This window comes from Actinacidiphila bryophytorum, from assembly GCF_016916835.1.
Classification (GTDB): Bacteria; Actinomycetota; Actinomycetes; order Streptomycetales; family Streptomycetaceae; genus Actinacidiphila; species Actinacidiphila bryophytorum.
In genome coordinates, this window is record NZ_JAFFIX010000001.1 from 575,642 (window position 1) to 688,351 (window position 112,710).

Below are 112,710 nucleotides of genomic sequence, written 5' to 3' on the forward strand. Positions count from 1 at the left end.
GGCAGGCAGACATCAGGACAGGGGAGGGGTGGCGGCAGATGGCGTGGTGGGACTTCTTCCGGCCGAGCGGCGCCGGCCGGTTCGACGTCGCGAACGCGCACACGGTCGAGCTGACCAAGCGGCACCCCGTGGTGTCGCTGACCAAGCAGGGTGCCGCGGTCGGCAACATGCGCGTCAACCTGTCCTGGTCGATGCGCACCTCCGACACCGGCGGCTGGCACAGCGACCGGCGCGGCTTCCTGCGCCGCCAGTTCGACGTCTTCCGGCCGCAGGTGGTGCAGGCCGCGGGACCCGCGATGGTCAACGTCGACCTGGACCTGGCGTGCATGTACGAGCTGGCCGACGGCTCCAAGGGCGTCGTCCAGCCGCTGGGCAACTTCCTCGGCGACCTGGACGCGCCCCCGTACATCCAGATGAGCGGTGACGACCGCTTCGGCGGCACCTCGGGCGAGACGCTCTACATCAACTTCGACAAGCGCGAGGAGTTCGTCCGGCTGCTGGTGTTCGTCTACATCTACGACGGCACGCCGGCCTTCGACCGCACCCACGCGAAGGTGGAGATCTTCCCCGGTTCGGGCCCGCGGATCGAGATCCCGCTGACCGAGCGCGAGCCGCAGGCCCGCTCCTGCGCGGTGGTGCTGATCGAGAACCGCAAGGGCGAGCTGACCGTGCGCCGCGAGGTGAAGTACGTCTACGGCTTCCAGGCCGAGATCGACCGCCTCTACGGCTGGGGCCTGCAGTGGGGCCGCGGCTACAAGACCAAGGTCTGATTCTTTCTGCCGCCCTCGCACCGCTGCGCGGGCTTCGGGCGGCTGCGCCGGACTCCGTCCGGCGGGGTGTGCGCGCCCTGCGCTCAGCGGTCCGGCTGGAACTGCGGGCCCTGCGGGGGCAGCGTGAAGGGCGCGGCGCCGTTGTCGGCGGGGGCGGTCGCACCCACCGGCTGCGGGTAGCCGTAGGCCGGGTAGCCCGGCTGCGGCTGCTGGTGGACCGGCGGGGCGGTCGGCGGCGGGGGCGGCGGCGCCTGGGCGGCGACGGGCTGCGGGTAGCCGTAGGCGGGCTGTGCGGGCACGTGGCCGCCCGTGGGGGCCTGCAGCGGGTATCCGTAGGCGCTGGTCGGCCCCGGCTCGGGCTGCGGTTGCGGGCGGGAGGGCGCGGAGGCCGGCTGCGGGTCGGCACGCCCGGCCTCCGGCTCCACGTCGTCCACGGTGATGCCGAACTCGGTCGCCAGGCCCACCAGGCCCGTGGCGTAGCCCTGCCCGACCGCACGGAACTTCCAGCCGCCGTCCTTGCGGTACAGCTCGCCGCAGTTCAGCGCGGTCTCGTCGCCGGTGTCGGGGCGTACGTCGAAGGTGACCAGCGGGGCGTGCCGCGGCCCCGAGGTGTCGTAGAGCAGCACGCACAGGTCGCGGACCTGGCGGAAGGCCCCGCCGTCGCAGGAGGCGGCGATCACCACCCGGTCGACGCCGGCGTCCAGTGCGGCCAGGTCCACCTCGACGGTGTCGGTCAGACCCTCGGCGACCCGCTGCTTGGGCAGGTGGCGGGCCAGGCCCGAGGGGTGCCGGGGTTCGTTGTAGAAGACGAAGTCGTCGTCCGAGCGCACCCGGCCGTCGCGGCCGAGCAGCAGCACGGAGGCGTCCACGTCCGGGGTGCCGGAAGCGGGGCTCCAGCGCAGCACGGCCCGGATGCCGGGGGCGTCGAGGGGGACGTTCGAGCCCTTCACCATCACGTGCGTCATGCGGTCATCCTGCCCTTCCCACGGCGCGGCCCACAACGCCGGGTGGCGGGGTCGGCACGCGGCGCGCGGAAGGTCACACGGTGGACCTGTGGCGGTTACTTGTTTTTCACGTACAAAGGGAACGTGTGTCGCAAGCTCGCCCGTACGATAATCGGCCAGATGTCCTCAAGGCCCGTATGTTGAAAGGGGGCGCAATGCGACACTTCGGACACCTCGCCGCGGAGACGAGGGAAGAACTGTTCCACCGCGAGCCGCAGGAGTTCACTGCCGACTCGCCGGCACGTACGCTCGCCGCCGCCCTCGGGGCCACCCTCTACAGCCCCGCCACCCGCGGCACGCTCGCCGACGACGTCCTCAAGCAGGCCGCACGCGGGGTGGTGTCCATGGTGCTGTGCCTGGAGGACTCCATCGACGACCGCGACGTACCGGCGGGCGAGGCCAACCTCGTACGCCAGTTCCGCGACCTCGCCGACCGCCCCGGCGCGGCCGGGCAGATCCCGCTGCTGTTCATCCGGGTCCGCACCCCCGGGCAGATCACCGACCTCGTGCGGCGCCTCGGAGAAACGGTTCGGCTGCTGTCCGGCTTCGTGCTGCCCAAGTTCACCGAGGAGTCCGGCGTCCCCTTCCTGGAGGCGCTCAGCCAGGCCGAGGCCTCCTGCGGGCGCCGGCTGTTCGCCATGCCCGTCCTGGAGTCCCCCGAGCTGCTGCACCTGGAGAGCCGGGTCGAGACGCTCTACGGCATCTCCCGCACCGTCGACAAGTACCGCGACCGCGTGCTCGCGCTGCGACTGGGAGTGACCGACTTCTGCTCCTCCTACGGGCTGCGCCGCGCCCCCGCCATGACCGCCTACGACGTCCAGATCGTCGCCGCCGTCATCGCCGACGTGGTCAACGTGCTGGGCCGCGCCGACGGCAGCGGCTTCGTGGTGACCGGGCCGGTCTGGGAGTACTTCCGCCACCAGGAGCGGATGTTCAAGCCGCAGCTGCGCCGCAGCCCCTTCAGCCCCGAGGCCGAGGACCTGCGCGAGGCGCTGCTGGAGCGCGACATGGACGGGCTGCTGCGGGAGATCGAGCTCGACCGCGCCAACGGGCTGCAGGGCAAGACCTGCATCCACCCCACCCACGTGCCCGTCGTGCACGCACTCAGCGTGGTCACCCACGAGGAGTTCAGTGACGCCGCCGACATCCTGCACGAGGACCGCAGCGGCGGCGGCGTCCTGCGCTCCGCCTACACGAACAAGATGAACGAGGTCAAACCGCACCGGGCCTGGGCCGAGCGCACCCTGCACCGGGCCGCGGCCTTCGGCGTCGCCCGCGAGGGCATCAGCTTCGTCGAACTGCTCGCGGCCGGCCTGCCGCCGGCCTGACCAGGCATCCTTGTAGTAGTCATGGAACCCACGGAAGAAGACCGCCACCGCATGCTGACGACACCGCCCTGGTCGGGACAGTGGGTCGCCGACCGCCTCGGCATCGGGCTGCACGGCGACGGCCTGCACGACCTGCTCGGCCTCGCCCTGCGCCGCAACCCCAAGCGGGCGCACCTGCTGGTGTCCAACGTGCTCGGCAAGCACGTCCCGCAGCGCCCCGGCACGGTCTACGGCCACGCCCGCGACCTCGGCCTGCGGGTCCGCGCCCTGCTCGGCGAGCAGGAGGCCGACCGGGCCGTCGTCGTCGGCTACGCCGAGACCGCCACCGGACTCGGGCACGCCGTCGCCGACGGCGTCGGGGCCGTGCCCTACCTGCACTCCACCCGGCGCGAGGTGCCCGGCATGGCCTCCGGCGGCGCCTTCCAGGAGGAGCACAGCCACGCCACCGGGCACCTGCTGCTCCCCGAGGACCCCGCACTGCTCGCCGGCAGCGGACCGCTGGTGCTCGTCGACGACGAGTTCTCCACCGGGCAGACCGTCCTCAACACCGTCCGCGACCTGCACCGCCGCCACCCGCGGGAGCGCTACGTCGTGGTCGCCCTCACCGACATGCGCTCCTCGGCCGACCACGCCAGGCTCACCGGCTTCGCCGCGCAGCTCGGCGCCCGGGTCGACATACTCGCGCTCGCCTCGGGCACCGTGACCCTGCCCGAGGGCGTCCTGACCCGCGCGCAGGCCCTCGTGGCGTCCTGCACCGCAGAGGACGCCGAGGACGCCGAGGACACGACTGCCGCCGCCCCGGCTGCCCCTGCCGCCCGCATCGACCTCGGCTGGCCCGCCGGGACACCCGACGGCGGCCGGCACGGCTTCCTGCCCGAGCACCGCGCACGCCTGGAGGGCGCCCTGCCCGCCATGGGCGCCCGCATCGCCGCCGCCCTGCCGCCCACCGCCCGGCGCGTCCTCGTCCTCGGCAACGAGGAGCTGATGTACGCACCGCTGCGGCTCGCCCAGGCACTGGAAGCGCACAGCGGCGTCGAGGCCTACTTCTCCACCACCACCCGCTCACCCGTGCTCGCCGTGGACGACCCCGGCTACGCCATCCGCAGCCGGCTGGTCTTCCCCGCCCACGACGACCCAGCCGACACCGGGTCGCGCGAGCGGTACGCCTACAACGTCGCCGGCGGCGGCTTCGACGCCGTCGTCAGCGTCGTGGACTCCGCCGGGGACACCCCCGCCCTGCACGCACCCGGCGGGCTGCTCGCGCAGCTCGCCGCGCATACGGAGACGGTGCTGCTCGCCGTCGTCCCCTGCTACCGACCGAACGGAAACCCTGGCCCCATGAGTGCACCCACCCGGCCGCTGCGCGGACCCGCCTTCGGATCGTACGCACCGGACGAGGTGGGCTGGCTGCTCAAGGACCTCTCCGACGTGCCGCTCGAAGCGCCCACCGAGGAGCGCGAGGAGGCCATACAGAGCGGCGGCGCCCACTACGCGGAGTCGCTGCCCGTCGAATACCAGCCCAGCGCCGAATACCAGCAGCTGTTCAAGGCGGCCCTGGCCACCTCCGCCGAGCGCATCGCCCGCGCTGTCGGCGCCGTCACCGAACTCGTCCTCGCCGAGCGCGGCCCCGACGCCGTCCTGGTCTCCCTGGCCAGGGCAGGCACCCCGGTCGGCGTCCTCATGCGCCGCTGGGCCAAGCACGCCCACGGCCTCGACCTGCCGCACTACGCCGTGTCCATCGTCCGCGGCCGCGGCATCGACCGCACCGCGCTCAGCTGGCTCGCCGCCCACCACGACCCGGCCGACGCCGTGTTCGTCGACGGCTGGACGGGCAAGGGCGCCATCACCCGCGAACTCGCCGACGCCATGGCCGATTTTCCCGGCTTCCGCCCGGAGATCGCGGTGCTGGCCGACCCCGGGGGCTGCGTGTCCACCTACGGCACCCGCGACGACTTCCTGATCCCGTCGGCGTGCCTCAACTCCACGGTCTCCGGCCTGGTCTCACGCACGGTGCTGCGCGCCGACCTCATCGGCCCGGGCGATTTCCACGGTGCCAAGTTCTACCGCGACCTCGCCGGCGCCGACGTCTCCGCGCTGTTCCTCGACACCGTCGCAGCTGCCTTCGGCACGGTCGGCGACGGCGTCGCCGAGGACGTCAAGTCGCTGCGCTCGCAGGACCGTTCACCCACCTGGGCGGGCTGGGCCGCGGTCGAGCGGATCAGCGAGGAGTACGGCATCGGCGACATCAACCTCGTCAAGCCCGGCGTGGGAGAGACCACCAGGGTGCTGCTGCGCCGCGTCCCGTGGAAGATCCTCGCCCAGCGCGGCGCAGGCGCCGACCTCGACCACGTACGGCTGCTCGCCGCCCAGCGGGGGGTGCCCGTCGAGGAGACCGACGGCCTGCCGTACTCGTGCGTCGGCCTGATCCACCCCCGCTACACCCGCGGTGCGACCGGCACCGACGGCAAGGCGGTGTCGTCCCTGTGAACCGCACCTACAGCCGGACGATCGTCGCCAGCGACCTCGACCGCACCCTCATCTACTCCGCCGCCGCGCTCGCCCTCACCATGCCCGACGAGGACGCGCCCCGGCTGCTGACCGTCGAGGTCCACGAGGCCCGGCCGCTGTCCTACATGACCGAGGCCGCGGGCCGGCTGCTGGTCGAACTCGCCGACGCCGTGCGCTTCGTGCCCGCCACGACCCGCACCCGCAAGCAGTACCGGAGGATAAGCCTGCCGGGGCCGCAGCCGAGCTACGCGATCTGCGCGAACGGCGGGCACCTGCTGGTCGGCGGGCGCACCGACCACGACTGGAACCGCGAGATGCGCCGCCGGCTCGACGACGGCTCGGCCCCGCTCGCCGAGGTGCGGGCGCACCTGGCCGCCACCGCGGACCCGGAGTGGCTGCGCAAGGAGCGGGTCGCGGAGGACCTCTTCGCGTACCTCGTCGTCGACCGGGACCGGCTCCCGGCCGGCTGGGTCAAGGAACTCGCGGCCTGGGCGGAGCCGTTGGGCTGGACCGTGTCCCTGCAGGGCCGGAAGATCTACGCCGTGCCCAAGCCGCTGTCCAAGAGCGCGGCGCTCGCCGAGATCGTCCGGCGCACCGGCGCGGAGCGCGTCCTCGCCGCCGGCGACTCCCTCCTGGACGCCGACCTTCTCCTCGCGTCCGACGCGGGCTGGACGCCGGCCCACGGCGAACTCGCCGACACGGGTTGGACTGCGTCCCACGTCACCCCCCTCCCGGCGGGCGGCGTCCTGGCCGGCGAACAGATCCTCCGGCGGTTCCTGGCATCCACCGCGTGACTGCCCCATGCGGTGCGTTGCCTGCCTGTGGCTGCGTGGGGGGCTGGTCTCGCAGTTCCCCGAGCCCCTGGGTGATTGCCACTTGCTGTGGCGTTGCCTTTCCCCCTGCGGGGTGGGGGGCGCTCCGTTCTCCCCCAGAGGGGGTACCCCCACGCGCCCCTAAGCACGCTCACCCTCCGCGGAAGGGCGAGGCCCCTGGCAGGGGCCATTGCTGGGCGTAGGAGGACGCAGGCCCAAAGGGGCGCGGGGAACTGCGCGCCCCGTCACGATGCACCGGAGGGTGCGAGCTCACCGCAAGTGGCAATCACCCAGGGGCGCGGGGAACTGCGCGCCCCGTCACGACGGCGGGAAAGTCGACCGCGCACCGCAAGGGGCAATCACCCAGGGGCGCGGGGAACGGCGCGACCAGCCACGACGGTGGGAAAGTAGGCGACGCCACTGCAAGTGGCACCCACCTCACGGGTCCCGGGGGGACACGACCCTGGTGCAGAAGGGGCGAGTCAGCTCGACCCGTCTGGCGTTCAACCGCTCGCTGGACGCGATGAAGGCGCGCGCTTCGGCCTCGGTGCGCCCACCCCGCACATGCCGCCGCAAAAGGCGGCGCTCGCGCAGCCGGCGCGGTGTCTCGACGTACCAGAGTTCGTCGAGGAGATCGCGGACCTGCCCCCAGCCGGGCCCGTCGTCGGCGAGGTAGTTGCCCTCGGTGACGACGAGCGCGGTGCCGGCGGGGACGACGAGCCCGGCGGCGACCGGTTCGTCGAGCCGCCGGTCGAAGTCGGGCGCGTAGACGGGCCGGGTCCGCTCGGAGCGGAGCCGCCCGAGCAGGGCCACGTATCCGTCGACGTCGAAGGTCTCCGGCGCCCCCTTGCGGTCGCGCAGCCGCAGCCGGTCCAGCTGGGCGTTGGACAGGTGGAAGCCGTCCATCGGGACGTACGCCGCCGTGCCGGCGCCGAGCCGGTCGTTGACGCCCGCGACGAGCCGCCGGGCAAGTGTCGACTTGCCGGCAGCCGGCGCGCCCGCCAGCCCCAGCAGGGCGCGGCGGCCTGGAATGCTGGGCACCAGGGCGACCGCGTCATCGACAAGCATCCCGTCACCCTAACCAAGCGCCACACATCGGAGCAGACACTTGTACGAAACGAAGAACCCGCAGCTCACACCGGAGCTGTACGCCTACGTCCTGGACCACAACCCGCCGCTGGACCCGGTCCAGCGCGGGCTGGTCGAGACCACGCACCGCCGCCTCGCCGGGGTGGCCGGCATGCAGACCGCCGAGGAGCAGGGACCCCTGCTGGCCTTCCTGGTGCGGCTGACCGGTGCCCGCCAGGTCGTCGAGGTCGGTACCTTCACCGGTTTCTCCACGCTGTCGATGGCGCAGGCGCTGCCCGAGGGCGGGCGGCTGATCGCGTGCGACATCTCCGAGGAGTGGACCGCGGTGGGCCGCGAGGCGTGGGAGCGGGCCGGTGTCGCGGACCGTATCGACCTGCGGATCGCCCCGGCGATCGACACACTGCGGGCGCTGCCCGCGGGGGAGTGGATCGACCTGGTCTTCCTGGACGCCGACAAGGAGTCCTACGTGGACTACTGGGAGGAGCTGGTGCCGCGGATGCGGCCCGGCGGGCTGCTCGTGGTCGACAACACCCTCTACCACGGTGACGTCGCCGACCCGGCGGCCACCGGCGGCGGCGCGGCCGTGCGCGCCTTCAACGACCGTGTGCGGGCCGACGACCGGGTGGACGACGTCCTGCTGACCGTCGCCGACGGCCTCACGCTGGCCCGCAGGCTGCCGTAGCCGCAGCCTCGTGTACCGGTCAGTGCTGGGGGAGTCCGCGGCGGGGCGGCGGCCTCCTGGCGGCCGCCGCCGCCCGCTCCCTGGCGTGCTGCTCGCGTGCGGCCTCCTCCGGGTGGCGGCGGATCCAGTACGGGTTGTCGTGCGGCAAGCCGCCGGTGACCCGCCCGTACAGTCCGAAGAACAGCAGCAGGAGCCCGACGCCGAAGCTGAACAGCACGTTCGACATCTTGAACGCCAGCAGGTTGCTGTCGGTGTCCAGCAGCGCCAGGTTCACGAAGCCGCTGATCAGGAAGGCGCATCCGACGCAGATGTTCAGCGTGGAGGCGAAGTTGCCGCCGATGACCATGCCGACGAAGAGCAGCGCGCCGATCACGATGGAGATCGTGCTGAGCGCGCCGTTGGAGTTGAGCCCCGCGATCCGCTCACCGGCCTTCGACATGAACGACACGTGGTTGAGCAGCCCCAGGATGCCGAAGACGACGAGAATCAGGCCCATCGCGCCCGCCCCGAAGCGGTAGACCTGGTTCAGCCGGTGGTCGACGGGGAGGTGGTCGTCGAGTCGCATGGGCGCCTCCTTCGGGGGCTGGACTCGTCGAGGACGCCGTTGCCTCAAGGATAGGTCGGGGGTGCCCCCGCAGCACCGCGGCGACAGCGGGCGCCGACCGCTACCCTGAGGCCATGCCTCGTTACGAATACCGCTGCAAGACGTGCGGAGCCACCTTCGAGATGCGCCGCCCGATGTCGCAGTCCGGCGCCCCAGCGCCCTGCCCGCAGGGCCACGGCGACACGGTCAAGCTGCTGTCGACCGTCTCGGTGGGCGGCACGGCCTCCGCGGCCGGTTCCGCCGCGTCCGCACCGGCCCCCGCGGGCGGCGGTGGCTGCTGCGGTGGCGGCTGCTGCAGCTGACGGGCGGCGGGACGGTCAGCGGCCCGCGGCCCGGTCCTCCCTGATGTTGGACACCACACGGTTCGCCGTCTCCCGGACGGCGGCCGTCTCGGTGAGGAAGGCCCAGTAGTCGGGGTGCCGGCCCTCCAGCGCGGCCAGCGCCCGGTCGAGCCTGGCCACCGCCTCGTCGAGCGGCCTGGCGTGCCGCGGCTCCGGCGTCGTACGGCCCTGCATCGCCAGCCGCTGGGCGTCCCTGATCACGAAGCGGGTCTTCTCGACCTCGGCCTTGGGGTCCTTGCTGACCTCGTTGAGCCGGCGCAGCCGGTCGCCCGCGGCCCCCACCGCGCCGTCGACGTCGTCCATCAGCGCGCGCACCGAGGCGAGCTTCGCGGTGGCCTGCGCCCACTGCTGCCCGTCCCGCGCCCTGCGCGCCTCGGCGAGCGCCGTCTCCGCCTGCCGTACGGCCTGCGCGGCCTGCTCGGGGACCTGCTGCAGGTCCTGCCAGCAGGCAAGCGAGAACCGCCGGCGCAGTTCGCTGAGCACCGGCGCGACGCCCTCCGCCCGGGTGCCGAGCGCCTGCACGCGGGTCCGCAGCGACACCAGCCGCTTGTCGATCTCCCTGGCCTGCTCCGGCAGCCGCTCGGCCTCCGCCCTGACCGCCTCCGCCTTGCGGCGGATGTCGTCGGCGCGCTGCACGGTCTCCTTGACGCCGTGCTTGGCTGCGCCCTCGTTGAGCTTGGTCAGCTCGGGCGCCAGCGCCGCCAGCCGGGACGCCAGCTCGTCGGCGGTGATGCCGGCGGCCCGCACCGCGTCGAGGGCGTTGCTCGCCGCGAGCAGCGACTGCTTGGCCCGCTCCCTGGCCGGCGCGAGCCGGGCGAGCTGGGTCTCGGCGCGGTTCAGCAGCGGCGTCATCGTCGACTGGTAGCGCTCCAGCTCGGTCCTGGCGTTGACCAGGTCGTCCTTGGCGCGGGTCAGTTCGCTGACCGCCCGGGAGGCGGACGCGTGGTCCAGCTCGTCCCGGTCCAGGTCATGGGCGTCGACGGTGGCGATGTAGGCCGCGCTGACCTGGTCGATCTTCTCGCCGAGGGCGCGGAAGCCGGACAGCGCGCGGCTCGCCTCGGGGGACTGCTCGACGGCCGAGATCGTCTCGATGGAGATCTCCAGCTCGCGCTGGGCGGTGTCCAGCTCGTAGAAGGCCTGGGCGGCGGCGTCCTTGGCCGCCAGCGCCTCCGCACGCAGGTTGTCGCCGCGCCGCCACCACGAACGTGCCGTCGTCACAGTGACTCTCTCTCCCCGCGTTCGCCCACCACCGTCCGCTCCATACTCCCACCCGGCCGCCCCGAACACACGGCCCGGTCGGCCTGCCGCACTCTCCCCGTACGCGCCCCCGCATGCGCTTGCCCACCCGCCCCCGCGGCGGGGTAACCTGTGACGTCGCAATCTCCGGGGCGTGTAGCTCAGTGGTAGAGCGCCGCCCTTACAAGGCGGATGTCGGCGGTTCGAAACCGTCCACGCCCACCCCTCCCTCTTCGCCCGGGTGCATTCCGGGCCGCCCCGGCGCCGGCTCGCACGAATGATCGAGTGTTTGGTGCCGGTATTACTCCTTTCGGGGAATGCTGTACGACTGTCGGCGCGTCGTGCGCCGGGGTGCTGACGATGAACGCGTGAGCCTTTCCAGGGGGAAGCGCATACGCGCGTGGGCGGCACTTGCCGTGGTGACGGCGGCCGTGGGGTCGTGGGGGTTGTGCGGGGCGGCAGCGGCTGCCCCCGGCCATCCGCGTCCGCCGGCGCCCGTCGGCATGCCCGCCACCGTTTCCGTACGCCTGCCCGTTCCGATGGCCGCGCCCGCGGGCGTGGCCGTGTCCTTGCACCGTCCGAAGCCGCCGCATGTCCATGTGCCCGACCACGGGCACAGACCGAGGCCCGAACCCGGGCCTCCGCACAAACCGCACAAGCCCCACAAGCCGCGGCCCGCGTACTGGTGCGGGCGGTGGCATCCGCACTGGCACTGGCCGCCGCCGCTGCACTGCCACAAACCGCCGCCGCCACCGCCGCCGAAGGTGACGCCCAAGCCGCGGCCCGTGCACACGGTGAAGCCGGCGCCCAGGCCCGCGCCCAGACCGGCCCCGAAACCGGTGCCCAAGCCCGCGCCCAGACCCGTGGCCAAACCCGTGCCCAAGCCGGCGCCCAAACCCGTACCGAAGCCCGTGCAGCGGCCCAGGCCCGTCGTCAGGCACGCGCCCGCGCCGAAGCCGGCGCCGCCGGCCGTCGTGCACTGGCCGCGGCAGAAGGTCGAACCGGCCGCGGCACCCGAGCCGCACCGGCGGAAGCTGACGACCACGCTGCTGCTCACGACGGTGCCCGGGCTGCTGGCCGCCGCCGTGCTCAAGCCCGGCTCAGGGGCGTATCGCAGGAACAACCGGTAGGACGCGAGGGGGAGTTCACATGTCGCAATGGGTGGTACTGCTGATCGCGATGGCCGCGGTCTGCGCGGTCGTCGTCACCGTCGTCGTCCTCAGGCAGCGCAGGATCTCCGAGGACGACGATCCGAGCGAGACGCCGGACGTCATCGAGTACATGGTCATGATGATCGGGGTGATCTACGCGATCGTGCTGGGCCTGGCGATCGCCGGAGTGTGGGAGGGGATGGGCGGGGCGCAGGCCGACGTGCTGGCCGAGACGCAGGCGCTGCACGAGGTCAAGGTCCGGGTGCAGGTCTACCCGGCCGATGTCAGGGACAAGGTGCGGGCGGACGTCGACGCCTATGCCGCGTTCGTCGCCGACAAGGAGTGGTCCTACATGCGCCACCACGGCGAACTATCGCCGCGGGGAACGGAGTTGCTCAACCAGGTGCGCACCGACGTCACGACCTTCGACCCGAAGAGCGACCTGGCGGCGCAGGCGTACCAGCCGGTGGTGGACGAGGTCGCCGCGGCCGACACGGCGCGGGCCTCGCGCGGCCAGAGCGCGGGCTCGACGATGCCGGGGGTGGTCTGGTTCGGTCTGATCACCGGCGCACTGGTGACCGTCGGGCTGATCTTCACGCTGCAGATCAGGCGGTCGGCGAGGGAACTGCTGCTCGCCGGGCTCTTCAGCGCGCTCATCGCCTTCCTGCTGTTCCTGATCTGGGACCTGGACGCGCCCTTCGGCAGCGGCCTGGCCGTCTCCTCCGACCTCTTCCGCCAACTGCTGTGAGCATGTGAAGCGGCCCCGCGCACAGGGCGGTTCCGCACACGAGGCGGCCCCGCCGCCCGGTCAGGTCCGGGCGGCGGGGCCTCGTGACGGGCGCTCGGCGCCGCCGCTCAGCGCCAGTTGGACACGTTCACGTTCTCCAGCACGCCCAGCGCGTCGGGCACCAGGACGGCCGCCGAGAAGTACGTGCTGACCAGGTAGCTGATGACCGCCTTGTCGTCCACCCCCATGAAGCGGACGTTCAGACCGGGCTCGTACTCGTCGGGCAGACCGGTCTGGTTCAGGCCGATCACACCCTGGTTGTCCTCGCCGGTGCGGATCGCGATGATCGAGCTGGTACGGGCCTCGGTGACCGGGATCTTGTTGCAGCTGAGGATCGGGATACCGCGCCAGGCGGGCACGGTGGAGCCGTGGCACTCGACGGGGTCGGGGTAGATGCCGGCCCGCGTCCACTCGCGCGCGATGGCCGCGATGGTGCGGGGGTTGGCCAGCAGGTAGCGGGTGCCGCGGCGGCGGCTGATCAGCTCGTCCAGGTCGTCGGGCAGCGGCGGCCCGGCGTGCGGCTGGATGCGCTGTTCGTACTCGGCATTGTGCAGCAGCCCGAACTCCGGGTTGTTGATCAGCTCGTGCTCCTGGCGCTCCCGCAGCGCCTCGACGGTGAGCTTGAGCTGCTCCTCGGTCTGGTTCATCGGCTCGTTGTAGAGGTCGGCGACCCGGCTGTGGACGCGCAGCACGGTCTGGGCGACGCTGAGTTCGTATTCGCGGGGCTTGACCTCGTAGTCGACATACGTGGCGGGCAGCTGGGCCTCGCCCTTGTGCCCGGAGGCGAGTTCGATGTTCGCCTCGCCGCGCCGGTTGGCCCGCTGCTGCGGGATCGACCGGACCGCCTCCAGGTGCTGGCGCAGCGGCCCCGCCTGGGCGAGCAGCTGCTCCAGCTCCTGCCGGCCGAGAGCCAGCACGGTGGTGGCCGCCGCCGCCCGGACGGTGAAGGCCCACTCGCCGTCCCCGGTCAGCAGCGCCTGCTCGCCGAAGTGGTCGCCGTCGGCGAGGGTGCCCAGCCGGTTCTGCTCGCCGTAGGACCCCTCGCCGAGCTTCTCGACCTTGCCGTGGGCGATCAGGTAGACCGTGTCGGCCGGCTGCCCCGCCTCCGCCAGGACGTCACCGGGGGCGAACTCCCGCTGGACGAAGCGGTCGGCGAGCGCGGTCAGCGCCTCCTCGTCGCCGAAGGAGCGCAGCGCCGCGATCTCGCCCAGTTCCTGTGGGATGACCCGGACCTGCGACCCGGTCTTGACGAACGTCACCCGGCCGTCGCCGACGGCGTAGCTGAGCCGCCGGTTGACCCGGTAGGTGCCCGCGCTGACCTGGACCCAGGGCAGCACCTTGAGCAGCCACCTGGACGAGATGCCCTGCATCTGGGGGGTGGACTTGGTCGTCGTGGCCAGATTCCGCGCGGCGGCCGTATCGAGGCTCGTACGCGCTGCATCCTGCGGATTGCCGTGTGCGGTGTCCTGGCCCGCATCAACCGACATGTGCATGTCCTTCCCGTATGGGGGTGATACGGGAGTATTCTTTCGGTGACGCTGCGTGCTTGCCTATTGCCGTATCGAGTGAGAATACTTTTGACGTCGGTGGGGGAGTGCCACGCAAAGCGCCCGCCGGCGGCCGTTCACGGCGCCAGGCGGGCGGTCAGAGGGCTTCGACGACCGAGCTGCGGTCGGGGCCCGCGGCGGCCTGAGGGGGGATCGTCAGCGGAACCGCCGCATAGGCTGCGGCCATCGCCGTACGGCGCTCGCGACGGAAGACGTAGGCGGCGAAGGCGCCCGCGCCCAGCAGCGCCACGAAGGACATCAGGGTGCCGAGCCAGCTCGCGCCGAGCCACTCGCCGCCGACCCAGCCCAGCCCCACGCTGTAGGTGGCCCAGCACACGCCGGCCAGCGCGGACCACGGCAGGAACTCCCGGGGGCGGCGGCGGGCCGTACCCGCGCCCAGGCTCACCACGCTGCGGCCCGCGGGGGCGAAGCGGGCGAGCACCACCAGGGCGCCGCCGCCGCTCGCCAGCACCTGGCCGAGCCGGTCGTGCGCGGCCGCCAGCCGCCGCGAGGAGGCCATCCGGCGGTCGAACCAGTCGCCGCCGCGGAAGGCCACCCGGTAGGCGATCAGATCGCCCAGGCAGGACGCCACCGCCGCGCAGGCCAGCAGGGCCAGTACGTCGAGGATGTCGTCGCTGGTGCCGGAGGAGCCTGCGGTCGCCGCGCTGACCACCAGCACACCGCTGGGCAGTACGGGGACGAAGACGTCGAGGAGGACGGACAGCGCCACGAGCACGTAGATCCACGGCCACTCGAAAAGAGAGCCCAGGCCTTGCAGCACCGCGCCTCCTCGTCCTTCGCCAGTCCTACGCGTCGTTGTCGGGTCCTGTCGGGTCCTGCAATGCCGCTGGGAGCGTGTGCCGATGCCTGGCGGTGCTTGATCCGTGCGGTGCCTTATCCGTGATCTGCCCGTTTGTGCTGGTCAAGGCCTTGCGGAGCTGTCAGTGCCGGTCTCGCGTCAACGGCGGCGGATCTTCATCCACCGTCAGCCGTACAGCGTACGCCAGCATGGGCCGGCGGTACCGATCAGGGTGCGTGACGTACGAGACAATCACGACGTTGTCACGGCAGGAATACTTCCCGGAACAACGTTCCGGCTTCCGGGGAAGCGCCCGCGCCGCGGCATCACCGCGCCGGCGCCGAACCTGCTCCCATGGTGCAGGAAAAGTGCCGGTGCTGAAATCTGCCCAGGTCGGGCGTCCCGTACACTGGTGGGCAGCAGAAGGGGAGTAGCTCTTCGCCGGACCGTCGACATACTGCCCGGGTCCTCGAGCGGCGCCGAAAGGCGCGACAAGAGGCCGGGGCCGGCGCCCGGAGGCAGCGATACGGAAACGTGACGCGGCCAGCGAGACCTTCGGCCGCAGTGTTCCGACGCTGCCGTGCCGAAGCGACCCCTTTTCCGTAGGTCTCTCGGCAGGGCAGCCCCTACCGATCGAGGAATCCGACCCTTGCTCAGCCTCAGCGTCATCGCCGTCGTCTTCGGCGTGATCTTCCTGGCCGAACTCCCCGACAAGACGGCGCTCGCCGGTCTCATGCTCGGCACCCGCTACCGGGCCTCCTACGTCTTCGCCGGCGTCGCCGCGGCCTTCGTGGTCCACGTCGCGCTCGCCATCGCCGCGGGCTCGCTGCTGACACTGCTGCCGCACCGCTGGGTGCAGGGCGTCGTCGGCCTGCTCTTCCTGGGCGGCGCGGCGATGCTGCTGTTCTCCAAGGGCGACGACGAGGAGACCGTCAAACCGCCCGCCGACCAGAGCTTCTGGAAGGTCGCGGGCACCGGCTTCATGCTCATCCTGGTCGCCGAGTTCGGCGACCTCACGCAGATCATGACCGCCAACCTCGCCGCCCGCTACGACGACCCCGTCTCGGTCGCCGTCGGCGCGGTGCTCGGCCTGTGGGCGGTCGCGGCCCTGGGCATCTTCGGCGGCCGGATGCTGATGAAGCGGGTGCCGCTGGCGCTGATCACCAAGATCGCCGCCGGTGTGATGGTCGTGCTGGCCGCCTTCAGCCTCTACGAGGCGATCGCGGGCTGAACGGCGGGCGGCGTGCTCAGCCCACCGTGACGGTGAGCACGCCGCCCGCCGCTGCCACCACCACGTCCTCCAGCGAGGCGGCATGGGCGGAAGGCCCGAAGGCGGCGGCCCGCGGCCCCACTCCCACCACCCGCATCCCCGCCGCCCTGGCCGCCGCGATGCCGACCTCGGCGTCCTCGAAGACCAGGCACTCCTCGGGTGCGAAGCCCAGTTCCGCCGCGCCCTTCAAGAAGCCCTCCGGGTCCGGCTTGCCGGCGCCCACCCGCTCCGCGGTCACCCGCACCGGCGGCAGCGGCAGGCCGGCCGCGCCCATCCTGGCCAAGGCCAGCTGCTCGCCCGCCGAGGTCACCAGGGCGTGCGGGTGCCCGGTCAGGGCGGCGAGGAAGGCGGGGGCGCCGGGGACCGGGACGACGCCTTCGAGGTCGGCGGTCTCCTCGGCGAGCATGACCGCGTTCTCGGCGTAGTTCTGCGCCATGGGGCGGTGCGGGAGCAGTTCGGCCATCGTGGCGTGGCCCTGCCGCCCGTGCACCACCCGCAGGACCGCGGCCGGGTCCAGGCCCTGCCGGACCGCCCAGCGCGACCAGCAGCGCTCCACCACCGCGTCGGAGTCGACCAGCGTCCCGTCCATGTCGAGCAGCAGGGCGCGGGCGGTGAACACGGACGGCATGGGGCTCCCTGGAACGGTGCGAGACGTACTCAGTGGTCCCGCCCGCCGGTCAGGGTGAGCGGGCGGAACCACTTTGTTCCTCGAACATACAAAATATTCGGGGGCCGCGCCACCCCGGGCTCACGGCGGGTCGGTGAACTGCAGAAGACCCCAGGTGAAATGGGCGACGATCCGCTCGCCGGTCACCGGAGCGGTCAGCGCGAGGCGCGCCCGGCTCGGGGCGTCCGCCGGCAGCGGGGCCGCCGGCGGGAAGGCGCGGGCCACGTCGTCCACGACGCACGACCACGGGGTCAGGTCGGCGACGCTGCTCAACCGCGGTGGCTCCGCGCCGGGGGCGCGGACCAGCCACTCGTTCCACACCGCCGTGCCGCCGGGGGCGCACAGCACCTCCCACCGCAGGTCCGGCCACAGCGGCAGCCGCCACAACATGGCCCTGCACCGCAGGTCGCCGACCTGCCGCTCGACCTCCTGCTCGGGCGGCCCGAGCATCACCCGGTAGCCGCGCTCGCCGCGGGGGTGCGACGTGCTGCGCAGGCGGGCCTGCCACTTGTTGTGCGCCTCGCGCAGGTCGGCGTGCGAAGCATTCAGCGCCCGCAGGGCGCTGTCCACCAGCTCCGGGCGGTGGTCCTGCATCCGCCGCAGCACGGCGAGCTGAAACTCGCCTACTCCGTAGCCCCTCACCCCCCCGACGCTACGCCCCCGCCCCGCCCGACCCGGCGCGTGGCCGACCGCGCAGTCCCCCGCGCCCCTGGGTGGTTGCCACTTGCCGTGGCGTTGCTTTCTTCCCGCCCGTCCGGGCGGGGCGCGCAGTTCCCCGCGCCCCTCAAAAACGCTCACCCTCGCAGGCAGACGGCGCCGCCTGACGGCGCCGGCCTCTGCGAGAGAGGGCACCCCTCAGGGGCGCGGGGAACTGCGCGCCCAATCACCCACGCACCGGGACTGTGAACGCAACAGGATGTGGCACCCACCTGGGGGCGCGGGGAACTGCGCGACCAGCCACCACCGCACCGGGAGGTGCAAGCTCACCGCAAGGGGCAGGCGCCCGGGGGCGAGGCCCCCCGGGTGGGGGTCAGTGGTTGTGGTGGCCCTCTGAGGGGGTGGCCGCGAGGAGGGCGGCGCGGGTGGCCGGGCCGTAGACGCCGGAAGGGTCGCCCTGGACGCCGTACCAGACCTGGAAGGTCGCCACCGCGTGCTCGACGTCGGAGTCGTACTTGCCGTCCATCGGCCCGTGGTAGACCCACACCGCGGTCAGGCGGGCCTGAAGGTCCTGGACCTCAGGCCCGCTCGCCCCGAGCTGGAGCACGCCCGGCGTGGAGGAGCCCCCCGGCGGGGGCGGCGTGCTGGACGGCGGCGGTGTGGCCGTCGCGGTGGCGGTCGCGGTGGCCGTGGGTGAAGGGGACGCCGGGGTGGTGGAGGGCGGCGCCGTCGTGGACGGCGTCACCTTGGGCGCGGGAGTGGTCGTCGCCCGCATCGGGTGATGCGGTGTGACCTTCACGGGCTCGGTGACCGCCCCCGGCGCCGCCCCCGCGGGAAGGGTGACGTCGGGCGCTGCCGACGCGGGCTCGGGCAGCGCCCGATCCGTGCCGTTCTGCTCCTCGCCCATGACCGAGCCGGTGACGGCGACGGCCCCGGCGGCGAGCGCGGACGCGGCGACGGCCGCCGCGGCGACCACGATGCCGCGTCTGCGCCTGCGGTGCCTGCCGTGGGCCGCGGCCACCGCGGCGGCCGCGGCGTCGCGGGCGCGCCCGTCGTCGGCCGGGTACTCCTGGGGCGCCCCGACGACGGCGTAGGCCGCGGGGAAGAGCCCGAGGTCCTGCGTGGCGGGACCGCCGTCCGCGGCGCCGACGTCGATGAGCGGCCGCGCGGTCGTACCGCCGCCGAAGGTGTCGTCGTGCTCGCCGGCGACGTAGGGGCGTACCCGCAGCGGGTGGAAGCCCTCGGTCACCGCGAGGGCGGCGGCCCGTTCCGCGGAGCGCTCGGCGGCCCTGACCTCGCCGTCGACCTCGATACCGCCGTCCTCCGTGACCTCGGCGTACTCGCTGGTCACACCGGTCTCACCGGTGTCGTCAGGCTCGTACGGCCCTGCCGTTCGGTCCGGCTGCTGCGGCGCCACTGGGTTCCCCTCCCGCCGTCGTTCGCGCGTTCGCAAAGACGTGTCAGTGATTATGCCGATACCCCATGCCGCCGCATACCCGGTCCCTCCCCGCTGGCCCATTCCCACAGGTCGTATCACCGCAAACGGTGCGAATATGAGAGTCCGACCGTCGGGGGGCGACGCGAGGAGCCGTTCGATGGCGCAGGACACCAGTACGGCCGCGGTGCCGGGCGCGGAGCAGGACCGGCGCCAGGTGCGGATCGCGATCGGTGCCCTCGCCCTCGGCCTGCTGCTGGCCGCCCTCGACCAGACGATCGTGTCGACCGCGCTGCCCACCATCGTCAGCGAACTGGGCGGCATCGACCACCTGTCGTGGGTCGTCACCGCCTATCTGCTCGCCTCGACCGCCGCCACCCCGCTGTGGGGCAAGCTCGGCGACATGTACGGCCGCAAGCGGCTGTTCCAGACCGTCATCGTGATCTTCCTGATCGGCTCCGCGCTGTGCGGAATCGCCCAGAGCATGGGCGAGTTGATCGCCTTCCGCGCGCTCCAGGGCCTGGGCGGCGGCGGGTTGATCGCGCTGTCCATGGCGATCGTCGGCGACATCGTGCCGCCCCGCGACCGGGGCCGCTACCAGGGCGTGTTCGGCGGGGTGTTCGGCGCGGCCAGCGTGCTGGGGCCGCTGCTCGGCGGGGTGTTCACCGAGCAGCTGTCCTGGCGCTGGGTGTTCTACATCAACCTGCCGATCGGCCTGGTCGCCCTCGCCGTCATCGCCGCCGTCCTGCACATCCCGGTGCGCCGCACCTCGCACCGCATCGACTACCTCGGCATGGCGACGGTGGCCGCGGCCGCCACCTGCCTGGTGCTGGTCACCTCGCTCGGCGGCACCACCCTGGACTGGGGCTCGCCCGCGATCGTCACCCTCGCGGTGGTCGGCGTGGCACTGGTCGCCGCCTTCGTGCTGATCGAGCGCCGCGCCGAGGAACCGGTGCTGCCGCCGCGGCTGTTCCGGGTGCGGACCTTCGTGGTGTGCTCGGTGATCTCCTTCATCATCGGCTTCGCCATGTTCGGCGCCATGACGTACCTGCCGACCTTCCTCCAGGTCGTGCACGGCTACTCGCCGACGCTGTCAGGCGTGCACATGATCCCGATGGTCGTCGGCCTGCTGATCGCCTCCACCGGCTCCGGGCAGATCATCAGCCGCACCGGCCGCTACAAGGTCTTCCCGATCCTGGGCACCGCCGTGACCGCGGTCGGTCTGCTGCTCCTGCACCAGCTCGACGAGCACACCGCGACCTGGCTGATGAGCCTGTACTTCTTCATCTTCGGCTTCGGCCTCGGCATGGTGATGCAGGTGCTCGTGCTCGCCGTGCAGAACGCCGTCGGCTACGAGGACCTGGGCTCGGCGACCTCGGGCGCGACCTTCTTCCGCTCCATCGGCGCGTCCTTCGGCGTCTCGGTCTTCGGCACCATCTTCACCAACCAGCTGCGCGACAAACTGACCGCCGCACTGCGCGGCGTCCCCGTACCGCCCGGGTTCGACCCCGGGCAGCTGCAGGCCGACCCGAAGGCCATCGCCGGGCTGCCCGCCGCGATCAAGACACCGGTGATCCACGCCTACTCGCAGGCCATCACCACCGTCTTCCTGTACGCGATCCCGGTCGCGCTGGTCGGCTTCGCGACGGCCTGGCTGCTCAAGGAGCAGCCGCTGCGCGGCAGCGTGACCGTGCCCGACGCCAGCGAGACGGTCGGGGTCAACCCGGTGGAGCGGTCCTCGCTGGACGAGATCGCCCGCTGCCTGTCGCTGCTCGGCAGCCGGGACGCCCGCCGCGACCTCTACACCCGCATCACGCGGCTCGCGGGCCTCGACATCCACCCCGCCACCAGCTGGCTGCTGCTGCGGCTGGTCCACGACGGCAGCGCCGACCCGGTGGAACTCGCGCGCCGCACCACCGTGCCCGCCGACGTCATCGAGAGGGCCGCCGTCGAGGCGGAGACCCGCGGCCTGGCCGTACGCGAGGGCAATCCGCTGGCCCTCACCGCGTCGGGCAGTGCGGTCGCCGAACAGCTCATCGAGGCCAGGCGCTCGGTCCTCGCGGGCCTGCTCGGCGACTGGGACCCCGCAGGGCACGAGGAACTCGCGGCGCTGGTACGCAAGTTGAGCGGCGAGTTGTGCGCCGGGGACTCCGACCACCCGGAGCGGCGGGCGGCCCGCACGAAGCCGGCCGCCACCGGGGAGGCGGTGTAACCGCATAGGGGGCAGGGGGTTTGCCTTCCGCAAGCGCGGCAAACCGACCGTCTGGAGGGTGACACCCGGACAGACGGGAGCAGACCATGTCCACAGGAGCGATCATCGCCGTCGCCGCGGCGGTCGTCATCGTGGCGGCGATCGCCGCCGCGGTGATGCTGCAACGCGGTGGCGGCCCCCTGCTCAAGCGCCGCTTCGGACCCGAGTACGAGCGGGTCCTGGCCCGGCACGACGGTTCCACCCGCGCCACCCGGCGCGAACTCGCAGAACGCGTCAAGCGCTACCGCGGCATCGAGCTGCGGCCGATGAGCGCGCAGACCAGGGAGCGGTACGCGGCCCGCTGGTCGGCGGTGCAGGCGCGGTTCGTGGACGATCCGGCCGACGCGGTCGGAGCCGCGGACACGCTGATCGCCGAGGCCGCGGTCGAGTGCGGCTACCCCGCCGCCGACTCGCCCGAGCACGTCGACGCGCTGTCCGTGCACCACCCGCACCACGTCCAGGGCTACCGCGAGGCCCACGCGGCCGCGCTCGCCCACGGCAAGGGCCGCCGCCTGGACACCGAGGCGCAGCGCAAGGCGCTGGTCGCCGCCCGCGGGCTCTTCGACGAGCTGATGGCCCGCGCCGACGCGGGGCCGTCCGTTCCCCCCGCCCCGGCCGCCGTACCGGAACCGGAACCGGCGGAGCCGCCCGCGGCGGCCGGGGAGCCCAAGGCCGCGGCAGCCGACGGGACGACCTCGCGGTCGGCGCTCGGCAAACGGTTCGCGGCACTCACCGCACGCGGCGGGAAGACGGAGGCGCACCAGTGAGGGACACCGAGACGGCTGCGGCGCAGTCACCGCAGACCGACGAACGAGCGACGGAGGACGGCGGCCCGCAGCGCGAGACGCGCAACGCACCGCGGTCCGAGGGCCGGGCGGGCACGGACCGGCGGCCCGGGGAGCGGGGGCGTACGGACCCGGCGTCCGAGGAGCGGGCGAAGAAGCACCTGGCCGGTGCGCCCGCCGCCACCGCGGCGCCGCAGGCCGCGGAGGACCCGGCTGTCGGCGGGGGCCAGGCGGCCCGGGTGTTCGGGCGGCGGATGGACCACGCCGTCCACGACTTCGTGGAGGACCCGCGGCGGGCGGTGCGCGAGGCCGACGCCGTACTCGACGAGGTCATCGGGCGCGTGCAGCAGGCACTGGAGGCGCGCAGGCAGGCGCTGCGGGAGGGCTCGGCACCCGGCGCCGACACCGAGGCGCTGCGGGTCGCGCTGACCCGCTACCGCGACCTGACGGGCAGCCTGCTCACCCTCGCGGAGTAGCCGCGGGCTCCGGCTCCGGGGGCGTGAACTCCGGGGCCGGAGCGAAGGACGCGCGGCGGGTGGCCCGGCGCAGGGCCTTGAGCAGGGTCGGGCCGAGGGTGAAGGACAGCACCGCGGTCAGCGCCGCCCGCGGCAGGTCCCAGCCCAGCGAGGTCGTCAGGCAGTAGGTGGTGAACCGGGCCAGGTTCGCGGCGAGCGACAGGTGCGGGGAGTAGCTCACGTTCGAGGCGAGGCCCGCGATGTAGGGCCAGCCCTGGAGGTTCATCACCGTGCCGTACGCCACCGCGGCCACCGCACCGTACGCGGCGAGCATCAGCAGCTCGCGGCGCCCGCGCATGCCGGGCCGCGGCAGCAGCCCCGCCCCCATCGTCACCCACCCCATGGCGAGCATCTGGAAGGGCAGCCACGGCCCGACGCCCCCGGTCAGCAGCGCGGAGGCGAACATCGTCAACGAGCCAAGCGCGAAGCCGAACCCGGGTCCCAGGACCCGCCCCGACAGCACCATCAGGAAGAACATCGGCTCGATGCCCGCCGTGCCCGCGCCCAGCGGGCGCAGCGCCGCGCCCGCCGCGGCGAGCATGCCGAGCATGGCGACAGCCTTGGGGTCCATGCCGTTGTCGGCGATCGTGGCGATGACGACGGCGACCAGCAGCGGCAGCAGCGCCGCGAACAGCCAGGGTGCGTCCGCGCTGTGGGCGGCGACCGCTGACCCGTGCGCGGCCAGCAGCGGCCAGCAGAACGCGGCCACCCCGATCAGCGACACCAGCCCCAGCACGACGACCGCCCGCGCCCCGAGCCGCACCGCGTCCGTACGCCCCGCCTCCTGCCCTGCTTGCCCGAGACGGGTCACGGGGCGGCCTCCAGGGCGCGGGTCACCTGCGTGACGGTCAGCCAGGGGGAGGGCGCGAGGATCTTGGCGGTCTGCGGCGCGAAGGCGGGCGAGGACAGGACGACGTCGGGGGTGGGGCCGTCGGCGACCACGTCCCCGTCGGCGAGTATCACCACGCGGTCGGCGAGGTCCGCCGCCAACTCCACGTCGTGGGTGGCCAGGACGATCGCGTGGCCCGCGGCGGCCAGCGACCGCAGCAGGCCGACCAGCCGGGACTTGGCCGCGTAGTCGAGGCCGCGGGTCGGCTCGTCCAGGAGCAGCACCGGCGGGCTCGCGGCCAGCACGATCGCCAGCGCGAGCGACAGCCGCTGGCCCTCGGACAGGTCGCGCGGGTGGACGTCGTCGGGCATACCGGGCAGCAGGTCCTCGACCAGCGCCCGGCAGGTGCCCGGCTCGGCTGCGGCGTCCCGGTCGGCGGCGGTGCACTCGGCGGCGACGGTGTCGGCGTAGAGCAGGTCGCGCGGCTCCTGCGGGACCAGGCCGACGCGGCGGAGCAGGTCCGCGGGCCGGGTGCGGTGCGGGACCGCGCCGCCGACGGTGACGGTGCCCCCGGCCGGGGTGTGCAGGCCGACCAGGGTGGACAGCAGCGTGGACTTGCCCGCGCCGTTGCGCCCCATCAGCGCGACCGTCTCGCCCGCCCGCACGCTCAGGTCCACCTCGCGCAGCGCCTCGGTCCGCCCCCTGCGCACGGTCAACCGCTCGGCGCGCACCAGGAGTTCGCCGGAGGCATCGGGACCGGGGGCCTCAGGCGCGCGGTCCGCGAGGCGCTCCCGCAGCGGTCCGGCCGCGCGGCGGGCGTCGCGTATCGACAGCGGCAGCGGCGACCACCCGGCGAGCCGCCCCAGCGCCACCACCGGGGGGTGCACGGGCGATACGGCCATGATGTCGGCGGGTGCGCCGATGACCGGCGGGGCGCCGGGGGAGGGCAGCAGGACGACCTGGTCGGCGTACTGCACGACGCGCTCCAGGCGGTGCTCGGCGAGCAGCACCGTCGTGCCCAGGTCGTGCACCAGGCGCTGCAGGACGGCCAGCACCTCCTCGGCCGCGCCCGGGTCGAGCGCGGACGTCGGCTCGTCCAGGACCAGCACCTTCGGGTGCACGGTCAGCACCGAGCCGATCGCGACCCGCTGCTGCTGCCCGCCCGACAGCGTCGCGATCGGGCGGTCGCGCAGCTCGGCCAGGCCCAGCAGGTCGAGGGTCTCCTCGACGCGGCGCCGCATCGTCTCCGGGGCCACGCCCAACGACTCCATGCCGTAGGCGAGTTCGTCCTCGACAGTGTCGGTCACGAAGTGCGAGAGCGGGTCCTGCCCCACCGTGCCGACGACGTCGGCGAGTTCACGCGGCCGGTGGGTGCGGGTGTCGCGGCCCGCGACGGTGACCCTGCCGGTCAGGTGTCCGCCGGTGAAGTGCGGCACCAGGCCGCTCACCGCCCCCAGCAGCGTGGACTTGCCCACCCCCGACGGCCCCACGACAAGGCACAACTCGCCCTCGGGCACCTCGATGTCGACACCCTGGAGCGCCGGCGCCGCGGTGTCCGCGTAGCGGAAGGAGACCTGCTCGAAACGGATCACCGCAAAGCTCCCCTCGGGGCGGCGACGGCCGGGACCAGGCCGAGCAGCACGCAGGCCGCGGGCCACAGCGGGAGGGTGGGCTCGGCCAGCGGCACCGCGGGCGGGTCGAGAGCGGCGGGCGCGTACGCGGTGGCGGCGATCATCGCGGCCGCCACCGCGGCGCCGGAGCCCGCCACCAGCCAGGCGCGGGCGCCCCACGGGTCGGGCCGGTAGCGCGTACGCGGCGATCGCCGCCCGCCCAGCCGCAGCCCCGCGACCGCCGCCGCCAGGCCCACTAGCAGCAGCGGCAGCCCGTACCCGGCGCCCACACCCGAACCGCCCGCGGCCAGCAGGCCGTACGTGCCCGCACAGATGCCCAGCAGGCCGCCGACGGTCAGCGCGGCCGTCGCCCGGCGGACGGCGGGCGCCACGTTCGCGGTACGGCCGTATCCGCGGGCGTCCATCGCCGCGGCCAGTGCCACCGAGCGCTCCAACGCGCCCTCCAGGACCGGAAGTCCGACCTGGAGCAGTGCCCGCACCCCCCGGTCGTCCCGGCCGCGCAGCCGGCGGGCCGCCCGCAGCCGCGCCACGTCCGCGACCAGGTGCGGGGCGAACGTCATCGCCACGACGACGGCGACACCGGCCTCGTAGAGCGCACCCGGCAGCGACTTCAGCAACCGGGCCGGGTTCGCCAGGGAGTTGGCGGCCCCGACGCAGACCAGGAGGGTGGCCAGCTTCATACCGTCGCGCAGCGCGAAGACCACGGACTCGGCCGTCACCCGTCCGCCCAGCCGCACCCCCTGCGCCCAGCCGGGCAGCGGGACCTCCGGCAGCGTGAACAGGGTGTGCGTCCCCGGGATCGGCGAGCCGAGCACGACGGCGAACAGCAGGCGGATCGCCAGGACGGCGACCCCCAGCCGCAGGAAGGTCCCGTACGAACGGGACCACGGCGCGTCGGTCCTGCGGGCGGCGACGACGTAGCCGGCGACGGCGGTGAGCAGAGCCAGGAGCAGGACGTTGGTCGTCCTGCTCGCTGCGGTGGCCAGGCCCAGCGCCCAGATCCACCACGCGCCGGCGTGCACGTGCACGCCGGGCCTTGCCGTTCGGGGCGGCTCAGCCCCGTGGATGCCCCGCGGCTCGGGGGCGGCAGCCCGTCCGGGTGCCATGTGCGGTTGGTGCGCGACCTTCTCGCCGTGGTGGGTTGCTCGCGCCGTTCCTCGCACCCCTGGGTGGGTGCCACTTGCGGTGGTGTTGCCTTCCTCCCGCCGCTGTGGCTTGTCGCGCAGTTCCCCGCGCCCCTTTGGGGCGCCCCCCTGGGTGTCGTCCTGCCCGGTCATCGGTTGCGGGAGCGGCGGGATTGCCAGGTGGCGGCCAGGGCCAGGGCGGCGATGGCGGCGGCTGCGGCGATCAGGCCGAGGGAGGGGCCGTTGTGGGAGGAGTGCGGGGTGGCGGAGATCTCGTCGCCGCAGCCGGCCGCGGGGTAGCCGGTGATGGCGCAGACGATGCCCGCCGAGTTGTAGCGCAGGGGTTTGGCCACCGCGGCCAGGGCGTCGGCCGAGGAGGCGGACGGGGGGAGTTGGGCGCACGCGGTGCGGGGGGCGGGCGGGGTGGCCGAGGAGTCGGGGGCGTCGGCGGGCGTGCCCGGGTCGATGAGGAGGGCGACGCGCTTGCGGCCGGGGGCCGCGGGCACGTTGGCGCAGATGGCCGCGAAGTCCGCGCTGCCGCGGGGCTGCGCGGCGGTGGCCGCCGCGTCCTCGCTGACCGCGAAGCGCCAGCCCTCGACGGTGCCGTCGGCGGGCGTGTGCATCGCGGGGCCGGTCTGGGCGTACGTCCAAGTGGCCCCGGAGCGCAGCCAGTAGGACCAGTAGCGGTAGCCGGCGGCGTGTGCGGGGGCGGCGAGGGCGAGCAGCAGCAGGACCGCGGCGGCGGCCGGGAGCGCGGCCAGGCGGCGGCCGCGCATCAGCTACGCCGTCGCTTGCGGGCGCTGATCAGCAGGCCGGCGCCGATACCGGCCACCAGGGCGACGCCGACGACTGTCCAGACGGTGGCGGCGGAGGACGAGTCGTCCTTCTTGTCGGCCTCGGGCATGGCGCCGGTGGGGCGCTTGGTGGGGGCCGGGCCGAGGGCGATGAGCTGCTGGAGGGGTGCGGTGCCGGTGGCGGAGCGGTCGGCGCCCGACAGGACGAGCTGGGCCAGTGCGGCCGGGTTGCCCTTGGCCCAGGCGGCGGAGTTGGCGCCCAGCCAGGTGGCCGTGGCCTGGGTGTCGGCGGTGCGGCCGAGCCCGTTGAGTGCGATGACGGCGTCCGCTGTGGTGCCGTAGTCAGGGGTGGGGGTGTCGGCGCCCGGGGTGGTGGCGGTGAGGTGGCCGCCGCCGGCGTGGAGGCGGCCGAGCAGCCAGTCGGCGGCCGCGGAGGCGGCGGCGTTGGGGTCGAGCTTGGCGTAGGCCTGCGGATTGCCGTCGCAGTCCGCGGACTTGGGCGGGGCGGCGGGGGTGGAGGGGCTGGCGTAGGCGTAGCCGGCGAGGTGGCCTTCCACCAGGCCGTGGACGGCGTCGGCGGTGGCCTTCGCGTTGGGCGTGAGCTTGCCGTCGGTGCCGGGGTAGCCGAAGGCGCCGCGGTCCGCGGGTGCGGCGTCGCAGCCGAACTGGAAGCCGAGCAGCGCGTCGTAGGGCGACGCGCCCTTCGCGTTGGGCTTCAGGCTCGCGTCGCGGCCCAGCGCGCCGATCACGACGGCGGTGGAGTCGGGGTCGGAGGGGCCGCCCGGGTTGTACGACCAGCCGCCGTCGGCGTTCTGCACGGAGCCCAGCCAGGCCAGGGCGCGGTCCACGGCGGCACCGGACTGCGAACTCTGCACGATACGCAGGGCCTGCACGGCGATGCCGGTGGCGTTGGTGTCCTCGGTCTTCGGGTCGCAGGCCTTGGCGGTGTCCTTGCGGTACGAGGGCCAGCCGCCGTCGGCGCACTGCTGGGCCAGCAGCCACGCGGTGGCGGCGCCGCTCGCGAAGTAGCCGGACCGGGCCACGGCTATCTCGGCGTACGACTGCCGCCACACCCCGTCGTAGGTGGGGTCCGCCGCGCCGTACAGGTCGCCGCGGGCCGCCGCCGTGCCGGTGGCCGGCGGCGCGGTGGTGTCCGCGAGAGCGGCCGGTGCCGCGAGGGCGGTGAGCGTCGTGGCGGCGGCCACCAGTACGGCGGCGCGGCGGCGCAAGGGCATGAGGTCGAGGCCTTTCCTGGTCCGGGGGAGCCCTCACCCTAACGTGCGGCGGCCGGCCTCCCGGGGTGACCTCCGGCACCCCGCGGCCGCCGCCCGGTGCTACGAGGAACACGGCCTAGGGAGCCGCGGCTCCGTGTTTGATCGCCTGGAGGAAGCGGGCCAGGGCCGAGGGTGTGGTGGAGAGCACGACGCCCGGCTCGTCGCTCTCGCGTATCAGCACCGCACCCTGGGCCGTGACGGCCAGCTCCACGCAGTCGCCCTGCTCCTGCGAATACGTGGACTTCTGCCAGATCACTGTCGGCGCGGTCATCGGCTGGGCCTTCCGGTCTCAGAGGTCTCGGGAGGCGCTGAGGATGAAGTCCCGCGACCGGGACTCGTCGAGCGCGACCGCGGCGAGGGTGTTGTACAGGGTGCGGTAGTTGGCCAGTTGGGAGGCCGCGTGCAGGAAGGTGACGCCGTGGGCGGAGTCGATCTGCACGGTGTCGAGGGCGCGGACGGCGCCGCTGGTGTAGAGCATCGCGTGGCCCGAGCCGATGTGGCCGTCCGCGGCGAAGGGGATCACCCGGACCCTTATGTGCGGCAGGTGGCTCAGCTCCATGAGGTGTTCGAGCTGGGCGCGGGCGACCTTGCCGCCGCCGAACCGCATCCGCAGCGCCGCCTCGTGGATGACCGCGTCGTAGGGCGGGGCCGAGTCGCGGTAGAGGACGTTGGAGCGCTCCATGCGCTGCGCGACCCGGGCCTCCAACTCGCCCTGCGGCAGCGGCGGGATGGCGTAGCCGAAGACGGTGCGGGTGTAGTCCTCGGTCTGGAACACCCCGGGGATGTGGGTGATCTGGATGGTGCGCAGTGCGGTGGCGTGGAATTCCAGCTCCGCGATGTCCAGCAGCGCGGCCGGCACGACTCCGCGGTAGGCCTCCCACCAGCCTTTGCGGCCGAGGCCGTTGGCCATCACCACGAGGGCGTCGATGAGTTCGGTGTCACCGCATTCGTAGAACGACGCGAGCCGCCGCAGCCGCTCTTCGCTGACCCCGAGCCGCCCGGCCTCGATGTGGCTGACCTTGGCCGGGTCGGTGCCGAGCAGACGGGCCGTGTCGCGAGCGGTGATGCCGGCTGCCTCGCGCATTTTCCGTAGCTCCGCACCGAGGCGCTCCTGACGGGCGGTTGCGGTGCTTCTGAGCGGCATGGTGTCCCTTCTTGATGCTGGTTCGAGTGTGCCGTTTCCGCTCACCTCGGGTCCAGATCGTTTCTGGAAATTTCGGCGACAAGGTTGCAGAGGGGCACTATTGCCCCATAAGGTCCAGCGGGGCGCGCGTACGTGAACAGTCAACTCCCTTGCGATGCACGGCTGTTGACAGGGGTACGCGGTTACGGCGACCGCCGGGTGCTCCCACCTGCGGCCGACGGGCCGCCGGCGCCGCACCGGGCCGTCCGCGCCGCCCGCCGGGTGTTCAGTGTGCCTGCCGCAATCGTGCGTTCTGCACGGCCATGAGGTGACAACGGTGACTTCACCGTCCACGCGCCGATATGTAAATCTTTGTCCGTCACCGCCACTGGGGGGGATCGATGGACAATCGTTACGAGATATTCTGCCTCGCGGACCGGTACTTCTACGAGAGTCTCGACCGGCTTCCGCGCGCTGAACGCGACGATTCCGGTTCGCCTTCGGCCCCGCACCCGGCCCCGCGCGTCGAGGACTTCGGGACCGCCCGGCGCGACGTGCCGGACGGCTGGCGCACGGTACGGGTCGGCGACTGGCTGCACCTCGACCCGACGTCGGCGCAGGGGGCCGAGGACCGCCCGCTGCAAGGGTGGAAGGTGCACGCGTCCGCCGGCCTGGGCAATGCCGACGCCGTGGCCGCGAAGGTCTGGGACCACTGCGTGCCGCGCCGCATTCCGTTTAAATTCGTGCCGAGCCCGCAACTGCTCCACCTGCGGAACTCGAAATACGCCGGCCGCGACACCAGCGGGAAATTCGTCACGATCTATCCGCGCGACGAGACGCAACTGCGGGCGGTACTCGAAGAACTCGGAGAACTCCTCGACGGCGAACCCGGCCCGTATATCCTCACCGATCTGCGCTGGCGTGAAGGACCGCTCTACGTGCGCTACGGCGCATTCGCGAAGCGCTTCTGCGTGGGCGACCACGGCACCCTGGTCTCGGCGATCGAGGACGCACAGGGGCGGCTGGTTCCCGACAGCCGCGCCCCCGCCTTCCACGTACCCGAGTGGGTGACACTGCCCGACTTCCTGCACCCGCATTTGCAGGCGCGCAACAGCACGACCGTCGGCGAACTGCCCTACCGCATCGAGAAGGCGCTGCACTTCTCCAACGGCGGCGGCGTCTACGCCGGCACCGACACCCGCAGCGGCGAGAAGGTCGTCCTCAAGGAAGGCCGCCCGCACGCCGGGCTCGCCTCCGACGGCGCCGACGCCGTCACCCGCCTGGAACGCGAACGGGACGCGCTGCAGCGGCTGTCAGGGCTCGGCGTCGCCCCCGAGGTACGCGACTGGTTCACCCTCGGCGACCACCGCTTCCTGGTCATGGAGTTCCTCGACGGCAAACCGCTCAACACCTTCTTCGGCCACCGCCACCCGCTGCTCACCCCCGAGCCCGACCCCGCGGAGGTCGCCGCCTACACGCGGTGGGCGCTGCGCGTGCACGCCGGCGTCGAGGAGGCCGTCGCCGCCGTCCACTCCCGCGGAGTCGTCTTCAACGACCTGCACATGTACAACATCATGGTCGGCGAGGACGGCGAGTCCGTCCGCCTGCTGGACTTCGAGGCCGCCGCGGCCGACACCGACAACGTCCGCCAGTCGGTCGCCCACCCCGGCTTCATGGCACCGCCCGACCGCCGCGGCACCGCCGTCGACCACTACGCCCTGGCCTGCCTGCGGCTGGCCCTCTTCCTGCCGGTCACCACGCTGCTCGCGGTCGACCGCCACAAGGCCGCGCACCTCGCCGAGGTCATCGCCGGGCAGTTCCCGGTGCCGCGCGCCTTCCTGGACGAGGCGGTCGCCGAGATCACCCGAGGCCTGCCCGCGGCCCCCGGGGCGCGTACGACGGCTGCCGCCGTCCCCCAGGCCGCCGTCCCCCAGGCCGCCGTCCCCGCGGCGTCCTACCTGCCCGCCGCCACCACCGACTGGCCCGCCGCCCGCGACGCCATGGCGGAGGCGATCCTCGCCTCCGCCACGCCCGACCGCGACGACCGGCTCTTCCCCGGCGACATCGCCCAGTTCTCCGACGGCGGCGGCCTCGGCCTCGCACACGGCGCCGCCGGCGTCCTGCTCGCCCTCGCCGAAGCCGGCCTGCCCCGCTACGACGACGGCGAGAAGTGGCTGCTGGCCCGCGCCGCCGCACCGCCCAGCGGCACCCCGCTCGGCCTCTACGACGGCATCGCCGGCACCGCGTACGCCCTCGACCGCCTCGGCCACACCGAACGCGCCCTGGAACTCGCCCGCCTGCTGCTCGCCGAGAAGTGGCAGCAGTCGTCCTCCGACCTGTCGGGCGGCCTCGCAGGCATCGGCCTGGTCCTAGACCACCTCGCCCGCACCACCGGCGAAAGCGCCCTGCAGGAACGGGCGTTGGAAGCCGCCGGGATCGTCGCGGCACGGCTCGCCGCCGCCGGCACCTCGCGCGCCGGGCTCATGCGCGGCGCCACCGGTGCGGCCCTGCTCTTCGTACGCCTCTACGAGCGCATCGGCGCCCCCGCACTCCTCGGCCACGCGGCCCGCGCCCTGCAACTCGACCTCGACCGCTGCGTGCTGACCGCCGCCGGCGGGCTCGACGTCGACGAGGGGTGGCGCACCATGCCCTACCTCGGCGACGGCAGTGCCGGCATCGGAATGGTCCTGGACGACTTCCTGCCGCTCGCCTGGGACGCGGGCGACCTCGACCCGGCCGTCGCCGCCCGCTTCGAGCAGGCCCGCGCCGGCATCGTCCGCGCGGCGACCCTGCGGCTGTACGCCCAGCCCGGGCTGCTCGCCGGCCGGGCCGGCACCATCGCGCACCTGGCCCGCACCAGCACGCCCGGGGTGCCCGCGGGCGCGCTCGCCGCGCAGATCGACGCGCTCGGCTGGTACGGCATGCCCTACCGCGGCGGGCTCGCCTTCCCCGGCAACCAGATGATGCGGCTGTCGATGGACCTCGGCACCGGCACCGCAGGGTGCCTGCTCGCCCTGAGCGCCGCGCACCGCGGCACCGCCGCCGGGCTGCCCTTCCTGCCGCCGCTCACCGGCGGCTCCTGAACCGGCTCCGGCCGCCCCGGCCGGAGCCGTGCACCACCTGGTGTTACTCCCATCGAAAGGACACTGCCATGGCACTTCTCGACCTGCAGAACATGGAGACGGAGAACGGACACAGCGGGGGCGCCCCCGCCAGTTCGCTCAGCCTCATCGGCTGCATCAGCTCCGTGAGCTTCCTCGTCTGCCTGTAGCGGACAAGCCCCGGGCGGCCCGGCTCCCTGCGGACCGCCCGGGGCACCCCTGCGCTGCGCGTGCGTCCCGAGCCGACCGCCACCTGCGGTGGTGCGTCGGCTCTCTGCCGGTGGGGGCCGAGCGCTCCGTTCGCCCCCGGAGCTCCGCCTGGGAGGCACCCCCGCGGCGCACCCGGCGGGGTGGCCCCTGACGGCCGCTGCCGGCACAGGCGGCATGCAGGGCTGCGGACATGCTTCATCGGCGTGCGTCCCTCGGGGGCGCCGGAGACGGAGGGAAGGGGCGGGATGGGGGTTGTCGGAGAGGCCGGGCGGCGGGACGCCGGGCGGTACGCGGGCGTCACCGCGCTCGGCCTCGTCTCCGCCGCGCTCGCACTGGCCCTGCCGTACGCACTCGGGCACACGCTCGACCAGCTGCTGCGGGGTGCCGCAGCCGGGTGGTGGATCGCCGGATGCGGCGCGCTCGTCGCCGCGCAGACCGCCGCCGCGGCAGGGGAGGACCTGCTCGCAGGACTTGCCACCGCACGGGCCGCCGCCACGGTACGGCGGCGCACCGTACGGCACATGCTCGCCGCGGGTCCGCCCGCCGCGGGCCAAGGGACCGGCGACCTCGTCACCCGCGTCGTCGGCAATGCCGCGGACGCCGCGGTGACCCCGGCTGCCGCCGCCGCACTGCCCGCCGCCCTCGCCGCACCGGTCGGCGGCATCGTCGCGCTCGGCCTCACCGACATCTGGCTCGCCGCCGCCTTCCTCGCCGGGGCGCCGCTGCTGACGCTGCTCGTGCAGCGCTTCGCCCGCGCCTCGTCCGACTGCGTCACCGCCTACCAGAACGCCCAGGGCCGCATCGCCACCCTGCTGGTCGAGGCGCTCGGCGGGGCGCGCACCATCGCCGCCGCCGGGAGCGAGCAGCGCGAGACCGCCAGGATCCTCGGGCCGCTGCCCGAACTCGGCTCCCACGGACGCCGGATGTGGCGCGTCCAGGGCCGCGCCACCGCCCAGGCCGCCGTGCTCGTCCCGCTGCTCCAGCTCACCGTCCTCGCCGTCGGCGGCATCCGGCTGTCCGCCGGCGCACTGTCCGTCGGCGACCTGCTCGCCGCGAGCCGCTACGTCCTGCTGGCCACCGGAATCGGTGTCGTCGTCGGCCAGTTGGGTGCCGTCGTCAAAGGCAGGGCCGCAGCCGCGAGGGTCGACGAGGTGCTGGCCGTGCCCGTACCCGCCTACGGGGAGCGGCAGTTGCCCGAAGACGGTGCGGGCACCCTGGAGTTGCGGGGGGTCACCGCCGTCCGCGGCGCCGAGACCGTACTCGACGGGCTCGACCTGACCGTGCCCGGCGGCAGCTGCGTCGCCGTCGTCGGACGCTCAGGCGCCGGCAAGTCCGTCCTGGCCGCACTCGCCGGCCGGCTCGCCGACCCCGACGCCGGCACCGTCCTGCTCGACGGCTGCCCGCTTCCCGAACTCACCGCCACCGGGCTGCGCGACGCCGTCGGCTACGCCTTCGAACGCCCCGCCCTGCTCGGCGACACCGTCGCCGACACCATCGCCTTCGGGCCGCGCCCGCTGCCCCCCGACCACGTCACACGCGGCGCCCTGGCCGCCGAAGCCGACGCCTTCGTCCGCCTGCTCCCCGACGGCTACGCCACCGCCCGCAACCAGGCGCCCTTCTCCGGCGGCGAGGTCCAACGCCTCGGCCTGGCACGTGCCTTCGCCCACCCCACCCGCCTCCTCGTCCTGGACGACGCCACCTCCAGCCTCGACACGGTCACCGAATCCCGCGTGGCCCAAGCCCTCTTCCACCCCCCCACCCCCCGCACCCGCCTCCTGACCACCCACCGCCCCGCCACCGCCGCCCGCGCCGACCTCGTGGCCTGGCTGGATTCCGGCCGCATCCGCGCCCTGGCCCCCCACGAGACCCTCTGGGCGATCCCCGAATACCGCGAGCTGTTCGGGGGTGGGGACGGTGGGTGAGATACGGGCCGGGCAGTGCGTGCGCCTCCCCGCCGCCTGGGTTGCGGGCGGGGTCTGCGTGCTGGCTCCGCAGGTGGGGCTGCGGGCTGCGCCCGCGTGCCGGGTGTGGTGGGCGACGGTGCGTGGGATGTGGGTCAGGGGGTGGGTACGGGGCGCCGCCGGTGGGGTCCGCGTGCGGGCGCGGCGAGAGGCGGCTCGGGGCCGCCGCGCCGTCGCTGCTTGGGTCGGACGGGCTGAGCCCGGCTGCCGGGCGCTGTTCGGGGGTGGGGACGGTGGGTGAGATACGGGGGCGGGACTGTGTGCGGGGGCGCGGCGGTGCGCTTGTGGGGCTGCTCGGGTGGTCCGTGCTTGAAGCAGGGCAGACGTTCCTCTTCGGCTACGCCCTCGCCCACGCCCTGGACCAGGGCTTCCTGCGCGGGCGGCAGGGCACCGGCCTGTGGTGGCTGGCGCTCGCCGCGGCTGCCGTGCCCGTCGGGGCGTACGGCACCGCGCGGGTCTTCGGTGCGGTCGCCGCACTGGTCGAACCCGTGCGGGACCGGCTGGTACGGCACGTCGTCCGCGGCGGCCTCGCCACCGCGGTGCGGGCCGCGGCCCGCGGCGGCGGCCGGCCCGCCGACTCGGCAGTGGTCTCCCGGCTCACCCACCAGGTCGAGATCGCCAGGGACTCACTCGGCGGCATCGTCATGGTGCTGCGGTCCTTCGCGTTCACCGCGGCCGGCGTCGTGGCCGGCATGATCGCGCTCGCGCCGGTGCTGCTCCTGGTGGTGCTGCCGCCGCTCGTCGCGGGCACCGCACTCTTCACACTGGCCCTGCGCCCGCTGGCCAGGCGGCAACGCGACTTCCTCGCCGCGGACGAGGCCGTCGCCGAGGAGTGCGGCGCCCTCGCGGGCGGGCTGCGCGACATCACCGCGTGCGGTGCGCAGCGGCCGATGGCCGAGCGGGCCGACCGCCGCATCGCGGACGCCCAGCGGGCGTCCCGCGCCCTCGCCACGTGGGGCGTGACCCGCACCCTCGCGCTGGCCGTCGCCGGCCAACTCCCCCTGGTCCTGCTGCTGACGGCGTCCCCCTGGCTGCTGTCCACCCACCGCCTCACCCCGGGCGCCCTCCTCGGCGCCCTCGCCTACCTGACCCAGTCCCTCCAACCCGCCCTGCAGTCCCTCCTCCACACCCTCACCACCTCCGGCACCCGCCTGACGGTCGTCCTGACCCGCTTGACCTCCCCGCCGCCGGGGGCCGCTACGGGGAGCGGGTCGGACGCGCCTGCGGGTGGGGGGAGGGGGGCCAGTGCGCCGGCGTGGCGCGCCTTCGGCGGCGGTTCGGGTGAGTCCCCGGCGGCGGGGAAGGCGCCCGTTCCCCGGGCGGGAGTTGCCGCTGGGGGCGGGCCGGGGGAGTCCGCGGCAGCGGCGAAGGTGCTCGCCCCCCGGGGCGGGTCGGGTGAGTCCTCACCGGCGGGGGAGCCGCCCGCTCCCCACCCGCGGCCGGGTGGGGCGAAGAGCGGGGCCGGGGGCGCCGTCGAGTTGCGGGGGGTCACGTTCGCGTACGGCGTCGGGGCAGAACCCGTGCTGCGGGGGCTGGATCTCGTCGTCGCGCCCGGCGAGCATCTGGCCGTGGTCGGGCCGAGCGGGGTCGGGAAGTCCACGCTCGGGGGGCTGGTCGCCGGGCTGCTCGTCGCGGACGCGGGGGTCGTGCGGCGGGGCGGGGCGGTGGCGCTCGTGCCGCAGGAGGCGTACGTCTTCCGCGGCACTGTCGGGGAGAACGTCGGCTACCTGCGCGAGCACACCACGCCCGCCCTGGTCTGGGCCGCCGCTGCGGCCGTGGGGGCGGGCGGGCTGGTCGACGCGCTGGGCGGGCCGGACGCGCAGGTCGACCCGGGCGCGCTGTCCCAGGGCGAGCGCCAGCTGCTCGCCCTGGCCCGCACCTACCTCGCCCCCGCCGCGGTCGTCGTGCTGGACGAGGCGACCTGCCACCTCGACCCGGCGGCCGAGGCGTCCGCGGAACGCGCCTTCGCCGACCGCCCGGCGACCACCCTGATCGTCATCGCCCACCGGATCAGCTCCGCGCGCCGCGCGGACCGCACCCTCGTCCTGGACGGCGCCGACACCATGTGCGGCCCGCACGCGGAACTGCTCGTGGGCTCCCCGCTCTACCGCGACCTGGCCGCCGCGTGGACGGCCGTGTCATGACACGTCACAGCCAGCCCGCGAAGCGGGAGATGCGTATGGCGTCCACCCGGTTGCGCGCCCCGGTCTTGCGGGTGATCGCGGCCAGGTAGTTGCGCACGGTGCCGTTGCACAGGTGCAGGCTGCGGGCGATCTCCGCCACCGACGCCCCCTCCGCGCTGAGCGAGAGCACGCTCAACTCCCGCGGTGTCAGTGGCATGTCGGCCGCCTGCAGGAACTCCACCGCGAGGGACTCGTCGACGAACCGTTTCCCCTGCGCCACCTGGCGCACCGCGGCGGGCAGCCGGTCCGCCGAGCGGTCCTTGTTCACGAAGCCCAACGCGTCGGCCGTGTACGCCCGGCGCAGGTTCCCCGGCTTGCCGCCGTTGGTCAGCACGATCAGCGCGCTGTCCTCCGCGGCCGAGCGGGCGGCGCCGGACGACAGGGCCGCGGCCTCGTCGGTGTGCCGGCGCCAGCCGGGACAGTCCGCGTCGACCACGCACACCTGCGGCCCGCGCAACCGCCCGTTCTCGCTCAGCCCGTGCCACCCGGTGTCGCTCACCTCGAAGTCCGGTTCCCTGACCAATAACGCCGCGAGAGCGGATCGCAGCAGGCTCGTGTCATGCGCCACCAGCACGCGTATCACGTCGGCTTTCCCCTTGTGTTGTCGCACCGTTCCCCGTTGGAGCACCGTTCGGGTCCCCTCCGGTTCTACCCCGGCAGGCCGCGGCACAGGATCCCGATTCCGGTCATCAGGGCGCAGTGGAGAGCGGTCCGTTGCGCTCGGGGGGCGCGCGCAGCCGCGCGGAACACGCCGTGGGCTACCGCTGCTTCACACCCCCGGGCGCCCCACCAGCCTGCGCAGCCGCTCCTGTGTCGGCGAACCGGGCTCGGGGAAGTGCACCACCACACTGCGGCCCGGATCGTCCTCGACCGCCAACCGCACGTACGACAGGTCGAGTTGCCCGACCACCGGGTGGTGGAAGCGGCGCACCGAGGAGCGGAAGACCTGCACGTCGTGCGCCGCCCACAGCTCACGGAAGAGCGGACTGGCCCCGAGCAGCGCGTCGATCAGCTCGGCGAACCGCGGGTTGTCCATCTCGTACGCCGCCTGCCCGCGCAGCATCGCGGTCAGCCAGCGCACCTCGCCGTCCCAGTCGTCGAACAGCCCGCGCAGGCCCGGCTCGGTGAACATCAGCCACAGCACGTTGAGTTCGGACTGCGGCCGGTCGACGTCCAGCCGCCCCGCGACCAGCGCCTGCTCCGCGTCGTTCCACGCCAGTACGTCGAAGCAGCGGTCGATGACGAAGGCCGGGTTCGGCGACTGGGCGTCGAGGAAGGCGCGTACCGCGGGGCTCATCGGGGAGGCGGCGGCCGTGCGCACCGCCGGCGGCGGCTCCGCCCCCGCCAGCCGGAAGAGGTGGTCGCGCTCGACGGCGTCCAGCGACAGCGCCCGGGCCAGCGCCAGCAGGATCTGCGGCGACACGTTGATGTCCCGGCCCTGCTCCAGCCACGTGTACCAGGTCAGGCTGACGCCCGACAGCAGCGACACCTCCTCCCTGCGCAGCCCCGGCGTCCGCCGCCGGCCGCCCGCGGGCAGCCCGGCCGCCACCGCGGACGGTTCGCTGCGCTCGCGCCGTGAGCGCAGGAAAGCGCCGAGTTCCTTGCGGCTGTGCTCGCTCAGGGTGGGCCTCCCGCTGCCGGATGCTGGTGTCGCCACCACCAGTAAAACCGGCACTCTTCACGGCGGCCACGGCCGCACCGAGGGTGGAAGGGAGATCACTTTCCTGCGAAAGGCAGTTCCGTGTCGCACTCTTCCACCCCGTCCGCCCCCGCCAGGTCCGTGCTCGTCACCGGGGCCACCGGCGGCCTCGGAGCCGCCGTGACCCGCCGGCTCGCCGCCGAGGGCTGGACGGTCCACGCGGCGGTACGCACCCAGGCCGGCGCCCGGCAGCTCGCCGAACTGCCCGGCGACATCCGCCCCGTCACCCTCGACGTCACCGACGAGGCGAGCGTCGCCGCCGCGGCCGAGCAGGTCGGCGGCCCGCTCGACGGCCTGGTCAACAGCGCCGGCCTGATCGTCCAGGGCTTCTGGGAGCAGGTGCCCGCGGTGGCGCTGCGCCGGCAGTTCGACGTCAACGTCCTCGGCCTCATGGCGGTGACCCGGGCGTTCCTGCCCGCGCTGCGCGCCGGCGGCGGGCGGGTCGTCAACATCGGCGCCCTCAGCTCACTCGTCGCCCTGCCCTTCTTCGGCCCCATCGCCGCGTCCAAGGCGGCACTCGCCTCGATGACGGACTCCCTGCGGATCGAGCTGCGGCACCAGGGGGTGAAGGTCGCGCTCGTCGAGCCGGGCGCGATGCGGACGGAGATCTTCGCGCGGGCCGTCGCGTCGGCCCGCGCGGACGGGGTGGCCGGGGGGCCGGAGGTCGAGCGGCACTATGCGCGTGCCGCGGCCGCTGCGGGGGAGTCGGTGGCGGCCACCAAACTCCATCCGGTGGACGCCGCGGTCGGTGCCGTGCACCACGCACTTACCGCGCGGCGGCCGCGCACCCGGTATCTCGTCGGGCCTGACGCCAGGACCGTCCGGGTCGCCCGCCGCCTCCCGACCGCGGTCCGCGACCGCGCCCTCCTCTCCGCCCTCCACGTGACGCCGGCGTCCTTCAACCCCTGACCGTCACCCTCCGGGTGGGTACCGAGGCAGGTGGGTGCCCCTTGCAGCGGGCGGTTGGCTTCCCCGCCGCGGTGGCTGGTCGCGCCGTTCCCCGCGCCCCTTGATGTCCTGCCCCTTGCGGTGTGCGGTCGCCTTGCCCCCGGTGGTGGGTTGCGCGCGCCGTTCCCCGCGCCCCTGATGGTTGCCCTCTGCGCGCAGAGTCGGCGCTTTCAGGCGCCGCCGTCTGCCTGGGAGGGTGAGCGTTTTTCAGGGGCGCGGGGAACTGCGCGCCCCGCCCGAACGGGCGGAAAGAAAGCAACGCCACAGCAAGTGGCAATCACCTGAGGCACCCCCACCGGGGGAAAGGCGTACCGCCACAGGAAGTGGCACCCACCCAGGCCCCCGCCAGGGGGAAGGGTGCCCTCCTACCCGGGGAGGCCCGGGGGGATGAGGCGGCAGGCGGTGCGGAGGTCTTCGCGGACCTGGTCGACCGGGGAACGGTCAGCGAGCCAGCTGACCAGCGTGGCATGCCACGTGTGCTCGACGACGCGTATCGCCGACAGCAGATCGGGGGACGGCTCGGCGCCGAGCCGCATGGCGTCGAGAATGATCGCCCGCGTGAGCACCGACACCGTGTCGACCTCCGCACGGACCGACCGGTCCGCGAAGATCACCGCCCGGACCATCGCGTCAGCGAGCAGCGGCTCGCGCTGCAGCGCGCGAAAAGCCCTGAGCAGCGTCTCCGCCACCCGCTCACCCGGGCTGGAAGCCGTGAGCGGCCGGTCCCTGAGCGTGTCGTGCAGCTGCCCGAGCTGGTCCTGCATGACGGCGACGAGCAGGTGGATCTTGGAGGGGAAGTAGCGGTAGAGCGTGCCGAGGGCGACGCCCGACTCCTCGGCGACCTCCCGCATCTGGACCGCGTCGAAGCCGCCGCCCGCGGCGAGCCGGGTGCTCGCGTCCAGGATGCGCCGCCGCCTGGCTTCCTGCCGTACGGTCAAAGCGGTGATGCGGCTCATACGTACATCCATCCGTCCCACGTGAGGACCCCGTCGGCTTGCCCGCGGACCCGCCGTCTGTACCATCGAGTCTGAAACTTGTTCTAGATTAGCGCGACCGGTTACGCTCCGGCTCTATCGCTGAGAAGGGGGCCGGGAGTGACGGCAGAGGCCAGGCCGCTACGGGTCGCGCTGCTCAGCTACAAGGGCAATCCCTACTGCGGTGGCCAGGGCGTCTACGTCCGGCACCTGTCGCGTGAGCTGGCCGCGCTGGGCCACAGCGTCGAGGTCATCGGCGCGCAGCCGTACCCCGTGCTGGACGCCCTGGGTGACGGCGTCACCCTCACGGAGCTGCCCAGCCTGGACCTGTACCGGCAGCCGGACCCGTTCCGTACGCCGAAGCGCGAGGAGTACCGGGACTGGATCGACCTCCTGGAGGTCGCGACCATGTGGACCGGCGGCTTCCCCGAGCCGCTGACGTTCAGCCTGCGGGCCAGGCGGCATCTGGCGGGCCGGCGTGCCGACTTCGACGTCGTGCACGACAACCAGACGCTCGGCTACGGCCTGCTCGGCCTCCCGCTGCCGCTGGTCACCACCGTGCACCATCCGATCACCGTGGACCGCCGGCTGGACCTGGCCGCCGCACCGGACTGGAAGCGGCGGGCGTCGATACGGCGCTGGTACGGCTTCACGCGCATGCAGAAGCGGGTGGCCGGGCGGCTGCCGTCGGTGCTCACGGTGTCGGGTTCCTCCAGCGCGGAGATCACCGCCGACCTGGGCGTACGGCCCGAGCGCATCCACACGGTGCCGATCGGCGCCGACACCCGGCTCTTCTCGCCCGACCCCGCGGTCGCGGAGGTCCCCGGGCGGATCGTGACCACGTCCAGCGCGGACGTGCCGCTCAAGGGCCTGGTCTTCCTGGTCGAGGCGCTCGCCAAGGTCCGGGTGCAGCACCCGGACGCGCATCTGGTCGTCGTCGGCAACCGCCCGCAGAGCGGTCCGGTCGCCGAGGCGATCGAGGCCTTCGGACTTGAGGGCGCGGTCGACTTCGTGAAGGGCATCAGTGACGAGGAACTGGTGGATCTGATCCGCAGCGCCGAGGTCGCGTGCGTGCCGTCGCTCTACGAGGGCTTCTCGCTGCCCGCGGCCGAGGCGATGGCCACGGGGACGGCGCTCGTCGCCACCACGGGCGGCGCCGTGCCGGAGGTCGCAGGACCCGACGGCGAGACCTGCCTCGCCGTCCCCCCGGGCGACGCCGGCGCCCTCGCCGCGGCCCTCGACCTGGCCCTCGGTGACCCTGTGCTCCGCCGCCGCCTCGCGTCCGCGGGCCGCGCCCGCGTCCTCGCCCACTTCACCTGGACCCGCGCCGCCGCGGCCACCGCGGAGCACTACCGCGAAGCCATCGCGCGCCAGGCCCCGCCCCGGGGCGCCCCCCGGACAGCCCGCCCTGCCGCGGGGGGCACCCCCCAGGGGCACGGGGCTGCATCTGATCTGCGGCTGCCGCCGCGTGGGCGCGGTAGCCAGACGGCGGGGCCGAGCACACAGGGGCGCGGGGCACTGCGCGCCCAGCCCACCACCGGGGCGCGGGTCGTCACCGACCCGGAGGGGCAGTTGCTGTCGCATCCGGACCACCGGCCGTCAGTGGCTGGTCGCGCAGTTCCCCGCGCCCCTGATATGCCACCGCCCGAGCGCAACAGCACCCCCGCAGGGGATGTGCTCGCGCCCGAGCGCAACAGCACCCCGCCAGGGGAAGTGCTCGCGCCCGAGCGCAACGGCGCCCCGGCAGGGGAAACCGCGCAGACCGCAGACGCACCCGGGGCACCCGGACAGGCAGCCGGGGCACCCGGACAGGCAACCGGAGCAGCCGGAAAGGCACCCGGGGGAGTGGGGAGCAGGACATGCTGACCGTCGACTTCACGCGCTTCCCGGTCGCCGCGGGCGACACCGTTCTGGACCTGGGCTGCGGCGGCGGCCGCCACGCGTTCGAGTGCTACCGGCGCGGCGCCCGCGTCACCGCCCTGGACCGCAACGGCGACGAGATCCGCGAGGTCGCGAAGTGGTTCGCGGCGATGAAGGAGGCCGGCGAGGCCCCCGCGGGTGCGTCGGCGACGGCGATGGAGGGCGACGCCCTCCATCTGCCCTTCGCGGACGACAGTTTCGACGTCGTCATCATCTCCGAGGTGATGGAGCACATCCCCGACGACAAGGGCGTGCTCGCCGAGATGGTGCGGGTGCTGCGGCCGGGCGGCCGGATCGCGGTGACCGTGCCGCGCTACGGCCCGGAGAAGGTGTGCTGGGCGCTGTCGGACGCCTACCACGAGGTCGAGGGCGGCCACATCCGCATCTACAAGGCCGACGAACTCCTCGGCCGGATGCGGGAGGCGGGCCTGCGCCCGTACGGCACGCACCACGCGCACGGGCTGCACGCGCCGTACTGGTGGATCAAGTGCGCGGTCGGCGTGGACAACGACAAGGCGCTGCCGGTGAAGCTTTACCACAAGCTCCTGGTGTGGGACATCATGAAGAAGCCGCTGGCCACGAAGGTGGCAGAACAGGCGCTGAACCCGCTGATCGGCAAGAGCTTCGTGGCGTACGCGACCAAGCCGCACCTGCCGGTGGACGCCGTGGACGCCGTGGACGCGGCCACGTGACCCGGGCCGGGCGCAGGCAGCGCAGGACCGAGCGGCTGGCGCTGCCGGGGGTGCTGACCGCGGGGCAGGCGGCGCGGACGGTGGACGCGGTGCTGGCCGTGCAGCGCCCGGACGGGGCGATCCCGTGGTTCACCGGGCACCACCTGGACCCGTGGGACCACATCGAGGCGGCTATGGCGCTGGACGCGGCGGGCGAGCACGACGCCGCCGAGGCCGCGTACGACTGGCTGGTGCGCCACCAGGACGCGGACGGCGGCTGGTTCGCCGCCTACCAGGACGGCGACGCGGCGCGGCCCGCCGACCGCTCGCGGGAGTCGAACTTCTGCGCGTATCTGGCCGTCGGCGCCTGGCACCACTACCTGTCGACCGGCGACGACCCCTTCATCGAGCGCATCTGGCCGGCCGTCGCCGCAGCCGTCGGCTTCGTGCTGGCGCTGCAGCAACCGGGCGGGCAGATCGGCTGGAAGCGGGAGGCGGCCGAGGACGGCGGCGGCATCGTCACCGACGCGCTGCTGACCGGGAGTTCGTCGGTGCACCAGGCCCTGCGCTGCGCGCTGGCGATCGCCGAGCACCGCGAGGAGCCGCAGCCGGACTGGGAGTTGGCGACGGGCGCGCTCGGCCATGCGATCCGCCGGCACCCCGAGCGCTTCCTCGACAAGAGCCGCTACTCGATGGACTGGTACTACCCGGTGCTGTCCGGCGCCCTGCGCGGCCCGCGCGCGCTGGCGCGGATCGAGGAGGGCTGGTCGCGTTTCGTGGTGCCGGGCCTGGGCGTGCGCTGCGTGCTGCCGAACCCGTGGGTGACCGGCGGCGAGTCCGCCGAACTGGCCCTGGCCCTGTGGGCGGTGGGGGAGTCGGACCGAGCGGTGCGCATCCTCGCCGACATGCAGCACCTGCGGGCGGACGACGGCCTGTACTGGACCGGCTACGTCTTCGAGGACGACGCGGTGTGGCCCGCCGAGCGCACCACCTGGACTGCGGGTGCGCTGCTGTTGGCGGTGGCCGCACTCGGGGGGGACGAGGCGACCACCGCCGTCTTCGGGGCGGAGCGGCTGCCGAACGGCCTTGCGCCCGGCTGCTGTCCGCCCCGGCTGTGAGGGATCACCGGGCGGTCAGGCCCGGTTGACCCGGCCGGCGATCGCGTGGGCGATCAGCATGTAGACCACCGCGGGCAGACCGTAGTTGAGCACGGTGCGCCACTTGGCGTTGTCCGGTGTGAACAGGTCCTTCGACCATCCCGCGAGCCAGTCGGCCGCGTGGTGCACCCAGTCGACCAGGTCGTTCGCCCGGTTGGCGTCGAAGACGAAGAACAGGATCCACAGGACGAGGATCAGTGCAGCGATGTCTGCGGCGATGAGGATGATCGCCGCGGCGGGGTTGCCGCCATACCGTCTGGCCATGACGGCCGCCTTGCCCCGATCGGGTGGTCGAAACCCGTTCGGTCGCGCACCGGTCGCGCAGGTGTGCGGGCCGGGTGATGCTGCGAGGACATATGACGCATCCCTCGCACGACGCCCACCGGAGGTCCTCCGTGCCGACCGGCATTCCGCTGCGCAGAACCCTGGCCGCGCTGCTGCTCGCCGTCGCCCTGCTGGCCCTGCCGGCGTGCGGCGGCTCGTCCTCGCGCGGCGGTACGACCGCCGCCGTCAACATCACCGCGTCGCCCACCGCGTCGCAGCAGAAGCTCGCCAAGACCCGCTTCGTGGCCAACGCCGGGCTCGCCGCGGGAGCCGCATACCAGTGGATCATCAAGCCCTACCGCAAGGGCTCGTTCAAGAAGGGCGCCAAGGGCCGCACGGTGTCGCTGATCAAGGCGGGCCTGGCCGGCACCTTCGCGTACAACAGGCTCAAGGCCGCGTCCAAGAACGCCAAGGGCGACCCGACGCTGAGCAAGTACATGGCGCCGGTCACCGCGGGCATCGACGCGCTCAAGGACCTGCCCAAGAAACTGCGCAAGGGCGACGGCAGCGCCGTCAACAGCTACGACGACGTCATCAACAAGGTCAAGGAGGCCGGCAAGAACGCCGGCGCCGACGTCAAGGACCAGGTCCCCTCGCTCGACCAGCTCAAGAGCGGCTGAACTCCCGTACGCAGCACGGCGGCCGGCCATCCCGTGACGGGAGGGCCGGCCGCCGTGGCCGTGGAGATACGGTTCAGCCGCGCTGGATGCCGCTGCTGTCCTGCAGCACACCGCGGCGGCCGTCCTGGGTCTGCGCGATCAGCGCGGCACCGCGCTGGTCGACGGCCAGGTACCAGGTGCCCGGGGTCAGTTCCGCGATCTGCGCACCGGAGTTGTCCTCCGCGAACAGCGGGCGCGGCACCGGCACCGCGAACCAGAACGCGGTGAAGTCCGAGGCGGGCGCCGCCGCCGCGGGCTGCGGCTGCGGCGCCGCGGCCTGCGCACCGTACGGCTGCTGGCCGAAGGCCGGGTCGACGGACTGCGCGCCGCCCGGGTAGCCGTAACCGGCCTGCTGCGGTGCGGCACCGTAGGGGGCCGCACCGCCCACCGCGTACGGCTGCTGCTGGCCGGCCGGCGAAGGGGCGCCCATCAGCGGGGCCTTGAGCGCCGGCAGCCGGCTGGACAGCGGCGCGACGATCGCGATGGCCAGACCGAACAGCAGCGTCAGCCAGTTGCCCGAGCCCTTGTCGAGGCCGTCGGGGTTGTGGAAGAGCGTCGCCCACACCGCGGACCAGCCGACGTAGATCGACAGCGACACGGCCCACTGCTCCAGCGACAGCCCGAGCACCTGCTTGCCGGTGAACTGCGGGGAGCGGGCCATGAGTACGGCGCCTGCTGCCACGAGCGCAGCGAGCGTCACCGACGGCAGAGTCGGGAACCAGTCCGAGTGCCACAGGTTCCGGGACTCGGACCCCACGCTGTAGAACGGCAGGAAAGAGGCGATCAGGAGCAGCACCGCTGCTCCGATCACCGCGCCGTCTCCTCGGGTCAGGGAGCGGATGTTCACGTCAGGTCCTGTCCTTTGTCAGTTCTGTCAGTTCTCTTGGGTCACTCGGGGCGGTGCCCCATGGTACGAGGATGATCTTGGCCGGGTGGCCGGGTATGGGCATTGGTGCACGATCCATACCGGACTGCTACAGCCCCGTCACCTCTTCCCTTCCAGGAAGGCGGTGATTCCGTCGGCGATACCCCGCGCAGCCTGCTGCCGCCAGGCGGCGTTCGTCAACGCGGCGGCGTCGTGCGCGTTGCGCATGTTGCCGCACTCGATGAAGACCTTCGGCACCCTGGTCAGGTTGAGCCCGCCGAGGTCGTCGCGGATCGTCAGACCCTTCCCGCCCAGGTAGTTGGCCACCGGCTCGCCGGTGGCGGCGTTGAAGTGCGAGCGCAGGGTCGTCGCGAGCAGCAGCGAGGGGCCGGCGACGGCGCGGGTGTCCGCCGCGCCCTTGTGCACCGACTTGGGCGCGATCACATGGAAGCCGAACTTGTCCGCGGGCGCGCCGTCCGCGTGGATCGACAGCGCCGCGTCCGCGTGCGCCTCATTGCCGATCCTGGCCCGCTCGTCCACGCACGGCCCCCACGCCCGGTCGCCGTCGTAGGTCAGCACGACCTTCGCGCCGCGCGCCTGCAGCAGCGCCCGCACCCGGTGGGACACGTCCAGCGTGTACGTCGCCTCCGGGTAGCCGGCGTCGGTCGCGGTGCCGGTGGTGTCGCACGCCTTGCGGTTGGTGCCGATGTCGACCAGCTTGTCGATCTCCGCGGTGTGCTTGGCATTGCCCAGGTTGTGCCCCGGGTCGATGACGACCGTCCTGCCCGCCAGTTCCTTGGCGCGCGTCGGGGCCGGTACCGGTGACGTGGCGCCGGGCGTACCGCTCGCGTCACCCTGCGCCACCGGCGAGCCGCCGGCGGCGGGCGTCGCGGACGGCGTACCGGCGGGGCCGAGGCCGGCCGCGGGGCCGGAGTCGGAGCCGCGGTGTGCGTCGTACACGAACCAGCCCGCGACCACTGCCGCGGCCACCACCACCGCGGTGACGACCAGCGACCGGCCCCGAGCGCCCCCGTGTGACTCGTTGCTGAACACGCCCGCGACTCTATCGGCCCTTCTCGCCGCCCCGCACGGCCCCCGGTGAACAGGGCCGCGCACCGGACCGGCCTACTACCGTACGGTGCCGCCGGTCACGCAGCGCAACACCCGCAGCGATCGCGTCACCGACTCCTCGACGAAACCGCCGGACTTCAGCGCCCGCCGGTAGATGCGGTACGGCGCCTGCCCGCCGTCGGCCGGGTCGGGGAAGACGTCGTGGATCGCCAGCACCCCGCCCGGCGCGACCCGCGGCGCCCACCCCTCGTAGTCGGCCACCGCGTGCTCGTCGGTGTGCCCGCCGTCGATGAAGACCAGGCTGAACGGCTGCGTCCACAGCGCCGCCACCTGCGGCGACCGCCCCACGACCGCCACCACGTGCTCTTCAAGACCGGCCGCGTGCAGGGTGCGGCGGAAGTGCGGCACCGTGTCGATCAGCCCGGTCTCCGGGTCCACGAGCGCCGGGTCGTGATACTCCCACCCGGGCTGCTGCTCCTCGCTCCCGCGGTGGTGGTCCACGGTCACCACGACCGTCCCCGCCCGCCTGGCCGCATCCGCCAGCAGAATGGTCGACCGCCCGCAGTACGTCCCGACCTCCAGCACCGGCAGCCCGCTGCCCCCGGCCGCATCCACCGCCGCCCGATGGAGCGCCATGCCCTCATCCACGGGCATGAACCCCTTGGCGGCTTCGAACGCCGCGAACACGTCAGTCATCCGGGCATCCTACGAACCTGCCGGCCCGGCGGGCCGCGCCGGGTCTCGGCCTCCGGCCGTGGGCCGCAGGGACGGGGACGGAGGGACGGGGCCGCAGGTCGTAGGGCGAAATCCCGATGCCGCGCGGGCGGGCGCAGGAGCAGAGTGGGGGCCGTGAGTGACATCCTCGGACAGCGCAGCCCCGCCGGACCCGCCAGGAACCTGACCCGCCGCCCCAAGCGGGCGGCACCCGCGTGGGCGGTGCTGCTCGCGGTGTGCGCCGGGCAGTTCCTCGTCGTGCTCGACGTGTCGGTGGTCAACGTCGCGCTGCCGTCGATGCGCACCGCCCTCGGCTTCGGCGAGACCGGCCAGCAGTGGGTCGTCAACGGTTACGCGCTCGCCTTCGCCGGTTTCCTGCTGCTCGGCGGGCGGGCCGCCGACCTTTTCGGGCGCAAGGCGACCTTCCTGACCGGCCTCGGCCTCTTCACCGCCGCGAGCCTGGCCGGCGGGCTCGCCCAGAGCCCGTGGATGCTGATCACCGCCCGGGCGATCCAGGGCCTGGGCTCCGCGGTGCTCGCCCCGACGACGCTGTCCATCCTCACCACCTCCTTCCCCGAAGGCCCCGAGCGGACCCGGGCCATCGGCACCTGGACCGCGGTCGGCGCGGGCGGCGGCGCGGCGGGCGGCCTGGTCGGCGGGCTGCTCACCGACCTGCTGTCCTGGCGCTGGGTGCTGCTGGTCAACGTGCCGATCGGCGCCCTGGTCCTGGTCGGCGCGGCCCTGTGGCTCACCGAGAGCCGCGGCGCCGCCGCCCGCCGCCTCGACGTCCCCGGGGCGCTGCTGGTCACCGGCGGCGTGACAGCACTCGCGTACGGCATCGCCGAGACCGAGTCGCACGGCTGGACCTCGCCGGTCTCGCTCGGCCCGCTGCTGGGCGGCCTCGCGGTCCTCGCGCTGTTCACGCTGGTGGAGGCGCGCACCGCCCATCCCCTGATCCCCTTGCGGCTGTTCACCATCCGCTCGGTGGCCTCGGCCAACACCGTTCTCTTCACGGCGGGCGCCGCGACCTTCTCCGTCTGGTACTTCCTGTCGCTCTACATGCAGCAGGTGCTGCACTACAGCCCGATCCGCGCGGGCCTGTCCTTCCTGCCGCACACGGTCGCGATCATCATCGGCTCCAAGCTCGCCCCGCGGCTCATGGGCCGTATCGACGCCCGGGTGATCGCCGCGGTGGGCGGGGCCGTCGCGGTCGCCGGGGTGGTGTGGCAGAGCCGGATCACCGCGGACGGCACCTTCCTCGGCGTCATCCTGGGCCCGGGAATCCTGACCATGCTGGGCGCGGGCCTGCTGCTCACCCCGGTCGCCGCGATCGCCATGTCCGGTGTCGGGCGCGGCGACCAGGGCCTGGTCTCCGGCCTGCTCAACACCTCACGCCAGCTGGGCGGCGCCCTGGGCCTGACCGTCCTGGCGACGGCGGCCGCGTCTCGTATCGCCTCGCGCGCGTCGGGCGGTGCGAGCCCCGGGCAGGCGCTGTCCGACGGCTACGGCCTCGCCTTCCTCATCGGTGCGGCTTTCCTGGCGGTCGGTACGTGCCTGATCGTGCTGCTGCCCAAGCCTGACCCGCGGCCCGCTCCGTAACACCCGCTGTCTGAGCAGCCGCCCGGGTCAGAGCCAGCCGTTCTGCCGGGCGGTGCGCAGCGCCTCCATGCGGTTGCGGGTGCCGGTCTTGCCGATCGCCGCCGACAGGTAGTTGCGTACCGTCGACTCCGACAGGAACAGCCGCCCGGCGATGTCCGCGACGGTCGCGCCGTCCGCGGCGGCGTTGAGCACGTCCTGCTCGCGCTGGGTCAGCGGGCTCGGCCCCGCGCTGAGCGCCGCCGCGGCAAGGGCCGGGTCGATCACCCGCTCCCCGCCCAGCACCCGCCGGATCGCCCCGGCCAGCTCCTCCACCGGGCCGTCCTTGACCAGGAAGCCGGCCGCGCCCGCCTCCATCGCCCGGCGCAGATACCCCGGCCGCCCGAACGTCGTCAGGATCAGCACCCGGCACTCGGGCAGCCGCTCACGCAGCTCCGCCGCCGCGTCAAGACCGCTGCGCCCGGGCAGTTCGATGTCGAGCAGCGCCACGTCCGGCCGTACGGCCAGCGCCTCGTCGACGATCCGGTCGCCCGCCGCGACCTGGGCGACGACCTCCATGTCGTCCTCCAGGTCGAGCAGCAGCGCCAGCGCCCCCCGCATCATGCCCTGGTCCTCGGCGAGCAGGACCCGTACGGGCTTGTCCTCATCCCTCACCCGCTCAGCGTAACCAGCCAGGTGGCGCCGCCCCGCCGCCGCGGCCGTACGGGAACGCGGCTGTACCGGACCACCCCCGCCCGGGGGAAGGCGATGTCACAGGACGGGCGGCTGCCCCGTCCTCCGGACATGAACGCTGCAAGCCGCCGAGTCCTGCTGCTCCTGCTGGCCGCCGCCGGTGCGTACGTCGGTGTGTGGGCGTACTTCGCCACCGGCTCCTGGTACCGGTCATTCCCCGGCTTCGGCCTGCACTGGCTGCCGGTGCTCGGGCCGTACAACGAGCACCTGTCCAAGGACGTCGGGGCGCTGTACATGGCGCTGGCCGTGCTCAGCCTGGGCGCCGCGCGGCGGCCGGACAACGGGCAGGTCGTCGCGCTGACCGTCCTGACGTGGCTGGTCTTCAGCGTGCCGCACTTCGTCTACCACATGCAGCACCTGGACATGTACAACGGCCGCGACCAGGTGCTCAACGTGATCTCGCTGGGCGCCTTCGTCCTGGCCGGTGCGGCCCTGCTGCTCCCGGCCCGCGGCGGCCCTGACCCGCGCGTGTCCGGGACGGCGGGCCGGGGCGGCGGTGGGAGACTGGGCCGGTGAGCGACCAGACCGCGTTGGCCGAGGCGTTCACCAGGGCGCGACCGCGGCTGATCCGTATGGCGTACGGCCTGCTCGGCAGCCACAGCGAGGCCGAGGACGTCGTCGCCGAGTGCTGGCTGCGGCTGGCCGCCGCCGACGCTGCCGAGCCGGTGCGCGATGTCGAAGGCTGGGCCGTCGTCGCCGTGGCCCGCGGCGCCCTCGACACCCTGCGCTCGGCGCGCGTACGGCGCGAGACGTACGTCGGCGAGTGGCTGCCGGAACCCCTCGTACCCGGCATAGGCGGCGCGCCCGACCCCGCCGACCAGGTGACGCTCGACGAGTCCATCAGCTTCGCGCTCATGGTGGTGCTGGAGACGCTGAGCCCGGCCGAGCGCACCGCGTGGGTGCTGCACGACGTGTTCGGCATCGGCTTCACCGAGGTCGGCCAGGTCGTCGGCCGCAGCAGTGCGGCCGTACGCCAGCTCGCCGCCCGCGCCCGCCGCCACCTCGGCGAGCGCACCCCGCGGATCGACGTGGCCTCCGCCGAGCACGACGCGGTCGTGGACGCCTTCAGCCGCGCCACCGCGGAAGGCGACCTCAAGGGGCTCATGGCGATCCTCGACCCGGCCGCCCAGCTCACCAGCGACGGCGGCGGCCAGGTCAGCGCCGCACGCAGGCCCGTCGTCGGCGCCGACCGGATCGCCCGCTACATGCTTGGCGTCTCCGGCCGGGTGCCGCCCGGCGGCCGGGTCGTCCCGATCGCCGTCAACGCCGCCACCGGCCTTGCCGTCCTCGACGCGGACGGCGGCTTCACCGCCGTCATCTCGCTGACCACCCGGGGCGCCCGCATCTTCCGGGTGGACATCGTCCTGGCACCGGAGAAACTCCCGGAGGTGTCACATCCGCCGGGGCTGCGCCGTCCTCACGGTGACCATCCGAGGTGACCATCCCAGATGAAGGGGACGAGGACATGCGCATCGCAGTCGCAGGAGGCACCGGCTGGACCGGGAAACTGGTCGTGGCGGCGCTCCGGGAGGCCGGGCACCAGCCCCAGGTGATCGCGCGCTCCACGGGCGTGGACCTCACCACCGGGCGCGGCCTCGACCAGGCCCTCGACGGCGTCGAGCGCGTCATCGACACCAGCAACATCACCAGCCTCAGCCGCGCGAAGGCCGTGGCCTTCTTCGACACGGCCTCGACGCATCTGCTGCGCGCCGAGCAGGCCGCAGGCGTCACCCACCACGTGGTGCTGTCCATCGTGGGCGTCGACCGCGTCGACTACGGCTACTACGCGGGCAAGCTCGCGCAGGAGTCCGCGGCCGAGGCGTCCGGCATCCCCTACACCGTGCTGCGGGCCACGCAGTTCCACGAGTTCGCCGCGCAGATGCTGGAACGGGGCGGCCCGTTCGCCGTCGCCCCCCGGATGCGCTGCCAGCCGGTCGCGGCCCGGGAAGTCGCCCAGGCCCTGGTCGACCTGGCCCTCGGCGCCCCCCAGGGCATGGCCCCGGAACTGGCAGGACCCGAGGAGCGCGACATGGTCCAGATGGTCCGCCAGCTCCACCGCGCCCGCGGCGGGCGCCGCCCCGTCCTCCCGCTGAAGATGCCCGGCAAGGCGGGCAGGGCCATGGTCGGCGGGGCGCTGCTGCCGACCGGCCCCGGGCCGCGCGGCAAGATCACCTACGACGAGTGGGTCGCCGCCAACGCGTGACGGCCGAGGCCTCGGGCCTCGGACCTGAGGACCCAGTCCCCGTGCCGTGCCTGCCGCCTGTGCCTGCGTCGTCCGGCCTCAGAAGTCCCACTCCCAGGAGTGGCGGCCCACATGCCCCGAGAACAGCGAGCACGCCCCCGTGTCGTCCGGCCCGTGCGCCGGGCAGTCCGCCAGCACCGCAACGGACGCGGGGGTGCCGTCGCCCCAGCGCATCCACACCGCCCCTGCGGCGGCCCCTTCGAGGTGGTCGTAGACCAGGCCGAAGTGGCCGCCGGGGTGGCCGAACTCCAGGAAGCACAGCACCTTGTGGGCGACCAGGTCGGGGGCGGCGCCCCCGCCGAGGGCCAGCACCCGGGTCGCCAGGTTCAGCCCGAGCCGGTCGTCGGCGGTGCAGTAGTCCGCCCGGTCCGACACCAAGGCCCCCAGGTGCGCCCAGATCAGCTTCCCGGGCGCCCCCTCCCGGGTCCGCACCCCCCACATGTGCCGGGTGACCGCGTCCACCAGCTGCAGCCCCCGCCCGCCGGTGTCGTCCGGCAGCGGCGCCCGCAGCGCGGGCATGCGGTACGGGTCCCCGTCGTGCACCTCGATCCGTACCCCCGCAGAACGGGGCAGCGGGATGCACCGCGTCTCGATCTCCCCGCCCACGGCACGCGAATGCTGCACGGCGTTCGTCACCAACTCCCCGACGACCAGGGCCGCGTCGTCCGCGAGCGCCGACATCCCCCAGGCGGCGACCGCCTCCCGCACACTGAGCCGCGCCCGCCCCACCGACGCGGCCGTCCGCGGCCACACCCCCACGACCGCCGCGGGCGCTGCGACCACGGCCGCCGCCGCGGTTCCTGCTGTTGCCATTGGGCTTGCCTTTCCCTGTGTTTCACCCCCACGACCTGGGAGGTACCTCTAGGTTGGGACGCGTCTACGGTCAGTGACAGGTGGGGCGCGTATTCGGAACGGGCTGAATACGCAAGGAGGGCAGTGCGATGGGTTCCGCGAATCGCGACGGGGACAAGTACGAGACCGTCGACGGCAGCAACTCCAAGTCGTGGCTTGCCTACTTCGGCGAAGAGCTGCGGTTGGCGCGCGAGCTGCGCCAAATGTCGGTACGCCAACTCGCCTCGCACACCTCGTACTCGTACCAGCAGGTCAGCAATGTGGAGGCCGGTCGCCGTACGCCCTCCGAGCCGTTCGCCAACGAGGTGGACGCTGCCTTGGACACAGGCGGCCGGTTCTCCCGCATCCTCCGCCGGGTCCTGGCGGACGCACTGCCGGACTGGTTCCAAGGCGCGGCACGGGAGGAGGCTCAGGCGGTCCGTGTCAGGACGTACCAGAGCCAGGTCGTGCACGGCTTGTTGCAAACCGAGGCCTACGCCCGGGCACTGCTGCGTGCCGGAAGGCCCAGGGACTCGACGGAGCGCATCGAAGCGCTGCTGGCAGGACGTCTGAGCAGGCAACTGGTCCTCGCCTCCGAGGCCCCGCCCTTTCTCTGGGCCATCCTGGACGAGGCGGTCCTACGCCGTCCGGTGGGCGGCCCGGCCGTTATGGCCGAGCAGCTCGAAGAACTCCTGAAGCAGGCCCAGAACCCCAACGTGATGATCCAGATCCTGCCCTTCGCGGCCGGGGCTCACGTGGCAACCGACGGCTCCTTCACCCTGTGGTCGTACCAGGAACGTCCCGATGTGCTTTACGTGGAAGGTCTGTTGAGCGCGAACCTCGTGGAGCGCGCGGTAAGCCTGGAGAGCGCCCGCCTGTCATACGATCTGCTGCAGGCTGCCTCGCTCCCAGGTGAGCACTCGGCCGACCTGATCCGTGACGCCTTGAAGGGATACACCACATGATCGATCTGACCGGTGCCACCTGGCGGAAGAGCACGTACAGCGGCGGACAGGGCGGCGAGTGCGTCGAGGTCGCCGACGGCTTCACGGTGGTCCCGGTGCGGGACTCGAAGGACCCGGAGGGTCCGGCGCTGCTGTTCTCGGCCGACGCCTGGTCCGCCTTCGTCGCCGAGCTGAAGGCGGACGGTTTCCGGGCCTGACCCTGCCCGGGAGGGCAACCATCAGGGGCGCGGGGAACTGCGCGCTCAGCCGTCCACCGGCCGGTGGTCCGGCACGGACCGAACAGCCCCTTCGGGTCGGTGACGACCCGCGCCCCGGTGGGGGCTGAGCGCGCAGTTCCCCGCGCCCCTATGTGCTCGGCCCTGCCGAAGAGGCAGCCCGCGCCCGCCGCGGCCGGAGGACATTTGTACTGGTCGACGGGGGACATCCGGGGCTGCCCCCGGGTGGGGGCTCGTGCGTAACGTCGTCGCATGGACATGACGGGGGCCGCCCGGTTCCGGGCGGTGCGGAAGAGATTCGGCAGCGTCGAGGCGCTGGCAGGCCTCGACTTCACGCTCGCCGCAGGCGAAACCGTGGCGCTGCTCGGACGCAATGGCGCGGGCAAGTCGACGACGATCGCGCTGCTGCTGGGGCTGGACCGGCCGGACGCCGGCGAGGTGCGGGTGTTCGGCGGGGCGCCGCGGGAGGCCGTGCGGGCGGGGCGGGTGGGGGCGATGCTGCAGGTCGGGCAGCCGATCCCGCGGGCCACCGTCAAGGAGCTGGTGGGGTTCGTGGCGTCCACGTACCCCCGCCCGCTCACCACCGCAGAGGCACTCGACCTCGCCGGGATCGGCGAGCTGGCGGGGCGGCGGGTGGACAAGCTGTCGGGCGGCCAGGCCCAGCGGCTGCGCTTCGCGCTGGCAGTGGCGGGCGGCCCCGAGCTGCTCGTGCTGGACGAGCCGACCGCGGCCCTGGACGTGGAGGCGCGGCGCGCCTTCTGGCGGTCGATGCGCGGCTACGCGGCCCGCGGCAACACCGTGCTGTTCTCCACGCACTACCTGGAGGAGGCGGACGGCAACGCTGACCGCGTCGTCGTCATCGACCAGGGCCGTACGGTCGCCGACGGCACCGGTGAGGCCATCAAGCGCCGGGTCGGCGCGACGCTGGTGTCCTTCGACCTGGCGGGCGGCGGCACGGAGGGCCTGCGCGGCCTGCCGGGCGTGACCGCCCTTGAGGTCCGCGGCGACCGGGCGATCCTGCGCAGCGCCGACTCCGACGCGACGGTGCCGGCCCTGGCACGGGCCGGCCTCGTACGCAGCCTCGCCGTCGCACCGGCCAGGTGCTCGCTCTTTTGGCCGGTTACGCTGTGTTCTCCTACCGGCGGAGCGCACGGACCGTGTGATGGGTGGCGCAGAGGAAGGCCGCAGGCCGCGGCTCCCCGGCAGGCGCTCGATGGACGCGATGCCGACGGGGACGGGGACCGAGATGGCGACGAAGGACGATCCGGGCGGGCAGCGCTGCCGCCGCACACCGTGGTGGAAGCGCGGCCCGATGGAGTTCGAGCAGGAGATCGAGCACCTCAACGCACCCGACGGCGGTGCGCTGATCCCGTGGATCCTGATGGTGATCGGCCCGGGCACCGACGTGCTCAAGGGGGAGGTGCCCGTGCCGTGGCTGGCCGCGGCGGGCCTTGCCGCCTTCTGCGCGCTGTACGTGTGCACGATCAGGGCCGCGTTCAGCCCGCGCCGCCTGCCCACCACCCGGCTGCCGTACGTCCTGCTGGGCGCGCTCGCCGCCCTCACGCTGTCGCTGTCGATCGGCTACGGCGGCAACTTCATGCTGCTGTTCGTGCTGGTGTCGCTGTGCGCGGGCAGCGTCTCGCGCAGCCGGCGCACCCTCGGGGTGATGCTGATGCCGCTCAGCGCCGCCGCCGGCACCACCTCGGGCCTGCACCACGAGGGCTTCTGGAGCACCGCAAGCCTCTCGTACGGCACCTTCCTTTCCGGCCTGGTCGTCTCGGTGATCATCACCCTCTTCCACGCGGTGGACCAGCTCAAGCGGACCCGGCAGGAGCTGGCGCGCAACGCCGTCGCCGAGGAGCGGCTGCGCTTCTCCCGCGACCTGCACGACCTGCTCGGCCACACCCTGTCCGTGGTCGTCGTGAAGGCCGAGGCGGCCAGGCGGCTGGCGCCGCGCAACCTGGACGCGGCCCTCACGCAGGTCGGCGACATCGAGTCGGTCGGGCGGCAGGCGCTCACCGAGATCCGCGAGGCCGTCACCGGCTACCGCGAGGGCAGCCTGTCCACCGAGCTGGACCGGGCGCGCTCGGCGCTGGCCGCCTCCGACATCGAGGTCGTCCTGCAGGAGTCGGGGCCGCCGCTGCCGCCGCAGACCGAGGCGCTGCTGGGCTGGGTGGTACGCGAGGGCGTCACCAACGTCGTACGCCACAGCGGCGCGACCCGTACCCGTATAGAACTGCACGCCGACGACGGCCAGGCCCACCTGACCATCACCGACAACGGCCGCGGGCTCACCCCGCCGCCCGCCGCCGGTACGACCGCCACGCTCCAGACCACCCGCACCGGAACCGGCCTGCGCGGCCTGACCGAACGCCTCGCCGCCGCGGGCGGCTCCCTCACCTCGGGTCCCGCCCCCGAGGGCGGCTTCCGGGTCGCGGCCGTCCTCCCGGTCGGCGAGGACGTCTGAGGCCTCAGCTCTTTGTGCCCCTGAGGTCGGCCACGAGCCGGAAGCGCTGCAGCACCAGCGGGGTGTCGTCGTCCACGGTGAAGTCCGGGTCGTCCATCGCGGCCCGCATCTCCGGGCTGTGCCAGAACTCCTCGTGCCCGCGCCGCCACGCGGCGACGCTGTCGTACCCCTCGCCCTCGTCCAGCGCGTGCGCCAGATCCACGTCCCGCAGCGGCGCAACCCGCACCTCGGTCGTCTCGATGACGGCGACGGCCCGCTCGTCGGAGTCCACCACGACCCCCCGCTCCCCGACCTCGGGCAGCGCCTCCCCTTCGTGCTCGTAGTCCGCGACCACCCCGGTCGTCGACGTCTTGCTCCCGTCCAGCACGGCCCCCACGAGCTGATCCCGCAACTCCCCGGGAAACCCGAACTGCACGATGCCCAGCCCGGCGAGGTCCACGTCTGCGCTGTCTGCCATGGGCACCACGCTAGCCCGCGGGCCAGGCGGCGAGGACGTCGGCCGGGGACCAGACCACGTCCACGGCTCCCGACGGGAGTTCGGCCCCTGACCGGGTGGCGACCACCAGGCCGCTGGTCCCGGGGACGAAGCCGGGGATCTGGGGCGCGGCGCGGGTGAGGGCGGCGAGGTCGCGGGCGTCGAAGGCGGAGTCGAGCCACTTGACCGAGCCGGCGAAGTACACGGTGCCTGCGACGGGTGCGCGATCGGCGCCGACGAGGTCGACCTCGGGGTCGAAACGCCGGTTCCACCAGCCCCCGACGGTCTCGGCGTCCGGCCACGGAAGGTCGCCTGCGATGGCGGCCAGCTCCAGGGACTCCCTGACCAGCGGCTCGACCGCCCGGCCGCGCCAGGCCGACCAGCGCCGCCGCACCACGTCGAAAGCCGAGTCGGGTCTGCCCCTGCGGGCCTGCTCCTGCGCGGAGCGCAGGGCCGCCAGGTAAAGGCGCAGGTTGCTGTCGGCCACCCGGTAGAGGGCGGGCTTGCCCGCCTTGGTGGACAGCGGCCGGTCGGTGGCGAGTACCCGCTTCTCGTCCACCAGGCGGTGCAGCAGCGGGGACAGCGCCCCCGAGGCGAGCCCGCCCTGCCTGCCGCCGGCCGCAGCCGCGATGTTCGCGTGGGTGCGGTCCCCGCTGCCGACCGCCTCAAGGACCCGGCGGGTCTGGTCGGGTGCGGGGAACTCGGCCATCAGTGCGGACTCGGGCACGCCGAAGAGCGGTGACGCCGGGTCGGCGCACTCGTCCTCGATGAAGGCCGTCGCGGGCGTGCCGTGCGGCCAGACCCGCAGGATGCCGGGCAGGCCGCCGGACACCAGATGGGCGTCGATGGCGTCGGCCGCGTCCAGTCCCAGCGCCCGGCCGGTCTCGGCGGGGTTGAGCGGGCCGAGGGCCATCGTGTCGGCACGGCCGTAGAAGGGCCGGTCGTACGCGGTGAGGCGCTCCATCATGTGCAGGTCGCTGCCCAGGAGCAGCAGCAGGACCGGCCGCCTGGCCAGCAGGCGGTCCCACGCGGTCTGCAGCGCACCGTCGAAGAGGTCGTCCTGCTCCGCCAGCCAGGGCAGCTCGTCGACGACCACGACGCAGGGCCGGTCGGGCAGGACGGAGGCCAGCACGCGGAAGGCGTCGGGCCAGCTGCCGGACCCGGCTGCCGGGACCAGCTCGGGGTCGCTGGGCACCCCGGACTCCCGCAGCTCCGTGAGGAAGGCGCTCACCGCTTCCACCGGGGACGCGCCCTTGGTGGCGGTGAAGAAGAGGTACGGGACCTCGGCGCGGTCGCAGAACTCCTGCACAAGCCGGGACTTCCCGACCTGCCGCCGCCCGCGCAGGGCGACGGCCGTCCCGTCGCCGGAATCCGCCACCCGGTCGAGCCGCTTGCGCAGCAGGGCCAGCTCTTGCCGCCGCCCGACAAATGTCTCCGCCATCACCCTGCTCCCGTCTAGGTAGAAACTTTCTCCGTAGATTCTATCTACCTAGATTGCATCTACCTGAACCCACGCTACAGAGCGGGGCGCGCAGCCGCTGGCCGCGGTGGCTGGGGGTGCCCTTGCGCAGGGCGGGGAGCGTTTTTCAGGGGCGCGGGGAACTGCGCGCCCAGCCCCCACCGGGCGCGCGGGTCGTCTCCGTCTGAAAGGGGCTGTTCGGTCCGTGCCGGACCACCGGCCGGTGGGGGGCTGGGCGCGCAGTTCCCCGCGCCCCTGGGCGTCGCCCCCCCTGCGGAAGCGGACCGCCCGCCGCAAAGGGCGCCGCTCAAGCCGCCGCGGCCAGCGGAAGGGGTCAGGTTGGGGGGAGTTTGCGGTGGCGGCCCGGGGGTGGTGGGGGAGGGGTGTCCGGGAGCTCCGGGGAAGCGGGGCCGCGGTGGCGGCCGGGCTGGGGCTCGGCGGCAGAGGTGCTCGGCTCGGACATGTTCGTACTCCCCGTGGAAACGCGTTGGCGCCGCCGAAAGCGGGCAAGCAGGGAGAACCCTCCGTCACGTTGGGTTCCCCGATGCCCGACGGCGAGTGGCGAGTCTACTGGCCTGCGCAGCACCCCCGTCACGCGGGTCACCCCGCGAGCGGTGCCTGCTGCAAGGGCAGCACACACCACTCCCGGCGAGCGGGGAGCGCGGGGAGCGCAGGCCGAGCCGGGAGCGCCGGGAGGGCGCGCGCCACGACACCCGCACCCCCGGCGGAGCCGCCCGGCTCGGGCCACCCCGCCGGCGGCTCGTAAGCCGCCAGCCCGGCAGGGCACTGTTCGTCGGCGTACGGCAGCCGCAGCTCGTCGCCCGGCAGCCACATGCCGGCCGCGCCCAGCCACCCGGGCGGCGACGCCCGCCAGTGCAGGCGGCGTTCGCCGGGGCGCCACAGCGCCAGCGACTCGGCCCCGCCGGGGACCTCGGCCCGCAGTGCGACGACCGACGCCTCGGGCATGAGGATCTGGCCGGGCTGCGCGGCGACCGGGGTGAGCAGCACGCCGGGCACCCGCAGGGCGTCGGGGAAGCGCACCGGGCGCCTGCTGCCGAGCACCCCCCACCCGAGCCGCGCCTCACCGGTGGCGTCGCTGCGCAGCAGCAGGAGTCCGCTGTCGGGCTCGGCGAGCAGCAGCCGGTCGTCGCTGTCCTCGGTGATCTCCAGCAGCGGGCTGGTGCGCCCGGTGTGCAGGTCGGCGGCGACGGCCTTGGTCCGCCCGTCCTGTTCGCTGTCGACGGCGAGCAGCCGCCCGGCCCGGTCGAGCCAGACCCCGCCGGTGCACCGGCCCGGCACGGCCATGACCGGTTCTGGTACGCCCTCGGACGTGCGGTGTACACGCCAGACGCCGGTGCGGTCGCCGTCCTCGTCGTAGGCGAGCGCGTACGCGGCACCGCCGGGTGCGGGCGGCAGCAGGCGTACGTCGGCGCCGACGAGCGAACCGACCGGCAGCTCGCCGGTGTCGGGTCCTGTCGGGTAGAGCAGGGCGAGGTCGTGCCGGTCGGCGACGCGGCGCCTGATCAGCACCCGCCCGTCGGTGAGCGGCAGCACCTGGGTGCCGGGCTCCTCCGGCTGCGGCCCGGGCAGCGGTACGGCGTACGGCTCGGGTCCTGCGAGCGTCCACCGCTCGGCGAGCAGGCCCCCGCCTGCGGAACCCCCCGCCGGCGGAACGGTCTCGGCGAGGCAGGCCGCGTACGAACCGTCCGCGGCGACGGTGAATCCCGACCGGCGCACGGTACGCGGTGCGCCCGCCGTACGGAGCGCGCTCATGGCGCCTACTGCACTGACGGTCATATGAATCGTCCACCTCCGGCTCAGGACCGTACTTTTCGTACTTCCGGACGATCAACGCGAGTGGGTGCAGTTCACACGTAAGGGTGTCGGTTCGCGTGAATTCGCCTCGCGCGCAGGGCGGTTGTGCTCCCGGAGGGGGGCGGAGGAGGTCATTCCGCACGCTCAGGTTAGGCTCACCTAAGAAAGTGCCCGAGAAGTTGCTGAGAACCGTTCCAGGAGTGCCCCCATGTCTCTTCGGCGCCGCCACACCGCCGTCGTCGCCCTCGTCGTCGCCGCAGGCCTGTCCCTCGCCGCCTGTGGAAGCTCCTCCGACAGTGCCGGGAGCGGCACCGGCAACGGCGCCGCGGCCAAGGGCAAGGACAAGCAGTCCGTCGCCAAGGGCGGCAAGGACTTCGGGTCGGCCGCCGACAAGACCGCCGCGATGGGCACCGACGCGGCGCCGGGCCGGTTCCCGCGCACCGTCACCCACGCCATGGGCACCACCGTGATCAAGACGCGGCCCACCCGGGTCGTCGTCCTGGACGTCGGCGAGCTGGACAACGTCGTCTCCCTCGGCGTCAAGCCGGTCGGCTACGCGCCCAGCGAGGGTTCGCCGGAGCTGCCGTCGTACCTGAAGAAGGACGGCGGGCAGCCGAAGAGCGTCGGCACCATCAACAGCCTCAACCTGGAGGCCATCGCGGGCCTCCACCCCGACCTCATCCTCGGCAGCCAGCTGCGCGCCGCCCCGCAGTACGCGGCTCTCAGCAAGATCGCCCCGACCGTCTTCTCCATCCGCCCCGGCTTCACGTGGAAGCAGAACTACCTGCTCAACGCAGCCGCCCTGGACAAGACCGCCGAGGCCAAGGCGAAGCTCGCCGACTACGACACCCGCATCAAGGCGCTCGACGCCAAGCTCGACGGGAGGTTCGGCGCGCACAAGCCCGTCGTGTCGATGGTCCGCTACATGCAGGACGGCAAGACCCGGCTGTACGGCAACGCGTCCTTCATCGGCACGATCCTCAAGGACGCCGGCATCCCGCGGCCCAAGATCCAGGACATCGACGACCTGGCCGTGGAGATCTCCGCCGAGAACATCGACAAGGCCGACGGCGACTACATCTTCACCGGCGTCTACGGCGACCCCGGCACCACCGACAAGGCCCGCGCCCAGTCCAACCCGCTGTGGAAGAACCTCCGCGCGGTCAAGGCCGGCCACGCCTTCGACGTCCCCGACGAGACCTGGTACCTGGGCCTGGGCGTCACCGCGGCCGACCAGGTCGTCGCCGACCTGACCCACTACCTGGCGGGCTGAGCCCGGGCCCGTCCGTACGCGGTCCCGGCCCCTCCCCGCGGTGACCATCGCACTGACCATCGCGGCGACCACCGCGGGGCGGCCCGGGCGGCAACCCGGGTAACCTTCATACGTGCCTCGCCTCTCCGACGTCATCGCCGCCCTCGACGCCCTCTGGCCCCCGGCACTGGCCGAGTCCTGGGACGCCGTGGGCCTGGTGTGCGGCGACCCGGCGGCGGACGTCACCCGGGTCGTCTTCGCCGTCGACCCCGTCCAGGAGGTCGTGGACGAGGCCGTCGAGGCCGGCGCCGACCTGCTGGTCACCCACCACCCGCTGTATCTGCGCGGCACCACCACCGTCGCCCCGGTCGGCCCGGCCGGCTTCAAGGGCCGGGTCGTGCACGACCTGATCCGCGCCGGCGTCGCCCTCTACGTCGCGCACACCAACGCCGACCGCGCCGACCCCGGCGTCTCCGACGCCCTCGCCGCCGCCGTCGGCCTGCGCGTCACAGGCCCGCTCGTACCCGACCCCGCCGACCCCGAGGGCCGCCGCGGCCTCGGCCGTATCGGCGTACTCGACGAAACGCTCAGCCTGGCCGAGTTCGCCGAGCAGGCCGCCCGCGGGCTGCCCACCACCGCGACCGGTCTGCGGATCGCCGGCGACCCGGCGGCCCCGATCCGTAGCGTCGCCGTCTGCGGCGGCTCGGGCGACAGCCTCTTCGCACAGGTGCGGGCCGCGGGCGTCGACGCCTACCTGACCGCGGACCTGCGCCACCACCCCGCGTCCGAGGCCCGCCAGGCCGCCGGCGGCACCCCCGCCCTGCTCGACGCCGCCCACTGGGCCACCGAGTGGCCGTGGTGCCCGCAGGCCGCCCGCGAGGTCGACGCGCTCGCCGAGCGGAACGGCTGGGCGCTGAGCACCCAGGTCTCGTACGCCGTCACCGACCCGTGGACGGCGCACGCACCCTCCGCTTCTCCCGTCCCTTCCAGCAGCCCAGGAGCCCCCCGCTGAACGCCGAGCCCGCCGACCAGATCCGCCTCCTCGAAGTCCAGGCCCTCGACGCGCGCATCGCGCAGCTGGACCACAGGCGCAGGACCCTTCCCGAGCACACCGAGCTGGAACGCCTCGGCGCCGACCTCGCCCAGCTGCGCTCCCTGCTGGTCGCCGCGCAGACCGAGGAGAGCGACACCGCACGCGAGCAGACCAAGGCGGAGCAGGACGTCGACCAGGTACGCCAGCGCGCCGCACGCGACCAGCAGCGGCTGGACTCCGGCGCGCTCGGCCCGAAGGACCTGGAGAACGTGCAGCGCGAACTGGCCTCGCTGGCCAGGCGGCAGTCCGACCTCGAAGACGTCGTGCTCGACGTCATGGAGCGCCGCGAGGCCGCCCAGGAGCGGGCCACCGAGCTGGCAGGCCGCGTCGAGGCCGTACAGGCCGAGGCCGCGCAGGCCGAGACCCGCAAGTCCGCGGCGCTCGAAGGCATCGACGCCGAGGGCTTCACCGCGGCCAAGGAACGCGAGGTGCTCGCCGCGCAGGTCCCCGACGACCTGATCAAGCTCTACGACAAGCTGCGCGCCCAGCAGGGCGGCGTCGGCGCCGCCCGCCTCTACCAGAAGCGCTGCGAAGGCTGCCGCCTGGAACTGAACATCACCGAGCTGAACGAGGTGCGGGCCGCGCCCGCCAACGAGGTCGTGCGCTGCGAGAACTGCCGGCGGATCCTGGTGCGCACGGCGGACTCCGGGCTGTAGCCGGTGGCTGACGCCACGGTTCTTGTGCTGCTGCGGCACGGGGAGACCGCGCACACCGAGCAGCGGCGCTTCTCCGGCAGCGGCGGGGACGATCCCGCGCTGTCGGAGCGCGGACTGGCACAGGCGGGGCAGGCGGCGTCGGCCCTCGTCGCGGGCCGCCACGGGATCGACGCCGTCGTCACCTCGCCGCTGGCCCGCTGCCGGCAGACCGCGCAGGCCGCCGCCGACCGCCTCGGCCTGCCCGTCGCCGTCGCGGACGGCCTGCGCGAGACCGCCTTCGGCGCATGGGAAGGCCTCACCTTCGCGGAAGTGCGGTCACGCTACCCGGCCGAACTGGACGCCTGGTTCGCCTCCCCGGCCGCCGCACCGCCGGGCGGTGAGAGCTTCGACGACGTCACCGCCCGCGTCACCCGCACCCGCGACGAGCTGCTCGCCGCGCACTGCGGCCGTACGGTGCTGCTCGTCAGCCACGTCACACCGCTCAAGACCCTGATACGCCTCGCGCTGGGCGCCCCCCACGAGGCCGTCTTCCGCATGGACCTGGCCCCCGCGTCCCTGTCCGCGACCGCCCACTACACCGACGGCAACGCGTCCCTGCGCTTCCTCAACTCCACCACCCACCTGACGTGAGCCTGCGGGTCTCCCTGCCTCAGCTTCGCGGTGCGGCTGGGGCGAGCCCCGCGGCCTCCTTGGCCAGTGCGGTGACGCCCTCCCAGTTGCGGGCCGCGAGCAGGTCCTTGGGCAGCATCCAACTCCCGCCCACGCACGCGACGTTCGGCAGCGCCAGATAGTGCGGCGCCCGCGCCGCGTCGATCCCCCCGGTCGGGCAGAACCGCGCCCGAGGCAGCGGCGACGCCAGCGAGCGCAGGAACGGTACGCCCCCGGCGGCCTCCGCCGGGAAGAACTTCATGTCCGTGACACCGCGGTCGAGCAGGTCGATGACCTCCGAGGGCGTCGAGACACCCGGCAGGTACGGCAGCCCCGTCCCGCACATCGCGTCGAGCAGCCGCTCCGTCCACCCGGGACTGACCAGGAACCGCGCCCCCGCGGCCGCCGCCGCCGCGGCATGGTCCGGCGTCAGTACGGTCCCGGCGCCGACCACGGCCTCCGGCACCTCGTGCGCCACGACCTGGATCGCCTCCAGCGCGGCGGGCGTCCGCAACGTGATCTCGATCGCCCCGAGCCCCCCGGCGAGCAGTGCGCGCGCGAGCGGTACGGCGTCGTCGGCGTCTTCGACGACGACGACCGGTATCACGGGCGCGATCCCAACCACGGAGTCCATGCCACCATCCTGTCCCCCCGCCCACACTCTCTGCAACGCCCGTTGCGCCCTCTGCAACCCCCTTCGCGGGGTGCGCCACGGGTGTACCTGCCCCTTGCGGCGGGCGGCCGCCTTTCCCGGGGCGGGGGGGTACGCAGGTGGGTGCCACTTCCTGTGGCGTCGCGCCTCTCCCGCCCGTGGGGCTGGCACTTCCCCGCGCCCCTGGGGAGGTGGCTGCCGTCACCACACGACGGTCCGTGGTGGTTGCTCGCGCCGTTCCCCGCGCCCCTGACGGTTGCCCTCTGCCCGCAGGGCTGGCGCTTTCAGGCGGCGCCCTCTGCGCAGGAGGGTGAGCGTTTTCAGGGGCGCGGGTAACTGCGCGCCCAGCCCGAGGAGTGGGAAAGCAGCAACGCCACAGCAAGTGGCAATCACCCAGGGGCTCGGGGAACTGCGAGCCCAATCACCCACTCACCGGAAGGTGCGAGCCAACAGCAAGTGGCATTCACCCAGGGGCGCGGGGAACTGCGCGACAAGCCACCACGGCGCGCAGGCCGGAAGCCCACCGCGAGGGGCAGGATCCCCCCAAGCTCCCGGCAGGGCTCAGTGGAGGTCCCGCACGAGGACGTCCAGACGTCCCCCGTCGGCCTCGACGGTGAACCCGAGATCGCGAAGGTCCCGCGCAAGCGCCGCCGGGGTCCGGGGCGAAGCCCCGGAGGTCATCAGCGCCCGGACAAGGCGACCCTTGGTCGCCTTGTTGAAGTGGGACACGACACTGCGCCGCTCGACGCCGTCGACAACCGTCACCTGCAGCACCCGCACGGTGGCAGTGCGCGCCCCGACCTCCCCCTGAGCCCGCCAGGCCCCGGCATACGCCGAGGACCTCAGGTCGAGAACGAGCCCACCCCCCACCACCTCGGCCAGCGCCGGCTCAAGATGCGGCTTCCAGTACGCCGCAAGCCCCCCGGCGGCGGGCAGCCGCACCGCCATCGAGCAGCGGTACGCCGGGATCCGGTCGCCCAACCGCACCGCCCCCCACAGCCCGGAGAAGACCAGCAGCGACCTGGCGGCCCGCCGCTTCGCGGCGGTGTCGAGCGTCGCGAGGCCGAGCGCGTCGTAGAGCACCCCGGTGTAGAGCCGCCCTGCGGGCATCGCGGGGGCGGTGCGCAGCGCGGCGTTCCTGGCGACCTCGCCGCGCAACCCGGGGCTGAGTCCCAGGATTTCCGCGGCCTTGTCCTCGTCATCGGCGCACAGGGCGACGAGTTCGTCGAGTACGGCTTCGCGTGCCGCACCGAGCCCCGGCAGGGACAGCCCGTCGAGCGCGACCGGCCGCCCGCGTACGGCGGTGGCCTTGCCTTCGGACGGCGGCAGCAGGACGAGCACGACTTGTCTCCTTCACGATCCGCGGCTCCGGCGAGTGCGTCCCGCGGGCGGGCCTCAGGCCCGGGTGCGGGTGTCACACGGACGGACCCGCGCCAGCCTACGCGGCGCGGCCGGGCGGTGTGGTGCCCGGCCGCACCCGCGCCGCGGCCGTAATGCCGCGGCATGCCCCGCCGCCACCTGCGCGTTCCCGTGCAAGACGCCACCGCGCTGCGGACCGCGCCGGCCGCGCTGCGTACCGCCCCGGGAGTGCCGGGGGACTTCCCGCCCGAGGTGCTGGCGGCGGCCGCGCGGGCGGCGGCATCTCCCTGAACGTCCCCGAGCAGGAGATCACCCGCAGCGGCGGCGGCTACGTACTCGGCTACCGCGCCCCGCTGCCCGCCGACGCCTGGAACGCCCAGGTCTCCCTGCTCACCGGTATGGCAGCCGCCGACCTGCGGCTGCGCTCGGGCACCGGGATCCTGCGGACCCTGCCCAGCGCCCCCGACGGTTCCGTGGCGCGGCTGCGCCGGGTCGCGCACGCGCTGGGCGCGGACTGGCCGGAGGGCACGCCGTACTCGGCGGTCGTCCGCGCCCTGGACCCGCACCGCACCCGGGACGCGGCATTCGCGCAGGAGTGCACGACGCTGCTGCGGGGCGCCGGCTACACCGTCTTCCGCGACGGCCACGTCCCCGAGCACGCGGTGCACGCGGCCGTCGCGGCCCCGTACACGCACTGCACCGCCCCGCTGCGGCGGCTCGTCGACCGTTACGCGGGCGAACTGTGCGTGGCGGCTGCCGCCGGCAGCCCGCCGCCCGAGTGGGTGCCGGCCGCGCTCGACGCGCTGCCGCCGGAAATGGCCGGCGGCTCCCGGCGGGCCGCCCAGGCCGAACGCGCGAGCCTGGACCTGGTCGAGGCGGCGCTGCTCAAGGACCGGGTCGGCGAGGTCTTCGACGCCGTCGTGATCGACGTCAAGGACACCCGCCCCACCGCGGGCACCGTCCACCTCGACACCCTCGCGGTCGTGGCGCCCGTCGAATCCTCCCCCAAAGCTTCGCCTGGGGGCGCCCCCACCGGCGCCCCGCCCCTCCCGCTCGGCGACCGCCTGCGCGTCCGCCTCACCGAGGCCGACCCCGCCCGCCCCGGCGTGCTCTTCGCCCCCGCCTGATCCACTACGATGGCGTTACGGCAGACGAGCCGGGCGGACGGCCGCGTCAGGACCCCCGGGTCCTGCCGAGGAAGGTCCGGGCTCCACAGGGCAGGGTGATGGCTAACGGCCACCCGGGGTGACCCGCGGGACAGTGCCACAGAAAACAGACCGCCGGGGACCTCGGTCCCCGGTAAGGGTGAAACGGTGGTGTAAGAGACCACCAGTGCCCAGGGCGACCTGGGCAGCTAGGTAAACCCCACCCGGAGCAAGGTCAAGAGGGCGTCGTAGCGATACGCCGCCCGCGCGGACGTCCGAGGGCTGCCCGCCCGAGTCCGCGGGTAGACCGCACGAGGCTGCCGGCAACGGCAGCCCTAGATGGATGGCCGCCACCCGACGGGCCGCGAGGCCCCCGGGAACAGAACCCGGCCTACAGCCCGACTCGTCTGCCGCCCATGCCCTGAGCTGGGCTTGTGGCCCGGTCGGGGCCTCTTCCCGGGGCGTTTCGTATCCCGCGATTTCCCGGGCCGGCGGGAGTAACGGCTCCACCAACGCCCACTGCCCATCCGTCAGGTCCGACGGATACCCACCCCCCCGCGTTGTAGCATCCTGATGTGGCCACCGCAGACGACACGGGAAGAGCGGGTGTGCACGGTGTCGGGCTCTTGGTGCACCGGGAACTGCAATGGAAGTTCCGGGAACAGCATGAGTCCGATGTGGGCATCGATGCCGTGATCGAGGTTGCCAGTGCGGGAAATGCGACGGGCAAGCTGATTGCGGCGCAGATCAAAGCGGGTGCGAGTTGGTTCCGCGAGCCGGCCAAGAGTGAGCGCGGCTGGGTGTTCCGGGCGAAGAAGCGCTTGCTTGACTACTGGCTGGGCTATGAGATTCCCGTCGTGGTGGTTCTCTACAACGAGGCTACGCAGCAGGCGTACTGGCAGCACGTCAGCATGACCCACGTGACCCTCACGCGTTCGGGATTCCGCATGACGGTGCCGGAATCGCAGCAGTTGGAGCATTCTGCCGCAGGTAAACTCTCTGCGCTTGCGGCCTTCCCTCTCGCGGCGCCTTTGCTCAGGCATGTCGCAGAGTTACGCGATACCCTCGGCGCGGATCACCCCCAGACCCTGTCCGCCACCGCCGATGCTGCGGCCGCTTTCCAGAAGGCAGGCGAATACCGTGTGGCCGTCGATTACGGTAAGGACGCGCTTGCACGGTTTCGCAGCGTGTCCGGGGCAGATCATCCGGACACGCTGGAAACTGCTTACGGCTTAATATGCTCCCTGAATCTCAACGGCGAGCACGAAGCCGCGAGAAGGCTGGCAGAGGACACGCTGGCCCGGCGTCGACGCGTCCTGGGGGCCGATGACTACCGCGCCCTGCTCACCGCGGAAGCCCTCGTGACGACCCTGTCCCGGCTCGGCGACTACGACGCGGCGCGCTCGCTCGGCCGCGACACCCTCACCCGTCTGCGCAGCACGCTGGGCGAGGAGCACTCCGAGACCGTCGATTTCGCAGAGGTCTTCGTCACCATCCTGGCTCGTATGGGCGACCGCGAGGGGGTGCTCGACCACGTTCGCCAGGCACTGATGATCAAGCGACAGAAGTTGGGCAGCGACCATCCGCACACCCTGATCGCCGCCCACAACCTGGTGTACACGCTCGCCCACCTGGGCGAGGACGAGGCCGCGCGCAAACTGGCCGAGGACACGCTGGCCCGACGCCGCCGCGTCCTCGGACCGGACGATTTCCGGACCTTGCGAACCGCGGAAGCCCTCGTTTCCCTTCTGTCCCGGCTCGGCGACTACGACGCGGCGCGGGCACTGTGCCTGGACACCCTTCTACGCCGGCGCACCACGCTGGGCAACGACCATCCCGAGACCACCGAGCTGGCCAGAATGCTCCTCGCGATCCCGGACAACATGGGCGAGGACATGGCACTGGACGCAGCGCAGTACAAGTATCTGCGGGAGGCACTCGGCGACGACCATCCCGACACCTTGGCCGCCGCGAGCGCGCTCGCGCTACTGCTCGGGGAATTCGGGGAGAACGAGACCGCCTTGGAAGTCGGTGAGGACACGCTCGCCCGCCGCCGTCGCGTGCTCGGGCCGGATCACCCGCACACACTCGTCACCGCCCACAACGTGGCCGTCACCCTCAACGAACTGGGACACTACGAAGCTGCGCGCAAGCTGGCCGAGGACACGCTCCCGCTCTGCCGTCGCGCACTGGCAGGCGATCACTTCGTGACCCTGCGCATGGCGATCGCTCTCGCGTTCGCCCTGTCGCGGCTCGGTGATCACGAGGCGGCGCGGTCCTTGGGTCAGGACACCCTTACCCGCCTGTGTGCGACTCTCGGTCCGGGCGATCCAGAGGTCACCAGCTTCGCCGACTTCCTCGCCACCCTCCCGCCCCGCCCAGACGGCGCCAACGCCTGAACCCGACAAGGGTCCCGGGGCTGATGCAACGTTCTCGGCCGCCCCGGGCGCCTGGCGGCTTGACGTATGCTGATATGGGAATACGATGGCTGGTATGGCACGAGCAGCGACGACGTCGGACGCGTTCAACGCGATAGCGGAGCCGCAGCGGCGGGAGATTCTCGGGCTGTTGCGGGCGGGGGAGCGGGCGGTGACGGATGTGGCGCGGGAGTTGGGGATCAGTCAGCCGGGGGCGTCGAAGCATCTGCGGGTGCTTCGGGAGGTGGGGCTGGTGCGGGTCAGGGGGGACGGGAAGCAGCGGCTTTACGGGCTGGACGCGCGGGGGCTGCGGCCGATCCACGAGTGGGTCGGCGGCTTCGAGCGGTACTGGAACGAGAGTTTCGACCGGCTGGACGCCTACGTGCAGGACCTGAAGCAGACACGTCAGGAGGAGTGACCGATGGCAGGGGCAAGGCAGGGAGCGCGGGCGGAGGCGGTGGCCGACCGGGAGATCGTGGTCTCCCGGGTCATCGACGCACCGCGGGACCTGGTGTTCGAGGCGTTCACCGAGGTGCGGCACCTGGGGCGGTGGTGGGGGCCTGCGGGCTTCACCACGACCACGCGGTCCTTCGACTTCCGCGAGGGCGGGGTGTGGGACTTCGTCCTGCACGGTCCTGACGGCACCGACTACCAGGAGTGGATCACCTGGACCGAGATCGTCCCGCCGGAGCGGATCGCCCTGGTGCACGGCGAGTCGCGCGACGACCCGAACGCCTTCGAGTCGCTGCTGACCTTCACCTCGGAGGGCGCCGGCGCCGGGACGCGGATCGTGATGCGCACCGTCTTCCCCAGCAGGGAGCTGCGCGACGAGGCCGTCGAGAAGTACCACGCCGTCGAGGGCGGGCAGCAGACGCTGGACAACCTGGCGGCGTACGTCGCCGAGTCCGTCCGGCAGGACCGGGAAGTCCGGGGGAGCCGGGAGAAGGAGGGCCACTGATGGCCGGGAAAGTGTTCGTCAGCGTATCGATGTCCCTGGACGGCTTCAGCGCGCCCGAGTCGATGGAAGGCATCGCCGCCACGGCCGAGCAGCGCGAGCAGGACCCGCGGCTGGACCGCTGGGTGGCGCAGTGGATGGCCCTGCACGCGTGGGTCTTCCCGCTGCGGTTCTTCCAGGAGAACCTGAAGCTGGGCGAGGGCGGCGAGGAGGGCCGCGACAACGACATCGCCCGGGAGACCTTCGAGCGCACCGGCGCGAGCGTCATGGGCCGGCGCATGTTCGACCTCGGTGAGCGGACGTGGCCGCAGGAGGCGCCCTTCCACACCCCGGTCTTCGTCCTCACACACGACAAGCGCGACCCCTGGGAGCGGCCGGGCGGGACGACCTTCCACTTCGTGACGGACGGCATCCACAGCGCCCTGGACCAGGCCCGCGAGGCCGCGGGCGACCGCGATGTCCGCATCGCGGGCGGCAGCGAGACGGTCGTCCAGTACGTCAACGCCGGCCTGGTCGACGAGGTCTCGATCGCCCTGGCCCCCGTCCTCTTCGGCGCCGGCTCCCGCCTGTTCGAGGGCGTGGACGCATCGAGGGTCGAGCTGGAACAGATCCGCTCCGAGCCGTCCCCCCGGGTGACCCACCTGACGTACGCGGTGCACAGGCGCTAGTACGGGACGGTCGCGGCCCGGTCAGCCGAGGGCTGCGGCCAGGGTCGGGGTGGTGGTGGTCAGGAGGGTCAGGAAGGCGGTGGCTGCCGGGGTCGGGGCGGTCGCGCTCCAGATCACGTACTCGACGCGGGCCGGGGCGTCGGTGACCTCGATCGTGCGGACGCCGCTCAGGTGGGGGGCGTACGCGGACGGGAGGAGGGCCACGCCGAGGCCGGGGGCGACGAGGCGGGTGACGTAGTCGGCGCTGGTGACCTCGTAGGCGACGTCGCGGGTGAGGCCGGCCGCGGCGAAGGCCTGGTCGGACTGGGCGCGGCCGGCGGTGCCCGCGGGGAGGTCGACGAAGACCTCGCGGGAGAGCCGGCGCAGGCTCACCGAGGGTTCGCCGGCCAGCGGGTGCTCGGGGGCGACGACCGCGAGGAGGTTGCCGCGGGCCAGTTCGTGGGCGGCGACGCCGCGCGGCTGCTTGGTCGTGGGCAGCCCGAGGAAGGCCACGTCCGCGGTGCCAGCCGCGGTCTGCTCGATGAGTTCGTCGCTCGCGCCGATGCGCAGGCTGATCCGCACCTGCGGGTACCGCTCGTGGAAGTCGCGCAGCGCGGCGGGGACGTCGACCGCGGTGACCGTGGGGATCAGGCCGATCGCGAGGCGGCCGCGTACCTCGCCGACGGCCGCCGCGACCTCGGCCGCGGCGCGCTCGGCGGCGTCCAGGCACTGCCGGGCGGCGGGCAGGAAGGCCTCACCCGCGGGGGTCAGCCGCACGCGGCGGCTGGTGCGTTCGAAGAGCCGGGCGCCCAGCTCCTTCTCCAGCCGCGCGACCTGGTGGCTGAGCGCGGACTGCACGACCAGGCACCGCTCCGCGGCCCGGGTGAAGCTGTTGGTCTCGGCGACGGCGACGACGTACCGCATCTGCTGCAGCTCCATGCATCCATGATGCATCGCGATCGATGGCGTGACAAACATGTGTTGGACTCATCGATCGCCCGCGATGAGACTGGTGGGCATGACAACCCAGACCGTCGAAAGACCGGGCGGCGGCGGCACCGGGGGCCTGCGCGGCAGCGGCGGGGCGGCCCGCCCCGCGAACCTGCCGCGTATCGCACTGACCGCGCTCGCGCCTGCCGTATGGGGCACGACCTACATCGTCACGACCGAACTCCTGCCCGACGGGCACCCGTTGTTCGCGGGCCTGCTGCGTGCGCTGCCCGCGGGGCTGATCGCGCTGGCCTTCACCAGGACGCTGCCGCGCGGCACTTGGTGGTGGAAGGCCGCGGCCCTCGGGGTGCTGAACATCGGGCTGTTCCTGCCGCTGCTGTTCACCGCGGCGGAACGGCTGCCCGGCGGCGTCGCCGCGACCCTGGGGGCCGCGCAACCGCTCGCCGTCGCCTTCCTCGCGGTCGGCGTCCTCGGTGAACGGCTGTCCGCCTGGCGGCTGTTGGGGGGTGTGGTGGGGGTGGCCGGCGTCGGCCTGGTGGTGATCGGGCCGGACGCGGCGCTCGACGGCGTCGGCATCGCGGCGGGACTTGCGGGCGCGGCGACGATGGCGCTCGGCGTGACGCTCACCCGGCGCTGGGGCCGTCCGGCCGGTGTCAGCCCCACCGCCTTCGCCGGCTGGCAACTCACCGCGGGTGGGCTCTTCCTGCTCCCGGTGACCTTCCTCGCCGAGGGGGCGCCGCCGGAGATCGGCGGGAAGGCCGCGCTGGGCTACCTGTGGCTGGGGCTGGTGGGCGGGCTGATCACCTACGCCCTGTGGTTCCAGGGCATCACCACCCTGCCGGTCACCTCCGCCGCCCTGCTGGGCCTGCTCTCCCCGCTGGTCGCCGCCGTACTCGGCGCCGCCGTGCTCGACCAGACCCTCGGCCCCGTCCAACTCCTGGGCTTCGCACTGTCGTTGGCCGCGCTCGTGGCCGGGCAGCTGCCACCGCCGGGGAGCGTACGGAAGCCGGCGGACCCGGAGCCGGTGGACCTGAAGCCGGGCGCCGCCAAACCGTCCGCCGCCGAACCCTCCGCCGTCGCCCCGAACACCCCGAAGGGAACACCCCGTTGAAGATCACCGTCGTCGGAGCCGCCGGCATGGTCGGCTCCCGCGTCCTCGCCGAGGCCGCCCGCCGCGGCCACGACCTCGTCGCCGTCTTCCGTAACCGGCGCCCCGCCGCGGTGCCGGACGGCGTGACCGCCGTCGAGGGCGACGCCGACGACCCCGCCCGCATCAGCCGGCTGCTCGGCGACGCCGGCACCGACGTGGTCGTCGCCGCGACCCGCCCGCCCGCGGGCCGCGAAGCAACCCTGGCCGCGACCACGAACTCCCTGCTGGACGCGGCAGCCGCCGCCGGCACGCGCATCCTGGTCGTCGGCGGCGCCGCACCCCTGCGGCTGCCGGGGGAACCGGAAGGCCTGGTCGCCGACAGCCCGGTGTACGTACCGGCGGAGTACCGCGCCGCCGCGGCGGCCAGCGCCGCCCAACTCGACGTCTGCCGCGCCCACATGGCCGACTGGGTCTACCTCAGCCCGCCCGCGCTCCTCGAACCCGGCGCCCGCACCGGCACGTACCGCCGCGCGACGACGACCCTGCTGACCCGTCCCGACGGCACGTCCGGCATCTCGGCGGAGGACCTGGCGGTGGCGGTGCTGGACGAGCTGGAACAGCCGGGCGGCGTACGGCACTTCACCGTCGGATACTGACGGGCGGGGGTCCCCGGCCGCTACCGCCGCACCGTCGAGTCGCGGATCACCAGGCTGCACGGCATGCGGTGCACCCCGGACGCGGCCCGCCCGCCGATCGCGGCGAAGAGGTACTGCGCGGCGGTGCGGCCCAGCACTTCGAGGTTCATGTCGACGGTCGTCAGCGGAGGCCGGGTCTCGGCGGACAGGACCTCCCAGTTGTCGTAGCCGATGACCGCGATGTCGTCGGGCACCCGGCGCCCCCGCTCCCGTACCGCCTCCACGAAGCCCGCGGCGATCTGGTCGCTGCCGCAGACCACCGCGTCGATGCCGGGCTCGGCGGCGAGGGCGATCTCGGCGGCCTGCCGCCCCCACCGCTGCGACCAGGCACCGAAGAGGACCTCGCCGCCCGCCAGTTCGAGCCCCGCCTCCGCCAGGGCCTCCAGGGTGCCGGCGGCCCGGTCCTGGGCGGCCCGGTAGTGCGGGGACCCGGCGATGTGCGCGATACGCCGCCGCCCCGCGGTCACCAGGTGCTGTACGGCGATACGGGCGCCGCCGACGTCGTCGGGCACGAACGAGACGTCGTCGGGGTCGGCGGACGGGGCGTACGCGTAGACGACGGGCACGGGCAGGTCGCGGCTGATCGAGGGGCGCGGGTCGGTGCTCTCGCCGACGACGATGATCCCGTCCACCCGGCGGGCCGACAGGGTGCGGATGTAGTGCTGTTCGCGGATGGAGTCGCCGCGCGCGTCGCAGAGCAGGACGGCCATCTCACCGGTGCCGAAGGCGTCCTCCGCGCCGAGCAGCACGGGGATGCCGAAGCGGCCGACGCTGTCGCCGGTGAGCAGCCCGACGGTGCGGGTCCGCCCTGATATCAGGCTCTGGGCAAGGGCGTTGGGCTGGTAGGACAGCTCTTCCGCTGCCCGCAGCACCCGTTGCAGCGTCTCGGGCCGCACCTGGCCGCGGCCGTTGAGCGCCTTGGACGCGGTAGCGATCGACACCCCGGCGAGCTTGGCCACATCGGTGATCGTGGTCGCGCGCCGCCGCCGAGGTGCCATCGCCAGGAACGCCTTCTCGTCCGCAGGGAGCCGACGCCGCTCATCTTGCCTGCGCAAAGCCACGCGGGCACCCTTGCGCGGAATCCGGGTGGGCGCGCGGGCGACGCCGGCTGCTTCGGCGGACGGCCGTCACATGTCGCCGACGGCCATCCACAGTTGCACGTCGGACATGTAGAGCCGGCCCGGCCGCTGGGCGGAGGTGTCCGGGACGGTCGTACGCACCACCGGGTGGTCGCCCTTGGTGACGGTCACCTCGGCGCCGGCGTACCGCTCGTTCTGCTTGGTGATGACGCCGCGGAGCTTCTCCGCCAGCTTGTCCGCGGTCGCCTCATCCTTGACAGCCGCGCACAGGATCTCGGTGTTCTTGCCCGAGTCGTCGGCCTGCTGGCCGAGTCCGCTGAGCAGCACCGGCTTCCCGGTGGCCAGCGTGTTGAAGTCGGCGCGGTAGACGTCGCCCATGCAGCCCGCGACGACCTGATACTCCTTCGTGTCGGCCAGCGACTTCCCGTGCGCGGGGTCGGTGGGGGAGAAGCCCTTGGCCTCGGTGGAGTACCGGATCTGGTCCTTGGCGATCACGAAGACCGGCCCCGAGCCGTCGGACGGCTTCCAGACCTGCTCGCCGTCCTGCTCGTCGGCGGTGTAGCCGCTCTTCCGCAGCGACGCCTCGATGGCGGCCGGGTCGAACCTGCCGTCCCAGTGGCCGAGTTGACCGCTGTCGACGGCCGCGTCGATCTGGTCCTGCTTCATGGTGTCCGCCCACGGCCCCGCGGTGTAGCTGCCGAGCACCGCGCTGGCGGGGTTCCCGATGAGGCTGAACCGCTTCGGGTCCGTCGTGCCCAACTCCCGCGCCCTGGCGGTGTCCACGTACGTCACCGCCTTCGCCGCGGCACCGGCCGGCATGTGCCGCAGCGACTTCAACGCCTCGGACCCGCCCCCGCCCGACCCCGACGAACACCCGGCGACACCGGCGAGCAGCGCCACCGCCCCCGCGAGGGCGGCGACAGCCGGTACGTGCGCCTGGCGGCGGGCGTCGGCGGGGGCCTGGACGTGGGCGGACGGGTCGGGGGATCTCCGGGCTATGTGCATGACAGCGGAGTCTATGGGCCGGCACGCGGCCCGTCGGCGGGAACGCCGCCCTCCGCTACGGCAGGTCACCGCGCGGGACGGCGGCCCGCGGGACGGCGGCGGCCAGCGCGGCAAGGGCGGCCACTCCCGCCGCGAGGGAGAGGGCGGCGGTGAGCGACCTGGCCGCCGGCGGGCCGGCGACCGCGGCCCCCAGGGCGTACCCCGTGGTCTTCATGCTGGCGCCGGTGGTGAAGATCTGGCCGCGGAGTCGGTCGGGGGACTCGCGGTGGCGGACGGCGAACAGGGCGGCCAGTTGCGGGCCTTCACCGACGCCGGCGACGAGCGCGGCCACGACCAGCACGGCGGGGCCGCCCGCGGCGGCCAGCGCCAGAGCCGCTGCCTGGACGAGGGCGCCGGCCCGCACGATGGTGTCCGGCGCGAGGGCGAGCGGGAAGCGGGCGAGGACGGCGTTCGCGGCCAGGCCCGAGACCGCCGTGCAGGAGAGCAGCACCGCACCGCGGCCCGCCCCGCCCAGGACCTCCGCCCCGAGCAGTGGGACGCAGGCCACCAGCATGCCCTGGGCGACGCAGCAGACGACCGAGGTGAACGTCGCCCGCGCCAGAGCCGGCCGCCCCGCGATGACCCGCATCCCGGCGGCGAGATCACGGACCACGGACGAGCCGGCGCCCGAGGACCCGGTGCCCGGCGGCGCGTGTGGGAATCCGGCATCCGACGGTCCGGGGCCTGCGGGCCGGTCGGCTGGGGACCCGGCGCTCGACGGCCCGGCGTCGGGCGCCCCGCGGTGGCGGGCGGGCAGCAGCCATGCGGCGGGCACGGCGGTGGCGATGAGCGCGGCGGCGGCCAGCACGGCCGTCGGGGCTCCCAGCGTCTGCGCCGCGACGCCGGCGAGCGCCGGTCCCGCCAGGGTCGCGGCGCCGAACGTCATCGCGTCGAACGTGGTCGCCCGGGACAGGTCTTCGCTCCTGACGACATCGGCCAGTTGGGCGGTCCAGCCGCCCGACAACGCAGGCCCCAGCAATCCCGTGACGACGGCGACCGCGAGGGTGGCCGCGAACGGGAGCCTGCCGAGCCCGAGCAGGATCGCCCCGAGTCCCGCTGCGTACAGGGCAAGTGCCGAGGCCAGCAGGCGTCCTGGCCGTCCCGCCCGGTCGAGGAGCGCCCCGAGGACCGGCCCGCCGACGGCGGCGGAGACCGTGATGCACGCGAGCAGCGACGACGCGTCGACGGCCGACCCGGCCAGGGCGAAGCCCGCCAGCAGCAGCGCGGGGCCTGACATCTCGTCCCCGGTGCGGGCCGCCACCGCTCCGGCGAGATGGCGGCGTAGGGCGTAACGCTTTTGCATGGCCAGGACGTTACGGAGGTAACTCAGAAGTCGGCAAGATGCGTTACATTCACCGGGTGCCCACCACGAGCGGCGACCGGTCCGCCCTGTCTTCCGTCCTGACCGCCGCGCGGCGCACCGCCGCCCTGGTCAACGTCCTCGCCGCCGACCGCCCGGACCCGGTGGAAGTCGCCGGCGTACTCCGGGAGTTCGGCGAGGCGGAACCCCTCGACCTCACCGCCGACGACGTCGCCGGGATGCGGGCCGCCGCCGCGCTGCTGCGACCGGTCTTCGCCGCCGGGAGCGCCGACGAGGCCGCCGCCGTGCTCAACCGCCTGCTGCGGGAGCACACCGGACCGCTCCGGCTGACCTCGCACGGCGGCGGCAGCCCGTGGCACCCGCATCTGGACCGCGACGACGACGCGCCCTGGGACGAGTGGCTCGTCGCCTCGTCCTGCATGGCCCTGACCGTCCTGGTCTGGGACCGGCAGCGCCCGCCGGGCAGGATCTGCGCGTCCCCCGCCTGCGGGAACACCTTCGTCGCCCAGGGCAGCGGCCCGGAGCGCCGCTACTGCTCCCGCCGGTGCGCCACCCGCGAGCGCGTCGCGGCCCACCGCCGCGCCCGCGCATGAAAGCGCCGCCCGCCTGACGGGCAGGCGGGCGGCGCGGGTCGAGCGGTGGGGCTCAGGGAGCGGGGATCAGGAGCAGGCCGTGCCGTTCAGGGTGAAGCCGGTGGGGGCGGCGTAGGCGCCGCTGGTGGTGCCCTGGAAGCCGAAGGACTGGGAGCCCCCGGCCGGGATCTGGGCGTTGTAGGCGAGGCTGGTGGCGGTCACCGAGCCGGAGGAGGGGGACACGGTCGCGTTCCAGGCGCTGGTGATCGTCTGGCCGGAGGGCAGGGTGAAGCCGAGCTTCCAGCCGTTGACGGCGCTGGAGCCGGTGTTGGCCACGGTGACGTTGGCGGTGAAGCCGCCGGACCAGCTCTGCGGGGTGACGGTCACCTTGCAGCCGGACGAGCCGCTGCCGCCGGTGGTGCCGCCGCTGGTCGTACCGCCGTTCGTGGTACCGCCGTCGGTCGAGCTGCCGCCGAGGTTCACCGAGGACGAGAAGGACGTGACGGCCAGGCCCGCGCCGTTCTGCCAGGGCTCGAAACCGGCCTGGACGCTGGTGAGGTACCAGTTGCTCTGGGCCAGGCCGCGGCTGATCGTCTCGTTGGCGAAGGCCTTGACGTCGAAGCTCCAGCTGCTGATCGCCGAGGGCGCGACGAAGGAGATCACGTCGTTGCCGCCGTTGTTGCCGGTCCACACGTCCCATGTGCGCCCGGCGACGTTCGCGCTGCCGACCTTGGAGCCGACCGGCTGGATCGAGCCGACGTGGTTGAACCAGACCATGATCTCGGTCTTGTTGACGCCGTCCTTCTTGGCCGTCGGGTCGAGCCAGATGTCGTAGGCGGCGTCGAAGACGGCGTTGCCGACGTAGGAGTAGGAGATGCTGGTCGGCGCGCTGCTGATCGAGCTGAGCTGCGCCGGCAGGTTGGTGCCGGGGGAGCAGTTGGTGTAGTGGCAGCCGTTGTAGATCGACGGGTACGACTTGGGGGCGCCGTTGGTGGCCACCGAGCCGTCGGCCTGGGTGATCTGGAAGCCGGAGCTGGTGACGTTGATGCACTGGGTCGCGGTGGTGCCCCACCGGTTGTTCTGGACCACGTAGCGGCCCTGGATGGTGGTCGTGCCGTACTGGTCGCAGATCTGGGTGTCCGCGTGGGCCGCGGGCGCCGAGGTCAGCGTGATCAGGCCGCCGGCGGCGACGCCGAGGGCGGCGAGGGCCGCGATCGCGGCCTTGCGGGTGGACCGGAGAGCTTGCTGCAGAGACTTCATGCTGTCCCTTTCGACAGGCACGGAGGTGGGGGGATGTGCAGGCGTTGGCGGGAGTTGTCCCATTCGGTTTCGACGAATTCGATTATGGGAGCGCTCCCATACCGCTCCGAGCACGGGACGATAGGGGGGTGGCCGCACGTGTGGCAAGAGTTGCGTACGTATCGGCTTGAACGCGCGAGTAGCGGGTGGGGTGTTTCTGCGGTTGCGGGGTGGGCGGACTCGCCCGCCGAAACCCCCGCCGACGTGCGGCGATGAAGCCGATCTTGTCCAGCGCCTTGACGCGTGCGCGTCACGCGCTGACACTCCATGTCGAGCCTGGCGGCTGAGAGCGCTCTCAAACGGCTTCTCCCTTCACTTCCCGAACGGATCCGAGCGGATGCAGGCGGATCCCGAACGGACGGGGTTCCGGCGCCGGTTGCGGCCCGGCTCGCGACGCGACCGCTTCGACTACCCCACGAGTGGAGAAGGTCACCATGCTCATGAGGAAGAACGCACCCGCCGGCCGGCGCGCCCTGCCGGCCGTACTCGGCGCGCTGCTGCTGCTTCTCGCCGGCGCCCTGGGCCTGTCGGTCACCGGCGGCTCGGCCGCCGCGGCCGTGCCGGGGCCGCCGGCCGGCTGGACCACGGTCTTCAGCGACGACTTCAACGGCGCGTCGGGGTCCGGCCTGAACCGGGCCGACTGGCTCTACGACACCGGTACGGGCTACGGCTACCCGGGCGCCGCGACCATGTGGGGCACCGGCGAGATCGAGACGGCCACCGACTCGACCGCCAACGTCTACCAGGACGGATCAGGGCACCTGGTGATCAAGCCGATCAAGGACGCGTCAGGGCACTGGACCTCGGGCCGGATCGAGACCCAGCGCACCGACTTCGCGGCGCCCGCGGGCGGCCAGTTGGAGATCAGCGCGTCGCTCAAGCAGCCCGCACCGGCCAGCGGCCTCGGCTACTGGCCCGCCTTCTGGGCGATGGGCGCCGACGCCCGCCCGGTCGGTGCGACCAACTGGCCGAGCATCGGCGAGCTGGACATCATGGAGGACGTCAACGCGCTGAGCCAGCACTCGACGACCTTCCACTGCGGTGTGTGGGCGGGCGAGTGCCACGACCCCGACGGCATCAGCAGCGGGCTGCAGGCGTGCAGTGGCTGCCAGACCGGCTTCCACACCTACTCGGTGGTCATCGACCGCACCAACACCGCGGCCGAGCAGCTGCGGTTCCTGCTCGACGGGCAGGTGACGTACACGGTCAACGAGAACCAGGTCTCGACCGGCACCTGGCAGGCCGCTGTCGACCACGGCTTCTTCGCCATCTTCGACGTGGCGATCGGCGGTTCGTACCCGAACAAGGTGTGCGGGTGCACCTCGCCGTCTGCCGACATCAGCTCGGGCGCGGCGATGACGGTCGACTGGATCGCCGTCAACCGCACGAACAGCGGGAGTTCGTCGTCCGGTGCATCGACGGGTACGTCGTCTGGTACGTCCACCGGCGCCACGTCCGGTACGTCCACCGGCACGACGTCCGGCACCACCAACGGCGGCTCCAGCGGCGGCAGTACGAGCGCCCCCGACTACACCGCGGGCGCGGCGACCACCGGTTCGGGGCAGGTGCGGATCACCTTCGTGCCGACGACGCCCGCCGCGTACGTGGACGTGCACTACCTCGTCAACGGCGCGGGCCAGCAGAACTTCCGGATGGCCAACAGCGGCGGCACCTGGACGCAGACCGTCAACGGGCTCGCGAACGGCACCGTGTTGACGTACTGGTTCACGTACGAGAAGAACGGCCCGCAGTACGACACCCCGCACTTCACGTACACCTACAGCGGTTAGCGCACGGTCGGCTCGCACCGCCGCCCCGGCCGGATGCGCCGGGGCGGCGGGGCGCCGCCTCATGCGGCGGCGTCGAGGACCACCCGGAAGCGGGCGCGGCCCGACAGCATGTGCGCACAGGCCCGCAGCGTCAGGGCAGCGCGAGGACGCAGAACTCGTGACCCTCCGGGTCGACCAGGCACGTCCACGGCACGTCGCCCTGTCCGACGTCGAGGTCGGCGGCACCGAGGGCCTTGAGGCGCGCGACCTCCGCCTCCTTGTCGTCACCGGGGTAGGGCAGCAGGTCGAGGTGGACGCGGTCCGGCACCGTCTTCCCGCCCGCCTTGCGCAGGAACTCCAGGTACGGGCCGACGCCCGCCGCCGAGCGCAACGACGCATGGGTGTCGGCCACTTCGTGCACGGCCCAGTCCGACGCCCCGCCCCAGAACCGGGCCATGGCCCGGGGGTCCGCGCAGTCGACGACCACCGCGGCGATCGGCCCGGTGTCCCGGTAGACCTCCCGCGGCTCCAGCACGCAGAACTCGTTCCCCTCCGGGTCCGCGAGTACCGTCCAGGGCACATCGCCCTGCCCGACGTCGGCGGGCGTCGCGCCGAGATCCCGCAGCCGCGCGACCAACTCCCGCTGGTGCTGCCCGGAGGTGCTGGCCAGATCCAGGTGTGCGCGGTTCTTCACCGCCGACTTGGCCTCGGGCACGCCGACCACGTCGATCCCGACGCCGACCGCGGGCGGCCACCCGAGCCCGTCCCCCGGCCCCGCATAGCTCGTCCCGCCGGCCTCCCCGCCGACGACCCCCCACCCGAGCGCCGCGGCCCAGAACCGCCCGACCGCGGCGTGGTCGACCGCCTTGATGTTCACCTGCACGGGTCGCAGCGCCATACGCCCGATCGTAGGCCCGTGCTCACCAGAGCGCGGGGGGGATCCATTGACCCCCTTCGCAGGGACCCACAGCAGCATGCGGTCACTGACCGTGACCACAGGCTCCCGCGTACCGGCTGGTAGTCCCGTCCGGTACGCGGGGGACGGCGGTTTTTCCCGCCGACCGCACCGCGCTGACCTGCGGGGACGCCCGTCCGGGCGGCCGGGGGGAACATTCCGCCCGGCAAGGGGGTGTGTTTTTCACGATTAGTCGTATTGTGGTGATCGACAACAAATAAGGCCGCAGGTGAAGCAGTGTGGAATGTGCCCGTGGCCATGTGCCGCCACCGCGCCCTCCAGAGGTGACGAAACCGGCCCCCGACGCAGAGCGTCACGCACCCAGTGCCGCGCCCACCGCCCTCGGGCGGCGGACCGGGACCCGCCTACACGCCCAGGTACCGACATGCGCATCCTTTCCCCCGACTCAGCACCCTCGGCCCTCCGCCCGGCTCCCTCGCCGAAGTGGGCAGGCCGCGGCCAGTCACGGCTTCCGTGGCCGGCCGGCACCCGGGGCGGCGGCGTACCGCACCCCGTCCGCGGCAGCGCTGACACCGGCGCGGGGACGGACACCGCCGCGTCAGGCACCGACACCGGGATCGGCTGCCTCCCGCTGCCGCACCGCCCCGAGGCGGGCTGCGAGGCCCGCAGGGCGGCGCAGGCCGTGCTCGACGGCTGGCAGGTACCGGAGGAGACCGCCGCCGACGTCGTCCTGGTGATATCGGAGCTGGTCACCAACGCCCTCAACCACGCCCTTCCCGCGGTGTGCCTGCACATGACCCGGCTGAGCTGCGGCACCGTACGGGTCGAGGTCACCGACGGCGGACCGTGCGGTGCGCCGCTGCAGCGCGACCCCGGCGACGGAGGGCGCGGCCTGGCCCTGGTGCAGGCGCTCGCGCAGGCCCACGGCCGCCACGTCGGCCCCGGCGGCACGCTCGCCTGGGCCGAGTTCGCAGGCCCCGCGCCCGCCTGAGCGCCGGGCGGCGCCCGTACGGTACGTCCGCGTGGCGGCCGCCCCCCGGCTGCTGCCGACCGCCCCCCTTCACCGCGGCGCCGCCGCCCGCCTCCGCGGGCGACCCCCAGGCGAGGAGGCCGCCATGTCCGTCCCCCCGGACCACCTGCAGGGCGGCCATGTGCCGCACGCCGAGATGCGGCAGCACAACCTCAGCGTCGTCCTTCGCCGCGTCCACACCGAAGGCGCCGTCTCGCGCTCGGAGCTGACCCGGGCCACCGGGGTCAACCGCAGCACCACGGCCGCACTGGTGGCCGCCCTGGCCCGGGCGGGGCTGGTGCGCGAGGAGATCCCGCGCACCCACCGCACGGCCGGCCGGCCCTCGCCGATGGTGCTGCCCGTGCCGGAACGCGCCCAGGTCGTCGCCCTGGAGGTCGGCGTGGAGCGGATCAGGGCCGAGCGGGTGGGCCTGGGCGGCACGGTGCTCGCCGAACGCACCCTGCTGCCGCCCTCCGACGGCCCCACCCCCTTCGAGCAGACCGTCGGCCGGCTCGCGGGCCTGGTCGAGTCGCTGGGCGAACCGGCGGCGGACGCCGGGCGCTGCACCGGCATCGGTATCGCGGTGCCGGGACTGGTCAGGCGGGCCGACGGCCTGGTGCGCTTCGCCCCGAACCTGGAGTGGCGCGACGAGCCGCTCGCCGCGGCGCTCGCCGACCGCCTGGCACCGCCCTGGTCGCGGGTGCCGATCGCCGTCGGCAACGACGCCGACCTGGGCGCACTCGGCGAGTACGCGCGCGGCGCGGCCCGCGGTTACGACGACTTCGTCTACATCTCGGCCAACGTCGGTGTCGGCGGCGGCCTGTTCTGCGGCGGCCGGCCCGTGCGCGGGCAGCGCGGCTACGCGGGCGAGATCGGCCACATGATCGTCAACCCGCAGGGGCGGCAGTGCCGTTGCGGTGCGCGCGGCTGCTGGGAGACCGAGATCGGCACCGACGTCATCACCGAGGCGGCCGGCCTGCAGGTGCCGCCCGACCACTCGCTGCACGGCGTCGTCGAGGCGGCGGCGGCCGGCGACGAGCGGGCGGAGCGCGCCCTGGACGACGCGGCCCGCTGGCTGGCGATCGGCCTGGGCAACCTGGCCGTGGTGCTCAGCCCGCGGCTGGTGATCTTCGGCGGCGGGCTCCAGGACATCTACGAGGCCACCTTCGACCGGATCGAGCTGTACAGCGCCACCACCGGCCTGGCCCGCAGCCGCGCACCCTACACCCACCGCAGGTCCGCGCTCGCCCACCGCGCGCCGCTGGTGGGCGCCGCGGAATTGGCCATGGCCCCGCTGCTCGACGACCCGCTCGGCCTGCCGCGACCCGATGTTCGGTGACAGCTTCCTGATGGCCGCGCGACGACATGTGACCGTCCGGCAGGCGGACCGGGTGCGCAGACGCTCCGGATCCGCACGAATCTCCAACGAATTTTGCCGCCAAACCTTGTGGCGGGATTTCGCCACGGCATAATCACGCTTCAAGACTGTTCCAGGGTGGGGTCGCGTCGTGCTCATAGCATTCATCGGTGTTCTCGTGGTCGCCGTCCTCGGTGGCATCTGGTCCGCCCTCAGACACGTGCGGGACGCCCAACTGGTGCGGATGGCACGGACCACCGTCCAGACCGCCGAGGTCAGGGCCAAGAACTCCGACGAGCAACTGCGGATCGCCATCGAGGAGTTGCGCTTCCTCGCCAGCGACCGCATCCCCGCCGCCGTCCTCGCCCTGACCCACGAGCACGCCCCTGTACCCGGCCTGCTGCACCCGCAGGAGGCCAACGCCACGCTGGCCAAGGCGATGCGGGACGTGCTGTCCGCGACCGGCGCCGCCGCGGCCGGCGAACGCGACCGGGTCGACGCGGCGGCCAGGGCCGCGATGCGCGGCGCCACCGCCAAGGTGCAGTCGCTGCTCTACCAGACCCAGAGCGTCCTGCAGGACCTCCAGCACGAACTCGACGACCCCCGGCTGCTCGAACTGGACTTCCGCAACGAGCTGGCCCTGCGGCGAATTCAGGCCACCGCGGTGCTCTGCGAGGCCTGGCCCGGCCTGGCCCGCAGCGACTCGCCGCTCGCCGAGGTCGTCATCGGCGCGCAGTCCAGGGTCGCCGGCTACGCCCGCATCAAGATGTCCAACCACCTGCGCGAGCAGCGCCTCGCGGTCGTCGCACGGGCCGCGGAACCGCTGGCCATCGCGGTCGCGGAACTCCTCGCCAACGCCACCTCGTACTCGCACCCCGACACCGCGGTGCCCGTCACGATCCAGCAGAGCGGCGGGCGCGGCGCGCTCATCGTGGTGGACGACGGCGGCATCGGCATGGACGACGAGACCCTCGCCCGCGCCCGGCGGCTGCTGGCAGGCCCCGAGGTGCTGCTGCTGACCGAGCTGGGCAACCCGCCGCAGGCCGGCTTCGCCGTGGTGGGCCGGCTGGTGCGGCAGTACGGCTTCTCCTGCCACGTCGAGTCCTCGCCCTACGGCGGGGTCCGGGCGATGCTGCGGGTGCCGGCCGAGCTGCTGACCGTACTCGACGAGGAGCACACGCTGTCCGTGCTGGTACCCGCCCCGGCCGAGACCGCGGCACCGGCCAGGCCCGCGGAGGAGCCGGCCGGCGACCAGGGGCCGATGGCCGAGGCCACCCCGCTGCCCTCGCGCCGCCGCCGCAGCCCCAGAACCGCCGCCGCCCGCCCCGTCGCACCGGTCCAGCCGGCCGCCGAGGCACCCGCGGCGCGCACACCAGAGCAGGCGGGCGCGCTGTGGGGCGCGCTCCAGGACGGCACCCGCAGCGGCAGGTCCGCGGCAGGAGGCGACACGACCGCCACCGGGGGAACCGCCGCAGCCGACAAGCAAGGAGACGACCGTTCATGACCACCCGCCGACCGATGGCAGAGGACCTGGCCTGGGTGCTGGAACCGCTGCTCGAACTCCCGGGCGTCCAGCACGCGTTGATCGCCACCGGCGACGGCCTGCTGGAAGGGGCCTCACCCGGCCTCGACCGGGCGGCCGCGGAACGGGTGGCCGCGATGACCGCCACCCTGCACGCCTCCGCCCGCGCCTTCACCACCGCCTTCACCGAGAACGAGTCGCCGCGGCTGGCGCAGACCGTGGTGGAGTCCGAGCAGGGCTTCGCCATCGTGGTGCCCGCGGGGCAGAACACCTCGCTCGCGGTCTTCGCCGCCCCCGACACCCAACTGGGCAACATCGCCTACCAGATGCAGGTACAGGTCGCCGCGCTGGCCAGAGCGATGAGCGCACCCGCCCGCGAGCCGGACGCAGCCGGCCGGCCATGACACCCGGCAGGCCCGGCACCTCAGGGGCGGCCGCCGCGCCGGAACCGGGGACACCAGGCGGCCGCGGGCGCCGCCTGGTCCCCGCCTACCTGGCCACCGGCGGGCGGGAACGCCCGCGCGGCACCGCCGACTTCGACCGGCTCACCGTGCTGCTGTCCACCGACCAGCAGCCGCCCGAGACGGACTTCGGCCCCGAACACCGCAGGCTGTGGACGCTCCTGCGCCCCGGCGCGCTGACCGTGGTGGAATGCGCGGCCCACCTGGGGCTGCCCGTCAGCGCCACCGTCTTCCTGGCCGCCGACCTCGTCGGCGGCGGCCACCTGCTCGCCCGGTCGCCGGTCCCCAAGGCCGAGGCGATCGACCGAACGCTCATCGAGAGGCTGCTCGTTGGACTCCGTGCCCTCCCCTGAACCGGCGACCGCGCTGGTCGCCCCACCGCGGTCCGAGCCGCGGGCCGAGGCCGGACCCGAGTCCGGCCCCGGGACCGTCCGCTACCTGCCCTCCACCGGGCAGACCCTGATGAAGCTGGTCGTCACCGGCCCCTTCGGCGTCGGCAAGACCACGCTGATCCGCACCCTCTCGGAGATCCCCACCCTGCACACCGAGGAGGTGATGACCAGCTCCAGCGTCGGCCACGACGACCTGCGCGGACTGCCCGAGAAGTCCACGACCACCGTCGCCGTCGACTTCGGCCGGCTCACCGTCCCCGGCGACCTGGTGCTCTACCTGTTCGGCACACCGGGGCAGGAACGCTTCTTCCCGCTGTGGCAGGACATCGCCCGCGGCGCGCTGGGCGCCCTGGTGATGGCCGACACCCGGCGGCTGGCCGACTCCTTCCCGGTGATGGACATGGTCGAGGAGCAGGGCCTGCCCTACGCCGTCGCCGTCAACCGCTTCCCCGGCGCCCCCGCCTACGCCGACGACGTACTGCGCAGGCACCTCGACCTGGCGCCCGAGACCCCCCTCGTGCAGTGCGACGCCCGCAACCGCCGCGACAGCATCGGCACGCTCATCGCGCTCGCCGAGTACGTACTGACCCGACTGCCCCAGGACGCGCCATGACCGCCGGTACGCTCCCCGCGCTGTACGGCGAGGACTTCGCCGCCGACCCGGGCTTCCACTACGAACAGCTGCGCCTCCAGGGGCCGCTGGCGCGCGTCGAGATCGCCCCCGGGGCCGAGGCGGTGCTCGTCACCGACTACCAGGCCGCACTCGACGTGCTGCGCGACACCCACACCTTCTCCAAGGACCCGCGGCCCTGGCCCGACACCATCCCCGAGGACTCCCCGGTCCGCTCGGTGCTCGCCTACCGCCCCGCCGTCGTCTTCTCCGACGGCGACAGCCACGCACGGCACCGCAAGGTCATCGGCGAGAGCCTCGGCCTGCTCGGCCCGCACCTGCTGCAGAACCAGGTCGCCGAGGCCGCAGCCGCCCTCATCGGCCGCTTCGCCGCCGCCGGCAGCGGCGACCTCGTCACGGGGTACGCCCGGCAGATACCGCTGCGGGTCTTCAACACCTGGTTCGGCGTCCCCGACGCGGAAGGCGAGATCCTCGCCGACCGGCTCACCTCGATGTTCGCCTCGGGCGACGACGCGCAGTCCGCGACCGCCGAACTCAACGAGATCCTCGGCGCCCTCGTCGCCGACCGGCGCCGCCGCCCGCAGCGCGACCTCACCTCGTACTTCCTCCAGCACCCGGTCGGCCTCACCGACGACGAAGCGGTCATGCAGATCGCCGTCACCTTCAGCGGCGGCTACGAGTTCACCGCGAACCTCATCGCCAACACACTGCTCCACATGCTCGCCGACCCGCGCTACGACGGCTCCGTCTACGCCGGCGCCATGACCGCGCACGAGGCCATCAACGAGGTGCTGTGGCGCAACCCGCCGCAGTCCACGTCCTCCGGCTACTACGTGCGCTACGACACGACCTTCCACGGGGTAGGCCTGCGCGCCGGGCAACTCGTCCTGGTCTCCTACGCCGCCGCCAACGGGCAGTCGTCGCCGGGGGGTTCCACCGATGCGTGGGGGGCGAGCGAGAGCGCTCACCTCGCGTGGGGGGCCGGGCCGCACTCCTGCCCCGCCAGGCAGCCGGCGATGCTCATCGCCATCTCGGCGGTCGAGCAACTCACGAGCCGCCTCTGCGATATGCGGCTCGCTCGGCCGGCCTCCACCCTGCGCTGGCGCCCAGGCCCCTTCCAGCGCTCCCTGCTGACCCTCCCGGTCGACTTCACCCCCTGGGCCCCGAAGCCGCCCCCTCCGGCGGAGGAATAGCCCTCCTCGGACGGCGGTACGTCTTTCCCCCGGTGGTGGGTTGCGCCCTCCGTGGGTGCCACGTGCTGTGGCGTTGCGTCTTTCCCGCCCCCCGGGCTGGGCGCGCAGTTCCCCGCGCCCCCTAAAAAACGCTCACCCTCCGCGCGAGAGGGCACCCCCCAGGGTCGCGGCGAACTGCGTGACCGGGCAGGACGGCGGGGGAGGCGCGATGTCACTGCAAGTGGCAGGTCGGTGGGCGCGTGGGAGGATGAAGACATGGGTTACGCGGACGCGCTTGGCGCGGAAGAGGTCGAGGCGAGGCTCGGGCAGCTGCCCGGGTGGGAGGTGGAGGAGGGGCGGACGCTGCGGCGGACGTACCGCCTTCCGCACCTGCCTGCGGCGATCTTCGCCGTGCACGTCGCCGGGATCCAGGACGAGCTGAACCACCACTCGGACCTGACCCTCGGCTACGACACCCTCGCCGTGGCGATCACGACGCACGCCGCCGGCGGACGGCTGACCGGCAAGGACTTCGACCTCGCCGCCCGTATCCAGGCCGTCGCGCCGGGCCACGGCGCCGAGTAACGCCCAGCAGAGGGGCCGGGGGTCAGTCGACCCCGGGATAGTGGACGCCGATGCGCTCGCGCACGGCGTCCAGCGTGCGCATCACCGACAGCGAGCCGGCCAGCGGCACGAGCGGGGACTGGGTCAGCCCCTGCTGGAGGCAGCGGGTGACCTCGGCGGCCTCGTAGCGCATGGTGCCGCGGTCCAGGCCGTCGTCGGTGACGTCGGAGAAGTGCACGGTGTGCGGGGCCTCGCCCTGACGGTGCAGGACGAAGCGGTCGGGGTTGAAGAAGCCCTCGGGGATCTCGATGCGGCCCCGGGTCCCGGTGACCGTCGCGGGCGCTCCGGTGTCCGCGGCGAAGGTGCAGGTCAAGGTGGCGAGGGCGCCGTCGTTCCAGCCCAGCAGGATGCCGGTGTTGTCGTCGACGCGCTCGGGCGTCAGGTGCGCCCAGGCGTGCACGCTGTCGGGTTCGCCGAGCAGCAGTTGCGCGAAGGACACCGGGTAGACGCCGAGGTCGAGGAGTGCGCCGCCGCCCTGTGCGGGGTCGCGCAGCCGGTGCTCGGGCGGGAAGTCCCCGCCGAAGCCGAAGTCGGCGGAGATGTTGCGGATCTCCCCGATGGCGCCGTCGGCGACGACCGCGGCGAGGTGCCGTATCAGCGGGTTGCAGTAGGTCCACATGGCTTCCATGAGGAAGAGCCCGCGGTCCTGCGCGAGGTCGACCAGCTCGCGCGCCTCGCGTGAGTTGATCGTGAACGCCTTCTCGCACAGCACGGCCTTGCCCGCTTCGAGGCAGATCCCGGCGGCGGCCCGGTGCGCGGAGTGCGGGGTGGCCACGTAGACCACGTCCACCGCGTCGTCCGCGGCCAGTTCGGCCCAACTGCCGTACGCCCGGGGGATGCCGAAGCGTTCGGCGAAGGCCTTGGCGCCCTCGGGGCTGCGCGAGCCCACCGCGACGGCCTCGGCGCCCGGCACGGTGGCCAGCGCCTCGGTGAAGGTCGCGGCGATGCCGCCGGTCGCCAGGATGCCCCAGCGGATTGTGCGCTGCACGTCACTCATCGATGCCTCATAAACGTCGTCTCGGCGTCCCCGATGACTGAAAGAATAGGCAACGATTCAACGACCCCGATGGAGAGTGCCACCGTGCAGGACGCCGGGCCGAGATCCCCCGCTCAGGCCAACGCCCCGACCGCTTCCGCCACCCTCACCCCCGCCGCCGGCCGCCAGGCCCGCGTCGGCCTGCTCGTCACCCTGGTACTCGGCGGTCTGACCGCGCTGCCGCCGCTGTCCATGGACATGTACCTGCCCGCGCTGCCCCAGGTCACCGACGCCCTGCACAGCAACTCCTCGACCGTCCAGCTCACCCTGACCGCGTGCCTGGCCGGCATGGCGCTCGGCCAGCTGGTGGTCGGCCCGCTCAGCGACCGCTTCGGGCGCCGCCGGCCGCTGCTGATCGGGATGGTCGTCTACGTCCTGGCCACCGCCGTGTGCGCGCTGGCGCCCACCGCCCCGCTGCTGGTCGGCTTCCGGCTGCTGCAGGGCCTGGCGGGCGCCGCGGGCATCGTGATCTCCCGGGCGATCGTGCGGGACCTCTACGACGGGGTGGAGATGGCACGCTTCTACTCCACCCTGATGCTCATCTCCGGGGTGGCCCCGATCGTCGCACCGGTCATCGGCGGCCAGATCCTGCGGCTCACCGACTGGCGGGGCGTCTTCGTGGTGTGCACCGCGATCGGGGTGCTGCTGACCGCCGTGGTGTGGCGATCGCTGGGCGAGACGCTGCCGCCGCAGGAGCGGCACCCCGGCGGGCTGGCGGGCACCTTCGGCGCCTTCCGCGGCCTGCTCGCCGACCGGGTTTTCACCGGTTACGTCATCGCCGGGAGCTTCGGATTCGCGGCCCTCTTCACGTACGTGTCCGCGTCGTCCTTCGTCGTGCAGGACATCTACGGCGCCTCGCCGCAGACCTTCAGCCTGCTGTTCGGCCTGAACTCCATCGGCATCGTCGGCATCGGCCAGCTCAACGGCAAGGTGCTGGTCGGCCGGGTCCCGATGGACCGGGTGCTCGCGGTGGGCCTGGCGCTGATCACCGCCGCCTCGCTCGCGCTGGTGCTGCTCACCACCGGGGTCTTCGGGCGGGCCTCGCTCGCCGAGGTCGCCGCCGCGCTCTTCGTGCTGATGGCGTCGATGGGCCTGGTGCTGCCCACCACCAACACGCAGGCGCTGCTGCGGACCAAGCGCAACGCCGGGGCGGCCTCCGCGCTGATCGGCACGTCGTCCTTCCTGATCGGCGCGCTGATCGCGCCGCTCGCCGGGGTGGCGGGCGACGGCACCGCGATTCCGATGGCGATCACCCAGCTGACCTGCACACTCATCGCCTGCGCCGCCTTCGTTGGGCTGTGTGTCCCGGGCCGACGTACCGTGGAGGGACCGTAGGCCGGAAAGGCGAACGGCCTGAGGCCAGCAGGAGGAAGCGATGTCCGATCCGGACGAACGCACCTGGGCGTTCAAGACAGCCGACAGCTCACTGCACACCGGCGCCGAGAGCACCGTCGATCCGGAGGACCTGGTCATGGCCTCCGGCCGGGACTGCACCCCGGAACTGATCGAGAAGGCCCGCAAGGATCTGGAGGAGCATGGCCCCGCCGCTGTCGAGAGGTACCTGCCCTGAGGCGGGTCTCGACGCCGACGAGATCGGCAGGATCGTCCCCGGGCTGTCGGCCGCGCTGGAGACGGCGCCCGGCCCCGCGTGGTGCGCGGGCGCCGTGGTGCTCGCCGGGCGCGGCCGGGTCGTCGCGCTGCACGAGGCCGTCGGCTGGGCGGCGCGCTACGGGTCGTACGACGAGCTGACCGGCCGCGGGGTGGAGCTGCCGCCCGGGCGGCAGGAGCCGATGCGGCCGGGAACGGTGTTCGACCTGGCGTCGCTCACCAAGCTCTTCACCAGCACCGTCGCCGTCCAGCAGGTCCGGGCCGGGCGGCTGGACCCGGACGCGCCGGTCGCCACGTACGTCCCCCGGCTCCAGCCCGGCATCACCCTGCGGCACCTGCTCACCCACACCTCCGGCCTGCAGCCCGAGCTGCCGCTCTACGAGCTTGCCGGGCCCGAGCAGCGCGCCGCAGCCCTGGCCGCCGAGCAGCCGCGTACACCGCCCGGCGAGCAGCGCTGCTACTCCGACCTCAACCTGCTGCTCACCCAGACGGTGCTGGAGCAGGTCACCGGCCGCCCGCTGGACGACCTGGTCGCCGACGGCATCACCGGGCCGCTCGGCATGGCGTCCACCCGCTTCGCGCCGCCGCCGTCCTGGCGGGGCCGCACCGCCGCGACCGAGGACCAGCGGCGCCCCTGGGGCAAGCTCGACCGGGGCATGGTGCGCGGCACCGTCCACGACGAGAACGCGTACGCCATGGGCGGCGTCGCAGGCCACGCCGGGCTGTTCTCCACCGCGTGGGACCTGGCGCTGTTCGCTGCGGCCCTGCTCGACGGCACCCTGCCGGTGCTGCCCGGCTTCGGTTTCGAGACCGACCAGGCGTGGTTCATGGGCGAGCTGGCGGGCCGCGGCGCCCTGGGCCACACCGGCTTCACCGGCACCTGCCTGGTCCTGGACCCGGCCTCGGGCGCCTTCCTGGTGCTGCTGGCCAACACCGTCCACCCGGTGCGCCACACCCAGGGCAGCGCGCCCAGGGCCGCGGCGGCGACCCGGCTGGCACGGGCGCTGCCCGCGGGCGCCTGACGGGCGCCCGCCCGGTCAGCGGAAGACGCCGGTGTGGCCCAGCGAGTAGCGGCCGGGCTGCGGGTAGACGGCCAGGCCGTGCGGGCCCGCGCCGACCGGGATCTTGGCCAGGGTGCGGCCCGTGGCGGTGTCCAGGGCGTACACCTCCGCGTCGTAGCGCCCGGTCAGCCACAGCACCTTGCCGTCGGCGGAGACCCCGCCCATGTCGGGGCTTCCGCCGCCGGCGATGTGCCACTTGGTGACCAGCCTGCCGGTCGCGAAGTCCAGCAGCGACACCGAGCCCTCGCCGCGGTTGGTGATGTAGAGGTACTTCGAGTCGCGGGACACGTACAGGCCGTGCGCGCCCTTGCCGGTGGGCAGCAGCACCGGCTTGGAAAAGGTGTCGCCGTTCATCGTCCACACCCCGCCCGCGACCATGTCGGCGATGTACCAGGTGCTGCCGTCCGGCGAGATCTTCACGTCCTGCGGCATCGCCCCGTCCAGCGGCAGCTTCTGCTGGCCGACGACCTTCATGGCGGCGGTGTCGACCTTCAGCAGCTCGCCCGAGAACTCGCAGGAGACGATGAAGTAGCGGCCGTCGGGGGAGAAGTCGGCGTGGTTGACGCCGTAGCAGCTCACCGGCACGACCTTCCTGACCGCCATGGTGTGCGCGTCCCTGAAGACCAGCTGCCGGTCGAGCGAGGCCATCACGATCGCGTATCTGCCGTTCGGCGTGAAGTACAGGTTGTACGGGTCGTGCACGTCGACCGGCTTGCCGACGTGCCCGTTGGCCGGGTCGATCGGGGTGAGGCTGTTGCCGACGTCGTTGTTGACCCACAGCGTCTTCAGGTCCCACGACGGCACCACGTGCTGCGGCTGCTGCCCCACCGGGATCGTCCTGACCACCTTGTACGTTTTCGGGTCGATCACCGACACCGTGTTGGACTCGGTGTTGGGCACATAGACCAGCGAAGGGAAGCCGCGGACCACCGGCGACAGCGCGTTCGGGCGGTCGGCCGCGTAGACGTCCTTCTGGTCCAGCAGCGGTGGCATCCCGGCCAGGCCCGGGTGCGCGGCGGCGGCCATCCGCTGCGTCCTCGCGGCGGCCGCCGCCGCTGCCGCCTGCGCCGCCACGGCGGCCACGGCAGGGGACGGGGCGGGCGAGCGGGTGCCGCTGTCGCCGCACCCGGCGGCCAGGACGGCGGTGACGGCGGCGGTGACGGCGGCGCGGCGCAGGGGACTGAGGTGACGGCGCATCAGGTCAGCAGCTCCGAGGTCGTGACCGCACGCAGACCGCGGCGGTTCAGGTCGTCGAGGATCCCGGGCAGCGCGGCGACCGTGCCGGAGTGCCCGAAGTGCAGCGAGACCACCGACCCCGGTCCCGCCTTCGCGGCCACGGCGGAACGCACCGCCTCGGGGCCGGGGTCGGTGTAGTCCAGCGGGTCCACGTCGTACGCCAGCAGGTGCGGGTAGCCCGCCTTCTGTGCCAGCGACACCACCAGCGGGGTCGTCAGCCGGGCCTGCGACGCCCGGAACCAGCGCCCCGGCGACCCGGTCAGCTCCCGCAGCCTGCGGGCGCACCCCTCGATCTCCGCGGTGGCCGCATCCGCGTCCATCGACCCGATGTCGCCGTGCGTCTGCGTGTGGTTCCCCAGCTCGTGCCCGCCCGCCAGCACCCGCGCGGCCAGCTGCGGATACGCGTCCAGCCAGTCCCCGACGGCCAGCACCGTCACCCGCGCGCCGAACCGCTCCACGGCGGTCAGCAGCGACTCGGCCATGGCGGGGTCGCCCTGGCCGTGGAAGGTCAGCGCCAGCTGCTGCTTCGTCCGCGGCCCGTGCTCGATCTGGTCGGGCAGCCCCGGCGGCAGCGGCGGCAGCGGTGCCACTGCCGTGGGGGTGCTCTGCGGGGTGCCCGCGCCCCCGGTCTGCGGCGCCCCCGCCGCGGGCGGCGGCATCGCGGGATCAGGACCCGCGGAGGCGGCCCTGCCGCCGGTGCAGCCGGACAGCAGCGCCTCGGAGGCGGTGACCTGGAGGAGGTTGCGGCGAGAGATCATCGGCGCCACATTAGGGCGTAATGTCTGGTTTATCGTACCGGCGGGCCGGTCCGGTCCGACCCGTCCCCCCAATGCCACATCGCCAGGGGCGGTGCCCCTGCCATCATTGCTCCACCTCCCCCCGGTGTGGGGCTTCCCCCGTCCCGGGGGGTGTCTCCTCCGGAGGGTGCCATGCCCTTGCGCCGGGCGGCGTTTTCTGGGCCGCCTGGCCTGGGGTGGGTGCCTTAGCGCAGGGCGGTGCGTTTTTCGCTGGCCGCGATGGCGGCTTGCTTGCGCAGGGCGGTGAGCGTTTTTAGGGGCGCGGGGAACTGCGCGACCAGCCCCCACCGGGGGCGCGGGTCGTCACCGTCCGAAAGGGGCTGTTCGGTCCGTGCCGGACCACCGGCCGCGAGCGAAGCGAGATGGGGGCACCCCCAGGCGAAGCCCTGGGGGAGGGCTGGGTGCGCAGTTCCCCGCGCCCCTGAGGTGGTGGCGGTCCGTCGCCAGGTGGCGGTGGAGTGGGGGGCGGCACGCGCCCCTGGGGTGGTGGCGGTCCGTCGCCATGGGACGGTGAGTGGGGGAGTGGGGATGCGGGAGCTGAGTTACCGGGGAGCCGTCGAACGGCTGGCGTTGGCCCAGAAGGGCGCCAAAGGCGTGTCGCTGTACTCGCGGTACGTGAACCGGCCGGTCGGGCGGGTGCTGGCCGCGGGGGCGTACCGTGCGGGGTTGACGCCCAACCAGGTGACGCTGCTGAGCGCAGCGCTCAGCGGTGCCGGGATCGCCACCGTGGCGGTCGCGGAACCGTCGTGGGGGGTCGCGGTCGCGGTCTATGCGGCCCTGGCGCTGGGGTTCGCCTTCGACTCCGCCGACGGGCAGCTCGCCCGGCTGCTGGGGGCGGGCGGCCCGGCAGGGGAGTGGCTGGACCACGTCGTGGACTGCGCGAAGATCACCGCGGTGCACGCGGCCGTGCTGATCACCTTCTACCGGCACTTCGCCCTGCCGGGCGACACCTGGCTCCTGCTGCCGCTCGGCTTCCAGCTGGCCGCCGTCATGATCTTCTTCGGCGGCCTGCTGACCGACAAGCTCAAGCCGAAGGCGCCGCCCGGGGCGGCGGCACCGTCACGGGTGCGGGCCGTGGCGCTGCTCCCCGTCGACTACGGGGTCTTCTGCGCGGTCTTCCTGCTGCTGGGCAGCCAGGACGCCTTCCGCTACGGCTATCTCGCCCTCTTCTGCGTGCACGCCGTCTTCCTGGCCGCTTTTCTGGCCAAGTGGTTCAGAGAGCTTCGGAGGGTCTGACCTGGTCGGCCAGTACGTCGAGTGCCCGGCGCAGCTGGGTGCTCGACGTGTGCACCGTGTAGGGGAAGTAGACGATCTCCACGCCGACTTCGGCGAAGTCCCGCTCCAGGCGCGCACCCTTGTCGGTGCCGCGCCAGTCGTCGCCCTTGAACAGCACGTCGAACCTGACCTGCCGCCAGGTCTCCACCTTGTCCGGCACCGTCTCCACGAAGGCGGCGTCCACGAAGCGCACGCTGCGGACGATCTCCAGGCGCTCCACGAGCGGCACCACCGGGGCGCGGCCCTTGGCGAGTTGGGCCATCTCGTCGGAGACGACGCCGGCCACCAGGTAGTCGCACTGGCTGCGGGCGTGCCGCAGGATGTTGAGGTGCCCGACGTGGAAGAGGTCGTAGACCCCTGGTGCGTAGCCGACCCGGTGCGTACCGATCCGCTGTGTCATGACACGACCCCCCAGTCGCACGGAAATCCGTACAACGCTCCCCGGCGTTGCGGAGTCTCAGACGATAGCCGGGCGGCCGTGCGGTCAAGCGGCGATTTGCCAAAGTCCAACGCTTGGCAAGACCGGGCGTGATGCCCCGGTGAACGGCTAGTGTGGGCAGTTGTTCGTCTGTGGGTTGTTCGTCTGGGGGGAAGGAACACGCCGTGGCCGGTTCCGGCACGCGCCGCCGACTGCTGCTGGTCTCCACCAACTACGCGCCCGAGCACGCCGGAATCGGCCCCTACGCCACGCAGATCGCCGAGCACTGGGCGGCGGGCGGCGACGAGGTGCACGTGCTCGCCGGGATGCCGCACTATCCGGCGTGGCGGGTCGACCCGGCCTATGCGGGGGTGTGGCGTACGGAGGAGGAGCGCGCCGGGGTGCGGGTGCACCGGCGGCGCCACACGGTGCCGCCGCGGCAGACCGCGGTGCGCCGGGCGCTGTTCGAGGCGTCGGTGCTCGGGCACGGCCTGTACGCGCCGCCCGCGATGGGCAGGCCCGACGCGGTCGTCGCCCAACTCCCCAGCCTGGCGGGCGGGATACTCGGCGCCCGGCTGGCCCGCCGCCACCGCGTGCCGTATGTGCCGGTGGTGCAGGACCTGATGGGCGCGGCGGCCCGGCAGAGCGGGATACGCGGCGGCGGCCGGGTCGCCGCGGCGGCCGGTGCGGCCGAGTCGTACGCCCTGCGCAGGGCCACCCTGGTCGGGGTGATCCACGAGACGTTCGTCCCCAAGGTCGCCGCGCTCGGGGTGCCGGAGGAGCGGATACGCCTGGTGCCCAACTGGTCGCATGTGCGCAGCCCTTCCCGTCCCCGGGAGGAGATGCGCGCCCGGCTGGGCTGGCGGGAGGGGCGCACGGTGCTGCTGCACTCGGGCAACATGGGCCTCAAGCAGGGGCTGGACGTCCTGGTGGAGGCCGCCAGGCTCGACCCGGAGGTGCAGGTCGTGCTGATGGGCGACGGCAACCAGCGCGCGCAGCTGCGGGAGCTGGCGGGCAACCTGCCCAACCTGCACTTCGCGCCGCCCGCCGACGACGCGGACTTCCCCGACGTGCTGGCCGCCGCCGACGTCCTGGTGGTCACCCAGCGGGCGTCGGTGCTGGACATGAGCATCCCGTCCAAGCTCACCTCCTACTTCGCCGCGGGCCGCCCGGTGCTCGCCTCGGTCGCGGCGGCCGGCGGCACCGCCGCGGAGGTCGAGCGCTCCGGCGCCGGAGTCGTCGTCGCCCCCGAGGACCCGCGCGCCCTGCTGGACGCGGTGCGCGCACTGGCCGATGATCCTGACAGGGCCGACGCGCTGGGGGCGCGCGGACCGGTCTACGTACGCGACCACCTCAGCCGGGACGCGGGCCTGGCGCGGATCGACGCGCTGCTCGCCGAAGCGCTGGGCGAACAGCCGCGCCGGGCGGACGCGGGCGGGCCGGGGGCCGGGGAAGACGAGGGGGCGAAGGCCAAGTGACCGACGTGACGCGGGCGGAGCAGCCGTCGCAGGACGAACCCGACCTGCTGCGCGACCAGTTCAAGCAGCTGGTCCGCTACCGGGCGCTGCTGGTGGCCGGGGTGCTCGTCGGCCTGCTCGGCGGCGCCTACCTCGCCTTCAGCGGCGCCGACTCGTACACCGCCACCAGCGAGGTGCGGGTCAGGGCCGCCATAGAGGACCCGTTCGTGGCCGGGGCCACCGCCGACAAGAACATCGACATCGGCACCGAGCGGCAGAGCGCGCTGAGCAGCACCGTCGCCGACGCGGCGGCGAAGACCGCGGGGGCGCAGGTCGCCACCATGTCCAGGTGCCTGCAGGTGACCAACCCGCCCAACACGCTGGTGCTGCGCTTCACCTGTACCGCGGGCACCGCACAGCACGCGGCGGACTGGGTCAACGCCTTCACGAAGGCCTACTTGGACGACCGGCAGGCGCAGACCAGGGCCACCGTCGCCCGGATGGTGGCCAGTTACCAGTCGCAGCTGGAGCCGATGGTCACCCAGCGCAACGATCTGCTGGACCAGATCGCCCGCGCCAAGAGCAGCCAGGTCGTCGGCACCCTGGTCTCCTCGCAGACCAACCTGCTCAGCCGGATCACCGAACTCAACGGCGACATCAGCGGGTTGCGCGCCCTGGACACCACGCCCGGCGTCGTCATCAAGCCCGGCGTCGCGCCCTCCGCGCCCTCGGGACCCGGGCTGCCGATGATGCTCGGCCTCGGCCTCGGGGTCGGTATCGCGCTCGGCCTGCTGTTCGCCTGGGTGCGGCTGGTCTTCGACCCGACCGTGCGCAGTGACGCCGAGGTCACCCGCGCCCTGGGCGCCCCCGTGCTCGGCACCCTGCCCCGGCTGCGCGGCAGGGCCGCGGCGGGCGGACCCGGCGGGAGCCTGCTCGCGGGCGGGCGCGGCGACGGCCGGCTCGCCGAGGAGTACCGGGCCGTCGCCTTCCGGCTCACCCACGACAAGCGCTTCTCCGAGCGGCGCAGGCTGCTGGTCGTCGCCCCGCGCGGCACCGGCGAGACGCCCGCGGCCGTCGCGGTCAACCTGGCCGCGTCCTTCGCCGAGATGGGCATGGAGGTGCTGCTGGTCGAGGCCGACCTGCGCACCCCCGCACTGTCGGCCCGGCTGCGCACCGCGGACGGCGCCAGGCCCGGCTGGGCCAGGACGCCGGGACTGGGCGAGGGCGGCTGGCCCGCGGGGCTGCAAGTGCCCATCGACGCGGGGGAGTCCGGCTCCTTCGACCTGGTGCCCGGCCGCCGGGTGCGCAACGTGGCCCGTGCGCTGACGTCCGCGCCCGCGGGGCGGCTGTTCGCCGAGGCCGACGAGCCCGGCTCCGTCGTCGTCGTCCTCGCGCCGCCCGTCCTGGGGTACGCCGACGCCATCGCGCTCGCCGACCGCGTCGACGGCGTCGTGGTGGTGTGCGACCCGCGGGCCGTGCACCGCGCCGACCTCGAACGCGTCCACGAACTCGTCGACGCGGCAGGCGCCGCGGTGCTCGGCGTCGTCCTGCACCCGGCGGAACCCGGCACCCGGCGCCGCTTCGGCCTGGGCCGCCCCGCCCGCCCGGCACGGCAGGCCGCACCGGCCGACCGGCGCGACGGCGACCTCCCGCAGGAAGCAGCCCCCGCCTCCCCGGAGCGCCACCCGGTCCCTTGACCGGCCCCGCCCCGCGGCACACCACCGCGGCCGGGGCCGCCCCGCAAACCGCGCAGACCAGCGCGGCCGATGTGCCATGCCCCCGTACGGTGTCGAGCCGTACGCCGAGTCCGGCGGCGGACGGCGACCGGCAAGGCGACGGCGTGCGCCCGCTCGCCGCGGACGCGCACACGGCGTCTGGCAGCACGCCGGGCGACCTGGTGTCGGGCCGTACGCCGAGTCCGGTGCCAGGCGGCGGTGTGCGCCCGCCCGCTGCGGACGCGCACACGGCGTCGGGTACCACGCCGGGCGACCCTACCGGCGCCGGGCCCGGCACGTACGGGCCTGCGCCGGACGGCAGCACCGCCCCCGGTGCCGAGGCCGGCGGCCTCGGGACCAAGGCCGCCATCGCCAGCTCCGTCGCCGACCAGGGAGTGGCCGCCTTCACCAACATCGTCGTCCTGGTCGTCGCCGCCCGGCTGTCGAGCGCCGCGGGCTTCGCGGTGTTCTCGATGGTCTACATGATCTTCACGGTTCTGCTCGGCGTCGGCGTGTCCTACGTCGGCCAGGCGCTGGTCCTGGAACGCGGCACCGAGCGCGTACGGTCCGCCTGCCGGTCCGCCGCCGCCTTCACCGCCGCCGCCTCCACCGCGATCGGCCTGGCCATGGCCGCCTGCCTCGCCTTCGTGGACGGCGCGACCGCCCACGGGCTCGCCGTCCTGGGCCTGGTCCTGCCGATCGTGCTCACCCAGGACGGCCTGCGCTACTGCTTCTCCGCGCTGCGGCTGCCGCACTACGCCCTGGCCGGCGACACCCTGCGGCTGCTCGTCGCGGTGCCCGCGCTGGCCGTGCAGCCGCACGGGGCGGGGCCGCAGCGGCTGGTCGCGGTGTGGGGCCTGTCCGCGCTGCCCGCGCTGCTGGTGGCCGCGGGGCTGCTGCGGCCGCACGTCAAGGGCGCACCGCTGGACCTGCGCAAGTTCGTCCGCCGCGGGCACCTCGGGCAGCGCTTCGTGGTCGAGTTCGGCGTCGGCAACGCCACCAGCCAGCTCGCCGTGGTCGGCCTCGGCCTGTTCGCCGCGCCCCTCGCGGTCGGCGCCCTGCGCGGCGCCACCACCCTCTTCGGCCCGATGAACGTGCTGTTCAACTCGGCCACCGCCTTCGGGCCGCCGCTGCTGAACCGGGTACGCGGCACCGACAGCAAGGTCCGCGCCACCGCCGTGCTGGCCGTCACGCTCGCCTGGGTCGCCGCGGTCTGGACGATCGTGCTGATGCTGCTCCCCGACGGTGCGGGCCGGCAGCTCCTCGGCGACACCTGGGGCGCCTCCTCCGCCCTGCTCGCCGCGTCCGGCAGCCAGTACGCGGGCATCGCGCTGGGCACCAGCGCCCTGCTCACCCTGCGGGTGCTGCAGCCCAGGGCGACGCTGCCCATCCAGGTCGCCTTCTCGCTCGCCTCGGTCGCCTTCATGCTCGGCGGCTACCGCATCGACGGCGTCTACGGCGCCGCCTGGGGCCTGTGCCTGGGCTCCGCCCTCAAGGCCGCCGCACTGTGGCTGCGGATCGCCGCCGTACGCCGCCGCCCGGCTCCCGCGGACGACCAGCAGGCGCCGGGCGGCACCGGCGAGGCCGTCACCGCAGGATCTTCCGCCGGTCCTCGCTGAAGGTCGTCACCAGCGCCAGGCACAGCGCCGCGATGCCGATACGCCCCGACGCCTGCAGCAGCGGCCCGCGCAGCAGGATGAACGAATACCCGCACACCAGCGGGATCACCACCGCCATCACCGTGCCGGGCCGCCCGTCCTCCAACGTCCGCTGTGCATACCGCCGGTCGCCCCGCGCACACAGGTAGCCCAGCGCCAGGAAACCGCCCGCCATCCCCACCGGGCCGAAGTCCAGCCACAGTTCGGCCCACAGCGGCGACGACAGGTTGGTGTTGGTCATCCCCATCCACTGGCCGACCTGCACACCCGAGTCCAGCGGCTTGCCGTGCCACACCGAGCGCGGCACGAAGAAGAAGACGTCGGCGGCCAGTTGCCGCCCGTGCGTGTGCCCGTGGCCCGCGTGCACGAAGGTCAGGGTGTTCGCGAACATCCCCACCTGGTCGTAGTCCTTGATGGTCAGCGGCTCCAGCACCGACGTCGACTCCACCGGGTGGTAGCCGCCGGAGTCGTAGCGGAAGCGGTCGAGGAAGGGGAAGAGCACCAGCGCCGCGACCACCCCGGTCACCAGCGCCGCCCGGTACATCACCGGGCTGCGCGGGAAAGCGGTGAAGATCAGCGAGAAGACGACGGTCAGGAACCAGTAACGCGGGTTCGAGATCGGGTTGTTGACGACCGCGTTCACCACGACGAGGCCGCCGAGCGCGGCGATCGCCAGCGGGGTGCGGCGGGCCATCCGGGAGGTGATCATCCAGCGCACCAGGATCAGCATCGCCAGCAGCGCGGGGACCGTGCCGAAGCCGCGCACGAAGGCCGAGCCGACATGGCTGTCGCCGCCGCCACTCGCCTCGCTGATCGCCTGGCGGCTGTCGAAGAAGACGGCGGGGCCGCCGAGTTTGGCGATCGAGATCGCGCTGCCCACATAGGCGACGGCGATCAGCAGCCACAGCCTGCGGCGGGAGACCTGCGCAGAAGGGCGGGCCTTGCGCACCCGGGCCGCCGGGCGGTGCCGGGCCAGCAGGGCGCCCACGTCGAAGGCGACACAGCCGACCAGGACCAGGGTGATCGCGGTCGTGGTGTCCGAGCGCGGCCCCAGCACCGGGGTCGGGACCTGGCCGATCACCTCCTGGGCGAGCGGGGCCACGCCCATGGCGACGTACACGAACAGCCAGAAGGCGCCCTGGATCAGGCGGCGGCGGCGCGTCAGGACCATGGCGGCGAGGCGGCCGCCGGCGTACACGGTGAGCGTCAGTTGCAGCCAGTAGGCCGCGTCCCGCCCTCCCGGGCCGGGCTGGGCGGTCACGTAACCGGGCAGAAAGGCCACGAGGGCCAGCGCGAGGGGGACCGCGAGCGCCCTGGACAGTGCCGCTCGCGGCACTGACCGGGTCATGCCGCGGACCCCGGTCCGCACCTCGGCCCCCACCGCCACGCGCCCACCACCCCCGACGGGGAGTCTATTCCGGCTTCCCCCCGGCCGGGGGCCCGCTGCTGTGATTGCCACTTGCGGTGGCCTCGCATCTTTCGGTGGGTGGGCGATTGGTCGCGCAGTTCCCCGCGCCCCTGGGGGGTGCCCCTTCCGCAGAGGGTGAGCGTTTTCAGGGGCGCGGGGAACTGCGCGACCAGCCCACCGGGCGGGGAAAGACGCAACGACACAGCAAGTGGCTCGTCCTTGGGCGAGAGGCCACCCACCGGGGGAAAGACGGATAAAGTGGCGGGACAGGGGGCCGGGGGGCGCCCGGGGGAAAGGGGGAGACATGCGGGTCCTGCATGTCGTGACGCTGCACACGCCCAGCAATGACTTCGGCGGCCCCACCAGGGTCGCCCTGAACCTGTCGCAAGGCCTGCGCCGCAAAGGCGTGGACGCCCGCATCGCCACGCTGGGCGACAAGTTCACGGGGCCGCTGCCCACGGAAGTGGAGGGCGTGCCCTCCTTCGTGCACCAGGCACGCCACGTACTGCCCGCGTTCGAGGTGAGCGGCATCACCTCACCGTCACTGCTGCGCAAGGCACACCGCATGGTGAAGGGCGCGGACGTCGTCCACGTGCATCTGATGCGCGACCTGATCACCCTCCCTTTCGCCCTGGTCGCACTGGACGCGAAGGTCCCGCTCGTGGTGCAGACGCACGGGATGATCGACCCGACGGAGAAGCTGTTCGCGAAGGCAGTGGACGTGCTGGGCATGAAGCGGGTGCTGCGCCGCGCGGACGCGGTGCTGCACCTGACGCAGATGGAGCGCGACGGTGTGCAGGCGGTGGTGCCGGGGACGCCGCTGCGTACGTTCCACCGGCTGGTCAACGGCGTGGCCTTGCAGGACGCCCGGCCGCCGCGCGGCGACCGCCCGCCGACGGTGCTGTATCTGGCACGGGTGCAGAAGCGCAAGCGGCCGGAGGACTTCGTCAATGCGATGCCGACGGTGCTCGAGCACTACCCGGATGCGCGTTTCGTGCTGGCGGGGCCTGACACGGGAGATCTGACCGGCCCCATGCGGAAGCTGGCCGCGGACCTGGGGGTCGCGGGGTCGCTGGAGTGCGTGGGGGCGCTGGGCCACGCGGAGGTGCTGGCGCAGTTGCGGGCGGCGGACGTGTACGTCCTGCCGTCGGTGGTCGAGCCGTTCGCCGTGTCGATCCTGGAGGCGATGTCGGTGGGGCTGCCGGTGGTGGTGGCCCGTACCGGCGGGCTGTCGCCGGACGTGGAGGCGGCGGGGGCCGGCCGGGTCACCGACAGCCTGCCGGACGCCGACAACGGCCCGCTCGTGGGCCGGGCGGTGCTGGAGCTGCTCGACCCGGCGGCGAACGAGCAGGCGTCGCGTGCCGCACGGCAGCTGGTCCACGACCGCTTCTCGATCGACGCGGTCGTGGACACCCTGCTGGACGTCTACGGCGGTGTCATGGCGCGGGGCGGCGCTGTTCGCGGGTCTTGAGCCCGATCTGCCAGCGGTAGAAGCTCATGGCGAGGGCGTAGTCGAGGCCTGCCCTGCCGTCGAGGAAGCCGCGCTTGTAGACGTAGGCGTAGCCGAAGGACACCAGCGGTTTGAACGGCACCTTGTGGAAGATCTGGCCCTGCCGGGTCTTGACCTTCCTGATCTGCTCCTTGACCTGCGGGTTGACCTCCAGCCAGGCCTCCCAGTCGGAGTAGCGGTTGTGCCGGTCGAACCAGGTGCGCACCGGGTCGAGGTCCTCGTGCTCGATGGGGGAGCGCAGCCGGGCGGCCGACTCGGCCACCGGCTGGTAGTGGCCTTCCTGTTCGCCCATGCCGGGCGCGTCGAGGTCGCCGACCTCGGGGAAGCGGCAGCGGGTGCGGTCCATCAGGGCGCGTTTGACGATGGTGTAGCCGTGCCGCAGCCTGCGCCCCGCGAACCAGTAGCCGAGCGGGATGTCGAAGGCCGCGACCGACGGCGGGCCGGCGGCGAACACCGCCCGCAGCTCGCCGAGGAGTTCGGGGCTGGGGGTCTCGTCGCCGTCGAGGAAGAGCAGCCACGGGATCTCCGGGTGGACGTGGTCCAGGCACCACTGCTTCTTCTTCGGGTAGCGGCCGTCCCAGGTGTAGTCGACGGTCTCCGCGCCGAGTTCCGCGGCGATCTTGCACGTGTCGTCGGTGCTGTGCGAGTCGACCACGACGACGGCCTGGACATGGCCGATGACCGAGGACACCGTCCGGGCGATGTTCTCGGCCTCGTTCTTGGTCGGTATCGCCACGACGAGCGGCAGCTTGTCCATCAGGTCCCTCCGGTGGCCAGCCAGGCGTAGCACCCGCTGGAGGTGATGCCGCGCGCGGCGGCCGGTACGGTCAGCCGGGCACCGCTGCCCGAGGTCAGGGTGGTGCCGCCCGCGCCGGTGACGCGCCAGCTGCACGCGGGCGACGGGTTCGGCGCCCGGTAGGCGCCCGGCGCAACCGCCTTGCCGGGTACGGGCTTTGCGGCCACCGTGAAGGTGCCGTCGGCGAAGCCGTGCGACGCGGCGGTGATGACGGGCTGCTGGCCGGGGCACAGGGCGCTGACGGCCGCGGCGGCCCCTGACATGCTGATGTCCCCGGTGACGATGGCGGTGGCCGCCGCGTCCTTGTCGATCTTCGCGGTACGCGTCAGCCGCTCGCAGATCTCCTGGCCGCCTTCCAGGACCGCGGCCGGGTCGGTGCCCTTGGGGACCCGCCCCGACAGGTACGACTTCTGCTGCGCGGTGAAGCTGCCGCCGCCGGGCGGGGTGAGCTGGGCGTCCGGCACCTTGGGGGCGTCGGCGGCGGAGCCGGGCGCCTCGGCGCCCGAGGTGTCGCCGGAGGCGGCCCCCGCGTCACCCGGGGCGGCGGTGGAGGTGCCCGCCGGGTCGCCCGCGGGGGCGGACACGGCTGCCGTGGGCCGGTCCGCGGCCTTGCCGTCGCCGGAGCCGCCGGAGCCGCAGCCGGCGAGCAGCAGCGCTGCCGCCGCCGTCACGAGGACGGCGGCGGCAGGGCTGACGCCCGACCTTCCGCAGCGGTCGGCCGAGGAACGAGGCCGCCCGCGAAGGAAGGGAGCAGGAAGACCGCCCGACAGAGCGGCAGCGGCCGGGCGGCGGGTGGGGCTCACCCGGCGGTCCCGAGGGCGTAGTGGTTCGCGATCTGCGCCGCGCTGAGGACCGTCGGGTAGACGGCGGCCTCGTCGAAGGACCCGGCGAAGTAGGCGCTGGACGGCGCCGACGGCCAGCTGCCGAGGCTGTCGTAGCCGATGTGCCAGTAGCCCTGGTAGTTCTGGCTGGTGGTGACCGACGGGTTGGACGCCCGCAGGACCCCGTCGACGTACAGGCGCATGCCGTTCGCTCCCTGGGTGGCGGCCACCAGGTGCCAGTTGCCGTCGTTGTAGGCGGCCGGTGTGCTGATGACCCGGGTGGTGCCGGCGTAGACGCCGAAGTTCAGCCGGCCGCTGTTGGACATGTAGATGTGCTTGTCGTAACTGCCGCTCGGGTGGGTGGAGTTGCTGCCGAAGCCCATCAGTTTGCCACCCGAGGTGGTGGTCGTCCTGAACCACGTCTCGATGGTGTACTGCGAGGGCGTCGGGTGCAGCCGGTCGCTGTAGGTCCACTGCGAGGTGCCGTTGAAGGTGTACGCCTTGGAGCCCGGGACCGCGCCCGGTGTCACACCGTGCACCGGACCGCCGACGCTGATGCCGCTGTCGTCACCGGTGGAGGAGTCCGCGGTGTACGACCCGGCCGCCGCGTCGTAGCGCCAGTAGAGGGTGGCCCCGTCGGCGAGGACCTGCGCCGGGTAGGCCTCCGCCGCCGTCGGCACGGTGGCCGACGCGTTGGGGGACAGGGCGCTGGTGTTGGTGCCGTCGCTGGCCGAGACCCGGTAGGTGTACTTCACGCCGGGTGTGACGTCGGTGTCGGTGTAGGTGAGCTGCGGCCGGACCCACGGCAGGGAGCTGCCGGTGACGGTGTAGACCGGGGTGCTGCCGCCGTTGCGGTAGACCCGGTAGGTCAGCAGGCCGTCGTCGTTGTCGGTGCTCGACTGCCAGCTGACCTTCACCGAGCCCGGGTCGATGCTGGTCACCGACGTCTGCGGCAGCGTCGGCGCCCCGGTGTCGGGGCCGCTGGCGAAGCGCGTCAGGCCCTGCTGGGCCGTCCCGTTGACGGTGGTGAACTCGCCGCCCACCCACAGGTAGTCGGTGCCGCCGGAGGAGGCCAGCGCCATGACGCGGGGGCCGATCTTCTCGCCGATGCCGTCGTTGGTGTCGGGGAACCACGACAGCAGGTGCGGGTCGTCCACCGACTCGGCCAGCAGGTGCTTGCGCACCGAGTCGGGGTACTCGCCCATGCTGGAGCAGTCGTGGGCGTGGCTGCCGCTGTACAGCACGGTCTGGTAGACCGACAGCGACTGCGTGGCGCCCAGGCAGGTGTCCCGCCAGACCTGGTTGAAGTCGGTGAGGCTCAGCCGGATACGGCCGTCGAAGACTCCGCCGCCGGTGCCCTCGTTGGCGGTGTAGAAGCTGTTGCTCGCCGCGTCCACGACGATGTCCTTGGTCACCGAGGTCGCGGATATGAAGCCGGTCGGGTAGGCCTTGACCAGGGCGCCGGTCGAGGTGTCCACGATGGCGAGGGAGTGCGAGTTCACCCCGTCGACGGTGTCGAAGTCGCCGCCCAGGATGGCGTCCTGGCCGTCGGGGGTGAGCGCGAGCGCCCTGCCCGGGTTGTCCGCGTCGGGCGCCCACGGCAGCAGGGCTCCCGTGGTGCTGACCGCCGCGTAGCGGCCCCTGGCCTGGCCGTTGACGGAGGTGACGTCGCCGCCGAAGAAGACGGTGTCCGCGGTCGCCTCGATGGCCCTGACCGTGCCCGCGACCCCGGGGTGGAAGCTGCCGCTGACGGTGCAGGTGTCCAGGTCGATCGCGGCGAGGCTGCTCACCCCGACGCCGTTGACCTGGCCGAAGAAGCCGCCCGCGTAGAGGGTGTGGCCGTCGGGCGAGACCGCGAGCGCCCGGACGGTCGCGTTGTTGGAGCCGACGGTGAAGTCCAGCTGGCAGCCGGTCGGCTGGCCGGTTGCCGCGTCGAAGGCCGCGAAGTCGGCGACCGGCGTCTCGTTGGTCCCGGCGGCGGAGCCGGCGGGCCGGATCGCGGAGAAGGTGCCCGCGGTGTAGACGACGCCGTTCGCCTGGGCCATGGCCCAGACGACGCCGTTGGTCTGGTACGTGCTGAGGTTGTCGGCGGTCAGTCCGACAGGTGGCTGGAGCGCTGTCGCCGATGGTGACGACAGTGCTCCCAGCGTTGCGGCTGCCAGAACGGCGGCAGCCGCGAACACCGGCCATTTACGCATGAGTTGCCCCCCAAGCCCATGATGTGCGACGGCCATCCACGGCCGTTGCGGTGCACGGCAGATTAGGGGCTTCCGCTTGCTCCGGTCTCGCTTTTTGCCGAAACCGGTGAAGTACGGTGAAGTGGTCCGACATCAGGGCATCTGTCGGCCGCTCCGGGCCGCCGCCCTTCCGCTTCATCTGTCGATCCGGACGGTGGCCCCCGCGAGTTGGTCGGCGACCTGCCGGATGTCGGCCTCGACCATGATCCTGGCCAGGTCCGCGACCCGCACCTTGGGCTCCCAGTCGAGCAGGTCGCGGGCTTTTCCTGCGTCGCCGATGAGCGCGTCGACCTCGGTGGGGCGCTCGTACTTGGGGTCGTAGCGGACGTGCTCCGTCCAGTCCAGGTCCGCGTGCCCGAAGGCGACCTCGACGAACTGCCGTACGGTGGCGGCCTCTCCGGTGGCCACCACATAGTCGTCGGGCTCGTCGCGCTGCAGCATCCGCCACATGGCGTCCACGTACTCCGGTGCGTAGCCCCAGTCGCGGACCGCGTCCAGATTCCCCAGGTACAGCCGGTCCTGGAGGCCCGCCTTGATCCTGGCGACGGCCCTGGTGATCTTCCGGGTCACGAAGGTCTCGCCGCGGCGCGGCGACTCGTGGTTGAACAGGATGCCGTTGACGGCGTACATCCCGTACGCCTCGCGGTAGTTGACCGTGGCCCAGTAGCCGAAGACCTTCGCGCAGCCGTACGGGCTGCGCGGGTGGAAGGGGGTGCCCTCGTTCTGCGGCGGCGGGGCGGAGCCGAACATCTCCGAGGACGAGGCCTGGTAGATCCGCGCCTGTGTGCCGCTGGCGCGCACCGCCTCCAGCAGCCGCAGCGCGGACAGGCCGGTCACGTCGCCGGTGTAGAGCGGCGCGTCGAAGGACACCCGGACATGGGACTGGGCGCCGAGGTTGTAGATCTCGTCGGGCTGCAGGTCGCGCAGCAGGTTGACCAGTGCGACCCCGTCGGTGAGGTCCGCGTGGTGCAGCACGAAGGAACGGTTCTGCGCCTGCGGGTCCTGGTAGATGTGGTCGATGCGCTCGGTGTTGAACGTCGAGGAGCGGCGCACGATGCCGTGCACGGTGTAGCCCTTGTCCAGCAGCAGTTCGGCGAGATAGGAGCCGTCCTGCCCGGTCACGCCGGTGATGAGCGCGGTCTTGCCCACGCGTTCCCCCAAGGTCGTCGGTGGTGTGCTGTCGGTTGTGGTCCGCATGAATTGGCCACGAATGCGGAGTTAACGTCCTGACGTGTGACGTGTGCTGACACAATGCCGTTCATGACGGAACTACTGCCGGACGGCGCCCGGGTGTTCGTCGCGGGCCACCGCGGTCTCGTCGGCTCGGCGGTGGTCCGCCGCCTCACCGCCGAGGGCCATCCCGTGCTGGTCCGCACCCGTGCGGAGCTGGACCTGCGGGACGCCGCGGCAACTGCCGCCTGGCTGCGGCAGACCCGCCCCGACGCGGTGGTGCTGGCCGCCGCCAGGGTCGGGGGGATCATGGCCAACTCCACCTACCCGGTGCAGTTCCTGGAGGACAACCTGCGCATCCAGCTCAGCGTGGTCGCGGGCGCGCACGCGGCCGGTGTGCCGCGGCTGCTCTTCCTCGGCTCGTCGTGCATCTACCCGAAGTTCGCCCCGCAGCCGATCCGTGAGGACGCGCTGCTGACCGGCCCGCTGGAGCCCACCAACGAGGCCTACGCGCTGGCGAAGATCGCCGGCATCGTGCAGGTCCAGTCCTACCGCAGGCAGTACGGAGCCGCGTACGTCTCGGCCATGCCGACCAACCTCTACGGTCCCGGCGACAACTTCGACCTCGCCACCTCGCACGTGCTGCCCGCGCTGATCCGCCGCTTCGACGAGGCCGAGCGCAGCGGCGCCCCCGAGGTCACGCTGTGGGGCAGCGGCACCCCGCGGCGCGAGTTCCTGCACGTGGACGACCTCGCCGCGGCCTGCACCCTGCTGCTGCGCAGCTACGACGCCGACGAGCCGGTGAACGTCGGCTGCGGCGAGGACCTGACCATCCGCGAACTCGCCGAGACCGTCAGCGGCGTCGTCGGCTACCGCGGCCGCATCGGCTGGGACACGGCCAAGCCCGACGGCACCCCGCGCAAACTCCTCGACGTCTCCCGGCTGTTCGCCCTCGGCTGGCGGCCGCGCATCGCCCTGCGGGACGGCGTCGCGCAGGTGCACCGGCAGTGGCGGGCGCAGGCAGCCGGCGATGCCGCCGGGTCTGCGCCGGACCCGGGCGCGGAGCCCACCGCGGCCGCCCACTAGTAGGCCCCGCGGCCGTCGACCACGGCCCGTACTGTACGCGTCATGACCTCCAGGTCGCCGGCCAGCGACCAGTTGTCCACATAGCGCAGGTCCAGCGCCAGTGTCTCGTCCCAGCTCAGGTCCGAGCGCCCGCTGACCTGCCACAGGCCTGTGAGGCCCGGCTTGACGGCGAGCCGCCGCAGCGCCACCTCGTCGTAGTGCTCGACCTCCTCGGGCAGCGGCGGGCGCGGCCCGACCAGCGACATCTCACCGCGCAACACGTTGAGCAGCTGCGGCAGTTCGTCCAGTGAGCAGCGCCGCAGCAGCCGCCCTATCGCCGTGACCCGCGGGTCGCGGCGCATCTTGAACATCAGCCCGTCGTGCTCGTTGGCGCCCGCGTGCTCCAACTCCGCCTTGCGGGACTCCGCGTCGGCCACCATCGTGCGGAACTTCCACATGGTGAACGGGCTGCGGTGCTGCCCGCAGCGCACCTGCCGGTGGAAGGCAGGCCCCGGCGACGTCAGCCGGATCGCCAGCGCCACCACGCAGAACACCGGTGCCAGCAGCAGCAGTCCGAGCGCCGCGCCGGTACGGTCCAGCGCCGCCTTCACACCCATCTGCACCCCGCGCCTGACCGGCGGCGCGATGTGCAGCACCAGCAGCCCGGCGGGCGCGTCCAGGCCGATCCTGCGCACCTGCACATCGACCAGGCCCGGCAGCAGCGCCACCGGCAGCCCCGCGTCGTGCAGCGACCACGACAGGTGGCGCAGCCGCTCGGCGGACAGCCGCGGCCCCGGCGCCACCAGCACAAGCTCCGCGCTGTGCTCACGGGCCGCCCGCAGCACGGCAGCCGCGTCGTCCTGCGGCGCCGCCGGCTCCAGTACGCCGAGCCGCTCGGTCACCGGCGCCCCGCACTCCAGCTTCGCGCTGCCCACCGGGACCACTCCGACGACCACATACGCATGCTCGGTCCTGGCCGCCAGGTGCCCCACCACATGGTCGGCGGCGCCCGGTTCGCCGATCACCAGCACCCTGCGCACCGCGTGCGCCTCGCGCCGGGCCGCGATCAGGTGGTAGTAGGTGGCCTTGCGGCACACCGCCGTCAGCAGTGGCGCCCACACCAGCCCGGCCAGCGCCACCGACGGCTCCGTCACCTCGCCGAACGCGGTCCGCAGGACCGCCAGCACACCCAGCAGCACCAGCCAGTCGCCCAGCACCTGCAGGCTGCCGCGGCCCTCGCCGAGCGCGCCCGCCGCATAGCGCCCGCGCACCGCCCGCACCGCGGGCCATGCCAAGGCGGCGGCCAGCGCGGCCAGCAGCGCATGCGGCTGTCCGCCCGCGTGCAGCGTCACCGCGGCGGGCACACCCGCGCCGAGCGCGTCCACGCCGGCCGCGGCCGGCAGATACCAGCCGGCCTTGTGGCCGTAGCCGCGCTGCCGTACGGCCGCGGCGGTCCTGCCGCCCTCCCGCCCGCGCGGCAGGACGTACGGCAGCGGCGCACCCAGTGCGCCGGCGGCCGCGGCCGGTTGACCTTGTGCTCCGAACGCCAGCGGACTTCCGTTCCGCCCCGTTCTCCGCTCACTTGCCACGGGTATCACTGGTCTGACCGACTGTGCATCGACTCGCCGCATGGACCCCCCAGCCACCTCGCGAACGACGGCGCCCTTCCACTTCCCCAAGTGGCGGCACGCCGTGATACCAGCGAACGCTAGGCCAACAGGGCGTGCTTCCGCTGTGGTTTACGCATATTCGAGCCGTTGTTATGACCGAGTTAACACAGCTATGGCATCTCGACGACCACACACGGTAAGGGTACCGTTACGGGTGTGAACGCCCCTTACAGTTGGGGCTTGTGCCTACCGTCCCCCTCCCCGACGACCTGCGTGCGGCCCTCGCGGACCAGCTCAGGTCCACCGCACCGAGCAGCGCCTCCGCACAGGTCGAACGGCTCATCGAGAGCTACCGCGGTACGACCCCGACCGCCGTGCCCGTCCTGCGCGACGCGGCCGACGTCGCCGCCTACGCCGCCTACCGGATGCCCGCCACCTACGCCGCCGTCAGGACGGCGCTGGACGCGTTCCGCTTGCAGGCCGGCGACTGGGCGCCGCACACCCACCTCGACCTCGGCGGCGGCACCGGTGCGGCCACCTGGGCGGTCGCCGACGCCTGGGAGGACGCCGGGCACCGCAGCACCGTCCTGGACTGGTCCCAGGCCGCACTGACCCTGGGCGCCGCCCTGGCCGAGGCCGCGCACACCCCGGCGGTACGCGACGCCGCCTGGACCCGGCAGCCGCTCGGTGCCGCCGCCCGGCTCCCGCAGGCCGACCTGGTCACCGTCTCCTACGTCCTCGGCGAACTCACCGCCGCCGACCGGGAGTCACTGGTCACCGCGGCCGCACAGGCCGCGGGCGGCGCCGTCGTCGTGGTCGAACCCGGCACCCCACAAG

General features: G+C 73.4%; 103 protein-coding genes, 1 tRNA gene, 1 other RNA gene and 3 pseudogenes (1 of these 108 running past the window's edge). 62 read left to right on the forward strand and 46 right to left on the reverse strand.

Annotated elements, in window-relative coordinates; all coding sequences use genetic code 11:
* Positions 1-38 precede the first annotated feature (38 nt).
* Positions 39-770 (forward strand): TerD family protein, encoded by a 732-nt coding sequence (locus JT723_RS02410; RefSeq protein ID WP_205042819.1) that lies wholly within the window; start codon positions 39-41, stop codon positions 768-770.
* An 83-nt stretch (positions 771-853) separates the two neighbouring features.
* Here the strand turns inward: JT723_RS02410 and JT723_RS02415 are convergent, their stop codons facing one another.
* Positions 854-1,735, reverse strand: a complete 882-nt coding sequence (locus JT723_RS02415) for a TerD family protein (RefSeq protein WP_205042620.1) — start codon at positions 1,733-1,735, stop codon at positions 854-856.
* A gap of 194 nt (positions 1,736-1,929) precedes the next feature.
* Here JT723_RS02415 and JT723_RS02420 point away from each other — a divergent pair, with 194 nt between their 5' ends.
* From JT723_RS02420 to JT723_RS02430, 3 genes are read left to right on the forward strand one after another with little or no spacing between them, the layout of a single operon-like run.
* Positions 1,930-3,102, forward strand: coding sequence for an HpcH/HpaI aldolase/citrate lyase family protein (locus JT723_RS02420; protein WP_205042621.1), 1,173 nt, complete (start codon positions 1,930-1,932; stop codon positions 3,100-3,102).
* 51 nt (positions 3,103-3,153) lie between these two features.
* Positions 3,154-5,589, forward strand: a complete 2,436-nt coding sequence (locus JT723_RS02425; RefSeq protein WP_240164895.1) for a phosphoribosyltransferase — start codon at positions 3,154-3,156, stop codon at positions 5,587-5,589.
* A complete protein-coding gene (locus tag JT723_RS02430) occupies positions 5,586-6,404 on the forward strand; it encodes an HAD family hydrolase (protein ID WP_251512819.1) in 819 nt (272 codons plus the stop codon). Before JT723_RS02425 ends, JT723_RS02430 begins: the two co-directional genes overlap by 4 nt.
* Before the next feature lie 456 nt (positions 6,405-6,860).
* On the opposite strand, the gene JT723_RS02435 is transcribed toward JT723_RS02430, so the two are convergent.
* Positions 6,861-7,490, reverse strand: coding sequence for a nucleoside/nucleotide kinase family protein (locus JT723_RS02435; protein WP_205042623.1), 630 nt, complete (start codon positions 7,488-7,490; stop codon positions 6,861-6,863).
* 40 nt (positions 7,491-7,530) lie between these two features.
* On the opposite strand from JT723_RS02435, the gene JT723_RS02440 reads away from it, so the two are divergent.
* Positions 7,531-8,193 carry an O-methyltransferase gene (locus JT723_RS02440; protein WP_205042624.1) on the forward strand — a complete coding sequence of 221 codons (663 nt, stop codon included), beginning with the start codon at positions 7,531-7,533 and terminating at the stop codon, positions 8,191-8,193.
* A gap of 19 nt (positions 8,194-8,212) precedes the next feature.
* Here the strand turns inward: JT723_RS02440 and JT723_RS02445 are convergent, their stop codons facing one another.
* Positions 8,213-8,758 (reverse strand): DUF4383 domain-containing protein, encoded by a 546-nt coding sequence (locus JT723_RS02445; RefSeq protein WP_205042625.1) that lies wholly within the window; start codon positions 8,756-8,758, stop codon positions 8,213-8,215.
* A gap of 113 nt (positions 8,759-8,871) precedes the next feature.
* On the opposite strand from JT723_RS02445, the gene JT723_RS02450 reads away from it, so the two are divergent.
* Positions 8,872-9,099 (forward strand): FmdB family zinc ribbon protein, encoded by a 228-nt coding sequence (locus JT723_RS02450; RefSeq protein ID WP_205042626.1) that lies wholly within the window; start codon positions 8,872-8,874, stop codon positions 9,097-9,099.
* Between the two features lie 15 nt (positions 9,100-9,114).
* Here JT723_RS02450 and JT723_RS02455 read toward each other — a convergent pair whose 3' ends face one another.
* A complete protein-coding gene (locus JT723_RS02455) occupies positions 9,115-10,356 on the reverse strand; it encodes a coiled-coil domain-containing protein (RefSeq protein WP_205042627.1) in 1,242 nt (413 codons plus the stop codon).
* Positions 10,357-10,524: 168 nt separating this feature from the next.
* Between JT723_RS02455 and JT723_RS02460 the strand changes: the two genes are divergently transcribed.
* The 3 genes from JT723_RS02460 to JT723_RS02470 all read left to right on the forward strand — a co-directional run bounded on the left by JT723_RS02460 (position 10,525) and on the right by JT723_RS02470 (position 12,273).
* Positions 10,525-10,596: transfer RNA gene (locus JT723_RS02460), tRNA-Val, on the forward strand.
* 641 nt (positions 10,597-11,237) lie between these two features.
* The gene (locus tag JT723_RS02465; RefSeq protein WP_205042628.1) at positions 11,238-11,504 is read left to right on the forward strand and encodes a hypothetical protein; all 267 of its coding nucleotides are present in this window, start codon (positions 11,238-11,240) and stop codon (positions 11,502-11,504) included.
* 19 nt (positions 11,505-11,523) lie between these two features.
* Positions 11,524-12,273, forward strand: coding sequence for a bestrophin-like domain (locus JT723_RS02470; RefSeq protein WP_205042629.1), 750 nt, complete (start codon positions 11,524-11,526; stop codon positions 12,271-12,273).
* Between the two features lie 107 nt (positions 12,274-12,380).
* Here the strand turns inward: JT723_RS02470 and JT723_RS02475 are convergent, their stop codons facing one another.
* Together JT723_RS02475 and JT723_RS02480 are read right to left on the reverse strand one after the other, a co-directional pair.
* On the reverse strand, positions 12,381-13,799 hold the full coding sequence (locus JT723_RS02475) for a family 2B encapsulin nanocompartment shell protein (protein WP_205042630.1): 1,419 nt from the start codon (positions 13,797-13,799) through the stop codon (positions 12,381-12,383).
* 157 nt (positions 13,800-13,956) lie between these two features.
* Complete coding sequence (locus JT723_RS02480) at positions 13,957-14,640, reverse strand: DedA family protein (RefSeq protein ID WP_205042631.1); 684 nt, start codon at positions 14,638-14,640, stop codon at positions 13,957-13,959.
* Positions 14,641-15,307: 667 nt separating this feature from the next.
* Here JT723_RS02480 and JT723_RS02485 point away from each other — a divergent pair.
* Positions 15,308-15,889 carry a TMEM165/GDT1 family protein gene (locus JT723_RS02485; RefSeq protein WP_205042632.1) on the forward strand — a complete coding sequence of 194 codons (582 nt, stop codon included), beginning with the start codon at positions 15,308-15,310 and terminating at the stop codon, positions 15,887-15,889.
* A 16-nt stretch (positions 15,890-15,905) separates the two neighbouring features.
* Here the strand turns inward: JT723_RS02485 and JT723_RS02490 are convergent, their stop codons facing one another.
* From JT723_RS02490 to JT723_RS36035, 3 genes are all read right to left on the reverse strand, one after another.
* Positions 15,906-16,556: an HAD-IA family hydrolase gene (locus JT723_RS02490; protein ID WP_205042633.1), complete on the reverse strand. Its 651-nt coding sequence runs from the start codon at positions 16,554-16,556 to the stop codon at positions 15,906-15,908.
* 120 nt (positions 16,557-16,676) lie between these two features.
* Positions 16,677-17,189 (reverse strand): hypothetical protein, encoded by a 513-nt coding sequence (locus JT723_RS02495; RefSeq protein ID WP_240165000.1) that lies wholly within the window; start codon positions 17,187-17,189, stop codon positions 16,677-16,679.
* Between the two features lie 436 nt (positions 17,190-17,625).
* A complete protein-coding gene (locus tag JT723_RS36035) occupies positions 17,626-18,669 on the reverse strand; it encodes a peptidoglycan-binding domain-containing protein (RefSeq protein WP_205042635.1) in 1,044 nt (347 codons plus the stop codon).
* A 178-nt stretch (positions 18,670-18,847) separates the two neighbouring features.
* Between JT723_RS36035 and JT723_RS02505 the strand changes: the two genes are divergently transcribed.
* The 3 genes from JT723_RS02505 to JT723_RS02515 all read left to right on the forward strand — a co-directional run bounded on the left by JT723_RS02505 (position 18,848) and on the right by JT723_RS02515 (position 22,199).
* Positions 18,848-20,899 carry an MFS transporter gene (locus tag JT723_RS02505; protein ID WP_240164896.1) on the forward strand — a complete coding sequence of 684 codons (2,052 nt, stop codon included), beginning with the start codon at positions 18,848-18,850 and terminating at the stop codon, positions 20,897-20,899.
* Positions 20,900-20,985: 86 nt separating this feature from the next.
* Complete coding sequence (locus tag JT723_RS02510) at positions 20,986-21,705, forward strand: hypothetical protein (RefSeq protein ID WP_205042637.1); 720 nt, start codon at positions 20,986-20,988, stop codon at positions 21,703-21,705.
* Positions 21,702-22,199 (forward strand): hypothetical protein, encoded by a 498-nt coding sequence (locus tag JT723_RS02515; RefSeq protein ID WP_205042638.1) that lies wholly within the window; start codon positions 21,702-21,704, stop codon positions 22,197-22,199. Before JT723_RS02510 ends, JT723_RS02515 begins: the two co-directional genes overlap by 4 nt.
* On the opposite strand, the gene JT723_RS02520 is transcribed toward JT723_RS02515, so the two are convergent.
* The 7 genes from JT723_RS02520 to JT723_RS02550 all read right to left on the reverse strand — a co-directional run bounded on the left by JT723_RS02520 (position 22,183) and on the right by JT723_RS02550 (position 29,034).
* Entirely contained in the window at positions 22,183-23,049 is an 867-nt protein-coding gene (locus JT723_RS02520; protein ID WP_251512821.1) for an ECF transporter S component, read from the reverse strand. The two genes, JT723_RS02515 and JT723_RS02520, sit on opposite strands and share 17 nt — an antisense overlap.
* Positions 23,046-24,659 carry an ABC transporter ATP-binding protein gene (locus JT723_RS02525; RefSeq protein WP_205042639.1) on the reverse strand — a complete coding sequence of 538 codons (1,614 nt, stop codon included), beginning with the start codon at positions 24,657-24,659 and terminating at the stop codon, positions 23,046-23,048. Before JT723_RS02525 ends, JT723_RS02520 begins: the two co-directional genes overlap by 4 nt.
* Positions 24,656-25,804: a CbiQ family ECF transporter T component gene (locus JT723_RS02530; RefSeq protein WP_205042640.1), complete on the reverse strand. Its 1,149-nt coding sequence runs from the start codon at positions 25,802-25,804 to the stop codon at positions 24,656-24,658. The genes JT723_RS02525 and JT723_RS02530 overlap by 4 nt, the downstream gene beginning before the upstream one ends.
* Positions 25,805-25,971: 167 nt before the next feature.
* Positions 25,972-26,598 (reverse strand): SCO2322 family protein, encoded by a 627-nt coding sequence (locus tag JT723_RS02535; RefSeq protein WP_205042641.1) that lies wholly within the window; start codon positions 26,596-26,598, stop codon positions 25,972-25,974.
* Positions 26,598-27,851 carry an SCO2321 family membrane protein gene (locus JT723_RS02540; RefSeq protein WP_205042642.1) on the reverse strand — a complete coding sequence of 418 codons (1,254 nt, stop codon included), beginning with the start codon at positions 27,849-27,851 and terminating at the stop codon, positions 26,598-26,600. Before JT723_RS02540 ends, JT723_RS02535 begins: the two co-directional genes overlap by 1 nt.
* A gap of 115 nt (positions 27,852-27,966) precedes the next feature.
* Positions 27,967-28,161: a DUF397 domain-containing protein gene (locus tag JT723_RS02545; protein WP_205042643.1), complete on the reverse strand. Its 195-nt coding sequence runs from the start codon at positions 28,159-28,161 to the stop codon at positions 27,967-27,969.
* Positions 28,162-28,179: 18 nt separating this feature from the next.
* Positions 28,180-29,034, reverse strand: coding sequence for a helix-turn-helix domain-containing protein (locus tag JT723_RS02550; protein ID WP_205042644.1), 855 nt, complete (start codon positions 29,032-29,034; stop codon positions 28,180-28,182).
* 380 nt (positions 29,035-29,414) lie between these two features.
* Between JT723_RS02550 and lanKC the strand changes: the two genes are divergently transcribed.
* From lanKC to JT723_RS02570, 4 genes are all read left to right on the forward strand, one after another.
* Positions 29,415-32,096, forward strand: a complete 2,682-nt coding sequence (lanKC, locus tag JT723_RS02555) for a class III lanthionine synthetase LanKC (RefSeq protein WP_205042645.1) — start codon at positions 29,415-29,417, stop codon at positions 32,094-32,096.
* A gap of 68 nt (positions 32,097-32,164) precedes the next feature.
* Positions 32,165-32,284 carry a SapB/AmfS family lanthipeptide gene (locus JT723_RS02560; protein ID WP_205042646.1) on the forward strand — a complete coding sequence of 40 codons (120 nt, stop codon included), beginning with the start codon at positions 32,165-32,167 and terminating at the stop codon, positions 32,282-32,284.
* A 285-nt stretch (positions 32,285-32,569) separates the two neighbouring features.
* Positions 32,570-34,246, forward strand: coding sequence for an ABC transporter ATP-binding protein (locus JT723_RS02565; protein ID WP_205042647.1), 1,677 nt, complete (start codon positions 32,570-32,572; stop codon positions 34,244-34,246).
* Positions 34,247-34,590: 344 nt separating this feature from the next.
* Positions 34,591-36,429 (forward strand): ATP-binding cassette domain-containing protein, encoded by a 1,839-nt coding sequence (locus JT723_RS02570; protein ID WP_251512822.1) that lies wholly within the window; start codon positions 34,591-34,593, stop codon positions 36,427-36,429.
* 4 nt (positions 36,430-36,433) lie between these two features.
* Here JT723_RS02570 and JT723_RS02575 read toward each other — a convergent pair whose 3' ends face one another.
* Entirely contained in the window at positions 36,434-37,036 is a 603-nt protein-coding gene (locus tag JT723_RS02575; RefSeq protein WP_372441198.1) for a response regulator transcription factor, read from the reverse strand.
* A 201-nt stretch (positions 37,037-37,237) separates the two neighbouring features.
* Positions 37,238-38,125: a helix-turn-helix transcriptional regulator gene (locus JT723_RS02580; protein ID WP_251512824.1), complete on the reverse strand. Its 888-nt coding sequence runs from the start codon at positions 38,123-38,125 to the stop codon at positions 37,238-37,240.
* Positions 38,126-38,209: 84 nt separating this feature from the next.
* On the opposite strand from JT723_RS02580, the gene JT723_RS02585 reads away from it, so the two are divergent.
* Positions 38,210-39,076: an SDR family NAD(P)-dependent oxidoreductase gene (locus JT723_RS02585; protein WP_205042649.1), complete on the forward strand. Its 867-nt coding sequence runs from the start codon at positions 38,210-38,212 to the stop codon at positions 39,074-39,076.
* 404 nt (positions 39,077-39,480) lie between these two features.
* Here JT723_RS02585 and JT723_RS02590 read toward each other — a convergent pair whose 3' ends face one another.
* On the reverse strand, positions 39,481-40,071 hold the full coding sequence (locus JT723_RS02590) for a TetR family transcriptional regulator (RefSeq protein WP_240164898.1): 591 nt from the start codon (positions 40,069-40,071) through the stop codon (positions 39,481-39,483).
* 138 nt (positions 40,072-40,209) lie between these two features.
* Between JT723_RS02590 and JT723_RS02595 the strand changes: the two genes are divergently transcribed.
* Genes JT723_RS02595 through JT723_RS02605 form a run of 3 tightly spaced genes read left to right on the forward strand, consistent with a single transcriptional unit; the run spans position 40,210 to position 43,798 of the window.
* A complete protein-coding gene (locus JT723_RS02595; protein ID WP_205042651.1) occupies positions 40,210-41,955 on the forward strand; it encodes a glycosyltransferase family 4 protein in 1,746 nt (581 codons plus the stop codon).
* The gene (locus tag JT723_RS02600; RefSeq protein ID WP_205042652.1) at positions 41,949-42,701 is read left to right on the forward strand and encodes a class I SAM-dependent methyltransferase; all 753 of its coding nucleotides are present in this window, start codon (positions 41,949-41,951) and stop codon (positions 42,699-42,701) included. The genes JT723_RS02595 and JT723_RS02600 overlap by 7 nt, the downstream gene beginning before the upstream one ends.
* Entirely contained in the window at positions 42,698-43,798 is a 1,101-nt protein-coding gene (locus JT723_RS02605; RefSeq protein WP_205042653.1) for a prenyltransferase/squalene oxidase repeat-containing protein, read from the forward strand. Before JT723_RS02600 ends, JT723_RS02605 begins: the two co-directional genes overlap by 4 nt.
* 15 nt (positions 43,799-43,813) lie before the next feature.
* Here the strand turns inward: JT723_RS02605 and JT723_RS02610 are convergent, their stop codons facing one another.
* Entirely contained in the window at positions 43,814-44,101 is a 288-nt protein-coding gene (locus tag JT723_RS02610) for a hypothetical protein (RefSeq protein WP_205042654.1), read from the reverse strand.
* Between the two features lie 131 nt (positions 44,102-44,232).
* On the opposite strand from JT723_RS02610, the gene JT723_RS02615 reads away from it, so the two are divergent.
* On the forward strand, positions 44,233-44,781 hold the full coding sequence (locus tag JT723_RS02615; protein WP_205042655.1) for a hypothetical protein: 549 nt from the start codon (positions 44,233-44,235) through the stop codon (positions 44,779-44,781).
* 73 nt (positions 44,782-44,854) lie between these two features.
* Here the strand turns inward: JT723_RS02615 and JT723_RS02620 are convergent, their stop codons facing one another.
* From JT723_RS02620 to JT723_RS02630, 3 genes are all read right to left on the reverse strand, one after another.
* A complete protein-coding gene (locus JT723_RS02620; RefSeq protein WP_205042656.1) occupies positions 44,855-45,667 on the reverse strand; it encodes a hypothetical protein in 813 nt (270 codons plus the stop codon).
* 138 nt (positions 45,668-45,805) lie between these two features.
* The gene (locus tag JT723_RS02625) at positions 45,806-46,738 is read right to left on the reverse strand and encodes an N-acetylmuramoyl-L-alanine amidase (RefSeq protein ID WP_205042657.1); all 933 of its coding nucleotides are present in this window, start codon (positions 46,736-46,738) and stop codon (positions 45,806-45,808) included.
* 75 nt (positions 46,739-46,813) lie between these two features.
* Positions 46,814-47,452 carry a class I SAM-dependent methyltransferase gene (locus JT723_RS02630; protein ID WP_205042658.1) on the reverse strand — a complete coding sequence of 213 codons (639 nt, stop codon included), beginning with the start codon at positions 47,450-47,452 and terminating at the stop codon, positions 46,814-46,816.
* A gap of 162 nt (positions 47,453-47,614) precedes the next feature.
* Between JT723_RS02630 and JT723_RS02635 the strand changes: the two genes are divergently transcribed.
* Entirely contained in the window at positions 47,615-49,069 is a 1,455-nt protein-coding gene (locus JT723_RS02635) for an MFS transporter (protein ID WP_372441212.1), read from the forward strand.
* A gap of 27 nt (positions 49,070-49,096) precedes the next feature.
* Here the strand turns inward: JT723_RS02635 and JT723_RS02640 are convergent, their stop codons facing one another.
* A complete protein-coding gene (locus tag JT723_RS02640; protein WP_265934423.1) occupies positions 49,097-49,720 on the reverse strand; it encodes a response regulator transcription factor in 624 nt (207 codons plus the stop codon).
* Between the two features lie 129 nt (positions 49,721-49,849).
* On the opposite strand from JT723_RS02640, the gene JT723_RS02645 reads away from it, so the two are divergent.
* The 3 genes from JT723_RS02645 to JT723_RS35690 are packed head-to-tail and all read left to right on the forward strand — an operon-like array spanning position 49,850 to position 52,001.
* Positions 49,850-50,314, forward strand: coding sequence for a hypothetical protein (locus JT723_RS02645; RefSeq protein ID WP_205042660.1), 465 nt, complete (start codon positions 49,850-49,852; stop codon positions 50,312-50,314).
* Positions 50,311-51,237 (forward strand): RNA polymerase sigma factor SigJ, encoded by a 927-nt coding sequence (gene sigJ, locus JT723_RS02650; protein WP_205042661.1) that lies wholly within the window; start codon positions 50,311-50,313, stop codon positions 51,235-51,237. The genes JT723_RS02645 and sigJ overlap by 4 nt, the downstream gene beginning before the upstream one ends.
* A 26-nt stretch (positions 51,238-51,263) precedes the next feature.
* Entirely contained in the window at positions 51,264-52,001 is a 738-nt protein-coding gene (locus tag JT723_RS35690) for an SDR family oxidoreductase (protein ID WP_205042662.1), read from the forward strand.
* A gap of 78 nt (positions 52,002-52,079) precedes the next feature.
* On the opposite strand, the gene JT723_RS02660 is transcribed toward JT723_RS35690, so the two are convergent.
* Positions 52,080-52,853 carry an ATP-binding protein gene (locus tag JT723_RS02660; RefSeq protein ID WP_205042663.1) on the reverse strand — a complete coding sequence of 258 codons (774 nt, stop codon included), beginning with the start codon at positions 52,851-52,853 and terminating at the stop codon, positions 52,080-52,082.
* Between the two features lie 128 nt (positions 52,854-52,981).
* Here JT723_RS02660 and JT723_RS02665 point away from each other — a divergent pair, with 128 nt between their 5' ends.
* The 4 genes and pseudogenes from JT723_RS02665 to JT723_RS02680 all read left to right on the forward strand — a co-directional run bounded on the left by JT723_RS02665 (position 52,982) and on the right by JT723_RS02680 (position 56,518).
* Complete coding sequence (locus tag JT723_RS02665) at positions 52,982-53,836, forward strand: helix-turn-helix domain-containing protein (RefSeq protein WP_205042664.1); 855 nt, start codon at positions 52,982-52,984, stop codon at positions 53,834-53,836.
* Positions 53,833-54,033 (forward strand): DUF397 domain-containing protein, encoded by a 201-nt coding sequence (locus JT723_RS02670; RefSeq protein WP_205042665.1) that lies wholly within the window; start codon positions 53,833-53,835, stop codon positions 54,031-54,033. Before JT723_RS02665 ends, JT723_RS02670 begins: the two co-directional genes overlap by 4 nt.
* A 270-nt stretch (positions 54,034-54,303) precedes the next feature.
* Positions 54,304-55,149: pseudogene (locus JT723_RS02675) on the forward strand (ABC transporter ATP-binding protein); the annotation flags it as partial.
* Between the two features lie 64 nt (positions 55,150-55,213).
* Complete coding sequence (locus tag JT723_RS02680; protein WP_372441199.1) at positions 55,214-56,518, forward strand: sensor histidine kinase; 1,305 nt, start codon at positions 55,214-55,216, stop codon at positions 56,516-56,518.
* Positions 56,519-56,522: 4 nt separating this feature from the next.
* On the opposite strand, the gene JT723_RS02685 is transcribed toward JT723_RS02680, so the two are convergent.
* The 3 genes from JT723_RS02685 to JT723_RS02695 form a co-directional block, all read right to left on the reverse strand.
* The gene (locus tag JT723_RS02685; RefSeq protein WP_205042666.1) at positions 56,523-56,975 is read right to left on the reverse strand and encodes an ASCH domain-containing protein; all 453 of its coding nucleotides are present in this window, start codon (positions 56,973-56,975) and stop codon (positions 56,523-56,525) included.
* A gap of 10 nt (positions 56,976-56,985) precedes the next feature.
* Positions 56,986-58,434: an AAA family ATPase gene (locus JT723_RS02690; protein WP_205042667.1), complete on the reverse strand. Its 1,449-nt coding sequence runs from the start codon at positions 58,432-58,434 to the stop codon at positions 56,986-56,988.
* 618 nt (positions 58,435-59,052) lie between these two features.
* Positions 59,053-60,225, reverse strand: coding sequence for a hypothetical protein (locus JT723_RS02695; RefSeq protein ID WP_240164899.1), 1,173 nt, complete (start codon positions 60,223-60,225; stop codon positions 59,053-59,055).
* 250 nt (positions 60,226-60,475) lie between these two features.
* On the opposite strand from JT723_RS02695, the gene JT723_RS02700 reads away from it, so the two are divergent.
* From JT723_RS02700 to JT723_RS02715, 4 genes and pseudogenes are all read left to right on the forward strand, one after another.
* Positions 60,476-61,540 (forward strand): ABC transporter substrate-binding protein, encoded by a 1,065-nt coding sequence (locus JT723_RS02700; protein WP_205042669.1) that lies wholly within the window; start codon positions 60,476-60,478, stop codon positions 61,538-61,540.
* Between the two features lie 112 nt (positions 61,541-61,652).
* Complete coding sequence (locus JT723_RS02705; protein WP_205042670.1) at positions 61,653-62,531, forward strand: Nif3-like dinuclear metal center hexameric protein; 879 nt, start codon at positions 61,653-61,655, stop codon at positions 62,529-62,531.
* The gene (locus JT723_RS02710) at positions 62,528-63,268 is read left to right on the forward strand and encodes a zinc ribbon domain-containing protein (RefSeq protein ID WP_205042826.1); all 741 of its coding nucleotides are present in this window, start codon (positions 62,528-62,530) and stop codon (positions 63,266-63,268) included. Before JT723_RS02705 ends, JT723_RS02710 begins: the two co-directional genes overlap by 4 nt.
* Before the next feature lie 15 nt (positions 63,269-63,283).
* Positions 63,284-63,898 (forward strand): annotated as a pseudogene (locus tag JT723_RS02715) (histidine phosphatase family protein); the annotation flags it as partial.
* A gap of 19 nt (positions 63,899-63,917) precedes the next feature.
* On the opposite strand, the gene eda reads toward JT723_RS02715, so the two are convergent.
* Both eda and yaaA read right to left on the reverse strand, forming a co-directional pair.
* Positions 63,918-64,550 carry a bifunctional 4-hydroxy-2-oxoglutarate aldolase/2-dehydro-3-deoxy-phosphogluconate aldolase gene (eda, locus tag JT723_RS02720; RefSeq protein ID WP_205042672.1) on the reverse strand — a complete coding sequence of 211 codons (633 nt, stop codon included), beginning with the start codon at positions 64,548-64,550 and terminating at the stop codon, positions 63,918-63,920.
* A gap of 579 nt (positions 64,551-65,129) precedes the next feature.
* Positions 65,130-65,909, reverse strand: a complete 780-nt coding sequence (gene yaaA / locus JT723_RS02725; RefSeq protein WP_205042673.1) for a peroxide stress protein YaaA — start codon at positions 65,907-65,909, stop codon at positions 65,130-65,132.
* Positions 65,910-66,202: 293 nt separating this feature from the next.
* On the opposite strand from yaaA, the pseudogene JT723_RS02730 reads away from it, so the two are divergent.
* The 6 genes and pseudogenes from JT723_RS02730 to JT723_RS02755 all read left to right on the forward strand — a co-directional run.
* A pseudogene (locus JT723_RS02730) lies at positions 66,203-67,054 on the forward strand (ribonuclease domain-containing protein); the annotation flags it as partial.
* Positions 67,055-67,079: 25 nt separating this feature from the next.
* An RNA gene (rnpB, locus tag JT723_RS02735) (RNase P RNA component class A) lies at positions 67,080-67,482 on the forward strand.
* 165 nt (positions 67,483-67,647) lie between these two features.
* The gene (locus JT723_RS36040; RefSeq protein ID WP_205042674.1) at positions 67,648-69,471 is read left to right on the forward strand and encodes a tetratricopeptide repeat protein; all 1,824 of its coding nucleotides are present in this window, start codon (positions 67,648-67,650) and stop codon (positions 69,469-69,471) included.
* A 94-nt stretch (positions 69,472-69,565) separates the two neighbouring features.
* Positions 69,566-69,907 (forward strand): ArsR/SmtB family transcription factor, encoded by a 342-nt coding sequence (locus JT723_RS02745; RefSeq protein WP_205042675.1) that lies wholly within the window; start codon positions 69,566-69,568, stop codon positions 69,905-69,907.
* A gap of 3 nt (positions 69,908-69,910) precedes the next feature.
* Positions 69,911-70,447 (forward strand): SRPBCC family protein, encoded by a 537-nt coding sequence (locus JT723_RS02750; RefSeq protein ID WP_205042676.1) that lies wholly within the window; start codon positions 69,911-69,913, stop codon positions 70,445-70,447.
* Positions 70,447-71,112, forward strand: a complete 666-nt coding sequence (locus JT723_RS02755) for a dihydrofolate reductase family protein (RefSeq protein WP_205042677.1) — start codon at positions 70,447-70,449, stop codon at positions 71,110-71,112. The genes JT723_RS02750 and JT723_RS02755 overlap by 1 nt, the downstream gene beginning before the upstream one ends.
* Before the next feature lie 21 nt (positions 71,113-71,133).
* Here JT723_RS02755 and JT723_RS02760 read toward each other — a convergent pair whose 3' ends face one another.
* Positions 71,134-72,030: a LysR family transcriptional regulator gene (locus JT723_RS02760; RefSeq protein ID WP_205042678.1), complete on the reverse strand. Its 897-nt coding sequence runs from the start codon at positions 72,028-72,030 to the stop codon at positions 71,134-71,136.
* 79 nt (positions 72,031-72,109) lie between these two features.
* Here JT723_RS02760 and JT723_RS02765 point away from each other — a divergent pair, with 79 nt between their 5' ends.
* Together JT723_RS02765 and JT723_RS02770 are read left to right on the forward strand one after the other, a co-directional pair.
* Positions 72,110-73,153 carry an EamA family transporter gene (locus tag JT723_RS02765; protein WP_205042679.1) on the forward strand — a complete coding sequence of 348 codons (1,044 nt, stop codon included), beginning with the start codon at positions 72,110-72,112 and terminating at the stop codon, positions 73,151-73,153.
* Positions 73,150-73,788: an NAD(P)-dependent oxidoreductase gene (locus JT723_RS02770; RefSeq protein ID WP_205042680.1), complete on the forward strand. Its 639-nt coding sequence runs from the start codon at positions 73,150-73,152 to the stop codon at positions 73,786-73,788. Before JT723_RS02765 ends, JT723_RS02770 begins: the two co-directional genes overlap by 4 nt.
* A 20-nt stretch (positions 73,789-73,808) precedes the next feature.
* On the opposite strand, the gene JT723_RS02775 is transcribed toward JT723_RS02770, so the two are convergent.
* From JT723_RS02775 to JT723_RS02785, 3 genes are all read right to left on the reverse strand, one after another.
* Positions 73,809-74,825, reverse strand: a complete 1,017-nt coding sequence (locus tag JT723_RS02775) for a LacI family DNA-binding transcriptional regulator (RefSeq protein WP_205042681.1) — start codon at positions 74,823-74,825, stop codon at positions 73,809-73,811.
* 129 nt (positions 74,826-74,954) lie between these two features.
* Positions 74,955-75,911: a hypothetical protein gene (locus JT723_RS02780; protein WP_240164900.1), complete on the reverse strand. Its 957-nt coding sequence runs from the start codon at positions 75,909-75,911 to the stop codon at positions 74,955-74,957.
* 55 nt (positions 75,912-75,966) lie between these two features.
* Positions 75,967-77,253, reverse strand: coding sequence for an MFS transporter (locus JT723_RS02785; RefSeq protein ID WP_205042682.1), 1,287 nt, complete (start codon positions 77,251-77,253; stop codon positions 75,967-75,969).
* 38 nt (positions 77,254-77,291) lie between these two features.
* Here JT723_RS02785 and JT723_RS02790 point away from each other — a divergent pair, with 38 nt between their 5' ends.
* Complete coding sequence (locus JT723_RS02790) at positions 77,292-77,864, forward strand: CGNR zinc finger domain-containing protein (protein ID WP_205042683.1); 573 nt, start codon at positions 77,292-77,294, stop codon at positions 77,862-77,864.
* A 66-nt stretch (positions 77,865-77,930) separates the two neighbouring features.
* On the opposite strand, the gene JT723_RS02795 is transcribed toward JT723_RS02790, so the two are convergent.
* Complete coding sequence (locus tag JT723_RS02795; protein WP_205042684.1) at positions 77,931-79,103, reverse strand: glycoside hydrolase family 12 protein; 1,173 nt, start codon at positions 79,101-79,103, stop codon at positions 77,931-77,933.
* A gap of 479 nt (positions 79,104-79,582) precedes the next feature.
* Here JT723_RS02795 and JT723_RS02800 point away from each other — a divergent pair, with 479 nt between their 5' ends.
* Positions 79,583-80,932 carry a glycoside hydrolase family 16 protein gene (locus tag JT723_RS02800; protein WP_240164901.1) on the forward strand — a complete coding sequence of 450 codons (1,350 nt, stop codon included), beginning with the start codon at positions 79,583-79,585 and terminating at the stop codon, positions 80,930-80,932.
* 130 nt (positions 80,933-81,062) lie between these two features.
* Here JT723_RS02800 and JT723_RS02805 read toward each other — a convergent pair whose 3' ends face one another.
* Positions 81,063-81,809 carry a VOC family protein gene (locus JT723_RS02805; protein ID WP_205042685.1) on the reverse strand — a complete coding sequence of 249 codons (747 nt, stop codon included), beginning with the start codon at positions 81,807-81,809 and terminating at the stop codon, positions 81,063-81,065.
* 442 nt (positions 81,810-82,251) lie between these two features.
* Here JT723_RS02805 and JT723_RS02810 point away from each other — a divergent pair, with 442 nt between their 5' ends.
* The 8 genes from JT723_RS02810 to JT723_RS02845 all read left to right on the forward strand — a co-directional run bounded on the left by JT723_RS02810 (position 82,252) and on the right by JT723_RS02845 (position 88,956).
* A complete protein-coding gene (locus JT723_RS02810; RefSeq protein WP_205042686.1) occupies positions 82,252-82,818 on the forward strand; it encodes an ATP-binding protein in 567 nt (188 codons plus the stop codon).
* 124 nt (positions 82,819-82,942) lie between these two features.
* Positions 82,943-84,175, forward strand: a complete 1,233-nt coding sequence (locus tag JT723_RS02815; protein ID WP_205042687.1) for an ROK family protein — start codon at positions 82,943-82,945, stop codon at positions 84,173-84,175.
* Positions 84,176-84,344: 169 nt separating this feature from the next.
* A complete protein-coding gene (locus JT723_RS02820) occupies positions 84,345-85,697 on the forward strand; it encodes an ATP-binding protein (protein WP_205042688.1) in 1,353 nt (450 codons plus the stop codon).
* The gene (locus JT723_RS02825) at positions 85,694-86,119 is read left to right on the forward strand and encodes a roadblock/LC7 domain-containing protein (protein WP_205042689.1); all 426 of its coding nucleotides are present in this window, start codon (positions 85,694-85,696) and stop codon (positions 86,117-86,119) included. The genes JT723_RS02820 and JT723_RS02825 overlap by 4 nt, the downstream gene beginning before the upstream one ends.
* Positions 86,116-86,529, forward strand: a complete 414-nt coding sequence (locus tag JT723_RS02830) for a DUF742 domain-containing protein (protein ID WP_205042690.1) — start codon at positions 86,116-86,118, stop codon at positions 86,527-86,529. Before JT723_RS02825 ends, JT723_RS02830 begins: the two co-directional genes overlap by 4 nt.
* A 109-nt stretch (positions 86,530-86,638) precedes the next feature.
* Positions 86,639-87,181, forward strand: coding sequence for a GTP-binding protein (locus JT723_RS02835; RefSeq protein WP_205042830.1), 543 nt, complete (start codon positions 86,639-86,641; stop codon positions 87,179-87,181).
* Complete coding sequence (locus JT723_RS02840; RefSeq protein WP_205042691.1) at positions 87,178-88,392, forward strand: cytochrome P450 family protein; 1,215 nt, start codon at positions 87,178-87,180, stop codon at positions 88,390-88,392. The genes JT723_RS02835 and JT723_RS02840 overlap by 4 nt, the downstream gene beginning before the upstream one ends.
* A 255-nt stretch (positions 88,393-88,647) precedes the next feature.
* Entirely contained in the window at positions 88,648-88,956 is a 309-nt protein-coding gene (locus JT723_RS02845) for a 4a-hydroxytetrahydrobiopterin dehydratase (RefSeq protein ID WP_205042692.1), read from the forward strand.
* A 22-nt stretch (positions 88,957-88,978) separates the two neighbouring features.
* On the opposite strand, the gene JT723_RS02850 is transcribed toward JT723_RS02845, so the two are convergent.
* The gene (locus tag JT723_RS02850) at positions 88,979-89,992 is read right to left on the reverse strand and encodes a Gfo/Idh/MocA family protein (protein ID WP_205042693.1); all 1,014 of its coding nucleotides are present in this window, start codon (positions 89,990-89,992) and stop codon (positions 88,979-88,981) included.
* 69 nt (positions 89,993-90,061) lie between these two features.
* On the opposite strand from JT723_RS02850, the gene JT723_RS02855 reads away from it, so the two are divergent.
* Genes JT723_RS02855 through JT723_RS02865 form a run of 3 tightly spaced genes read left to right on the forward strand, consistent with a single transcriptional unit; the run spans position 90,062 to position 92,661 of the window.
* On the forward strand, positions 90,062-91,366 hold the full coding sequence (locus tag JT723_RS02855) for a multidrug effflux MFS transporter (protein WP_205042694.1): 1,305 nt from the start codon (positions 90,062-90,064) through the stop codon (positions 91,364-91,366).
* A 40-nt stretch (positions 91,367-91,406) separates the two neighbouring features.
* Positions 91,407-91,601, forward strand: a complete 195-nt coding sequence (locus JT723_RS02860; RefSeq protein WP_033174792.1) for a hypothetical protein — start codon at positions 91,407-91,409, stop codon at positions 91,599-91,601.
* Positions 91,567-92,661, forward strand: a complete 1,095-nt coding sequence (locus JT723_RS02865) for a serine hydrolase domain-containing protein (RefSeq protein WP_205042695.1) — start codon at positions 91,567-91,569, stop codon at positions 92,659-92,661. Before JT723_RS02860 ends, JT723_RS02865 begins: the two co-directional genes overlap by 35 nt.
* A gap of 15 nt (positions 92,662-92,676) precedes the next feature.
* On the opposite strand, the gene JT723_RS02870 is transcribed toward JT723_RS02865, so the two are convergent.
* A complete protein-coding gene (locus tag JT723_RS02870; protein ID WP_205042696.1) occupies positions 92,677-93,897 on the reverse strand; it encodes a YncE family protein in 1,221 nt (406 codons plus the stop codon).
* The gene (locus JT723_RS02875) at positions 93,897-94,694 is read right to left on the reverse strand and encodes a polysaccharide deacetylase family protein (protein ID WP_205042697.1); all 798 of its coding nucleotides are present in this window, start codon (positions 94,692-94,694) and stop codon (positions 93,897-93,899) included. Before JT723_RS02875 ends, JT723_RS02870 begins: the two co-directional genes overlap by 1 nt.
* A gap of 567 nt (positions 94,695-95,261) precedes the next feature.
* Between JT723_RS02875 and JT723_RS02880 the strand changes: the two genes are divergently transcribed.
* On the forward strand, positions 95,262-95,969 hold the full coding sequence (locus JT723_RS02880) for a CDP-alcohol phosphatidyltransferase family protein (RefSeq protein ID WP_205042698.1): 708 nt from the start codon (positions 95,262-95,264) through the stop codon (positions 95,967-95,969).
* Here the strand turns inward: JT723_RS02880 and JT723_RS02885 are convergent.
* Positions 95,947-96,408 carry an FAD synthase family protein gene (locus JT723_RS02885; protein WP_240164902.1) on the reverse strand — a complete coding sequence of 154 codons (462 nt, stop codon included), beginning with the start codon at positions 96,406-96,408 and terminating at the stop codon, positions 95,947-95,949. The genes JT723_RS02880 and JT723_RS02885 overlap by 23 nt on opposite strands.
* Positions 96,409-96,644: 236 nt before the next feature.
* Between JT723_RS02885 and JT723_RS02890 the strand changes: the two genes are divergently transcribed.
* The 3 genes from JT723_RS02890 (at position 96,645) to JT723_RS02900 (ending at position 101,217) form a co-directional block, all read left to right on the forward strand.
* A complete protein-coding gene (locus JT723_RS02890) occupies positions 96,645-97,904 on the forward strand; it encodes a glycosyltransferase family 4 protein (RefSeq protein WP_205042832.1) in 1,260 nt (419 codons plus the stop codon).
* Complete coding sequence (locus tag JT723_RS02895) at positions 97,901-99,580, forward strand: lipopolysaccharide biosynthesis protein (RefSeq protein WP_205042699.1); 1,680 nt, start codon at positions 97,901-97,903, stop codon at positions 99,578-99,580. Before JT723_RS02890 ends, JT723_RS02895 begins: the two co-directional genes overlap by 4 nt.
* Before the next feature lie 386 nt (positions 99,581-99,966).
* A complete protein-coding gene (locus JT723_RS02900) occupies positions 99,967-101,217 on the forward strand; it encodes an MATE family efflux transporter (protein ID WP_205042833.1) in 1,251 nt (416 codons plus the stop codon).
* On the opposite strand, the gene JT723_RS02905 is transcribed toward JT723_RS02900, so the two are convergent.
* Entirely contained in the window at positions 101,186-102,604 is a 1,419-nt protein-coding gene (locus JT723_RS02905) for an O-antigen polymerase (protein WP_205042700.1), read from the reverse strand. The genes JT723_RS02900 and JT723_RS02905 overlap by 32 nt on opposite strands.
* Positions 102,605-102,968: 364 nt before the next feature.
* Here JT723_RS02905 and JT723_RS02910 point away from each other — a divergent pair, with 364 nt between their 5' ends.
* On the forward strand, positions 102,969-104,135 hold the full coding sequence (locus tag JT723_RS02910; RefSeq protein WP_205042701.1) for a glycosyltransferase: 1,167 nt from the start codon (positions 102,969-102,971) through the stop codon (positions 104,133-104,135).
* On the opposite strand, the gene JT723_RS02915 is transcribed toward JT723_RS02910, so the two are convergent.
* From JT723_RS02915 to gmd, 4 genes are all read right to left on the reverse strand, one after another.
* Positions 104,101-104,931 carry a glycosyltransferase family 2 protein gene (locus JT723_RS02915; protein ID WP_205042702.1) on the reverse strand — a complete coding sequence of 277 codons (831 nt, stop codon included), beginning with the start codon at positions 104,929-104,931 and terminating at the stop codon, positions 104,101-104,103. The genes JT723_RS02910 and JT723_RS02915 overlap by 35 nt on opposite strands.
* Positions 104,931-105,641: a hypothetical protein gene (locus JT723_RS02920; RefSeq protein ID WP_205042703.1), complete on the reverse strand. Its 711-nt coding sequence runs from the start codon at positions 105,639-105,641 to the stop codon at positions 104,931-104,933. The genes JT723_RS02915 and JT723_RS02920 overlap by 1 nt, the downstream gene beginning before the upstream one ends.
* Positions 105,642-105,769: 128 nt before the next feature.
* Positions 105,770-107,989 carry a LamG-like jellyroll fold domain-containing protein gene (locus tag JT723_RS02925; RefSeq protein ID WP_205042704.1) on the reverse strand — a complete coding sequence of 740 codons (2,220 nt, stop codon included), beginning with the start codon at positions 107,987-107,989 and terminating at the stop codon, positions 105,770-105,772.
* A 174-nt stretch (positions 107,990-108,163) separates the two neighbouring features.
* On the reverse strand, positions 108,164-109,177 hold the full coding sequence (gene gmd / locus JT723_RS02930) for a GDP-mannose 4,6-dehydratase (protein WP_205042705.1): 1,014 nt from the start codon (positions 109,175-109,177) through the stop codon (positions 108,164-108,166).
* A 102-nt stretch (positions 109,178-109,279) separates the two neighbouring features.
* Between gmd and JT723_RS02935 the strand changes: the two genes are divergently transcribed.
* Positions 109,280-110,284 carry a GDP-L-fucose synthase family protein gene (locus JT723_RS02935; protein ID WP_372441200.1) on the forward strand — a complete coding sequence of 335 codons (1,005 nt, stop codon included), beginning with the start codon at positions 109,280-109,282 and terminating at the stop codon, positions 110,282-110,284.
* On the opposite strand, the gene JT723_RS02940 is transcribed toward JT723_RS02935, so the two are convergent.
* Entirely contained in the window at positions 110,281-111,648 is a 1,368-nt protein-coding gene (locus JT723_RS02940; RefSeq protein WP_251512941.1) for a sugar transferase, read from the reverse strand. The genes JT723_RS02935 and JT723_RS02940 overlap by 4 nt on opposite strands.
* A 467-nt stretch (positions 111,649-112,115) precedes the next feature.
* On the opposite strand from JT723_RS02940, the gene JT723_RS02945 reads away from it, so the two are divergent.
* Positions 112,116-112,710: the 5' portion of a small ribosomal subunit Rsm22 family protein gene (locus tag JT723_RS02945; protein WP_251512826.1), read on the forward strand. The gene runs 422 nt beyond the window's last position; only the first 595 of its 1,017 coding nucleotides appear in the window; the start codon lies at positions 112,116-112,118; its stop codon lies off the right edge, out of view.

Bases quoted from the DNA above. Each gene is read 5' to 3' on its own strand.
- JT723_RS02590 (WP_240164898.1), bottom strand. From the start codon at position 40,071: ATGAGCCGCATCACCGCTTTGACCGTACGGCAGGAAGCCAGGCGGCGG.
- JT723_RS02870 (WP_205042696.1), bottom strand. From the start codon at position 93,897: ATGCGCCGTCACCTCAGTCCCCTGCGCCGCGCCGCCGTCACCGCCGCC.
- JT723_RS02630 (WP_205042658.1), bottom strand. From the start codon at position 47,452: ATGACTGACGTGTTCGCGGCGTTCGAAGCCGCCAAGGGGTTCATGCCC.
- JT723_RS02810 (WP_205042686.1), top strand. From the start codon at position 82,252: ATGCGCATCCTTTCCCCCGACTCAGCACCCTCGGCCCTCCGCCCGGCT.
- JT723_RS02545 (WP_205042643.1), bottom strand. From the start codon at position 28,161: ATGACCGCGCCGACAGTGATCTGGCAGAAGTCCACGTATTCGCAGGAG.
- JT723_RS02845 (WP_205042692.1), top strand. From the start codon at position 88,648: ATGGGTTACGCGGACGCGCTTGGCGCGGAAGAGGTCGAGGCGAGGCTC.
- JT723_RS02680 (WP_372441199.1), top strand. From the start codon at position 55,214: ATGGGTGGCGCAGAGGAAGGCCGCAGGCCGCGGCTCCCCGGCAGGCGC.
- JT723_RS02690 (WP_205042667.1), bottom strand. From the start codon at position 58,434: ATGGCGGAGACATTTGTCGGGCGGCGGCAAGAGCTGGCCCTGCTGCGC.
- JT723_RS02830 (WP_205042690.1), top strand. From the start codon at position 86,116: ATGACACCCGGCAGGCCCGGCACCTCAGGGGCGGCCGCCGCGCCGGAA.
- JT723_RS02835 (WP_205042830.1), top strand. From the start codon at position 86,639: ATGAAGCTGGTCGTCACCGGCCCCTTCGGCGTCGGCAAGACCACGCTG.
- JT723_RS02865 (WP_205042695.1), top strand. From the start codon at position 91,567: ATGGCCCCGCCGCTGTCGAGAGGTACCTGCCCTGAGGCGGGTCTCGAC.
- JT723_RS02760 (WP_205042678.1), bottom strand. From the start codon at position 72,030: ATGGAGCTGCAGCAGATGCGGTACGTCGTCGCCGTCGCCGAGACCAAC.
- JT723_RS02495 (WP_240165000.1), bottom strand. From the start codon at position 17,189: ATGCAGGACCACCGCCCGGAGCTGGTGGACAGCGCCCTGCGGGCGCTG.
- JT723_RS02805 (WP_205042685.1), bottom strand. From the start codon at position 81,809: ATGGCGCTGCGACCCGTGCAGGTGAACATCAAGGCGGTCGACCACGCC.
- JT723_RS02415 (WP_205042620.1), bottom strand. From the start codon at position 1,735: ATGACGCACGTGATGGTGAAGGGCTCGAACGTCCCCCTCGACGCCCCC.
- JT723_RS02695 (WP_240164899.1), bottom strand. From the start codon at position 60,225: ATGAGCGCGCTCCGTACGGCGGGCGCACCGCGTACCGTGCGCCGGTCG.
- JT723_RS02670 (WP_205042665.1), top strand. From the start codon at position 53,833: ATGATCGATCTGACCGGTGCCACCTGGCGGAAGAGCACGTACAGCGGC.
- JT723_RS02610 (WP_205042654.1), bottom strand. From the start codon at position 44,101: ATGGCCAGACGGTATGGCGGCAACCCCGCCGCGGCGATCATCCTCATC.
- JT723_RS02685 (WP_205042666.1), bottom strand. From the start codon at position 56,975: ATGGCAGACAGCGCAGACGTGGACCTCGCCGGGCTGGGCATCGTGCAG.
- JT723_RS02755 (WP_205042677.1), top strand. From the start codon at position 70,447: ATGGCCGGGAAAGTGTTCGTCAGCGTATCGATGTCCCTGGACGGCTTC.
- JT723_RS02470 (WP_205042629.1), top strand. From the start codon at position 11,524: ATGTCGCAATGGGTGGTACTGCTGATCGCGATGGCCGCGGTCTGCGCG.
- JT723_RS02420 (WP_205042621.1), top strand. From the start codon at position 1,930: ATGCGACACTTCGGACACCTCGCCGCGGAGACGAGGGAAGAACTGTTC.
- JT723_RS02660 (WP_205042663.1), bottom strand. From the start codon at position 52,853: ATGGCAACAGCAGGAACCGCGGCGGCGGCCGTGGTCGCAGCGCCCGCG.
- JT723_RS02775 (WP_205042681.1), bottom strand. From the start codon at position 74,825: ATGGCACCTCGGCGGCGGCGCGCGACCACGATCACCGATGTGGCCAAG.
- eda (WP_205042672.1), bottom strand. From the start codon at position 64,550: ATGGACTCCGTGGTTGGGATCGCGCCCGTGATACCGGTCGTCGTCGTC.
- JT723_RS02790 (WP_205042683.1), top strand. From the start codon at position 77,292: ATGCGTTACATTCACCGGGTGCCCACCACGAGCGGCGACCGGTCCGCC.
- JT723_RS02880 (WP_205042698.1), top strand. From the start codon at position 95,262: ATGCGGGAGCTGAGTTACCGGGGAGCCGTCGAACGGCTGGCGTTGGCC.
- JT723_RS02885 (WP_240164902.1), bottom strand. From the start codon at position 96,408: ATGACACAGCGGATCGGTACGCACCGGGTCGGCTACGCACCAGGGGTC.
- JT723_RS02410 (WP_205042819.1), top strand. From the start codon at position 39: ATGGCGTGGTGGGACTTCTTCCGGCCGAGCGGCGCCGGCCGGTTCGAC.
- JT723_RS02925 (WP_205042704.1), bottom strand. From the start codon at position 107,989: ATGCGTAAATGGCCGGTGTTCGCGGCTGCCGCCGTTCTGGCAGCCGCA.
- JT723_RS02645 (WP_205042660.1), top strand. From the start codon at position 49,850: ATGAACGCTGCAAGCCGCCGAGTCCTGCTGCTCCTGCTGGCCGCCGCC.
- JT723_RS02815 (WP_205042687.1), top strand. From the start codon at position 82,943: ATGTCCGTCCCCCCGGACCACCTGCAGGGCGGCCATGTGCCGCACGCC.
- JT723_RS02860 (WP_033174792.1), top strand. From the start codon at position 91,407: ATGTCCGATCCGGACGAACGCACCTGGGCGTTCAAGACAGCCGACAGC.
- JT723_RS02855 (WP_205042694.1), top strand. From the start codon at position 90,062: ATGGAGAGTGCCACCGTGCAGGACGCCGGGCCGAGATCCCCCGCTCAG.
- JT723_RS02565 (WP_205042647.1), top strand. From the start codon at position 32,570: ATGGGGGTTGTCGGAGAGGCCGGGCGGCGGGACGCCGGGCGGTACGCG.
- JT723_RS02665 (WP_205042664.1), top strand. From the start codon at position 52,982: ATGGGTTCCGCGAATCGCGACGGGGACAAGTACGAGACCGTCGACGGC.
- JT723_RS02540 (WP_205042642.1), bottom strand. From the start codon at position 27,851: ATGCCCTTGCGCCGCCGCGCCGCCGTACTGGTGGCCGCCGCCACGACG.
- JT723_RS02850 (WP_205042693.1), bottom strand. From the start codon at position 89,992: ATGAGTGACGTGCAGCGCACAATCCGCTGGGGCATCCTGGCGACCGGC.
- JT723_RS02600 (WP_205042652.1), top strand. From the start codon at position 41,949: ATGCTGACCGTCGACTTCACGCGCTTCCCGGTCGCCGCGGGCGACACC.
- JT723_RS02560 (WP_205042646.1), top strand. From the start codon at position 32,165: ATGGCACTTCTCGACCTGCAGAACATGGAGACGGAGAACGGACACAGC.
- JT723_RS02875 (WP_205042697.1), bottom strand. From the start codon at position 94,694: ATGATCTCTCGCCGCAACCTCCTCCAGGTCACCGCCTCCGAGGCGCTG.
- JT723_RS02935 (WP_372441200.1), top strand. From the start codon at position 109,280: ATGCCGTTCATGACGGAACTACTGCCGGACGGCGCCCGGGTGTTCGTC.
- JT723_RS02550 (WP_205042644.1), bottom strand. From the start codon at position 29,034: ATGCCGCTCAGAAGCACCGCAACCGCCCGTCAGGAGCGCCTCGGTGCG.
- JT723_RS02510 (WP_205042637.1), top strand. From the start codon at position 20,986: ATGTCCACAGGAGCGATCATCGCCGTCGCCGCGGCGGTCGTCATCGTG.
- JT723_RS02505 (WP_240164896.1), top strand. From the start codon at position 18,848: ATGGCGCAGGACACCAGTACGGCCGCGGTGCCGGGCGCGGAGCAGGAC.
- JT723_RS02445 (WP_205042625.1), bottom strand. From the start codon at position 8,758: ATGCGACTCGACGACCACCTCCCCGTCGACCACCGGCTGAACCAGGTC.
- JT723_RS02750 (WP_205042676.1), top strand. From the start codon at position 69,911: ATGGCAGGGGCAAGGCAGGGAGCGCGGGCGGAGGCGGTGGCCGACCGG.
- JT723_RS02905 (WP_205042700.1), bottom strand. From the start codon at position 102,604: ATGACCCGGTCAGTGCCGCGAGCGGCACTGTCCAGGGCGCTCGCGGTC.
- JT723_RS02910 (WP_205042701.1), top strand. From the start codon at position 102,969: ATGCGGGTCCTGCATGTCGTGACGCTGCACACGCCCAGCAATGACTTC.
- JT723_RS02840 (WP_205042691.1), top strand. From the start codon at position 87,178: ATGACCGCCGGTACGCTCCCCGCGCTGTACGGCGAGGACTTCGCCGCC.
- JT723_RS35690 (WP_205042662.1), top strand. From the start codon at position 51,264: ATGCGCATCGCAGTCGCAGGAGGCACCGGCTGGACCGGGAAACTGGTC.
- JT723_RS02700 (WP_205042669.1), top strand. From the start codon at position 60,476: ATGTCTCTTCGGCGCCGCCACACCGCCGTCGTCGCCCTCGTCGTCGCC.
- JT723_RS02780 (WP_240164900.1), bottom strand. From the start codon at position 75,911: ATGCACATAGCCCGGAGATCCCCCGACCCGTCCGCCCACGTCCAGGCC.
- JT723_RS02530 (WP_205042640.1), bottom strand. From the start codon at position 25,804: ATGGCACCCGGACGGGCTGCCGCCCCCGAGCCGCGGGGCATCCACGGG.
- JT723_RS02825 (WP_205042689.1), top strand. From the start codon at position 85,694: ATGACCACCCGCCGACCGATGGCAGAGGACCTGGCCTGGGTGCTGGAA.
- JT723_RS02435 (WP_205042623.1), bottom strand. From the start codon at position 7,490: ATGCTTGTCGATGACGCGGTCGCCCTGGTGCCCAGCATTCCAGGCCGC.
- JT723_RS02490 (WP_205042633.1), bottom strand. From the start codon at position 16,556: ATGCCGTCCGTGTTCACCGCCCGCGCCCTGCTGCTCGACATGGACGGG.
- JT723_RS02745 (WP_205042675.1), top strand. From the start codon at position 69,566: ATGGCACGAGCAGCGACGACGTCGGACGCGTTCAACGCGATAGCGGAG.
- JT723_RS02915 (WP_205042702.1), bottom strand. From the start codon at position 104,931: ATGGACAAGCTGCCGCTCGTCGTGGCGATACCGACCAAGAACGAGGCC.
- JT723_RS02535 (WP_205042641.1), bottom strand. From the start codon at position 26,598: ATGCGCGGCCGCCGCCTGGCCGCGCTCCCGGCCGCCGCCGCGGTCCTG.
- JT723_RS02765 (WP_205042679.1), top strand. From the start codon at position 72,110: ATGACAACCCAGACCGTCGAAAGACCGGGCGGCGGCGGCACCGGGGGC.
- lanKC (WP_205042645.1), top strand. From the start codon at position 29,415: ATGGACAATCGTTACGAGATATTCTGCCTCGCGGACCGGTACTTCTAC.
- JT723_RS02800 (WP_240164901.1), top strand. From the start codon at position 79,583: ATGAGGAAGAACGCACCCGCCGGCCGGCGCGCCCTGCCGGCCGTACTC.
- JT723_RS02475 (WP_205042630.1), bottom strand. From the start codon at position 13,799: ATGTCGGTTGATGCGGGCCAGGACACCGCACACGGCAATCCGCAGGAT.
- JT723_RS02450 (WP_205042626.1), top strand. From the start codon at position 8,872: ATGCCTCGTTACGAATACCGCTGCAAGACGTGCGGAGCCACCTTCGAG.
- JT723_RS02795 (WP_205042684.1), bottom strand. From the start codon at position 79,103: ATGAAGTCTCTGCAGCAAGCTCTCCGGTCCACCCGCAAGGCCGCGATC.
- JT723_RS02425 (WP_240164895.1), top strand. From the start codon at position 3,154: ATGCTGACGACACCGCCCTGGTCGGGACAGTGGGTCGCCGACCGCCTC.
- JT723_RS02785 (WP_205042682.1), bottom strand. From the start codon at position 77,253: ATGCAAAAGCGTTACGCCCTACGCCGCCATCTCGCCGGAGCGGTGGCG.